This window comes from Streptomyces alfalfae, assembly GCF_004127445.1.
In the GTDB taxonomy this organism is placed as follows: Bacteria; Actinomycetota; Actinomycetes; order Streptomycetales; family Streptomycetaceae; genus Streptomyces; species Streptomyces alfalfae.
In genome coordinates, this window is record NZ_QEXM01000034.1 from 1 (window position 1) to 87,136 (window position 87,136).

The window sequence follows — 87,136 nt, forward strand, 5'->3', positions numbered from 1 at the left end:
CCCGCCACACCCCCGGATACTCGCCCCGCTGCTCAGACGGCCGGGCCGAAGCGCTCCCAGGCGCGGTGGGCGCCGAGCGCCTGGGAGACCGTACGGAGCACGGCGGCGGGTTCACCCGTGGCCACGCCCGCGGCGCCGGCGGGCAGCCCCGCCGCTTCAAGGACGGCCGGGCCGTTGCCCCAGGCGCCGATGGCCTTGCCGTGCCGGAAGGCCTCGGAGACGAGGAGCAGCACCCGGGGGTCGATCGCCGTGGCCACGGCCGCCGCGTCATCGACCTTGGCGTCGCGCGCCCCGTAGGCGTCGGGCGCCGGGGCGGGGGCGGCGGCGACGAGGACGGCGTCGAACTCGACGGACCGAGCCGTGGTGAAGGTGCGCTGCACGGTGACGGGGTCGCCGTCGAGGCCGAGCTTGCCGCCGGCCGGGGCGATGACCAGCGGGACCATGCCGGCGTCCAGGATCTCCCCGCGCACCGTGCGGACGGCGTCCAGGTCCGCGCCGTCGGTGACGATGCCGATGACGCGGCCGTCGGTCGGCCACTCCTGGCCGACCTGGGAGAGGGCGGGACTCGGCGCGACGTCGGCGAGCGGCACGGTGGCCTCGGGCGCGGGCAGGCCGAGGCCCGTGGCGACCCGGGAGCACAGCTCGGGGTCGATGTTCGCGAGCACCCGCAGGGCCCGCTCCTTGATGCCGGTCTCCCAGCACTTGCCGAGCTCGAAGGTGTAGGCGGCGATGGTGTGCTCGCGCTCGACGGGGGTCATGCTGAGCCAGAACAGCCGGGGCTGGCTGAAGTGGTCGTCGAAGGTGGCCGGGGCCTCGCGCACCTTGCGGGAGGCAGGCACCTCCGCGGGCACCTCGATGTAGGCCCCGGTGTCCGCTCCGGCGAGGAAGGGGCAGCCGCCGTCGGCGGAGTTGGGCCGGTAGGGGGCCACGCCCCGGTGGACGGCGGTCTGGTGCATGCCGTCGCGCAGCATGTCGTTGACGGGCGCGTGGGTGCGGTTGATGGGGAGCTGCGCGAAGTTGGGGCCGCCGAGCCTGCTGATCTGCGTGTCGAGGTAGGAGAAGAGGCGGCCGTGCAGCAGCGGGTCGTCGGTGACGTCGATGCCGGGGACGAGGTGGCCGGGGTGGAAGGCGACCTGCTCGGTCTCGGCGAAGTAGTTCGACGGATTGGCGTCGAGCGTCATCAGGCCGATCGGGCGGACCGGCGCCAGCTCCTCGGGCACGATCTTCGTGGGGTCGAGCAGGTCGATGCCCTCGAACATGTGGTCCCCGGTGTCGGGGAAGGTCTGGACGCCCAGCTCCCACTCCGGGTAGGCGCCCGCCTCGATGGCGTCGGCGAGGTCGCGGCGGTGGAAGTCGGGGTCCACACCGCCGGTGAGCTGCGCCTCCTCCCACACCAGGGAGTGGACGCCGAGGCGCGGCTTCCAGTGGAACTTCACCAGGGTCGTGGCGCCCTCGGCGTTGACGAGGCGGAAGGTGTGGACGCCGAAGCCCTCCATCATGCGGTAGGAGCGCGGGATGCCGCGGTCCGACATGTTCCACAGCGTGTGGTGGGTGGCCTCGGTGTGCAGGGTGACGAAGTCCCAGAAGGTGTCGTGGGCGCTCTGCGCCTGCGGGATCTCGCGGTCGGGGTGGGGCTTGCCCGCGTGGATGATGTCGGGGAACTTGATCGCGTCCTGGATGAAGAACACCGGGATGTTGTTGCCCACGAGGTCGAAGACGCCCTCCTGGGTGTAGAACTTCGTGGCGAAGCCCCGGGTGTCCCGCACGGTGTCCGCGGAGCCGCGCGAGCCGAGGACCGTGGAGAAGCGGACGTAGACCGGTGTCTCGACGCCCTCGGCGAGGAAGCCCGCCTTGGTGATCCCGGCCGCGGAGCCGTAGCCCCGGAAGACGCCGTGCGCGGCGGCGCCCCTGGCGTGCACGACGCGCTCGGGGATGCGCTCGTGGTCGAAGTGGGTGATCTTCTCACGCAGGTGGTGGTCCTGCAGCAGCACGGGGCCGCGCGGTCCCGCCTTCAGCGAGTGGTCGGTGTCGTGCAGGCGGGCCCCTTGAGCGGTGGTCAGGTAGGCGCCGTCCTGGGCGACCCTGTCCTGCGGCACTCCGGTCGCCTGCCCGGTGGGGCTGTAGGTGTCCGGGCCGCGCTGGTCGGGCTTGGGCGGCAGGGGCTCGCGCGGTTCCGTGGGCTCGGCGACCGGCACGGCCTCCGGGCCCGGGGCGCCGGGAATCTCATTTCCCGTACGCATGGCCTTCTGGACCTTTTCCACGGCCTTCTCCGCGGCGGCCGTCACCGGGTTCTTCTTCTCGCTCACTGGGTTCCGATCCTTCGACGGTACGGTGCCACGGGCAGGAGTGAGTGGCACCGGTGCAGGGGCGCTGTCGCGTGACGACGGGTACCCCGCACCCCGGGCGGAGACACCTGCGCTGCGCCGTCCGAGGCGAGGCGGAGAATGCCGTTAGACCGGTGCTTTCGGGGGTACACGGCGACCGGTCTCACCGAGAACGTGCGTCCGCCATCCGCAGTGCCATCATGGGCTCATGGGAAAAAGCGCGCTCATCGTGATCGACATGATCAACACCTATGACCATCCCGATGCGGAGCAGCTCATCCCCTCGGTACGCAAGGCGTTGCCTGCGATCGTGCGGCTGATCGAGCGAGCGCGGCAGGAGGATGTACCGGTCATCTACGTGAATGACAATTTCGGCGAATGGCGCTCCCACCACGGGGAGATGGTCGACACCGCCCTGTCCGGACCGCATTCCGAGCTGGTCCGTCCCGTACGGCCGGACGACGCGTCACTGTTCGTGGTGAAAGCCCGGCATTCGATCTTTTTCGAGACGCCGCTGACTTATCTGCTCTCCCAGCTCGACGTCGACCATGTGGTCCTTTCCGGCCAGGTGACCGAGCAATGCGTGCTGTATTCCGCGCTCGACGCCCATATCCGCCATCTGCGCGTGACGGTGCCAGAGGACGCGGTGGCCCATATCCACTCCGACCTGGCGCATGCGGCGCTGCTCATGATGGAGCGCAACATGCACGCGGTCATCACCGACGCCGAGGGGGTCGAGTTCTGAGCGTCCGCGGGAGGGAAGCCGGACAGCGGTGTCACCGCTGAGGGGCCCGACCCGAGGCCCCCCGAACCGAGGAGTGCCCCGTGACCGACCGACAGCACGTCCTGCGCGGCCGTACGGCCGTGGTGACCGGCGCCGCGCGCGGTGTCGGCGAGGCCGTCGCCAGGGAACTGGCGGCGCGCGGCGCGAGAGTGGCGCTCCTCGGCCTGGAGGAGCGGGAACTCGCCCGGGTGGCCGACGCGCTGCCCACGGCGTCGGGGCACTGGCACGTGGACGTCACCGACGACGCGGCGATGGCCCGCGTGGCCGAGGAGGTGCGCGGCCGGTTCGGCCCCGCCTCGGTCGTCGTCGCGAACGCCGGGGTGGCGGAGGGCGGTCCGTTCGTCGACTCCGACCCGGAAAGCTGGCGGCGGGTCGTCGAGGTCAACCTCGTGGGCAGTGCGATCACCGCCCGCACCTTCCTGCCCCAGCTCCTCGACACCCGCGGGCACTACCTCCAGATCGCCTCGCTGGCGTCGATCGGCGCCGCCCCGCTGATGAGCGCGTACTGCGCCTCGAAGGCGGGCGCGGAGGCCTTCTGCCACTCCCTGCGCGCGGAGCTCGACCCCCGCGGGGTCGGCGTGGGCATCGCCTACCTGAACTGGATCGACACGGACATGATCCGTGACGCCGACCGGTACCCCGTCCTGCGTGAGCTGCGGGCGCACATGCCGCCGCCGGCCCGCAAGGTCTACCCCGCGCCGATGGTGGCCCACCGCATCGTGCGCGCCGTCGAACGGCGGGCCCCCAGTGTGTACGTGCCGGGGTGGCTGCGGAGCGTGCAGGCGGTGCGGGCCATGCTGCCGGGGGTCGTGACCCGCTTCGCGCGGCAGGAGCTGACGCGCTCGGAGTTCTCGGCTACGGGCCTGCTCGGCGCGGGCGGTCGGGCGGCGGAGACGGAGGGCCGCGCCTAGCGGAGCCTGGCCTGGCCGGAGGCCGTCTGCGCGGGCGTGGCTGGCTTGCGTCCTCGCGGGCGAGGCTCGCTTGGGCGTCCGCGCGGGCGAGGCTGGCTGGCGCGTCCGGGTCCGCGTGGGCGTGGCTGGCTTGCGCGTCTGCGCGAGCGTGACCGGCTGCGGGTCCGCGCGGGCGTGGCTGGCCTGCGCGTCTGCGCGAGCGTGACCGGCTACGGGTCCGCGCGGGCGTGGTTGGCGCGCGCGTCTGCGCGGGCGAGGCTCGCTTGCGGGTCCGCGCGGGTGACCGGGCCGTCGTCAGCGCGGGCGTCGCCGGCGGCGCGTCTGCTGCCTTCCGGCACGGCTGCCCGAGCCGGCGTACGCAGCCGTCCGAGCGGGTTCTGCGCGGCCGGCCGAGCCGGCGTCTGCACGGGCGTCCCGCCACCGCCCGAGCGAGCCGACGTCCGCACGGGTGCCCCCGCGCCCGTCCCAGTGAGCTCTGCGCGGGGGGCCGCGAAGGCGCCTGCGCGGCCGTCCGAGCGGGCGTTCGGGGGACGTACTGCCTGGCGGGCGGATCGGCGGGTACACGGCTCCGCGTGAGAACTCCCAGCACCACCGGCACCACGTCCACCACGGCCGACGCCCCGACGGCGCTCAAGAAGGCCCTGACCACCCCCCTGCTGTACTTCTTCATCCTCGGAGACGTGCTCGGCGCGGGCGTGTACGTCCTCGTCGGGCAGGTGGCGGCCGACTCCGGCGGCGCCGTGTGGGTGCCGCTGGTCGCGGCGCTCTGCCTGGCGCTCCTGACGGCCACCTCGTACGCCGAACTGGTCACCAAGTACCCGCGCGCGGGCGGCGCCTCCCACTACGCCACCCTGGCGTACGGCCCCTTCGCGGGCTTCCTCGCGGGGTTCTGCATGCTCGCGGCGGGCATCGTCTCGGTCGCCGCGCTGGCCCGCGGGTTCGGCGGAGACTACCTCTCCGAGTTCGTGACGCTCCCCGTCGTGCTCGTCACGGTCGTCTTCCTCGCCGCGCTCGCGCTGCTCAACGCGCGCGGCATCCGGGAGTCGACGCGGGCCAACGTGGTGGCCACGGTCATCGAGGTGAGCGGCCTCGTGATCGTGATCGGGCTCGGCCTGTGGATCGTGCTGCGCGGCGACGGCGACGTCGGCAGGCTGACGCAGCTCGGCACGGCGGACCACGGCCCCGCGGCGGCCGTCCTGAGCGGCGCGGTGCTCGCCTACTACTCCTTCGTCGGATTCGAGACGTCCGTCAACGTGGCGGAGGAGACCCGTGATCCGCGCCGCTCGTACCCGCGGGCCCTGTTCGGCGCGCTGGTCACCGCGGGCGCGGTGTACGCCCTGGTCGGAGCCGCCGCCGCGGCGTCCGTGCCGACCGGGCGGCTGGCCGGGTCCAGCGGCCCGCTCCTCGAAGTCGTCAAGGAGGCGGGCGGCGTCCCCACGGAGCTGTTCAGCGCCATCGCGCTGGTGGCGGTGGCCAACGGGGCGCTGCTCACCGGCATCATGTCGTCCCGCCTCGCCTACGGCATGGCGCGCGACGGACTGCTGCCGTCCTTCCTGACCAGGGTGCTGCCCGGCAGGCGCACCCCCTGGGCCTCGATCGCCGCGACCACGGCGCTGTCCCTGCTGCTCGCACTGACCGGTGACGTGGCCACGCTCGCCTCGACCCTGGTCCTGCTGCTCCTGGTGGTCTTCTTCCTGGTCAACACGTCGGTGCTGGTGCTGCGCCGCCGCGACACCGCGGCCCGCGACCACTTCAGGGCGCCGCTCGCAGTGCCCTTCCTCGGCGCGGTCTCCTGCGTCGTGCTCGCGACGCAGGTCGAACGTGAGGTGTGGACGCGGGGCCTGGTGGTGCTCGCGGTGGGCGCGGTGTGCGGTGCCATCGCCACGGTGCGGCTGCGGCGCGCGCGCTGACCGCACGGCGGACGGCAGCACGGCACCCGTACGGACCTCGTGCCCTACGGGTGCAGGGCCGCCCAGGTGTTGGGTCCCACGAAGCCGTCCGCGCTCAGGCCGACGCTCTGCTGGAAGTTCTTCACGGCGGCCAGCGTGGCGTCGCCGAAGATCTTGTCCTGGGCGACGCTCTTGTAGCCGTAGACCCTGTTCAGGATGCACTGGAGATGGCCGACGGCGTCGTTCGCGTGGCCCTTGCCGAGTTCCGGGTGGTCGCCGGTGTAGGGACAGTAGCGCCATTCGCCGTTGGTGGCCTGCCTGGTCCCGACCTCGGCGCCCGCCCCGGCGGCCTGGGCGACGGCCGGTCCGGCCACCAGCGCACAGCCGAGCAGCACGGCGGCGAGCGTACGGGTGCGGAGGGCTCTGCTGGTTCGCGAAGTCACGGTGGTCTCCCGATCTGAGGATGCGTACGGATGGGTGGGCGGCGACCGGCTCAGACCCAGGGGCAGCGGGGCAGCCCGGGGTAGGGGTGCTTCTGGGTCTGCACGACCTTGGCGGGCACCATGCCCCAGCCCTTGATCCCGGGCAGGCTCACGACCTCGTCGCCCTGGGTGTAGTACCAGACCTCGTTGCCGTCGGCCGCGGCGTCGCCCAGCGTCCAGCACACGAACCAGCTCGGGGAGAGCTTCAGGCGTCCGGTGACCGGCGCGTTGAACGCGGGGCGGCCGAACGCGTCCGACGCCAGGTTGTCGCAGTACAGGTCGAGGCTGAAGGCGTTGCCGAGGGTGTCCCTGTGCGGCTGGTTCTGCCGCAGTGAACAGGTGGGCGACGTGTCGGCGGGACCGGCCGCGGGGGCCGGGGTCGCCTGGGCGGCGGGGGCCGCCGCCGCGGACAGGGCCAGGCAGAGCGCGGCGCCCGCGAGGGCCGTGCGGCGCTTGCCGGGCGCGGAGGATCGACTCATGCGCGTACTCCTGTCGGCTCGTGCGGGGTGGGGGGCGGTGTCGGTGTCGGTGTCACGACCAGGTGCGCTGCCGGTGTCACGGTCGCGTGGGCTGCCGGGGTCATGACCAGGTGCACTGCTTCAGGCCCGGCACGGGGTGCGTCGCGGAGGAGAGTTCGGCGGCGGGGAGGTAGCCCCAGCCTTTCGCCGTCCTCGCGCCGGAGACCGTGTCGCCCTGGGTGTAGTACCAGATGTCTTGGCCCTGGTAGTCGCTGCCGTGCTTCCAGCAGACGAACCAGCTCGGCGAGAAGGCGATCTGGCCGTTGACCAGGGAGTCGGTGGTGGACTGCACCCGGACCGAGCCGGTGTTGTGCCCGCACACCACGTCGCCGAGGAAGTGCATGCCGGTCCAGTCGGTGTGCTTGGCGTCGGCCCGCGTCTGGCAGGCCGCCGCGCCGGCCGAGGCCGAGGCGGTGCTCTGCGAGGTGGACGATACGGCGAGGACGGCGGCGCTGACGGCGGCGAACGCGAGGGCGGTCCGCCATCCCCGCCGTCCGCTCCCGCCGCGGCCGGGGCGTGGGCGCCCGGCGTCCGGTTCGTTCCCTTCGGGCTGTGGTGCGAGCTGTCTCACGGCCATGTCGGCTGTCTCCCGGCAGTTCACTCCGCGTGGGTGGGCCGGGGCGCTCTCTCGGCAGCCGTCCGGCCCGCTGGTCTTCCGATCGTGTCGCCGAGCCCTGACGCGTCTCTGACACGCCCTCTCCCCCGCGACGCACCACGCGTGCCATGGTGTTCGGTCGGCCGGTCCGGACCAATCACCCGCGGGCCGTGCCGACAACGACCATGCAAGGAACGGGACTTCGAAACCTCGAAGACCCGAAACCTCGAAAGCCCGGAGCGTCGGGGCCTCGGGACCTCGGGACCTCGGGACCTCGGGACCTCGGGACCTCGGGACCTCGGGACCTCGGGACAAGGAGCGTACGCATGCGCGGCACAACGGTTCTGCCCGGCGAGGGCGACAGCGGGGAACCGTCCGGCGACGGCATGCCGACGCACCGCCTCGAAGTGCCGATGCCCAACGCGCTGCCCTTCGCCATCGGCACCTTCGACACCATCGGGCCGATGTCGCGGGCCGCCTTCCCCCACCGGCACACGTTCCACGAGATCGTGCACGTCACCGGCGGCACCGGCAGGCACGTGGTGGACCTGAACGGCTGCGCGCTGCGCCCGCCCCACCTGTGTTTCATCGCTCCCGGCCAGGTCCACCACTGGGAGGACGCCACCGGGCTCGAAGGCCGGGTCATCCTCTTCACCGACGACTTCCTCCTCGACCACCCCGCCGACCGCGACGTCCTGCGCGGGCTCGGCCGGCGTGCCACGCTCGCGCTGCCCGACGAGGCCGCGGAGTGGACCGCGCGGCTCGTCGCCGACCTGGAGGGCGAGTACCGCTCGGGCGCCGCCGGTTTCCACAGCGTGCTGCGGTCGCTGCTGCACGTCCTGGTGGTACGGGCCGCGCGACTGCCCTCGGCCAGGACCGCCGCCGCGCAGCCCGCGCAGCCGCGCTCGCGGCCGGATTCGGTGGCCGCGGAGTTCATGGCGCTCGTCAACGGTCCCGCGGGCGCCTCGCACTCGGTGCGGACGTGCGCGGAACGGCTCGGCGTCTCGGTCGGCTATCTGAGCGAGGCGGTGAAGGCGTCCACCGGCCGCACCCCGGGGGAGCTGATCCGGCAGGCCCGGGTGCACGAGGCCAAACGCCTCCTGCTGCACACGGAGTTGACGGTGCGCCAGGTGGCGGCCAGGACCGGTTTCGGTGATCCCGCCTACTTCTGCCGCTTCTTCCGCCGCGAGACCGGGACGAGCCCCGGGGACTTCCGGCGCGGCACCGGCGATATTCACCACGACCACCGGCTCCAGTCCATCGCCCGGCCCCCCGCCTCCGCATAGCTTCTTAGCCGATCCGGAACCACCCCCACCCCCTTCAGGAGGAGCGATGGACGACGCGATCGGCAGCGGTGCCGGGGACGAGGCGCGCGGCGAGGACGGCGAGGCACGGCCGCACGGCCGGGGGCCTAGCCGCAAGACGGTGCTCAGAGCCGCCGCGGCGGCGGGCATGGCCCTGCCCATGGCGGGCCTCATGGGCGTCCCCGCCCTCGCGCGGACGGCGGGTGAGCGCGGTGAGGCCCCGGCGCTGACCCCGACCTGCGACGACGGTGACGACCCGACACCCCCGCAGATGGAGGGCCCGTACTTCAAGCCCAACTCCCCGCGGCGCACCTCACTCCTCCAGCAGGGCACACCGGGCGTGCGGCTCACCGTCACCGGCTACGTCTTCGGGCGGGCCTGCCGCCCCATACGCCAGGCCCTGCTCGACTTCTGGCAGGCCGACACCTACGGGACGTACGACAACGTCGGGTTCCGCTTCCGCGGCCACCAGTTCACCGACGCCAACGGCGCGTTCACGCTCACCACGATCGTGCCCGGCCTGTACCCCGGACGGACCCGGCACCTGCACGTCAAGGTGCAGGCCCCCGGCCGCCCGATCCTCACGACGCAGCTGTACTTCCCCGGCGAGCCGCGCAACAACACCGACGCGCTCTTCGACCCCCGGCTGCTGATGAACGTCCGCAACCTCGGCGGCGCGAAGGAGGCGGACTTCGACTTCGTCCTGAACGTGCCGCAGTAACCCGAGCCACGGTCGGCGCGCGCGTCCGGAACGGCGTACAACCATCGGCGGCGGTCACAGGTCACCTGATCGACCGGCGTGAACCACCGGAAGACCCCCGATGAACAGCGGGGAACTCGCGGTGGGTTCGCGCCGGTGGGCCGCTCAACGGAAACCGTGACCGAGGGAAGTACGCCGTATGCCGCGCACCAGCCGCACCGCACGTCTCGCCATGCCTTTGATCGCCGCGTCCCTGCTGGTGGGCGGGGGCCTCTCGGCCCTCGCCCTCGGGCAGGGCACCGCCCGCGCCGCCGCTCCGGCCGCCGACGCCGGCCCCCGCGCGGGCGTCGGCGCGGCGGACGACTTCAACGGCGACGGCTACGCCGACCTCGTCGTCGGCGCGCCCGGCGGCGCCGTCTCCGGTCAGGCCAAGGCCGGGTACGTGGTGGTGACGTACGGCTCGAAGAGCGGTCTCGACCCCGCCGCCAAGAAGGTGATCAGCCGCTCCACCAGCGGTGTGCCCGGCGCGGCCACCGCCAAGCAGGCCTTCGGCACCTCGTTCGCCAAGGGCGACCTCGACGGCGACGGCTACGCCGACCTGGTCGTCGGCGCCGACGGCAAGGGCGCGAGCGCGGGCGCGGTGATCCTGTGGGGCTCGGCGGCGGGCCTGACCGGAGGCGCCCGGATCGCCGAACACGGCTTCGCACCGCAGGCCGGCGACTTCGACGGGGACGGCCGGACGGACCTGGCGCTCTTCTCCGGGGTGGGCTCGCACGGCGACGACCCCGTCGTCCAGAAGGCCCGTCTCTGGAAGGGCCCGATCGCGCGGAGCGGCACCCCCGCCAAGACCCTCGACTTCATGGACAAGTCGCAGTGGTGGAGCTACGACAGCGACGAGCGCCCCGACCCGGCCTGTGCGGAGAAGCCCGAGACGTGCGTGGACGGCCCGCTCTCCGTCAAGGGCCCGGTGGTCCCGCAGGCCGTCGGAGACATCGACGGCGACGGCCGCGCCGACATCGCCGTGAACGACTACGAGGGCGACGGCGAGTGGGGCAACAGCATCCTCCACGGCAGCCCCACCGGCTTCGTGCGCGGCGCGGCGCCGGGGTCGCGCGGCGCGCTCGGCGTGGGCGACGTCAACGGCGACGACTACGACGACCTGGTCGTCGGCGACAGCCGGTACGAGAGCAGGACCGTGGTGGCCTTCGGTTCGGCCGACGGCCTCACGGCCGAGACGCAGAAGTTCGACCAGGACCTGCCCGGCGTGCCCGGCGCCGAGGAGGACGGCGACCGCTTCGGCGGCGCCGTCGCCGTCGGGGACGTGACGGGCGACGGTTACGCGGACATCGCGCTCGGCGTGAGCGGCGAGGACGTCAAGGCGGTCACCGACGCGGGCGCCGTCGTCCTCGTACGCGGTGGGAAGGACGGCGTCACCGGGACCGGCGCGCAGGCCTTCCACCAGGACACGGCGGGCGTCCCCGGGGTCGCGGAGGCGGGCGACCAGTTCGGCGCGGCCGTGGCGCTGCTCGACGTCACCGGCGACGGCCGCGCCGATCTCGGCGCGTCCTCCGTGGAGGAGAACGCCAGGGCGGGCGCCCTGTGGTCGCTGCGCGGCACCGCCTCGGGCCTGACGGCCACCGGCTCCGTCGCCTTCGGGCCCAAGGACGTCGCGGCCCCGAACACGGCGGCGCTCTTCGGCGGCGCCCTGCGCTGACCGCACATCACCCCGCACCGCACGGCCCGCGTCCCACCCCCGTGAGGACGCGGACCGTGCGGTCGTCACACGGGGCGGATCAGCTCCCAGGTGTCGACGGCGTGGTCGAGCGCCATCCCGTGCCGCTCGTACAGGGCGAGCGCCCCGCTGCTGTTGTCGGTGTCCACGCCGAGGCCGATGCGGTCGCGGCCGAGCGCCGCGTAGTGCCCGAAGGCGTGGCGCAGGAGGTGGCTGCCGAGGCCCTGGCCGCGGGCCTTGTCCAGGACGCCGATGTTGCCTATCCAGCCCATGGAGGGACGGTCGTCGTGGGTGCGCAGCACGGCGGCGTCACCCACTCCCTCGACGTGGGCGATCCACACCAGTGACCAGTCGGCGCGCTCACCGTCGATGTCGTCCAGCCACTGCCGGTAGGTGCGGGGCCGGAAGTCGAAGTGCTCGGCGAAGCTCTCCTGGAGCAGGGCGTGGGCGCGCCGCCTGTCGCCCTCGTCCCGGCAGTCGCGCAACGTGACCCCGGCCGGGGCCTCGGGCGCCCGGTCGGCCGCGGCGTCGAGCGGACGGGCCAGCACGTGGTAACGCCGTACGGGCATCCAGCCGCGGGTGCGCAGCGCGGGCAGGTCCATGGTGGGCGCGGTGTTGAGGTACATGTGCAGCACGGCGCGCGCGACGCCGTTGCCCGCCGCGCGCTCGGCGGCGCGCGCTTCCACCACATCGAAGAGGTGCAGGGCCCCGTCGAGCCGACCGGGCAGGACATAGTGGTCGACGTCGATGCGCTCGCCGTGCGACTCGTCCCACAGCCGGGCGTACCCGATCAGCCGCTCGCCCTCGAAGAGCAGCCAGGAGTCGCGCTCCAGGTCCACTTCGGGGTGCTTGAGGTCGGCGAGCACCTCGGCGGGCTCGGTGTCGGCGCGGCCGATCTCCAGCAGGTCGATCTCGTTGAGCAGCGCGCACACCGCGTCCGCGTCGTCGAGCGTCGCCGCCCGCACGGTCAGTCCGGACGGCGGTATGGAGGACGTGGTCATGCGCCCACTCTCGTGGCCGGGGCCGCGGCCCCGCAACGGAGTTTCCGGCGGAGCCGCCCGTCACCGCGGGCGACTCCCCCGCGTCACGACACGGGCCGCTGCCCCGTCACGGCACGGGCCGCTCCCCCGGCTCGCGGTGCCGCAGCGCGCAGGCACCGGTGAAGACGCCGGCCAGGTGCTCGCCGAGCGCGGCGAGCGCCGCCGCGGGCGGCAGGCCGTCCGGGTCGGCGAAGAGATGGGCCGCCGGCCCCTCCGCGTACGCCGTCCGCGTGCTGCCCCGCCGGGTCACGGGCGTGGACCTGGCGCAGGTCCTGCTGTTCGTCCCGGACGTGGGGCTGCTGCTGGTCGTCTTCGCCGTTCTCTGCGGAGCTCGCGCTGCTGCGGGTCGGCATCACGGTGCGGGCGCCGCGGGCCGTGCCCGGTTCCGCTGCGGGTCACTACACCTAAGCCAGGACCGCCCTGACCTTCTTCCCGCCGCGTTCCATCCGTATGACCTCGACCCGGTGGGCCAGTTGGCGGACCATGGCCAGGCCGCGGCCGTGCTCGCGCTCCGTGCTCGCCCTGCGGGCGCGGGGGCGGACGGGGCTCGCGTCGTGGACTTCCACGGTCACCCGGCCGCCCGAGACCTCGACGCGCAGGCGGCAGCCGCCGCGGGCGTGCTGGACGGCGTTCGAGACGAGTTCGGATACGACGAGGGTGGCGTCGTCCACGCGCTCGGCGGACACCTCCGTCTTGCGACGGTGCGGCCTGACGAGGAACGCGGAGGTCAGCTTCCGTGCCCGGCCCGCCGAAGCGGCCTCCTGCGGCAGTGCGTATTCCACCCCTGCGGTGGCCCTACGGGCGCGCTGGTGCGCACGCATGACGGATCATCCCCTCCCTGGGTCCATTGACGCTCGTCGCGGTCGAAGTCCGGGACCGCGGCTCCTCCCGTGCGACCGGCGAGTCGTCCTGGGCGGCGCCGGTCCTGCCTCTCGGTGATGCCCCCGTCCGCTGATCGCCAATCCGGCTGTGCGGCACGCCTCATCCGATGCTCACGACGCCGTTCGCCGGGAGGGCGCCGACATTGACCCTGACATCAAGTTCACACGAGACTGCGCGGGTGTCCGTGCGGGTGCCATGCGTGCCGGTGCCATGCGTCCAGGTGCCGCCCGGCTCCCCGCGATCCCGGGAGGCGGGGATTTTGAGAGTCCGGGATTCGGGAGGCCGAGAGCCCGGGGGCCCGCGAGTCCGAGAGCTCGAAGTCCTTACAGCCAGGAGAGGCCGTCCCATGAATGCGTCACCCCGTCCGTTCAAGGACTACCAGGACGAGATCTACCTCAACGGCCTGGGCGGCGTGGTCCCCGCCCTCCCCATGACCTACGCCGAACTGGAGGCCCGCGCCCAGGCCGCGCTGCCGCCCTCGGTCCTCTCCTACGTCGCGGGCGGCGCGGGTGACGAGCGTACGCAGAACGCCAACGTCACCGCGTTCGAGCGGTGGGGGCTCATCCCGCGGATGTTCGTCGGCGCCGCCGAGCGCGACCTGTCCGTCGAACTGTTCGGGATGACGCTGCCCTCACCCCTGTTCATGGCCCCCATCGGTGTCCTCGGCCTCTGCGGGCAGGACGGACACGGCGATCTGGCGACCGCGCGGGCGGCGGCGCGCACCGGGGTGCCGATGATCGCCTCGACGCTCTCCGCCGACCCGATGGAGTCGGTGGCCGCCGAGTTCGGGGACACCCCCGGCTTCTTCCAGCTCTACACGCCCACCGACCGCGCGCTCGCCGAGAGCCTGGTGCGCCGGGCCGAGAAGTCCGGGTTCAAGGCGATCGTCGTCACGATGGACACCTGGATCACCGGTTGGCGCCCGCGCGACCTGAGCACCTCCAACTTCCCGCAGCTGCGCGGTCACTGCCTCGCCAACTACATCTCCGACCCGGTCTTCCGCGCCCACCTCCCCGCCGACCCGGAGCAGGACATGCGGTCCGCCGTCCTGACGTGGGTGCGGCTCTTCGGCAACCCGCTGACCTGGGACGACCTGCCGTGGCTCCGCTCCTTGACCACGCTGCCGCTGATCGTGAAGGGCCTGTGCCACCCCGAGGACGTCCGGCGCGCCAGGGACGGCGGCGTCGACGGCGTCTACTGCTCCAACCACGGCGGCCGCCAGGCCAACGGCGGGCTGCCCGCGCTCGACATGCTCCCCGAGGTCGTCGAGGCCGCCGATGGGCTGCCGGTCCTCTTCGACTCCGGGGTCCGCAGCGGCGCGGACATCGTCAAGGCGATCGCGCTCGGGGCGAGCGCCGTCGGGGTGGGCCGCCCGTACGCGTACGGCCTCGGCATCGGCGGGGCGGACGGCGTCACGCACGTGTTGCGCTCGCTCCTCGCCGAGGCGGACCTGCTGATGGCCGTCGACGGCTACCCGACGCTCGCCGACCTCACCCCGGAGGCACTGCGACGGGTCCTCTGAGGCGGGCCGGGCGCAGCCGTGGGCCCGCGACGGGGGCGGCGGGGTCGCCGCGGTCGGTGCCGGGTCCGCGCCGGCGGCTAGAGTCACCAGCGAACGCCCCCGCCCACCTGGGAGAACCGAGCACCATGGCCGTCGACGAACTCGACACCCGCATCCTGCGGCTGCTCCTCGAACAGCCGCGCACCAGCCTGCGCGAGTACGCGCGCCTGCTCGGCATCGCCCGCGGCACGCTGCAGGCCAGGATCGACCGCCTGGAGCGGGACGGTGTGATCACCGGCACCGGCCCGTTCCTCTCCCCCGCCGCGCTGGGCCACCCGGTGCTGGCCTTCGTCCACATCGAGGTCACCCAGGGGCACTTGGACGAGGTCGGCGACGCGCTGGCCGCCGTGCCCGAGATCATCGAGGCGCACTCGATCACCGGCGGCGGCGACCTCCTGACCCGCGTCGTGGCGCGGGACAACGGCCATCTGGAGGACGTCGTCCAGCGGCTGATCCAGCTGCCGGGCGTGGTCCGCACGCGGACGGAGATGGCACTGCGCGAGCGGGTGCCGCACCGGCTGCTCCCGCTGGTCGAATCGGTCGGCGGCGCGGCGCCCGGAAGCACGGCGTCCGGAAGCACGGCGTCCCCCACTCCGACGCCCGGCGGCCCGGCGGCCGGCGGACGCTGAGCCTCGGCCCCGGTGCCGACCTGCGCCTTTGGCATCCTGGTGGCCATGAGCACCTTCGGCACCACCGCGGTCATCTTCGATCTCGACGGCACCCTCGTCGACAGCGAGCCCAACTACTTCGAGGCGTCACGGGCCCTGCTCGCCGAGCACACCGGCCGCCCGTACACCTGGGCCGACAACGAGCGCTACGTCGGGATCAGCTCCCACGAGACGCTCGCGGTCTGGCGGACGGAGTACGGGATAGCCGCCCCGGTGGCCGAGCTCATCGCCGAGCTCGACCGCCGCTATCTGACGCTGGCCCGCGCCGGGACCCCCGTCTATCCGGAGATGCGGAAGCTGGTGGAGCGCCTGCACGACGCGGGGGTGCCGATGGCCGTGGCGTCCGGTTCCTCGCGCGCGGCCATCGCGGCGATCCTCACGGGCACGGGGCTCGACGCCTGGCTGACCGCGTTCGTCTCCGCCGAGGAGGTGGAGCGCGGCAAACCGGCGCCCGACGTCTTCCTCGCCGCGGCGGAGCTGCTCGGTGCGGCCCCGGCCGACTGCGTGGTCTTCGAGGACGCGGCTCCCGGCGCGGCGGCCGCCCACGCGGCGGGCATGCGCTGCGTCGCGGTCCCGTACGTGGCGGCACACGCGACGGACCCCTCCTTCGCGGAGGCGGACCTGCTGTTCCCCCGCGGCCACGACGAGTTCACGGCGGAGGCGGCGCTGGCGCTGCTCTAGCCGAGGCGGCGCTCACGCCCAGCCGACGCTGGGCCGGCGCTCCCGCAGCCGAACCGTGCGCCAGGGCTCAGGCGGCAGCAGCCCGGCCGGCGACGGCGGCGGGCTCCTCGCCCCCGGCGAGAATCCGCCGCAGCTCGGCCGTGCGCGCCGCCGCGTCACCCCCGGCGAGCAGCGCCGCGAGGAGCGCGGTGCGCGCCTGGCCCGCGCGGAGGGTGCCGGTGAGGACGGCCCCGGCGGCGGCGAGGTCGACGGCGCCGCCGTGGGTGTAGATCTCGGTGACGGGGCCCGCCTGGACGCGGGTGGTGAGGGCCACGAGGACGCCCCGGTCGACGGCGTCGGCGACGGCGGCCACGAACTCCGGGGTCGCGTTGCCCGCGCCGGTGGCGACGAGGACGACGCCCTGGGCGCCCGCGTGCACCGCGGTCTCCAGGAGCAGCGGGTCCGCGTCGACGTGGTGCATCACCATGTCGATGCGGGGCAGCGACACCGCGGCGGCGGGCAGCGGCAGGGCCGCGGGGCGCTCGGGGCGGTGCAGGACGGACACCTTGCCGAAGCCGACCTTGCCCACGCGGGGCCCCGAGGGGTCGGCGAAGGCGTCGGCGGCGAGGGTCTGCGTCTTGACGGTGCCGCGCGCGGCGTGCACCTTGCCGTCGAAGACCACGAGGACGCCCAGGTCGCGGACGCTCGCAGCGGTGAGCAGCGCGTCGTACAGATTGCCGGGGCCGTCGCCGTCGGTGGCGCCGAGCGGCTTCTGCGCGCCGGTGAGGACGACCGGCCGGGGGTCGTGGTGGTACAGGTCGAGGAGAAAGGCGGACTCCTCCAGGGTGTCCGTGCCGTGCGTGACGACGATGCCGTCGACGTCCGGGTCGGCGAGGACCTCGTGCACGGTGCGCAGCAGGGTGAGCTGCTGGGCGGAGGTCAGACGCGGGCTGTTCACGTTGAACAGGTCGATGACCTCGGAGGTGATGCCCTGGGGTATCGCGGCCGAGGCGAGCACCTCGCGGCCGGGGGCGTCGGCGGCGAAGCCGGCGCCCTGCCAGCGGCTGGCTATGGTGCCGCCGGTGCTGATAACGACGATCCGTCGCGCCTGCGCGTCCACGTCTGCGTACCTCCCTGGGTCACGAGGACCGTCAGCCCTCACAGTGGTGGCCATTCTCCTCGGCGCAACAATAGGTCGAACACCGCGCAATGTGCTTGCCGAGTTCTGCCGCGTACGCAATATTCGGGGTGGATAATCGCGCCATGGACGAGATCGACCGCAATATCTTGCGTGAGCTGCAGAACGACGGCCGCCTGACCAACCAGGAGCTGGCCCAGCGCGTCGGCCTCAGCGCGTCCCCGTGCATGCGGCGGGTGCGCCAGCTGGAGCTGGACGGTGTGATCCAGGGGTATCGCGCCGTCGTCGACCCGGAGGCGGTCGGCCGCGGCTTCGAGGTGCTGGTCTCCATCGAGGTGCGGCGCGACCGCGAGACGGTCGAGGCGTTCGAGGCGGCCCTCCAGGACATCCCCGACGTCATCGAGGCGTACCGCCTGTTCGGCAGCCCCGGCTGCCTGCTGCGCATCGCGGTCGCGGACCTGGCGGCGTACGAACGGCTCTGGATCGAACGGCTCACGGCGCTCGCGGGCGTCACGGAGGTCAACTCGCAGATCATCATGAAGCGGATCAAGGAGCCGGAGGGCCTGCCGGTGGACGCCGGACCCCCGAGCGACAGGAACCGCTGACCCCCAACCGCGAACCGCTGACCCCGAACCGCGAACCGCGAACCGCTGACCCGAACCGTTGACTCCACCCCCGGCGACCACCCCGACCTCTCGACTTGGTCCAGACCTATTGACGGCTGGTCCGGACCTGCCTAGCGTGACGCCTCGCACCACGCACGTCTCCTCGCCCCCCTCGCCTCCAAGGAGCACAGCGTGTTCGGTCGGACGTTACGTTTGCTGGGGTCGGCCGTCGCGCTGGCCTGTGCCGCCCAACTGCCGGCCGCCGCGGCGGCCCCCGCCGCCCCGCGCGCCGACACCTGCGCGGTGAAGTCGAAGCCCGCGGGCAAGGTCCTTCAGGGCTACTGGGAGAACTGGGACGGCGCGTCGAACGGCGTGCACCCGCCGTTCGGCTGGACGCCGATCACCGACTCCCGCATCCGCGAGCACGGCTACAACGTGATCAACGCCGCCTTCCCCGTGATCCGTTCGGACGGCACCGTCCTGTGGGAGGACGGCATGGACTCGACGGTGAAGGTCGCGACGCCCGCCGAGATGTGCCAGGCCAAGGCGGACGGCGCCACCATCCTCATGTCCATCGGCGGCGCCGCCGCAGGGATCGACCTCAGCAACTCCGCCGTCGCCGACCGCTTCGTCGAGACCATCGTGCCGATCCTGAAGAAGTACAACTTCGACGGCATCGACATCGACATCGAGACCGGCCTCGTGGGCAGCGGCAACATCAACCAGCTCTCCGCCTCGCAGTCCAACCTCATCCGCATCATCGACGGCGTGCTCGCCCGGATGCCGTCGAACTTCGGCCTCACCATGGCCCCCGAGACGGCGTACGTGACCGGGGGCAGCGTCGTCTACGGCTCGATCTGGGGCGCGTACCTCCCCGTCATCAAGAAGTACGCGGACAACGGCCGCCTGTGGTGGCTGAACATGCAGTACTACAACGGCAGCATGTACGGCTGCTCCGGCGACTCCTACTCCGCGGGCACCGTCCAGGGCTTCACCAAGCAGACCGACTGCCTGAACAAGGGCCTCGTCATCCAGGGCACCACCATCAAGGTCCCCTACGACAAACAGGTCCCCGGCCTCCCGGCCCAGCCGGGCGCGGGCGGCGGCCACATGGCCCCGAACCTGGTGACCCAGGCCTGGAACACCTACAACGGCGCCCTGAAGGGCCTGATGACGTGGTCCATCAACTGGGACGGGTCGAAGGGGTGGACGTTCGGCGACAACTTCAAGCGGCTGCGGTGACGGACCCGGCGACGCGCCGCGTCACGGCGCCCCGCGCGGCGGCGGCCAGCGCCCGCCGGTCCGTGCCCCGCAGCGGGGTGTGCGCCGTGACGCGCACGGTCAGGTCCTTCGCGGCGGCCACCCGGCGCAGCGAGACGGTGAACTCCTCCTCCCCGAGGAAGGCGGCGACCTTGCTGGGGGCGCCGCCCTGCCGGTAGGCGACCGTCACCGGACGCACGGGCGCGCCCGCGTCGGCGGCCGCCTGGAAGGGGGCCCGCCGGAAGCGCCCGCCCGCCTCGGAGCACCACGTCGTCGCCTGGGGGAAGACGAGGACCGAGGTGCCGCCGCGCAGGGCGTCTGCCAGCCCGGCCACCGTGTGGGGCAGTTGGCGCGGGCTGCCGTCGCGGTCGATGAAGCGGGTGCCCGCGCGCCGGGCCAGCGGGCCGATCACCGGCCAGCGGCCCACCTCCCGCTTGGCGAGGACGGCGACCGGTTCGACGGCGAGCAGGGCGACGGCGTCGAGCCAGGAGACGTGGTTGGCCACGACGAGTGTGCCGAGGCCCGCGCCGTCCGGTGCGCCGAGCCGTGCCGGGAGCCCCGTCTCCAGGCCCGTCCCGAGCGCCGCGAGCACCGCCCGCGCCTCGCCCCGCAGCGTGTCGGGGTCCGCGATCCTGCCGCCGCGCGCGGTGGCGCGGGTCAGGGTGTACGTCAACGCCGCGTAGCGCCGCGCCAGTTCGGCCAGGGACACGCGCGGCTCGGGCTCGGCGGCGCAGCTCGCCGGGCAGCCGCCGTCGACCGACCACGGGCTCGTCGCGGTCATCACGCGTCCTCGCCGAGGAAGTACCGGCGGTGCCGCGCGCTGAGGCGCTCCATGTCCAGGAGGACGAAGAAGTCGGCGACGTCGAACTCCGGGTCGTGCGCGGGGGCTCCGCACAGCCACGCGCCGAGGCGGAGGTAGCCGCGGAGCAGGGGCGGCAGGTCGGCGTAGGAGGGGCGCTCGGGGGCGGGGGCCGTGGGCGTCCAGGGGTTGCGGGGGTGCACGCGCAGCACGGGCGGCGAGGCGTGCTTGCCCGTGCCGAGCAGCCAGGCGCCGGCCGCGGCCCGGCCGCCGTCGGCCAGCGGCACGGAGGCGCAGCCCGCGAGGTACCGGTGGCCGGAGAGCAGGACGTAGCGGGCGAGGGCGGACCACATGAGGTTGATGACGGCGCCCGAGCGGTGGTCGGGGTGCACGCAGGACCGGCCCGCCTCGACGAGGGAGGGACGCAGTCCGGCGAGGTCGCCCAGGTCGAACTCGCCGTCGGAGTAGGACAGCGGGGTCCTGCCGGGCGGCAGCAGCCGGTAGGTCCCGACGACCTCGCCGGTCGAGGTGTCGGTGACGACGAGGTGGTCGGCGACGTCGTCGTAGGCGTCGATGTCGTGGCCGGGCAGCGGCGTGGCGAGCGCCGCTCCCATCTCCTCGCCGAACACCTGGTACCGCAGCCGCTGGGCGGCCCTGATCTGCTGGGCGGTGTCCGCGATGGAGATGGCGTAGGAGCCGGCAGCCGTCGAGACGAGCGAGGTCGAGGGCATGGCACTTCCGTTCTCGGGTCGGTGAGGGGACGTGGGGTGCGGAGGCGCTGCGCTTCGGGTCTGGCCGGGCGGACCCGCACGCCGTCGTACGGGGAAGGGGCGCGGGGGAAGCCGGGTGCGCCGGGCCAGCAGGTATCCGGTCGGGCCGGGGCGGGCGCCCCGGGGTGCGGTCACGTCCAGCACGGTGACGGCGCCGGCTGAACTCCGGACCTCCGAAGCACGTCGGTCACGCGTCCGGCGCACGTCGGGAACGGGGCGGGGCCGTAAGCCGGTGCGCGGCGCCCCGTGCCCGTCGCCTCACCTGTGCACCGCTGTCTCCCCCGTCGCACCGCTGCCTCGCCGGCCGCACCGTTGACGCGTCGCGGCGCGGGCCGTTACATACGCGGCATGCCTCCTCCCCTCCCGCTCACCGGGATCACCGTCGTCAGCCTGGAGCAGGCCGTGGCGGCTCCTTTCGCCACCCGGCAGCTCGCCGACCTGGGCGCCCGTGTCATCAAGGTCGAACGGCCCGGCGGCGGTGACTTCGCGCGGCGGTACGACACCACGGTGCACGGCCAGGCCAGCTACTTCGTCTGGCTGAACCGCTCCAAGGAGTCCCTCACCCTCGACCTCAAGTCGGAGCGCGGCCTCGAAGTCCTGGAGGAGCTGCTGGCGAGGGCGGACGTGTTCGTGCAGAACCTCGCCCCCGGCGCCGCCACCCGCCTCGGTCTCGGCGCGCCGGAGCTCCAGGGCCGCCACCCCCGCCTCATCCCCTGCACCATCAGCGGCTGGGGCACGGACGGCCCGTGGGCGGACCGCAAGGCGTACGACCTGCTCGTGCAGTGCCAGACCGGGCTGCTCCAGCTCACCGGCACCCCGGACGAGGCGGTGCGGGCCGGGATCTCGGTGGCCGACATCGCGGGCGGGATGTACGCGTACAGCGGCGTCCTGTCCGCCCTGTTCACGCGGGCGACGACCGGCCGCGCGCCGACCGTGGAGGTCTCCCTCTTCGACGCGCTCGCCGAGTGGGTGAGCCAGCCCGCCTACTACACGCGCTACGGCGGCGCCCAGCCGCCCCGCGTCGGAGCGCGGCACGCGACGGTCGCCCCGTACGGGGCCTTCACCGCCGCCGACGGCAAGGACGTCATGCTGTCCGTGCAGAACGAGCGCGAATGGGCCGCGTTCTGCCGTGAGTTCCTCGGCCGTGCCGAGCTGGCCGACGACCCGCGCTTTGCCACCGGTTCCAGCCGCGTGGCGCACCGCGAGGCGCTGGAGGCGATCGTCTCCGTACGCTTCGCGGAACTCGGCGGCGACGAGGCGGCGGCACTGCTCGACCGCGCCGGCGTCGCCAACGCCGGGGTGAACTCCGTCCACGACTTCCTCGCCCATCCCGTGCTGACCGAGCGCGGGCGCTGGCGCGACATCCGGGTGCCGGGCACGGACGAGCCCGTACAGGCGCTGCTGCCGCCGGCGGTCCTCTCCGGGGTGACGCCCCGCATGGACCCGGTGCCGGACGCGGGTGAGCACACGGAGGCGATCCTCGCCGAACTGGGGCGTGACGCGGACGACATCGCCCGGCTGCGGGCGGAGGGCGTCTGCGGCTGAGGGCCCGCGGTCAGACCCCGGTGCCGAGCCCCTCGACGACCTGTGCGTTCGGCAGCCCGGCGAAGACCTTGCCCGGCACGATCAGCTTGCCGCGCCGCACGCCGCTGCCGACGAGGACGTACGGCAGGTCGACGACGGCGGCGTCCACGAGGAGCGGCCAGGCCGCGGGCAGCCCGATCGGCGTGATGCCGCCGTACTCCATGCCGGTCTCGCCGGTGGCCGTGTCCATGGGCGCGAACGAGGCCTTGCGCGCGCCGAGCAGACGGCGCACGACGCCGTTCACGTCGACGCGGGTGCCGGAGAGGACGACGCACGCGGCGAGCGTGGTCTCGCCGCCGCGCTTGCCCGCGACGACGACGCAGTTCGCGGACCGGTCGTGCAGCTCGGGCCCGTAGTGCTCCAGGAAGGTGGCGGTGTCGGCCCACTCGGGGTCGGTGTCCACGTGGACCAGCTCGTCGGCCTCGCCGGGCCCGCTCCAGCCGCGCACGGCCTCGGCGACGGGCGTCACCAGCAGGTCGAGGGCCTCCGGGGCGGGACGGACGATGTCGAAGTCACCGAGGGGAGCGCGCATGGCCGCACGTTGACAGGGCCCGACGGCAGGCGGTTCACAGGCCTCGGTGCGAGGTGGTGACAGCTCTCAGTGCGAGGCGGTCCGCGCGGGCGGCACCGAGACCGCCATGGTCATGTCGACCGGCTCGACGCCGTTGTTGCGGTAGCCGTGCGGCACGTCCGCCTCGAACGTGCCGGACGTCCCCGCCGGGAGCACGTGCTCGACGCCGTCCACGGCGAGAGTCAGCTCGCCCCGCGTGACGTGCAGGAGCTCGACGGTGCCCGGCGGGTGCGCGTCGGAGTCGCTGCCCTCGCCCGGCAGCAGGTGATAGGTCCACAGCTCGAAGGGGCCGCGCGCCTCGGCGCCGACCAGGAGCGTGCTGCTGCTGCCCGCCTCCGTGGACCACAGGCGCACCGCCTGCTCCGGTGGCACGAGCCGGACGTGGGAGCCCTGTTCGTAGTCGAGGAGCGTGGTGATGCTGACGCCGAGCGCGTCCGCGAGCTTGACCGTGATGCCGACGCTCGGGTTCGTCCTGGCCTGTTCGATCTGGATGATCATGCCGCGGCTGACGCCCGCCCTGGCCGCGAGGGCGTCGAGGGTGAAGGCCCGCTCGGTGCGCCAGCGCTTGAGGTTGCGCGCGAGCGACTGGGTGAGCTGGTCGAGGTCCGACACGTTCCGTCCAAAATGTGGGCCCGGATGGTTCACCACACTGTACTGCGACGCCTCGCCGTATCCATGCCGGACGGCGCTCAGCGCTGGCGCGGCGCCCTGCGCCGGGGCGGGCCACGGCGCGATTCAGTCGTCCGCCAACTCGCCGAGTGCGACGAGCTGTTCCGGCGTGACGCCCTCGGGGATCGGCACCGGCGCCGGGGTCCGCAGCGGCGGCTGCCAGCCCTGCTCGGCGCTCCAGGTGCGCACGACGCGGGCGGGCGCCCCGGCCACCACCGCGTGGTCGGGCACCTCGCCCCGCACCACCGCGCCCGCGGCGACCACGACGTTGCGGCCGATCCTGGCGCCGGGCAGGATCACCGCGCCGGTGCCGATCCAGCAGCCGGGGCCGATCTCGACGGGGTCCATGCGGGGCCACTGCTTGCCGATGGGGGTGTGCGGGTCGTCGTAGGAGTGGTTGGTGGACGTCACGTAGACGTAGGGGCCGAAGTAGCAGTCGTCGCCGATGGTGACCGTGGTGTCGGCGATGACGTGGCTGCCGCGGCCGAGCACGACGCCGTTGCCGAGGCGGAGGATCGGGTCGGGGCCGAGGTCCAGGTCCGGCATCATCCCGGCGGTCAGCGTGACGTGCTCGCCCACGATGCAGTGGTCGCCCAGCGTGATCCACGGCTCCCCGAAGACCGTGCCCTGCGGGAAGGCCAGCTTCGTGCCCTCGCCGATCGCGCCGAACCGCAGCCGCCCGGGGTGCGCCGCGGTGACCGCGCCCGCCCGCTGCGTCCAAGCCCAGCCCGTGTGGACCGCGCGCTGCGCGAGCCGGCGAGGCGCCGCGGCGAGGGATGAGAACGTGTTCCTGTTCTTCGGCACGCGCTCACGTTACTCAGTGACCCGGGGCCCCGGGCACCCCTGACCTGTGATCTTCACCCCACACGGCCGCGTCCGGCCCGGTGTCCCGTACCGTGCGCTCAGGCGTGACGACGTACCGAAGAGGGAGACACCCGATGGGCCACGAGGCACTCATCACCGGCATCGGCGGCAAAGACCCGGAGATCGACCAGGACGCCTTCACCGCGCCGACGTCCGTGGTGCTCGGCGAGGTGACGCTGCACGCCGGGGCGAGCGCCTGGTACGGCGCGGTGCTGCGCGCCGACTGCGGGCCCATCGTCGTGGGCGCCGACAGCAACATCCAGGACAACTGCAGCCTCCACGTCGACCTGGGCTTTCCCATCACCATCGGCGAGCGCGTCTCGGTCGGTCACAACGCCGTGCTGCACGGCTGCACGGTCGAGGACGACTGCCTGATCGGCATGGGCGCCACCGTGCTCAACGGCGCGGTGATCGGCGCGGGGTCGCTGGTCGCGGCCCAGGCGCTGGTGCCGCAGGGCATGGAGGTGCCCCCGGGCTCACTCGTCGCGGGCGTGCCCGCCAAGGTGCGCAGGCCGCTCACCGACGAGGAGCGCGAGGGCATCTCCCACAACGGCACGATGTACGTCGAACTGGCCAAGGCGCACCGGGCCGCGCACACCGCGGAGTGACGTCAGTCGGCGACGGGCACCGGCTGCGGCTCGGCGGCGGCCGTGGCCGGTGCCGCCTCCGCCTCGGCGGCCGCCTTCTTGGCGCGGCGCTTGACGAAGAGCATCGAGCCGACGCCGATCAGCACGGCGATGGCGAGCCCGAAGTAGGAGAAGCGCTTCAGCCAGTCCTCGGCGACCACGCCGATGTAGTAGATGACCGCGGTGGTGCCGCCCGCCCAGACGATGCCGCCGAGGACGTTGGCGACGGCGAACTTCCAGTACGGCATGCGCAGGACGCCCGCGAGCGGTCCGGCGAAGATGCGGAGCAGGGCAACGAAGCGGCCGAAGAAGACCGCCCACATGCCCCACTTCTGGAAGGAGCGCTCGGCGCTGCCGACGTTGGCGGCGCTGAAGTGCTTGGGGAACTTCCGCTCCAGCCAGGCCAGGAGCGGGCGGCCGCCCTTGCGTCCGATCGCGTATCCGATGGAGTCGCCGATGATGGCGCCGGCGGTGGCGCACGCGCCGAGGATCACGGGGTTGAGGTCGCCGTGCTGGGAGGAGAGGAGCGCCGCGGAGACCAGGACGATCTCGCCGGGCAGCGGGATGCCCAGGCTCTCCAGGCCGATGACGATTCCCACCAGCGCGTAGATGCTGACGGCTGGTACGTGCTCCAGCCACTCCTGGACGTGCAACGCCGGTTCCTCCCGTACGGACTGCCTGTGCGCCGAAATGCCTGTGCGCGGACCCCGGGCAGCCTACCCGGACGGATCAACCGCCCGGGAACGCCGAAGCCCGGGACGCACGAACGCCCCGGGCCGCACGACTCGCTCGCGTCTCCCCTCCGACGGGGGGCTGATCAGCCGGCGTCGTTGGGCCGAAGCGTCCAGACCACCCGCATCTCACCGGTGACGGCGCCGTCCGCGCGCCGGATCTCGACGGTGACGGGGAACTCGGGCCGCTGCCCCGCGTCGAGCTCGGCCACGACGTCCTCGGCCGGCCTGCCGAGCGTCGCGGTGGCCGTCACGGGCCCCATGGCCAGCTTCTTGTACGCGATCTCGGCGCTGACGGCGAGCGGCACGGCCCGGGAGAGCTGCGCGCCGAACGCGGCGAGGACGATGGCCCCGCTCGCGGACTCGCCGAGCGTGAACATGGCTCCGGCGTGCGGCCCGCCGACGTGGTTGTGGTACTCGCTCTGGTCCGGCAGGGCCACCACGGCCTTGTCGGGCGCGGTCTCCCGGAACTCCAGGTTCAGGGTCCGTGCCATCGGCACCGTGGCGGCGAGCATCTCGCCGATCGACATCTGGTCTGCGCTCATGCCCCCGATGTTACTAACCAGTAGCCCACTTGACCAGGCCCCTCTCCCCCACGGATCACGTCCCCCCTAGGCTGACCTCCCATGTGGCCAGGACAGCAGCCGCCCGGGGGCGAGCAGAACCAGCCGGAGCAGCACCCGAACCCGTACCTGCAGCCGGGGTACCAGCAGACGGATCCGCAGGCGGGCCCGGCGCCGTGGAACGCACCGACCATGCCCGGCGGACCGGGACCCACGCCGCCCGGGCCGCCGTCCGGCTCCGGCGGCAGGACGAAGGTGATCGCGCTCTGCCTGGCCGCGGCCGTGGTCGTCGGCTCGGCCGTGACCGGGTACCTGGTCCTCGGCGGCGACAAGGACGACGAGGCGAAGCCGGAGCCGACGGAAGGCGCGGCCACGCCGTCGGCCGGCGCTTCCGGTTCCGACAGCAATCCGCGTGACGACGGCGGCGAGCCGAAGCCGACCATCAAGGGCTGGCAGGTGATCACGAACCCGGCGCGGGGCATCGCCTTCGAGGTACCGCGCGCATGGGCGCCGCAGACCAAGACCTGGGTCCACTACGTCTCCGATGACAAGGACCCCGAGGACAAGCCGCTCGTCACCATGGGCGCGCCCGCGCTCCTCAAGGAGGAGTGGTGTGGCTCCGACGAGGACAAGAACGGCAAGAAGGAGTACTCCGCGCTCGCCGCCGCGGGCTCACGCGGCAACAGAGGCGCCAAGAACACCGACGGCATCGCCCGCAGGGACGCCCGCGACTGGGTCTACGGCGGATACACGCAGCCGTCCACGAAGGAGATCACCGTCGGTGAGCCCGCCCCGTACACCACCGCGTCGGGTCTGAAGGGCAGCCTGGTGACGGCTTCCTCCGAAGGCGTCGAGAAGGAGAGCACGTGCGACTCCGACGGCAAGGCCACCGTGTTCGCCTTCAAGAACGCCGAGGGCGAGTTCGCCTCCTGGTCCTTCGCCGGGGCCAAGGGCGTGCCGGACGAGGTCCCGGACACCACCGTCAAGAAGATCCTCTCGACGGTACGCCTGTACGAGGCACCGGAGGACTGAGGCTCCGTCAAGTGAGCCCGCCGGGCCCACCGTCGCACGCCGGGGCGGCTGCGACCCCGCCGAGCCGCCCCCGTATCGTTTCCGGCCATGTGGCCAGGACAGCAGCCGCCCGGGGGCGGGCACAACCAGCAGAATCCGCAGGACCAGAACGCGAACCCGTACCAGCAGCCGGGGTACCAGCAGCCCAATCCGTATCAGCAGCCCGGGTATCAGGCGCCCAACCCCTATCAGCAGCCCGGGGCCGGGCCGCAGGGGCAGTGGGGTGCGCCGACCGTGCCCGTGGCGTCGGGTGGCCGTGGGGGCGGGGGCGGGGGCAACCGGGTCAAGGTGCTGTCCATCGTGGCGGCGCTCGCGGTGGTCGTGGCCGCCGGTGTGACCGGGTTCCTGGTGCTCGGCGGCGACGGGGACGGCGAGGACCGCGCGGGCGGCTCCCCGTCGAAGGGCGCCTCGCAGGCGCCGGCCACCGCGGACGACGGTGACGACGGCGGGCGCGACGCCGACAACGGGCTCAAGCCGACCATCAAGGGCTGGCACGTCGTGGTGAACCCCCGGTGGGGCACCGCCTTCGACGTGCCGCCGGAGTGGGAGGTGCAGAACCCCGACACGGCGCTCACGTACTCGGACGACAAGACCGGCGAGCCGCTCATGACCATGTCGGGCCCCGCGTACCTCAAGCCCAAGTGGTGCACCGCCGACGACGACAAGGACGGCAGGAACGAGGACCACGAGCTGGCGGCCGTGGGCACCAAGGGCGCCAAGGGTGCGAAGAACACCGACGAGATCGCGCTCATCCAGTCCGAGTCATGGGTCTACGCGGCGTACACCCAGCCCGACAAGAAGAGCTACACGGTCGACGAGAAGGCGCAGCCCTTCACCACGAAGTCGGGCATCAAGGGCAGCTATGCCTGGGCCCGCTCCAAGGGCACCCCGATGTCCGGCAAGTGCGCCACGGACGGCAAGGCGATCACCTTCGGCTTCAAGAACTCGGAGGGGACGTACGTCTCGTGGAGCCTGTACGGCTCCAGCGGCGTCAAGGACGAGGTCTCCGAGGACACGGTCATGAAGATCCTCAGCACGGTGCGGACCCACGGCGAGCCGACGAAATCCTGACAACTCGTCCCGGGCCACGGGCCTCCCCGCCGTCCACCGCGAGGGCCCGTGGCACCCGGCGCCCCGGCACCTCTATGGTTACTGGCCATGTGGCCAGAAAAGCAGCCGCCCGGGGGCGAGCAGAACCCGCAGGACCAGAATCCGAACCCGTATCAGCAGCCGGGTTACCAGCAGCCCAACCCGTACCAGCAGCCCGGGTACCAGCAGTCGGGGTACCAGCAGCCCGCCGGCGGGTACCCGCAGCAGCCGGCCCCGGGCGGCTACCAGCAGCCGCAGCCGGGCGGCTACTCGCAGCCCGAGCAGCCGCAGTGGTCCGCTCCGACGCAGCCCCCGATGCCGCAGCAGCCGGGCGGCGGCCAGGGCGGTGGCGGCGGCAACAAGACGAAGATCACCGCCATCATCGCCTCGCTGGCCGTGGTGGTGGCGGCCGGCGTCACCGGCTTCCTCGTCCTCGGCGATGACGGGGACAAGGAAGACGACGCCTCGCCCGCGAAGCCCTCGAAGTCCGCGACGAAGAAGCCGAGCCCGACGGCCACCGACGACGGCAACGAGCGCGGCGAGGGCGGCGAGGACAAGCCGACGATCGACGGCTGGCAGGTCGTCGTGAACCCCAAGTGGGGCACCGCCTTCGACGTGCCCGCCGACTGGAAGGTCGAGACGCCGGACACCTTCGTCGGCTTCGACGACCGCAAGGACAACGGCGCGAAGACGATCATCGGCATGTCGGCGCCCGCGGTCTACAAGGAGAAGTGGTGCACGGCGGACGGCGACAAGGACGGCGAGCCCGACGACACCTCGCTGGCCACGGTCGGCACCAAGGGCCAGAACGGCGCCAAGAGCACCGAGGACATCGCGCGCAACGACTCCGCGTGGTGGGTCTACGGCGGCTTCACCGAGCAGACCAAGGCCGACAAGAAGAAGATCAAGATCAGCAAGATCGAGGACTACACCACCGACTCCGGCATCAAGGGCAGCCTCGCCACGTCCACGACGACCGGCACGGCCACCTCCGCCAAGTGCGACTCGGACGGCAAGGCGACCACGTTCGGCTTCAAGAACGAGGCCGGGGAGTACGTGGCCTGGACCCTCTACGGCGCCAAGGGCGTCAAGGACGAGATCTCCGACGACACGGTGAAGAAGATCCTCTCCACCGTGCGCTGGAGCAAGGCGGCGTCCGAGGGTTCGTGAGGGGCGGCAGCAGCCCCGGCCACACCGGCCGCACCGGTCACGGGAAACAAACGGTTTGGCAAGTCGGACCGGTGACCGGGATAGTCCCGGAGTGACGATTCGCCTCCCCCTGCCGCGCCGCCGACGCCCCTCTTGGGCGGGCCGCAACTACACTCTGCTGACCGCCGCCGCGATCGTGACGAACCTCGGGAGCCACGGGGCGTTGATCGCGGCGGCGTTCGCGGTCCTCGACGCCGGGGGCGACGGTGGGGACGTCGGTCTGGTGGCCGCCGCGCGGACACTGCCGCTCGTCCTGTTCCTGCTCATCGGCGGCGCGGTCGCCGACCGGCTGCCGAGGCACCACGTCATGGTCGCCGCCAACGCCCTGAACTGCGCCTCGCAGGCCGCCTTCGCCGCACTCGTCATCGCGGGCGAACCGCAGCTGTGGCAGATGATGCTCCTGTGCGGCCTCGGCGGCGTCGGCCAGGCCTTCTTCGGGCCCGCGGCCGAGGGCATGCTGATGTCCTCGGTCAGCGGGGAGCAGGTCAGCAGGGCGTTCGCGCTGTACCGCATGGCGATGCAGGGCGCGGGCCTCGGCGGAGCCGCGCTCGGCGGTCTGATGGTCTCGGCGCTCGGCCCCGGCTGGGTGCTCGCGGTGGACGCGGCGGCGTTCGCCCTCGCGGGCGCCCTGCGGATGTTCCTCGACGTCAGCCACATACCCCCGCGCGCCCCCGGCGGCGGACTCCTCGCGGATCTGCGCGACGGCTGGCGGGAGTTCACCGGCCGGCCCTGGCTCTGGTCGATCGTCGCGCAGTTCTCCGTGGTCGTGGCGGTGGTGGGCGCCGCCGAGTCGGTGTTCGGGCCGCTGGTGGCCCGGGACGATCTCGGCGGGGCGGGACCGTGGGGCCTGGCGCTCGGCGCGTTCGGTGCGGGCACCGTCGGCGGCGCCTTCCTGATGATGCGGTGGAAACCCCGCAGGCTGCTGTTCGCGGGCACCCTCTGCGTCTTCCCGCTGGCCGCGCCGTCGGCGGCGCTCGCGGTACCGCTGCCAGTGGCCGGGCTCGCCGCGGTGATGTTCGTCAGCGGCGTGGCGATCGAGGTCTTCGGCGTCTCGTGGATGACCGCCATGCACCAGGAGATCCCGGAGGAGAAGCTGTCGCGCGTCGCCGCCTACGACTGGTTCGGCTCGATCGCGATGGTGCCCCTCGCCACGGCTCTCGCGGGCCCCGCGGAGTCCGCGTTCGGGCGCGGCCCCTCGCTGTGGGGCTGCGCGCTGCTCGTGGTCCTGGTGACGGCGGCCGTCCTGCTGGTGCCCGACGTACGTCATCTTACGCGCCGGACCGCGGAGGTGACGGGCGCCCCCGTGCCGAGCCCCGTTTCTGGTTCCGGTTCCGGTTCCGCGACGGTCGACACGGCCCTGGCCGAGAGGACCGCGGCCGACGGGGCCTTGGCCGACAAGATCGGGGCCGCCAGGGCCTTGGCCGACAGAACCCTGGCCGACAGGACCTCAGCCGATGACGAACGCTCCATCGGGCGGCTCGGGTGAGGGCACGGCGTCCTCGTCGCGCACCGCTTCCGCCCCGCCGATGAGCCGCCGCAGCGCGTCCCCGTGCTCGACCCGTGCAGGAAAGGCGTCGGAGGCCGCGCGCCGGGCGAGGGCGGCGATGTCGAGCGGGCGGTGCGAGGCGACGAGCACCGCGTTGCCGAAGCGGCGACCGCGCAGCACGGACGGCTCGGCGATCAGCGCCAGTTCCCCGAAGACCGCCGCGAAGGTGGCGAGCTGGGAGCGGAGGAAGGCGAAGGGCGCGCCGTCGGCCAGGTTCGCGGCGTAGACGCCGCCGGGCCGCAGCACACGGCCGGCGGTGCGGGCGTACGCGACGGTCGTGAGGTGCGCGGGGACCCGTGAGCCGCCGAAGACGTCCGCCACCAAGACGTCGGCGCTGTCGTCCGGCGCCGCCTCAAGCCACTGCCTGGCGTCGGCCGCGTGGACGGAGATCCCGTCGCCGCCGGCCCACGGCACCTGCTCGGCGACCAGTTCGAGCAGCCCCCGGTCGGCCTCGACCACGTCCTGCCGGGACCCCGGCCGGGTGGCGGCGACGTAGCGGGGCAGCGTCAGGGCGCCGCCGCCGAGATGGACGGCGTCGAGCGGTCGCCCCGGCCCGGCCGCGGTGTCCAGGACGTGCGCGAGACGCCGCGCGTACTCGAACTCCAGGTACGTGGGCTCGTCCAGGTCCACGTACGACTGGGGGGCGCCGTCGACGGTGAGCAGCCAGGCCCGCGGGCGGTCGACGTCGGGCATCAGCTTGGCGAAGCCGTGGTCGACGGCGCGAGCCACGGGGATGGCCTCGTCGTCCGCCACGACTTCGTCCCCGCCTGTCCACCCGCCCCCGTCTGTCCCTTCGCCCCGGTCTGTCCCTCCGCCCCCTCCGGTCCCTCGGATCTCTCCGGCCCCCTCGCCGTATTCGCCGCCCTCGATGCCGTCGCCGCCCTTGTCGCCGTCGTCATCCCGGCGCTCGTCGCCCCCGCACTCGTCGTCCACGCGCCCATTGTGCCCGTCCGCCCCGGGGGCCCGATGCCCCCGGGGCGGACGTCCGTTCGTACGGACTCGGCAGGTCACCCGCCCGTCAGGCGACCTCCGTCACGGTGCCCGCGCCGACCGTGCGGCCGCCCTCGCGGATCGCGAAGCCGAGGCCGACCTCCAGCGGCATGTCACGGCCCAGCTCCACCGCCATCGTGACCGTGTCGCCGGGGCGGGCCACGGCCGCCTCGCCGAGGTCGACGTCGCCGACGACGTCCGCGGTGCGGATGTAGAACTGCGGCCGGTACCCCGTGGCGATCGGCGTCGTACGGCCGCCCTCGCGGGCCGACAGGACGTACACCTGCGCGGTGAAGCGCCGCCTCGGGGTGACGCTGCCGGGCGCCGCGACGACGTGGCCGCGGCGGACCGCGTCGCGTGGCAGGCCGCGCAGGAGCAGCGCCACGTTGTCGCCGGCCTGCGCCTCCTCCATGGGCTTGCCGAAGGTCTCCAGGCCGGTGACCACCGTCTCGGTGTCCGCGCCGAGCACTTCCACGCGGTCGCCGAGGCGGACGGCGCCGCGCTCGACGGCGCCGGTGACGACGGTGCCGCGGCCGGTGATGGTCAGCACGTTCTCGACGGACAGCAGGAACGGCGCGTCGAGGTAGCGCTCGGGCATCGGCACGTACGTGTCCACGGCGTCGAGCAGCGCCTCGATCGCGGCGGTCCACCGCGGGTCGCCCTCCAGGGCCTTGAGCCCCGAGACCCGCACCACGGGCACGGACTCACCTCCGTACCCGTGCGTGGAGAGCAGGTCGCGGACCTCCAGCTCCACGAGGTCGGTCAGCTCCTCGTCACCCGCGTCGGCCTTGTTGAGGGCGACGACGATGTGGTCGACGCCGACCTGGCGGGCGAGCAGCACGTGCTCGGCGGTCTGCGGCATGATCCCGTCGAGCGCCGAGACGACGAGGATCGCCCCGTCGAGCTGGGCGGCGCCGGTGACCATGTTCTTGACGTAGTCGGCGTGGCCCGGCATGTCCACGTGCGCGTAGTGGCGGGTGTCCGTCTCGTACTCGACGTGCGCGATGTTGATGGTGATGCCGCGCTGCGCCTCCTCCGGCGCGCGGTCGATGCGGTTGAAGGGCACGAACGTGCCGGTGCCGCGCTCGCTGAGGACCTTGGTGATGGCGGCGGTCAGGGTGGTCTTGCCGTGGTCGACGTGCCCCATGGTGCCGATGTTGAGGTGCGGCTTGGTGCGGACGTAGGCCGTCTTGGACATGGCGGTTCCTTCTCCGGAACTCGAAGCAGTGGTCCCGGACCGGCGGCGGTGCGCACGGTCGGGACGGGGACCCCGGGGCCTGACCGACCCTCCCCCTGCGGGGTCCGCCGGAATGTCCGGGGAGGGTCAGCCTCGGGCGCCGTGGAAGGCGTCGGGAGTCGGGACGGCAGCCTTCGCAGCGCCCGCGACTGCGGGCGTGGCTGCGAGGAAGGCGTACCGGAACATGGGTCCGATCCTCACCGAAGAGGACGCCCACGTCGAATGGTTTTCCACCGCCGGACGGCCGTGAAGACCGCCGGAGGGTCATGAGGGCCACCAGAGGGCCACGAAGGCCACCGGACGGCCGTATGGGCCGCCGGACGGTCATGGAGATCCTTCGGTCTTCGTTCGTTTCTCCCGGCGGTCTCAGAGATTCTTCGTCGCCTCCCGTGCCGAGAGCGGCGCCAGCCTGCCCCGCTCCCGTGCGACGAAGGCGCGTACGGCGTCCGGGTCCGTCTTGGCGTACTCCCGCAGGCACCAGCCGACGGCCTTGCGGATGAAGAAGTCGGGGTGTCCCGACTGGCGCAGGCAGTAGGCGAAGAGGCGCTCCGCGTCCGTGGACTCCTTGCGGCGGAGCTGGTGCAGGAGGGCGGTGCGGACCACCCAGAGGTCGTCGTCCTCGATCCACGCGTCCATGGCGGTCCGCAGCCGCGGATCGGCGGCGACGAGCCCGCCGACGACGTGGGCGGCGAGCGCGTCGACGGTGTCCCACCAGGGGTTCGTCGTCACGAGATGGCGTACGACGGGCAGGAAGCCGGACGAACAGCGGCGGATGTGGCGGCGCAGGTAGTCGGCGGCGAAGTAGGCGTACTCGCGTTCGGGCAGCGCCCAGCAGCGCAGCGCGATGGCCGCGCAGTCGTCCTCGTCGGGGCGTGGCGTCCCCGCGAGGACGGTCTTGGCCAGCTCACGGCGGATCGGTGAGGTCAGACCGAGGAAGGGGGCGACGTCCTTCATGTACGCGCGCATGTGCGCGGCACGCGGTGGATCGGCCGCCGCGGAGAAGGTGGTGACGAGCCGTCCGAGCACGGTGTCGGCCAGGTCACTTCGCGGCACTGTGACGCTCATGAGACGCACCATACGGCGATCAGACACATGAGCCGGTTAGTCTGCCCGGATGCCCGAGACCGCAACCGCCCGCCCGCAGGCCTTCGCCGTGCGCTGCACCAAAGTGCTGTTTTCGCCGTGGTCGCGGCTGTCGCTGCTCGTCCTGCTGCTGGCGGCGGCGGGGACGTGCGTGCTGGTCTTCGAGCCGCAGCGGCTGCTCTCCGGCGGCTGGATCGCCCAGCTCGGCGGCGCCACGGCGGTGGCGCTGTTCGCCGTGGCCTACGGGGCGTGCACCTCCGCGTTCGTGCCGCGCCCGCTGCTCAATCTGGCGGCGGGCGCGCTCTTCGGCACGCAGGCGGGTCTCGTCGCGGCGATCGGCGGCACGGTGTTCGGGGCGGGCATCGCCTTCGGGCTCGGGCGGATGCTGGGGCAGGACGCGCTCCGGCCGCTGCTGCGGGGCAAGTGGCTGCGGGCCGCGGACGGCCAGCTCAGCCGGCACGGCTTCCGATCGATGCTGGCGGTGCGGCTCTTCCCCGGGGTGCCGTTCGCCGCGGCCAACTACTGCGCGGCGGTCTCCCGCATGGGCTGGCTGCCGTTCCTGCTCGCCACGGGCCTCGGGTCGATCCCGAACACCGCGGCCTACGTCATCGCGGGCGCCCGCGCCTCCACGCCGACCTCCCCGGCCTTCCTGATCGCCATGGGGTTCATCGCGGTCACGGGGCTCGGCGGGGCGACGGTGGCCTGGTTCAAGCGGCATCACTTGCGCGGGCGCTGAATCATTTCGGGGGCTTCGGAGACGTTCGGGTCTCCGCGGGCCGCGCGGGCCGCCCGGCGGGGCTGAGCCTGTCGGTGGCCCCGGAAGGTCGCCGTGGGAGGCGGGCGCAGGAGGTTGTCGCGGGGCGGGTCCGCAGTGGTGGCCGGCGCCGGCCAGGCGGGCCTCGCACCAGCCCGTAACTTTGTGCCGCTACGCTGCCCCCCGGACGAGGGACGTGATCGGACGGTCACCCCCCGCGTTCCGGCGTTCGCCCATCCCTTGTCCCCCCTTGCCACCCCTGCCTTTGCCAGCCTCGCTCCCCCGCCACGCCTCTCGATGACCGCTCCGACCGCAGCCGCGGTCCGATGATCAGTACTTGGACGGCGCAGTACTCATGTCTTGGCTTGAATCCTTCATCCTCGGGCTCGTCCAGGGACTGACCGAGTTCCTCCCCATCTCGTCCAGCGCGCATCTGCGGCTGACGGCGGCGTTCGCCGGCTGGCACGACCCCGGGGCGGCGTTCACGGCGATCACGCAGATCGGCACCGAGGCCGCCGTGCTCATCTACTTCCGCAAGGACATCTCGCGGATCCTGTCGGCGTGGTTCGGCTCCCTCTTCGGGAAGGTGCCGCGCTCGGACCACGACGCGCAGATGGGCTGGCTGGTCATCGTCGGCTCGATCCCGATCGGGGTGCTCGGCGTGACGTTCAAGGACCAGATCGAGGGCCCGTTCCGCGACCTGCGGCTCATCGCCACGACGCTGATCGTGATGGGCATCGTGCTCGGCATCGCCGACCGCCTGGCGGCCCGCGACGAGACGGGCGGCAGGCACCGCGTGGTGCGGGAGCGCAAGAGCCTGCGGGAACTCGGGGTCAGGGACGGCCTGATCTTCGGCATCTGCCAAGCCATGGCCCTGGTCCCCGGCGTCTCGCGCTCGGGCGCCACGATCAGCGGCGGCCTCCTCATGGGCTACACCCGCGAGGCCGCGGCCCGCTACTCCTTCCTCCTGGCCATTCCCGCGGTCCTCGCCTCCGGCGTCTTCGAACTGAAGGACGCGGGCGAGGGACACGTCTCCTGGGGCCCCACGATCTTCGCGACGATCGTCGCGTTCGTCGTCGGCTACGCGGTCATCGCATGGTTCATGAAGTTCATCACCACGAAGAGCTTCATGCCCTTCGTCTACTACCGCGTCGTACTCGGCCTCGTCCTGATCGTCCTGGTCAGCATGGGCGTCCTGAGCCCGCACGCGGGCGAGTCGGCGGGATGAGTTCCGAGCGGTCCGCGGCCGGGGCCGGGGCCGGGACGGTGCAGGCCGAGCGCAGGGCCGCCGCGTAGCGGAAGAAGGCCTCCGTGCGGGCGCCCGACTCGCGTGACGGGCGGGTGAGGTCCCCGCCGGGGAAGAAGCTGCGGCGCAGGGCCTGGCTCATCTCCAGTTGTACGCCGCTGCCCGACAGCGTCCTGTTGCAGATGTTGGCGGGGTTGGTGCCCGCGATGTCGCCCGTGGCGGCGGTCACGGTGAAGCCGGCGGCCCGCAGTTCGCCGGCCGCGCGGGCGGCCAGTGCGGTGTCCCGGCCGCCGATGGCGGTCGTGGAGAGCAGGCGGTCGTCGTCCTGATAGCCGTGGAAGGACAGGCAGCCGCGGGCCGTCGCCACCAGGGCGAGGGCGCGGGGCTCGTCGTAGTTCGTCGACGTGATGTGCAGGTCGCCGTTGCCGGAGGACTTCATTCCGTCGAGTTCGTAGTACCGCAGCCACGTCCCGGCGACCTCACGGGCCATTTCACCGGACCCCGCCTCGATGCCGCCGCCGTGGATGGCGATGGACGCCAAGGACGCCCCCGCCGGGTCGGTGGACCGGATCCGGTAGTCGACACCGTCGACCTCCGCCGCCGCGAGCTCCGCCCAATCGCCGTACAGATCCGCCACGTGATCTCACGCCCCCTCCGGGCTGTAGTCGGAGGCGCTGTCACCACCGGTCGCCGTCCCTACGTGCCCGGAGTCGGCGGTGCCGTCCGGCGGTGACGTTGCGCGCACAAGTGTCCTATACCGCCATGACGTCAGCAGGACTCCTCGAACTTCACCGCACTGAGCGTCACGGGCCGGCCGTCGAGCTTGGCGCCCGCGGCGGGCTCCTGGCCGCACACCTGCCAGTTCGACTCCATGAGGATGAAACGGTCCTGACCCGAGGCGTCATTGACCGTGATGCTGGTGCCGGAGTCGAGGGCCCCGCGCGCCACCTTGACCGCCTTGCCCGTGAAGTCGGGCATCTTCGCTCCCGCGGCCCGGGGCTCTTCCGCGCCCGCGTCCTGGGCGGGGCAGGTCTCCTCGAGCTTGACCGCGGCGAAGTCGACCTTGGTGTCGGTCGAGTGGTCCCCGGCCTTCGGGGTCTGCGAGCAGACCTTCCAGTTCCGGTCGAAGGCCTGCATACGGTCGCGGCCGAGCGCGTCGTGCGAGGTGAGGCCGTAGAAACCGGCCGCCTGTGCCTGGTCCTGCGCGGACTGCAGCCCCTTGCCGGTCATGTCCGGCAGCGCGGCGGTCTCGGCCTTCTCGTCCCCCGCCTCCTCGTCCCCCGCCTTCTCCTCCGACGCCCCTTCGTCCGCTTCTCCGGTGACGACGGGCTTGTCGGTGGTGGTGCTCGTACCGGTGCTCGATGCCTGGTCCGGGCCGCAGCCGGTGAGTGCGAACAGGCTGGTGCCGACGACGAGCGCGGCGGCGATGGAGCGGGCGTGCATGATCCCCCTGGGATGGCGCAGGTGCTGAAGGGATCATCATGCGCCACGTGGGGGACGGTGAAGACGCAGTGACGTTTTGGGGGACCTCGATCCTCTGTTCGCCCCCTGTCCGCCCTCCACTCACCCCTGGTTCGTCCTCTGCCACCTCGCGTTCGCCCGTCCTGCGCGGAGCGCATACAGGCACACGTGGGCGTCACCCCGGCGACGAACGCCACCCCGGCACGGGCGCCACCTTCCCGCCGGACGGTGGCACCCTGCCGGACCACGGCGGACCACGCCGGCCTGGTGGCCGGGCCTAGGACTGGGGGCGGCTTCCGTGGTTGGCCGCGTGCTTGCGGCGGGCCTTCTTCTTACGGCGTCGCTTCGACGACATCTCGCCACCTCTCTCGGTAGAACTCAGCGCGGGCTCCGTACGCACTCGACAGGGATACGTCACACCCATCGAGCCGCTTTCCACCGTTCCATACCGATATGAGAGCGGCTACCCGAGGCAGATCGGCCTCGATCGATCACTTGGCGGAGGTGTGCGGTAGCTGACAGTTCCGATTGTCGTAGGTATCGCCTAGGCTGGCCGCATGCCCTTAACCCCACCACCCCATGGTTCCGTGCGCTCTTCGGCGGAACTGAACGAGCGCATCCGCAGCCTGTGGCTGCGTGCCGGCGGACGCCTCTCGGCCGAACAGCGCGCCGAGTACGAGCGACTGGTGACGGAGTGGGCGGCAGCGGTCCGCGCGGAGATCGTGAAGGCCGCCTAGCGCCGCCTGGAGCCTGTCGTTCGGATCAGCCCCGGCCGGCCCTCGGCGCCGGACCACCGCCCACCCGGCGGGCGCGGTTCCTGCACGCCCCTTGGCTCGGCACCTCCCGTGCCCAACACTGAGCCGATGACGCAGCGCGTGGAACTGGCCGCCGTGATCGACCGTTTGGCCATCGATGCCCTCATCACCGAGTACGCGGTGACCGTCGACGACGGCGACTGGAGCGCCTACGAGCGGCTCTTCGCCGCGCAGGGCCGTGCCGACTACGGCTCGGCGGGCGGTATCGCGGGAAGCGCCGCCGAGGTCGCGGCCTGGCTGGCCGAGACCATGCGGATGTTCCCGATGCGCCAACATCTCATCGTCAACCGGAAGCTGGAGTTCGGCCTCCTCGACCAGGACGTCGGCGACACCGCGCGTGTGCGGGCCGACTATGTGAACCCCATGCGGTTCCCGGACCGCGACGGCGACGCGCAGTCCACGGCGCCGGACTTCGAGTGCGGCGGTCGGTACTCCTTCGCGCTCCTGCGGACCCCCGCCGGCTGGCGGCTGCGGCAGGTCACGGTGGAGGAGAAGTGGCGCCGGATCAGCGAGCGGGCCCGCGAGGCAGCAGCCACCCGGAAGTGATCCGATCCGGCTCGCGCTGACGCGGCAGGTGGCCGTCCTGACCGGCCGGGCCGGGCCGCCGGTCAGCCCTGCATGGCTGCCCGACATGGCCCGCTCCTCCGTCGGGCCGGCCCCACCGCCGCGGGATGGCCCATCCCGGCCGCCCACCGGGGGGGGTGACCCGCTTTAGCCGCCTACCGGGGAGTGCCCCACTCCGGCCGCCCGCCGGGTAATGCTCACTCCGGCCGCCCACCCGGAAGTGACCCACTCCAGCCGCTCACCGGGGAGTGCCCGACTCCAGCCGCCCGCCCGGAAGTGACCCACCTCAGCCGCCCGCCGGTCAATGCTCACTCCAGCCACCCACCCGGAAGTGACCCACCTCAGCCGCCCACGGGGAAGTGCCCCACTCCGACCGCCCGCCGGAGAGTGTTCGCTCCCCCCACCCGGAAGTGACCCACTCCAGCCACCCACCGGGAAGTGCCCCACCCCAACCGTGCAGGCGATCCGGCCCGCTCCGGCCGTCCACGTGAACCGGCCCGCCTCCGCCTCCGGCAGAACTGACTCACCCCCGCCGGAAACCGGCCGGCCTCCGCCGAGGACCGCCCCGCTCCCCCCGCCCCGTGCCGCCGAGCACGAATACCCCCTGTTCTAGATCGCCGAGGGCGCGCACACTGGGACGCCCGGCGGGGCGGCGGGATCGAGAAAGGCGCTGCATGTATCAGTTCGGCGACCGCGACGGCGACGGCGCGGGAGACGGCTCCGGGGTCAGCACCGGAGACGGCACCGCGGCCACCACCCGAGGCGGCACGGGAGGCGGCACGCAAGGCGGCGACCGGCGGGGTCGGTCCGGGGCTCTCGCCCGGCGGGCCATGGCCTCACGCTGGTCGCGCGGCGGCATCGCCGCCCTGGCCGGCGCGCTCCCCGCCCTCGCCTTCCCCGCGCCGTCGCTGTGGTGGTTCGCGTACGGGGCGCTGGTCCCCTGGATCCTGCTGATCCGCACCGCTCCCACCGCCCGGCGGGCCATGCTCGACGGCTGGCTCGGCGGCCTGGGCTTCATGGTCGCCGTACACCACTGGCTGCTGCCCAGCCTGCATGTCTTCACCGTGGTCATAGCAGCGCTGCTGGGGCTGTTGTGGGCGCCGTGGGGCTGGCTGGTCCGCCGCCTGCTCGGCGGCGCGGCGTCTCCGGGGCGGGCCACGGCGTCCCTGGTGGTCCTGCCCTCGGGCTGGCTGATGGTCGAACTGGCACGGTCGTGGGAGAACCTGGGCGGCCCCTGGGGCCTGCTCGGTTCCAGCCAGTGGCAGGTGGCCCCGGCGCTGCGGCTCGCGTCGGTGGGCGGGGTGTGGCTGGTCAGCGCACTGGTCGTGGTGGTGAACGTGGGCCTCGCGCTGCTGGCGCTGACCCTGGCGGGGCGGCTGGCGGCGGCGCATGGCCCGGCATCCCGCACCGGCGCCTCGGGGCCGGACGGCACGGGACCAGGAGTCACGGGCGCCACCGCCCCGGCCACCGCCCCGGAGGTCCCCACCCCCCGTACCACCGGGCAGTCCCCCACGTCCGGCACCACCGCACAGTCGCCCCACGCCCCCCATACCGCCGCACAGTCCCCCGCGCCTCGCACCACCGCACGCGTCGCCGTCACCGCCGTCCCCGCTTGCGCGGGAATCCTCGCCGTGGCCGCCCTCGCCGCGGCCGCCTCGGCGTGGGCCCCGCGCCCCCAGGCCGCCGGGGAGGTCCGTATCGCCGTCGTGCAGCCCGGTGTCATCGACGGCGTCTCGGGGCCGCAGAAGCGGTTCGACCGGCAGGAGGCGCTGACCCGGGCCCTGGCGGGGCAGGACCCCGACCTGGTGGTGTGGGGCGAGAGCAGCGTCGGGTTCGACCTCGCCGAACGGCCCGACGTGGCGCGTCGCCTCGCCACGCTGTCCCGCGAGGTCGGCGCCGATCTGCTCGTGAACGTCGACGCCCGCCGCTCCGACCGCCCCGGCATCTTCAAGAGCTCCGTCCTGGTGGGCCCGGGAGGCCCGACCGGGGACCGCTACGACAAGATGCGGCTCGTGCCGTTCGGGGAGTACATACCGGCGCGTTCCCTGCTCGGCTGGGCCACCTCCGTCGGCAAGGCCGCCGGCGAGGACCGCAGGCGCGGCGACCGCCAGGTCCTGATGGACGCGGGCCCCGGGCTGCGCGTCGGGCCGCTGGTCTGCTTCGAGTCGGCGTTCCCCGACATGAGCCGCCGGCTGACCCGCGACGGGGCGCAGTTGCTGCTGGCCCAGTCCGCCACCTCGTCGTTCCAGTCCAGCTGGGCGCCCGAGCAGCACGCCTCGCTCGCCGCGGTGCGCGCCGCCGAGACGGGCCGCCCCATGGTGCACGCGACGCTCACCGGCGTCTCCGCGGTCCACGGCCCCGACGGCTCCCGCGCGGGCGCCCCGATCGGCGCCTCGGCGAGCACCGCCAAGGTCTACGACGTGCCACTGGCCACGGGCACGACCGCGTACGTCCGGTGGGGCGACTGGCCCGTGCACGGCGCGCTGGTCGTGGTCACCGTGCTGTGCGCCGCCGAGGGCGTCCGGTCGCTCAGGCGCTCTGCTCCTGAGCCGCACGGACCACGCGCTCGCACAGTTCATGGGTCGCCAGCGCATCCCGGGCGCTGAGGACCTTGCCCGCCCGTACGGCGTCGAGGAAGGCGAGGACGACCTGCTCGATGCCCCGCTGACGGGCCACCGGCACCCAGTCGCCGCGCCGCCGCACGCTGGGCTGGCCCTTGTGGTCGATGACGTCGGCGAGGTTCACGACCTGCCGCTTGGTGTCCTGCCCCGAGACCTCGAGGATCTCCTCGGTGGAACCGCTCAGCCGGTTCATCACGCCGAGCGCGGTGAAACCGTCGCCCGCGAGCTGGAGCACCACATGCTCCATGAGGCCGTCCACGACCCGGGCGCGCACCCCCACGTGGTCGATCTCGCCCGGCGCCAGGAAGCGCAGGGTGTCCACGACGTGGATGAAGTCGTCGAGCACGAGCGTGCGCGGGTCCTCGGGCAGGCCGACGCGGTTCTTCTGCATGAGGATCAGTTCGCGCGGGTGGTCGGCGCACTGGGCGTAACCGGGCGCGTAGCGGCGGTTGAAGCCGACGGCGAGGCTCACGCCGCGGTCCTCGGCCAGCCCCACCAGGCGGGTCGATTCGGCGAGTTCGTACGCTATGGGCTTGTCGACATATGTCGGGACGCCCGCGTCGAGGAGCCGGCCGACGATCTCCGGGTGCACGGTGGTCGGGGCGTGCACGAACGCGGCGTCGAGGCCCTGGTCGAGCAGGGCGTCGAGGTCGGTGTGGCAGCGGGCGTCGGGGATGTGGTGGGCGCCGGCGACCCGGGCGAGCGTCGCCGGCGTGCGCGTCTGCAGGTGCAGCTCGACCCCGGGCTGTGTGGTGAGGACGGGCAGGTACGCCTTCGTCGCGATGTCACCGAGTCCGATGCAGCCGATCTTCACCACTGTCTCCCTACCGCCCGTCGCCGATCTGGCGCCCTGCTGTCCCCGCGTCCGGCGCCCGCACGCTCCGCGCGGGCGCGCCGGTCGCCGTTCCCGCAGCATACGGGGGTTGCGGCGGACGCCAGTCGGCGATGGAGGAGAAGCTCCGCAGCAGGAGGTCGGGGCCGAGCCGTGACGCCGCCGCGACGAGGGTGTCGCGTACGGCGACGAGCGGGGCGCTCGTCAGGTGCGTGAACCGGGAGGCGCGCGCCGCCCGCCGGACGACTTCGGTGGTACGGGGGACACGCGCCGCACTGTAGGCGGCGAGCCCGGCCGACAGCTCGGCGAAGGCCGCCGGGCAGGGGGAGGCCGCCGGATCCGCGGAGGCCTCCGGATCTGAGAAAGGCGCCCGGTCCGCGAAGGACGCCACGGACGCGGTGGCCGACGGGCCGGTGACTGACGCCAGGTCCGCGTCCGGCGCCGGGCCTGCGACGCGTGCCATGTGGTGGGCCAGGACCACGCCGTCCTCGATGGCCTGGTTGCCGCCCTGGCCGAGGCTGGGCGTCATGGCGTGCGCGGCGTCACCGACGAGGGCGACGCGCCCCCGGTGGAAGACGTCGAGCGGCTTCGCCAGGTAGCGGACGTCGTTGCGCAGGACGGCATCCGGCTCGACCGCGGCCAGCAGTTCGGGGATCGGGTCGTGCCAGTCGGCGAAACGCCGCGTCAGCTCGGCCTTCTCGCCGTCGGGCGCCCTGCCGCCCTCGGGCAGCCAGGCGGTGGCGTACGCGTAGACCCTCCCGTCCTTGAGCGGCTGCGTCCCCCAGACACCGCCGCGCCCCCAGGTCTCGTGGGGCGCGAAGGCGCGGGCGGGCGCGGGGCCGATGAACCGCCATGCGGTGAACCCCGCGTAAGCCGGCTTCGGATGAGCCGGGAAGAGCGTCGCGCGCACGGTGGAGTTGATGCCGTCGGCGCCGACGACGAGATCCGCCTCGATGTCGCCGCCCTCCGTCGTGACGACCGCGCGGCGGCCGGTCGAGCCGGGGTCCGCGAGACGGGCCCCCGCACCGGTCCGCAGGGCCTCCTCGGGGAGCGCGGAGACCAGCAGATCGATGAGCGTGGCGCGGTGCAGCATGACCAGCGTTCCGCCGTACACCCGCTCGGCCTCGGTCGCGTCCGTGCGCACCAGCCAGCGGCCGTTCCGGGCGCGCATCCCGATCCTGCCCTGCCAGGCGCCGAGCTCGCGGACCCGGTCGCCGAGGCCGAGGACGTCCAGGGCGCGCTGGGCGTTGGGGGCGAGACCGATACCGGCGCCCACGGGTTCCAGCGAGGGCGCGCGCTCGATGACGGTGACGCGCCAGCCGGTCCTGTGCAGACCGATGGCGGCGGCGAGACCACCGATCCCGCCGCCGATGACCACGGCGTGGGGCTGCTGCTGTTGCTTCATGGCTGCTCCTCCTCCTGCTCGACGGGTGTGCCCAGCCGCCCCGCCTGCCGACCCGGGTGAGGACGCGCATGGCCTACGGAGTTCCCGCAACTACATCTGTAGTGAGCGCGACACCGCGACCGTACTACACCTGTAGTCGCACCGGGTAGGGTCTACGCCATGGCCGAACGAACCGCCCCGGGATCGCCCCGCCCCGTCCTCATCGCCGACACCGCCCTCGCCCTGCTCGCCGAACGCGGCATGCGCGGACTCACCCACCGAGCCGTCGACGAGGCGGCGGGCCTGCCGCAGGGCTCGACCTCCAACCACGCCCGGACCCGGCTCGCGCTTCTGGAGGCGGCGGTGCGGCGGCTGGCCGAGCGGGAGGCCGAGGTGCTCGACCCCGCGGCACTGCCGGACCCGGCGGCGGGCCGGGAAGCCCTGGCGGCGGGCCTGGCCCTCGCCCTCCACCGCTACCTGACCGGCGGCTACCGCCCCCTCCTCCTCTCGCGCTACGAGCTGGCCCTCGAAGCCACACGCCGACCGGAGCTCCGCGCGTACTACGACGCGACGGGCGCCCGGTTCCGCGAGCCACTGGAAGCCCTGCTCACGGCGGCGGGCTCCCCCGCCCCCGCACGTCACACGCTCTCCGTGGTCGCCTGGTGCGAAGGCCTGATGTTCGCCTGCGCGGCAGGGCCATACCACGCGACGCCCCCGACGGAGGAGGACCTACGGAGGGGAGCGGCGGAGCTGCTGGCGGGGATGCTGCCGGACTGACGCGAGACGCCGACGCCACCCCGTCACCGCGCCTCGACCAGCACCCGGGGACCGTCGCCCCGTCACCTCGCCGTGTCCACCGCCCGTGGCCCTGTCGCGACCCTCGCCCCCGGAACCGTCACCCCGTGACCCCCGCCGCGGCCCTTTCCCACCCCCGGAACCGTCACCGCGTCACCCCAGCGCGATCGTCACCCCGTCGCAACCGTCACCCATGCAGGGCACCCCTCACCCGTTCCCGCCCCAAGGAGCTCCCCCCTCCTCAAGAGTTACGCGGATGCATCGATCGACGACCACCGCTGCCGCCGCGCTGCTCCTCTCCGTGGCCGTGCCCGCCGCCGTATCCGGCTGTGTGAGTGTCGAGCAGCCGGGCGGTAGCGGCCCGGCGGCCACCGCCCAGCCGTCCGCACCGCCGCCCCCGCCGCCCCGCACCGACGCGCGGAACCGGGACCGGGCCGAGCAGCCCCCGGCCAGGGAGGTGCTGGAGCGGATGGGGCCACCCCGCCCCCATCCGCGCCGGAGCCCCGTCCCCGCCTCTCGCCCCTCGGCCCCGCCGCCCCGCTCGGACCAGCCCGCACCCCCGCCGGCACACAGGCCTCCCGCCGCCCGACCGGACACCGGAGCCACCCGGGCCGTCCCCGCGCCGCCCGCGCCCGCCGCCCCCCGTACGGACGTGTGCGCGCTCGGCGAGACCTACGGAGGCTGGCAGCCCGGCAGCCCCCAGGCCGTCATCTGCCGTGAGGCCTATCGCCCGTGACCCGCGGCGGCGGCGCGCCGCACCGCCGCCGGCGCGTCACTCCGTCTCGCTCCCCTCCCCCACCTGCCGCTCCAGTCTCGCGAGGGCCGCCTTGATGCCGTTCCCGTACCCGTCGTCCTCCAGGGAGCCCGCCGCGCCGCGGGCCCGGCGCAGATGGGTGCGGGCCGCCGCGGGACGGCCCAGCTTCACGTAGTCCGCGGCGAGGTTCAGGTGCAGCGAGGGATACAGGCCCCGGACCGCCAGCGACCGGTGGTGTGCGCTCAGCCGCTCGTCCGTCAGCTCGTCGGCCGCGGACAACGCCCGCAGGTCCCAGGCCAGTTCGGCCGAGGGGTCCTCCTGGGTGTCCGCCATGTAGTGCGCGAGCGTGCAGCGGTGCAGCGGGTCGCCGTCCTCGCCGATCTCCCCCCACAGCCCGAGGAAACGGCCCTGCGCCTCCTCGCGGTCTCCGCCGTGATGCAGCATGACCGCCTGCCCGATGCGTGTCATCACCGCGTCGTCCGCCGCCTGCTCCTGCTGCTCCGTCACCGGGTCCTCCATGGTCGTGCCGCCTGCACCCGCGTCCCTCACGACGCTAGCGGCCACCACTGACAATCGCGCTCAGGCACGTTCGGACGTGGGGCGCTCACCCGCGCCGCTGGGCCAGCCCGGTGACGCCGCTCGCCCCCCTCGGCGCGGCGTACCGGCGGGCCGGGACACGTGCGACCACACGCTCGATGCCCGATGAGGCGTGGCCGGTCAGCCGATGTCCGGGATGCGCCAGTCGATCGGCTCGTGCCCCTGGGCCGCCACCGCGGCGTTTATCTGGGTGAAGGGGTGCGAGCCGAAGAACTTCTTCGCGGACAGCGGTGACGGGTGCGCGCCCTTGACGACGACGTGCCGCTCCTCGTCGATGAGCGGCAGCTTCTTCTGGGCGTAGTTCCCCCAGAGCACGAAGACCGCCGGGTCGGGGCGGGCCGCCACCGCGCGGATCACCGCGTCCGTGAACTTCTCCCAGCCCTTGTTCTTGTGGGAGTTGGCCTCACCGGCGCGGACCGTGAGGACCGCGTTCAGCAGCAGGACGCCCTGCTGGGCCCACGGCATCAGATAGCCGTTGTCCGGCACAGGGTGGCCCAGCTCCTCCTTCATCTCCTTGTAGATGTTCCGCAGGGAGGGCGGGGTCTTCACGCCGGGGCGCACCGAGAAGCAGAGCCCGTGGCCCTGGCCCTCGCCGTGATACGGGTCCTGGCCGAGGATCAGGACCTTCACCTGGTCGTACGGCGTGGCGTCCAGGGCGGCGAAGACCTCGTCGCGCGGAGGGTAGACGGGGCCTTGTGCCCGCTCGCGCTCGACGAACTCGGTGAGCTCCTCGAAGTAGGGCTTCTGAAGCTCCTCGCCGAGGACTCCGCGCCAGGAAGCGGGCAGCATGGCGATGTCGGTCACGTCAAGAACCTCCGGTGTGCGATCACTTCTGACCACAGAACCTACCGGCGACCACTGACAATCGACCCCGCCGCCCGGCCGCCCCCGTCCGCCACCCAACCTCCGGGCCGTCAAGCCACCCGCCCCCCGACCGCCAACCCGCCGGGCCTCCCCCCTACCGGGCCACCCGGCCGCTACCAGCTCGTCTTCCGCTGGAGCTCCCACATCATCATGATCGCCGAGGGGTCCAGGGCGCGTTCACCGCCCGCGATCTCCTCGCTGGCCACGATGTACTGCTTGCCCTGCCAGAGCGGCAGCAGCCGCACGTCGTCGACGAGGATCTGCTGGGCCCGTTCGAAGTCGTCGACCACCGCTCCCCTGTCGGTCTCCCTGCGTTCGCGCGGCAGGATCTCTTCGGTGATCTCCTTCGACGCGTACGGCGTGTTGAGCACGTTCTTCGCGCCGACGAAGGGCGCGATGAAGTTGTCCGCGTCGGGGAAGTCGGGGAACCAGCCGCGGCCGAAGACGGGGTACTCGCCCTTGCTGTAACCCTCCTGGAACTCGTTCCAGGGACGGCTCTTGAGCGTGATCTCGAACAGACCCGAGGCTTCGAGCTGCCGTTTGAGTTCGGCGAACTCCAGGGCGGTGGCCGATCCGTAGCGGTCGGTGGTGTACCAGAGGGTGAGCGGCACCGGCCCGTCGATGCCGGCGTCGGCGAGGATCTTCCTGGCCTTGGTCACGCTGGGGTCGCCGTAGTCGTCGAAGAAGCCGGTGGCGTGCCCGGTGAGCCCCCTCGGGACCATCGAGTACAGGGGGTCGACGGTGTCCTTGTAGACCTTGTGGGCGATGGCGGGGCGGTCGACGAGCTGCGCGAAGGCCCGCCGGACCGGCAGTTTGCCCGCCCAGGGGTCCCGCGTGTTGAACACCAGGTAGCGGATCTCGGTGCCCGCTCCCTCGACGAGTGCGATCTTCTGCTCGTCCGCGCCGTCGCCGCTCTTGCTCTGCGCGTCGATGACGTCACCCGCGTCCAGGCCGCGGAAGGTGACGTCGATCTCCTGCTTCTCGAGGGCGTCGACCATCGCGGAGGACTTCTTGAAGTAGCGGATGGTGACGCCGTCGTTCTTGACGTCGGCCGCGCCCTTGTAGTGGTCGTTCTTGACCAGTTCGGCCTTCTCACGGGGCTCGTACGCCTTGAGCGCGTACGGCCCGGAGCCCGTGAGCCCGTTGCCCGTGCGCAGCTTGTCCGCCGGGTACTCGCGCGGATCGACGATCGACATGGCGGGTGTCGACAGCACGAGCGGGAACGTCGCGTCCGGCTTCCTGAGCCGGAAGACGACCGTCCGCTCCCCCTTCGTCTCGACCTTGTCGAGCGAGCCGAGCAGGCCCATGGGCCCGCCCTTGACGACGCCCTTCGCCTCCAGGGTGCGCATACGGTCGAAGGAGTGCTTCACCGCAGCCGCGTCCAGTTCGTGCCCGTCGGAGAACTTCAGGCCCTCGCGAAGCTCGCAGACATACACCGTGTTCGACGCACCGTCGAACGCGCAGGACTCCGCGGCGTCCGGCTCGGGCTCGGTGGCCCCCGAGGGCAGGCTGAGCAGCGTCTGGAAGACGTTTCTGTACAGCTCCCAGGAGCTGTCCCAGGCTTTGGCGGGGTCCAGGGTGCTCGGGGCGCTCATCGTGCCGACCGTGATCACCTGTTCTCCGTCCGACCCCTCGGAGGACAGTGCCCCGCACCCTGCGACAAGGGACAGCGACATGAGTGCCGCCACGGGTCCCAGGCCCCTCGTCAGCTTCGCGGGGGGAACATCACTGAACACGCGCACGCTCCTCGATCGGCCTCGTCGTGGGGGGTCGGCAGACCATATCCGCAGTGCCCCGCCACGCCAACCAGTGGCGCGCACGGGGCACTTGATGCGGGTCTACGTCCCGTTTGACGGCGTAGCCGACGGTTGCGACGCCTTCGTCAGCCGACGCCCGCGTTGAGGAAGATGCCGCCATCGACCACGAGTGTCTGGCCGGTGATCCAGTCCGACTGGCTGGACGTGAGGAACGCGGCGGCGCCCCCGATGTCCTCGGGCACGCCGAGCCTGCCGAGCGGGTAGGAGGCCGCGGCCTCCGTCTCGCGGCCCTCGTACAGCGCCTGGGCGAACTTGGTCTTGACCACGGCGGGCGCGATGGAGTTCACGCGGACCTTCGGCGCGAACTCGTGTGCGAGCTGCAGGCTGAGGTTGACCATGGCGGCCTTGCTCATCCCGTACGCCCCGATGAAGGGCGAGGCGGAGACGCCCGCGACGGAGGCGATGTTGACGATCGCGCCGCCGTTCTCGCTCTGCCAGGCCTTCCAGGTCTGCTGGGCGAAGCCGAGCGCCGAGATGACGTTGGTCTCGAAGACCTTGCGCGCCACGTTCAGGTCGAGCTCGGACATCGGCCCGAAGACCGGGTTCGTGCCCGCGTTGTTGATCAGGAAGTCGACGCGCCCGAACGCCTCCATCGCGCGTTCGACGGCGACCGCCTGGTGCGCCTCGTCGTGGGCCTTGCCCGCGACGCCGATGACCCGGTCGGATCCGAGCCTCTCGACGGCTTCCTTGAGGGCGTCCTCATTGCGTCCGGTGATGCAGACGCGGTCGCCGCGGGCGACCAGGGCCTCGGCGATGCCGTAGCCGATGCCGCGGCTCGCACCCGTGATGAGCGCGGCCTTCCCACTGTCCTGCACAGCCATGATCTCCCGCCTTCCGGGTCAGTTGAGCGGGCCGCCGGCCACGTACATGACCTGCCCGGAGACGAACCCGGCCGCGTCGCCCGTGAAGAAGGCGATGGCGTTGGCGATGTCCTCGGGGCGGCCGACGCGCTGCACCGGGATCTGGGTGGCGGCGGCCGTCTGGAACTCCTCGAAGTCCATGCCCACGCGGTCGGCGGTGGCCTTGGTCATCTCGGTGACGATGAAGCCGGGGGCGACCGAGTTGGCGGTGACGCCGAACTTGCCGAGCTCCTTGGCGAGGGTCTTGGTGAAGCCCTGGAGGCCGGCCTTGGCGGCGGCGTAGTTGGCCTGGCCGCGGTTGCCGAGGGCCGAGGACGAGGAGAGGTTGACGATACGGCCGAAGTTCGCGTCCACCATGTGCTTCTGGACGGCCCGCGACATCAGGAACGCGCCGCGCAGGTGCACGTTCATGACCGTGTCCCAGTCGCCCGCGCTCATCTTGAAGAGGAGGTTGTCGCGGAGCACACCGGCGTTGTTGACGAGGATCGTCGGCGCGCCGAGCTCCTCGGCGATGCGGGCGACGGCGGCCTCGACCTGGGCCTCGTCGGACACGTCGCAGCCGACGGCGAGCGCCTTGCCACCGGCCGCGGTGATCCGCTCGACGGTGTCCTTGCAGGCGGCCTCGTCGAGGTCGATGACGGCCACGGCGCGGCCCTCGGCGGCGAGCCGTACGGCGGTCGCCGCGCCGATGCCTCGCGCTCCGCCGGTCACGACCGCGACGCGCTGCTCAGTGGTGGACATGCTGGTTCTCCTCGCCCTTGGATACGGCTCTTGGGGTGCGGCCCACGGTACGCCCCGATGGTGAGCGACCGCTTAGTACCTTCAGCTGGACGAGACGCTAGAAGCCCTGGCACCGGGTGTCAACGGCCCACAGCCGTGCTGTGACGCGTTACCTCACCAGGAGGTCGAGGAGGCGGTCCGTCTCCGCCGCGGGATCGGCCGTCAGTCCCGTGTGCACCGGGCCCGGCTGCACCACGGTGGAGCGGGGCGCGATGAGCCAGCGGAAGCGCCGCCCCGCGTCGTCCCGCTCCGCCTGGCCCGCCGCCGCGCCGCCCGCGCAGACCCGCTCGACCGCGCCGAGGGCCGCCCTGATGCCGTCCACATCGGCCGCGGGGTCGAGGGCGAGGAGCTTGGCCTCGTCCAGGTGGGTGCGGGCGGCCACGTAGGACTTGGCGCGGCAGTAGACCACCACGCCCGCGTTGAACTGCTCGCCGCGCTCCACGCGCGGGACCACGCGCACCAGCGCGTACTCGAAGACGTCCCGATCCGTCATGTGGCGGCTCCCTTCGGCTGCGGCTCGCCGAGCGCGATCCGTTCGTGGATGGTCGCGGCGCGGGGCAGCAGGGCCGCCACGTACGCGTGGCGCACGTCGTCCGGTGTCGCGAAGCCCGGCTCGTCGGTGAGCCAGACGTCGGGCACCTCGGCGGTCACCTCGGTGAGCAGTTCCTCGGTGACGAGCGGGGCGAGCTCCGCCGCGGCCGAGGCCACGTCGGGCCCGAAGGCTCCCAGCACATGGTCCGTGGCGTCGTACGGCTTGGCGGACGCCGTCGCGGCGGTGCGCCAGTTGTGGTGCCAGATCATGCTCGCCCCGTGGTCGATCAGCCACAGGCCGCCCTGCCACAGGAGCAGGTTCGGATTGCGCCAGGAGCGGTCCACGTTGTTGATCAGCGCGTCGAACCAGACGACGCGTCCCGCCTCCGCCGCGTCCACCCCATGGGCGAGCGGGTCGAAGCCGAGCGCTCCGGAGAGGAAGTCCATGCCGAGGTTGAGGCCGCCGCTCGACTTCAGCAGCTCCTGCACCTGCTGGTCGGGCTCGCCGAGGCCGACCACCGGGTCGAGCAGGATCTGCGTGAGCCGCGGCATCCGCAGCCCCAGACGGCGCGCGAGCTCACCGCAGATCACCTCGGCGACCAGCGTCTTGCGGCCCTGGCCCGCGCCGGTGAACTTCATGACGTACGTCGCGTACGCGCCTTGGCCGTCGACGGCCTCGACGACGCCGGGGAGCGATCCGCCCTCGCGCAGGGGCGTGACATAGCGGACCGCGGTCACTTCGGTGAGCATCGCCCCAGATTACTGGCGGCCGGGCGCTGTTCGATCACTCGCCCCGCTGCCTACAGTGCCGCTCATGGACGCACCGGATCTCCCTCGGCAGTTCGCGCGCACGGGCCGCTTCACCCTGGGCGCGCCCCAGGGCCTGACGCTCTCCGAGGACGGCCGGCGGCTGCTCTTCACCCGCTCCGGCGCGGGCGACGACCCGGTCGGCGGGCTGTGGCTGTACGAGGACGGGGCCGAGCGCCTGCTCGTCGACCCGCTCCGTCTGGGCGCGGCGGGCCCGGAGACCGAGGCGGAGCGTGTGCGCAGGGAGCGCGCCCGGGAGGTCGGACAAGGAGTGGTGGCCTTCGCGGCCGACCGCCACGCGCGCGTGGTGGCCTTCGCGCTCGGCGGCGCCCTCTGGGTGGTGGAGCCGGGCGGAAGGGCTCCGCGCCGCGTCCGCACCGCGGGCCCGGCCTTCGACCCGCGCCCCTCACCGGACGGGACGCTGATCGCGTACGTCACCGGGGGCGCCCTGCGGGTCGTCGGGGCCGACGGCACGGACGACCGGGCCCTGGCGGAACCCGAGGGGCCCGATGTCACCTACGGGGTCGCCGACCACGTGGCCGCCGAGTCGATGGACCGCCACCGGGGTTTCTGGTGGTCCCCGGCGGGTGACGCGCTGCTCGTCGCGCGCGTGGACGCCTCCCAGGTGCGGCGCTGGTGGCTCGCGGACCCGGCGCGGCCCGAGCTGGCGCCCCGCGCGGTCCGCTACCCGGCGGCAGGCACCGCCAACACCGAGACGTCCCTGCACATCCTGCGCCTGACAGGGACCCGCACGCGGGTGCGCACTCCGGAGCGGGCCGGTGAGGGGCACCCCGGCGGTACGTGGACGGACGACCGTTTCGCGTACGTGCCGACGGCGGCCTGGGACGCCCACGGCCCCCTGGTCGGCCTCCAGACGCGCGACCAGCGCTCCGTGCACGTCCTGGAGGTCGACGCGGCCACGGGCGCCACGCGGACCGTGTGCCGCGTGCGCGACGAGGCATGGGTGCCGCTGGTGCCCGGCGCGCCGCTACGGACCCCGTCCGGCGCCCTGGTGCGGTACACGGCGGTCGACGGGGACACCCGCGGCCTCGCCGTGGGCGAGGCGACGACGCCCGCCGGGCTCCAGGTGCACGAGGTCGTCGGCGCGGTGGGCGAACGGGTGTTCTTCACCGCCTCGCAGGAGCCCACGGAGATTCATGTCTGGTCCTTCGACCACCGTCCGAGCCACCGCCGGAGCCGGGGACGGAGCCAGGGCCAGGCCGGGGTGGACGCCGTCACGCGGGTCAGCGAGGGCCCCGGCGTGCACACGGCTGTGCTCGGCGGCGACACCGTGGTCCTGGACAGCCGGACGCCCGAGGGGCGGACGGTGACCGTGCTGAGCGGCGGCGAGCCCGCGGGGCGGATCGGTGTGCTCTGCGAGGAGCCCGTCGTCGTACCCCGCCCCCGGCACCTCACGCTCGGCGAGCGGGAGCTGCGGGCGACGCTGTACCTGCCGTCCTGGCACGAGCCGGGCACCGGGAAGCTGCCGGTGCTGCTCTGCCCGTACGGCGGCCCGGGGCTGCGGCTCGTCGTCCACGCGCGCGTGTGGTGGACCGTCGTCGCCCAGTGGTTCGCGGAGCAGGGCTTCGCGGTGCTCGTCGTGGACGGGCGCGGCACCCCGGGGCGCGGCATCGCCTGGGAGCGGGCGGTGCACGGCGACCAGTTGACGCCGGTGCTCGACGACCAGGTGGACGCGCTGCACGCGGCGGCCGGGAAGTGCCCCGACCTGGATCTCGGCCGTGTCGGCATCCGTGGCTGGTCGTTCGGCGGCTACCTCGCGGCGGGCGCCGTACTGCACCGCCCCGACGTCTTCCACGCGGCGGTCGCGGGCGCGGCGCCCACCGAACTGGAGCTGTACGACACCCATTGGAAGGAGCGCTACCTGGGTCATCCCGACGTACACCCGGAGCAGTACGAACGCTGCTCCCTCGTCGCCCACGCGCACCGTCTGACACGGCCGTTGATGCTGGTGCACGGCCTGACGGACGACAACGTCTTCCCCGCGCACCTGCTGCGCTTCTCCTCGGCGCTGCTGGCGGCGGGCCGACGGCACACCGTGCTGCCGCTGTCCGGCGCGAGCCACCTGGTGTCGGACCAGGAGGCGGCGAACCTGCTGCGGTGCGAACTCGACTTCCTGAAGTCCTCTCTCGGTTCCCCGCCGGCTTCCTGACGGTTTTGAACACCTGGCCGCGCGGAGCCGTACCCCCCGGCATGACGACTCATGAGGAACCCCTCCCCGGACCCTGCCGCCGCACCGTCGTGGCGACGATCGGCGCCGCGGGCCTCGCCGCCGCGCTCACCGCGTGCGGCAGCGGCGACGAGGCCAAGGACTCGGCCGAGCCCGCGGGGGCCGAGCCCGAGGGCGACGGTGCCGCCGAGACCGTGCTGGCGAGCACGGCGGACATCCCGGTGGGCGGCGGCAAGATCTTCAAGGATGAGGGGGTGGTGGTCACCCAGCCCAGGAAGGGCGAGTTCAAGGCGTTCTCCAACCGGTGCACCCACAAGCAGTGCCCGGTGACGAGCGTCGAGGGCGACGCCATCATCTGCCCGTGCCACGGCAGCAAGTTCGACATCGCCGATGGCAGCGTCAAGCAGAACCCGGCGACCCGACCGCTGCCGGCGGCCGAGATCTCCGTGGACGGTGACGCGATCACACTCCTCTGACGGCTCTCACCCGATCCGTGGCCGTTTCCAGACGTCGAGCACGTCCTCCGTGGTGGTGACGGTGGCGACCAGGGCGAGGGTGTTGCGGACCACGGCCGGGGTGTAGTCGGCGGGGACGCCCGCGATGGCGTCGGCGGGCACGACGGCGGTGTAGCCGAGGTTCACGGCATCGAACACCGCGTTCGGGATCGCGACGTTGGCCGAGACCCCGGTGACCAGGAGGGTGCGGCAGCCGAGGTTGCGCAGCAGCGGGTCGACGTCGGTGCCCGCGAGCGGCGACAGGCCGTGCAGGCGTCGTACGACCAGGTCCTCGTCGGTGACCTCGATCGGCGGCGCGATCCGTACGGCCGCCGTGCCCGAGAGCTGCCGCACGGGCAGCCGGCCGGCGGCGCGGAAGAGCCGGGCGTTGCGGTTGGCGCCGCGCCCGTCGGGGCGCCGTTCGGCCACGGCATGCAGGACCTGGACGCCGTGGCCGTGCGCGGCGGCCACCAGCTGCGCCACGTTGTCCAGGGCCCCGGACGCCCTGGCCTCCGCGGCGAGTTCGGGCAGTGCGCTCTCGGCGCCCACGACGCCCTGCTGGCACTCGACGGTCAGCAGGGCCGTGCTCGCCGGGTCGAGGATCTCGCTGAGCTGTCCGTACGACGGCATGGGTCCCCCTGTGGCGGTGGGCCGGGGCGCCGGCGCCGCCGTCGCGGGCCCGCGGCTCCCGGGGTCCGCGCGAGATTAACGGCCATTGCGTGACGGCGGAAGAGCCTTCATCATCCCTTTCTGACACTCAGTCAGTACGCGGGGACATGGGTGCGCGGGCGCGCCGGGCGTCCGGCAGACCGGGTACGCCACCTTGGAGGACGCATGGCCGCCACGCAGCGCAGGGGCCGCAGGATCATGATGACGCCCGAGGAGCTCGACGCGTTCCTCGCCACGGAGCGCACCTGCCGCGTGGCGACGGTGTCGGCCGACGGCGCGCCGCACGTCAGCACGCTCTGGTTCGCCTGGGACGACACGTCCGTGTGGCTGTACTCGATCACGCGCAGCAAACGCTGGGCCGACCTGCGCGCGGACCCGCGCGTCGCCGTGGTGGTGGACACCGGTGAGGAGTACGGGGAGCTGCGCGGCGTCGAGCTGTCCGGAACCGTGGAGTTCGTCGGGGAGGCGCCGCGCACGGGTGAGCCCTGCCCCGAGCTCGCCGTCCCCGAGAAGCTGTTCGCCCGCAAGCTGTTCGGCATGGACGAGATGCCGCACGACGGCCGCCACGGGTGGATCCGCCTCACGCCGGACGCGATCGCCTCCTGGGACTTCCGCAAGCTCGCGGGGCTGTAGCGTCCAGCGCCCGCAGCTTGCCCCGCCCGCTGCCCACCGCCTGCCGTCCGCCGTTAACCGTTCCCCGCCAGCCGTTCGCCGTTGGCCGCTCACGCTCACCGGCGGACGCCGTCCCGCCCCTATCGGAGCCCCGCCCCCGCCGCCCGCAGCGCCTCCGCGGCGGCCCTGATCGACGGGCGGCGGGCAGCGTCCTCACGCCAGACCACGTACACATGGCGCCGCACCCGGTGCCGCACCGGGACCGTCCGCACCCCGGCCGGCATCGGGTCGCGGCCGAGCTGCGGGACCACGCAGACCCCGAGGCCCGCCGCGACCAGGGCGAGCTGGGTGTGGTGCTCCTCCGCGCGGTGCGCGATGCGCGGCTCGACGCCCTTGCCGCGCAGGGTGAACATCAGCCACTCGTGGCAGAACTCGCCCTCGGCCCAGGTGATCCACTCGTCGTCCGCCAGCTCCTCCAGATCGACCTCGGTGCGGTCGGCAAGCGGGTGCGCCGCGGGCATCGCGACGTCGGCGGGATCGTCGAGCAGGGGCGCCTTGGCCAGCCCGTCCGGTATGGGCAGCGGTTTGTTGTACCAGTCGAGGACGACCGCCATGTCGACGTCGCCGCGCACCACGGCGGCGACCGCGGGCGTCGGCTCCATCTCGTGACAGCTCACCCGCAGCCCCGGATGCTCGGCGCGCAGCGCGGTGAGCGTGGCGGGCAGCAGGCCCCGCATGGCCGTGGGGAACGCGGACATCCGCAGTTCGCCGACCGCCTTGCCGCGCTGCTCCTCCAGGTCGGCCTGGGCGAGCTCGACCTGCGAGAGGATGCGCGCGGCGTGCTCGGCGAGCAGCCGCCCCGCGTCGGTGAGCCGCACCCCCCGGCCGTTCTTGGCGAGGAGCTGCTGGCCCACCTCGCGCTCCAGCTTGGTCATCTGCTGCGAGACGGCGGACGTCGTGACGTGCAGCCCGGCCGCAGCGCCGCTGACCGAGCCGTGCCGCGCGAGGGCGTCCAGCGTGCGCAACCGCTCCAGATTCAGCATCGACTTCTCCGGCTCCCCCCCAAGGACATGTAAGTGATGCTACGCGATACCCGGCAAGAAATCTCGCTTGTGCTACGAGATCGGCGGGGCGCATCGTGGAGCGCATGAGCACCCCGACCGAACGCACGGTGACGGCCACCGCGCCCGCGCCGCTCGCCGCCCCTCCCACCGAGGTCACCACCGCCGACACCGCCTCGCCCGGACGGCGCGCCATCGACTGGCGCATCCGGTTCGGCCTCCTCTCGCTGATCTGGGGCTTCAGCTTCCTGCTGATCAAGGTGGGCACCGAGGCGTACGCCCCGTTCCAGGTCACGCTCGGCCGGCTCGTGTTCGGTACCGTCGTCGTGGCCGCCGTGCTCGTCGTCAAGCGGGAGCGGCTGCCGCGCGGCACGCGCACGTGGCTGCATCTCGCGGTGGCAGCCCTGTTGCTCAACGCCTTGCCGTTCTCGCTGTTCGCGTACGCGGAGTTGACCGTTCCGTCGACCCTCGCGGGCATCTGCAACGCGACGTCGCCGCTCTGGGGCATGGCCCTCTCGCTCATCGCGCTCTCGGAGGACCGGCCGACCCGACGCCGCGTCGCGGGCCTCGGCATCGGCTTCCTCGGGGTGCTCACGGTGCTCGGCGCCTGGCAGGGCTTCAGCGGCCTCGACCTCGCCGGCACGGCGATGGCCCTGCTCGCCTCGCTCAGCTACCCGATCGGGTGGATCTACGTACGCCGCACGCTGGCCGGTTCCGGTCACTCGAACCTCTCCCTGTCCGGTGCGCAGCTGCTCGTCGGGACCGTCGAACTGGCCGTGGTGACGCCGCTGTTCACGGACGTCCCCGCGCACTTCCCCGTCGTGCCGCTCCTCGCGGTCGTGGCGCTCGGCGCCCTCGGCACGGGGCTCGCCTTCCAGTTGCAGTACGCCCTGGTCGCCGAGGTCGGCCCGACCACTGCCCAGATGGTCACGTACTTCGTCCCGGTCATCGCCACCGCCGCGGGCGTCACGCTGCTCGGCGAGTCCCTGAGCTGGTCCACCCCGGTCGGCGCGGCGATCATCCTCGCGGGGGCCGCGCTCACCCAGTCGCGACCACGCGCGCGTGGCGCGGCCCCTCGGCCATGACCCCACCCCGTCAGCCGCGGCGCCCGCGCGGGAACGGAGCCGCTCACTCGTGGCGCCCGCGCGGAAGCGGGACCGCTCAGTCGTAGCGTCGCGCGGGGGCGGGCCCCATGGCCGAGGCCACCGCTTCCGCCACGGTCACGATCTCCTCGTCGGCGAGGGCGGCGATCGTGATCCGCACGCCGGGCGGCGTGGCCAGGCGGTAGCGCGCCCCCGGCGCGACGCCCCACCCGGCGTGCAGCAGCCGCGCCACCACGCCCGTCTCGTCCGGGACGGGCACCCAGACGTTCATGCCGCTGCGCCCGTGCGCGAGCACGCCCCGTTCGGCGAGCGCCGCGATCAAAGCGTCCCGCCGCCGCCCGTAGGAAGCCGCCACCTCGCGCGCGTCCACCGCGTCACCGGACCAGAGCCGCAGGACGGCACGCTGCAGCAGCATGCTCACCCAGCCGGGCCCGAGCCGCTGGCGTCCCTGCACCCGGTCGACGGTGACGGGGTCCCCGGTGAGGACGGCGAGCCGCAGGTCGGGGCCGTACGCCTTGGCGGTCGAGCGGACCAGGGCCCAGTGGCGCACCGCCCCGGCCAGCGGGTGGAGCGGCTGGTCGACGATGCCGTGGCCGTGGTCGTCCTCGATCAGCAGGACCTCGGGATGCGCGGCGAGCACGTCGCGCAGGGCACGCGCGCGTGGGGCGCTGACGGTGGCGCCCGTGGGGTTCTGGGCGCGGTCCGTCACGATGAGGGCGCGGGCGCCGCCGGACAGTGCCCGTTCGACGTCGGCGGGCCGGGGCCCCTCGTCGTCCACGCCGACCGGGACCGTGCGCAGTCCGAGGGCCGGCACGAGGTCGAGCATGCTGCCCCAGCCCGGATCCTCGACGGCCACCGCGTCACCGGGCTTGAGGCGCGCGGCGAGCACCCGTTCGATGGCGTCGAGCGCCCCGGAGGTGACGGCGACGGGCCCTGCGGGAACGCCCTCGGCGTCGAAGGCCGTGCGCACGTACCGCGCGAGCCCCGGGTCGACGGCGTCCTCTCCGTAGAGGACCGGTTTCGCGTCGCCCTCCGCCGCGGCCAGCGCGAACGCCTCGGCGAGCGGTGGAAGCAGCGCCGGATCGGGGTTGCCCTGGGAGACGTCCCGCACGCCCGGCGGCACGTCCACCCGCATCCGGTCGCGCGCGGTCGTGGCGGGCTTCGGCCGTACGCGGCTGCCGCGCCGTCCGGCCGTCTCGATGACTCCGCGCTCGCGCAGGGTGCGGTAGGCGGCGGCCACGGTGTTGGGATTCACTCCCAGGCGGGCCGCCAACTCCCGCATAGGGGGCAGCAGTTGCCCCGGCTCCAGACCGCCGTCACCCACGGCCCGCTCCACGCTGGCCGCGATATCGGCTGCGCGCCGGCCTTCGATCCGATACTCTCCTAGCACAAACACAAGTATGCACTAGTGCAATATGAACGGCAAACCGGAGCGCCGGGCAGGGCGCGCGGTTCGGGCCGCCACAGGTTCAGTACAGGAGAAGGCATGCAGACGACGCGCACCACCACCGACACGGACACGCCGGAGAGCGCCGCCTACACACCCACCGACCGCACTGTCCCCACCCGCTCCCGCGACCGTGCCTCGTACGACCGGGAGACGGTGCACGCGGTGCTCGACGAGGCATATGTCTGCCACCTCGGCTTCGTGCGCGACGGCGCCCCCGTCGTCCTGCCGACGCTCTTCGCCCGCGTGGGCGAGCGCCTCTACGTCCATGGCTCGACCGGCTCCCGGCCCCTGCGGATGGCGGGCGACGCACAGGACGGGGCGGCGGACCCGGGGATCCAGGTGTGCCTGACCGTCACCCACGTCGACGGTCTCGTCCTGGCCCGCTCCGCCTTCCACCACTCGATCAACTACCGCTCCGTCGTGGTCCACGGCACCGCCCACCAGGTCACGGACCCCGAGGAGAAGCGGGCCGCGCTCGACGCGCTCGTCGACCACGTCGTGCCGGGGCGGGCCGCCGACTCCCGCCCCGCCAACGCCAAGGAGCTCGCCGCGACCGCCGTGCTCCGCCTCGACCTGAACGAGGTCTCGGCGAAGGCCCGCACGGGCGGACCCCATGACGAGCCGGAGGACATGGGCCTCCCCCACTGGGCGGGCGTGCTCCCGCTCCGCCGGGGCTACGACGCGCCGCTGCCCTCCGCCGACCTCGCCCAGGACATCGCGGCGCCGGACTACCTGCCCGGCCTGTGATCCACCGCTGTGAACCCTGAGAGGGGTGGCCGCCCCGGCGCGGGGCGGCCACCCCTTCAGACCGTCACGGCGGCCCGTCGCGCCGCCACCGCTCCCCGCGCCTCCGCGACCGCTAGCCCCGTCACCGCGGCCAGCATCAGCACCGTGCCCGCGACGGTCGCCGCCGTGAGGGCCTCACCGAGCAGGGCGACCGCGATGACCGCGGCGCTGACCGGCTCCAGGAGCATGATCACGGAGACGGTCGCGGAGCGTACGACGGCCGCCCCGGCGAAGTAGAGCGCGTACGCGACGGCCGTCGGCACGGCGGCGATGTACAGCAGATAGACGGCCACGCGCGCGTGGTCGGCCGTGTGCGGCACCAGGCCCTCGGCCGCGGCCCCCGGCAGCAGGCAGAGCGCGACGACCGCGAACGCCCAGACCGTCGTGTCGGAGGAGTCGGCTCCGCCGTCCCGCCCCCACCAGCGCGTCACCAGCGTCATGGCGGCGTACGCGGCGGCCGACACGAGCCCCCAGACCACACCCAGCGGCCGTACGGTCGCCTCGCCGCCCCCGAGGACGAGCACCACGAGCCCGGCGAGGGCGCCGAGGACGGCGACGGCACCGCCGCCCCCGAGCCGCTCCCCCATGGCCAGCCGTGCGCCGAGGGCGATGAGGACGGGGCCCGAGCCCATGGTGACGACGGTGCCGACCGCGAGGCCGGTCGTCTCGACCGCCGCGAAGTAGGCGGTCTGGAACACCGCGAGGGCCACGCCCGTGACGGCGATCCGGCGGGCCCTGCGGCCCCGCGGCTCACGGGCCCCGGACACGTACGCCTTCTTGCGGTTCGGCCGTACCGCGCGCGTGGCGAGCAGCAGGACGAAACCGCCCGCGCACCGCCAGAAGGAGAGGCCGACCGGCCCCATGTCACTGGCCTGGAACACGAGCGCGGCGGCGGCGCCGGCCGTGCCCCAGGCGACTCCGGCGACGATCAGATAGACGAGGCCCCGCCCGACGGGCAGACCGAGGACAGCATTCGACACGTGAGAGTTCTCCGCAGCAGAGGAGGGACAGATGGCTCCGTCTGCGGGCAGCACCGCTTGGCCCGGCCACCGGCCGGGCGCGATCCGTGGGCGTCCCGCGCTAGCGGGCGGGAGGCGGAAGGACGAGTGCTCGTGCGTGCATGATCCGCACCCTAGGTCGCGCGGCCACTGCGCGCCAACTCCGTTTCGGATGCCGGTACGGCATCCCCGGCGGTCGGCCCGCCCGGCCTCGCCGACTGGGCGATGAACGCGCCCACCAGGACCACGGCGCCGCCGGCGATCTGCGGCGCCGAGAGGTGTTCGCCGAGGACGACCCAGGCGAGGGCGGTCGCGATGACGGCTTCGAGGCAGGCCACGACACCGGCCACCTGCGGGGAGAGCCTGCGCACGGACACCACCCCGGTGATGTACGCGAGGACGGTCGCGACGAGCACGATCCAGCCGAGCAGCGTCCAGGCGGGGACGGCCGAACCGTCCAGGTCGGCGCTGCCCGCGAGCACCGCCCAGTCCATGCCCCACGGCCGCGCGACGACGGTCAGCACGGCCGTGCCGACGAGCAGGCCGTACGCGATGACGCCGAGAGGGTGGGGCGCGTCGTCGCCCGCGTCGCTGCCCTGGTCGGACAGGACGAAGTAGCCGACCTGGCAGCAGGCGGCGCCCAGCGCGAGCAGGAGTCCGAAGGCGTCGAAGCCGAGCCCCGCCCACACCTCGACGACGCAGGCGAGCCCGCCCACCGCGAGCACGACGCCGAACGCCGCCGCCCGTGTCACCGGCTTGCGCTGCACGAAGCGCACCCAGCCGAGGACCAGCGCGGGGGCGAGGTACTCGATCAGCAGGGCGACGCCGACGGGGATACGGGAGAGCGCGGCGAAATAGCAGGCCTGGACGCCCGCGACGGCGAGGAGGCCGAACCCGGCGAGCAGCGCGGGCCTGTCCCGCACCAGAGAGCGGTGGCGCCAGGCGACGGGCAGCATCACCAGGGCGGCGCCCGCCACCCGCAGCCACACGACGTGGAGGGGGTCGAGCCCCGCCTCGATCAGCGGCTTGGCCGCGACGCCGGAGCCGCCGAAGGCGACGGCGGAGAGCAGGGCGAGTCCGAGACCGAAGCCCGGTCCCCGGCTCCCGTGCCCCGCACGGCTCTCCTGGATCCCCTGAGACGCTTGCACGGGCACATCATGACAGGCGGTGTCATGAGCGTCATCCCCGATGACCCCTGTCTCAATCGGCGGACGTCCCGCGCCTCACGCACGCTCCTGACCGGAGCCCCCGAGGTAGCCGTGGTCGCCGGAGGCGTACTGCCGGCAGCCCGCCTCGACGCGCTTGAGCAGGACCTCGACGTCGACACCGGCCCGCCCGAGGACCTCGACCGCGCGGCATTCGGCATCCGCCACGAGGCCGGCGAGGAGGTCCATGCCGAGCGCCCGCGCGTCGCCGCGCCGTTCGGCCCGCTCCAGGGCCACCTCCATGGCGAGGACGGCCGCCGGCGACCAGCCGGTCTCCTTGCCCGACCGCACCACGGGCACGGCCCCGGAGTCCTCGACGGTGCCCTGCCACTGCAGGCCGTAGCCGATGCTGCGCTGGACGAGGTAGCCGAGGAGGCGCACCACCTGGGCGCCGTCCGTGAAGACCGCGCGCACCTCGGGGTCGGACTCCAGGAGGGAGTGCAGCAGGTGGGCGGTGTCTATCTGCCGGTCCCCGTCACGTACCGCCCGGCGGCGCGCGCCCGCCACCACGGAGGCCAGTTCGGCGCTGAGGCGGGACTCGGGTTCTGCGGGGATCAGGTCGGGTTCGGGCCCCGGCGGGGTACGGCTTTGCACATCTCCCACCCCATCAACCTCCGGCGGCACATGCATCGGCGGCGGGAAGCATCTTGGCGTCCGACATAGGTTGGGCAGTGGTGCGACGGTTGTCCTCCTTACGGATGAGATCCGGCAGATCCGTCCGTAACGGCGCGCGCCGTCTTGCCCCGCGCCCGTGGAGCAACCATGGTGCGCCGCCGCACGTCTGAAAAGCATGGAGAGCAGGTGCTGGATGGTCGCCCTGCCGGCGGTCGACGGCAGGCAGTACGTGTACCGGGTGTACGCCCCTGACGACGCACGCCCCGCCGACCTGTTCTGGGACGCCTGGCACTGCCACGACGAAGGCCCCTTCCCCAGGGCCTCGGACCTCTTCGACGCGGCGGTCATACGCCGGGTCGGGTGACCGTGGAGGGATGCCGGGCCCCGTACGGGGGATGACCGGTGCCGCGTACGAGGAGCGGCCGGACCCCGTACGAGACGACCCGGACCTGTACGGGCTCACCCGGCCCCGGACGCGGGTACGCCCGTCCCCGGACGGGCACGCCCGTCCCCGGACGGGCACGCCCGGACACGTACGGGATCGTCGCGGCGCCGTACGGGCTCACCTGGCACCGGACGGGATCGTCGCGGCACCGTCCGAGATCGCTCGGCCCCGGACGGGATCGCTAGGGCCCCGTCCCGGTTCACCCGGCCTCGCACGGGACCGCCGGAACCCCCACGAGATCACGCGAACCAGGACGGGATCACCCGGGGGCCCCGGACGGGACCACCCGGCCCCGCACGGGGTCCGCCGGAACCCCGTACGAGATCACAGGGCCCCGGACGGGATCGCCGGGCCCCGCCCGAGTTCACCCGGCCCGCGTGGCGACCACGACCGTCGCGTACAGCTCCTCGTCCTCGACGACCGTCGCCGTCAGGCCCACCCCTTCGACGGCGGCCACGGCCGCGGGCACCTGCGCCTCGCTGGTCTCGAACAGCAGGTGTCCGCCGGGCGCCAGCCAGCGCGGCGCCCGCTCGGTCACCCGGCGCAGCACGTCGAGCCCGTCGCCGCCGCCGTCGAGCGCCACCCGCGCCTCGTGCTCGCGTGCCTCGGCGGGCAGCAGGCCGACCTCGGCGGTCGGCACGTAGGGGACGTTGGCCAGCAGGATGTCGACGCGGCCCAGCAGTTCGCGGGGCAGCGGTTCGTAGAGGTCGCCCTCGTGGACCCGGCCGCCCGCGGCGACGAGGTTGCGGCGGGCGCAGCGGACCGCCGCCGGGTCGATGTCCGAGGCGTGCAGTTCGACCCGGTCGAGGCCCGCGGCGAGCGCGGCGCCGAGCGCGCCGGACCCGCAGCACAGATCGACGACGACGGCTTCGCGCCCCGCGAGGGCGGCGGCCCGGTCGACGAGGAACTCGGTGCGGCGACGCGGCACGAAGACCCCCGGGTCCACGACGATCCGCAGACCGTGGAACTCGGCCCACCCGAGGACGTGTTCGAGGGGCAGTCCCTCGGCCCTGCGCCGCACCATGGTGGAGGCCTCGTCCAGGGAACGCGCGGTGGACAGGAGCAGTTCCGCCTCGTCCTCGGCGAAGACGCAGCCCGCCGCGCGCAGCGCGGTGACGACAGAGGCGTACTGGGAGAGGGTGAAAGAAGAAGTGACCGACATACGGAGAAAACCTTCCGGGATCCCGATGGGGCTCCCTCGGTCCACCTATGCCGGGTGAACCACGCGGTCGCGAGAGGAGAGCACCCGACCTGCTGCAGCGGTAATGGGTCTCACCTCCGGAGTTCGCCGCCTGCGTCCGTCGCAGGGCACCGGAACAGTACCGCACCCGCCGCGCGCCGGTCGGCCCGGTCATGTGACGAAGCGCCCCGCACGGCGTGTGCGGGGCGCCTCATCCGCGCGGAGAGCCGTCGGGCTCACACCCGTCAGTCCTCATCGGCGAGGATCAGATACAGCTTCTTCCGGGCGTCGTTGATGACACCGATGGCCTTGTCGCGCTGCTCCTTGCTGCCGGTCTTCCAGACCTGGCCGAAGGCCTCCATCAGGCCCGTGCCGGCCTGGCGGATCTCGTGCAGCGTCTCCCAGTCGACGCCGCGCCCGGCGTCCTCCCAGGGCGCGTCGGGACCCGCGTCGGCCGCCTCGCCGCCGGCGTCGGTGAGCGAGAAGAGCTTCTTGCCGCCCTCGCTCGCACTGCGGATCAGGCCCTCGTCCTCCAGGAGCTGGAGGGTCGGGTAGACCGAACCGGGGCTGGGCTTCCACGCCCCGCCGCTGCGCTCGGCGATCTCCTGGATCATTTCATAGCCGTGCATGGGCCGGTCCTTCAGCAGGGCCAGGATCGACGCGCGTACGTCGCCGCGCCGCGCCCTGCCGCGCCCGCCCCGCCCGCCGGGACCGCCACCCCAGGGGCCGCCGGGGCCGCCGAAGCCGGGTCCGAAGGGGCCGAAGGCGCCGCGCCGGGACTCGAAGCCCCCGAAGCCCCTCTCGCGGCCGAAGCCTTCACGGCCGCCCGGGCGACCCCGTCCGTGTCCGTGTCCGTGCTCGTGTTCAAAACCGTGGGAACGCATGTGATCACTCCTTGGGGGGTGTCCGTTGATCTCTGTCTGATCACCGATCATCAACGCTCGATCAGTGATCAGTGATCAGTCGCGTATCGTTCGCGACGCTTCAACGATATATCGGAATAGTACGCCGAGCAACCCGTCTCTGCGGCGAGCCGACGCACTCCATCAAGAAGGCCCACCGAAGAGGTCCACCAAAAAGTCCACCGAATAGGTCCACTGATCCGGGATTGGCCTTACCGGGCACGCTCCGCCGGCCCTACCGTCATCGATATGCCGACTTCTCACCGCATCCGCGTCGTGGACGCCTTCACCGACCGCCCCTTCGCCGGCAACCCGGCCGGCGTCCTCCTGCTCGACGCCTTCCCCGCCCACACCTGGCTGCAGAACGTGGCCATCGAGCTCAACCACGCGGAGACCGCCTTCGCCCACCCGCTGCCCGAGGGCGGCGACGCCGACTGGGCGCTGCGCTGGTTCACGCCCGCCACCGAGGTGGACCTCTGCGGCCATGCCACTTTGGCCATGGCTCATGTCCTGCACAGCACCGGCGCCGCCTCCGGCCCGATCCGCTTCGCGACCCGCAGCGGCGTCCTGACCGCCACCGCCCACGCCGACGGCACCCTCACCCTCGACTTCCCGACCGCACCGCTCACCGAAATCGGCGTTCCCGCCGGCATCGCCGAGGACCTGGGCGCCGAGCCGCTCCGCGCGTACGACACGGGCCCCCACTGCGGCGACCTGCTCGTCGAGCTCGCCGACGAGAAGACGGTCAGGGCACTCACCCCCGACCACAAGGCCCTCGTACGCCACTCCAAGCGCGGCATCATCGCCACGGCCCTCGCCGAGGAACCCTCACTCGGATACGACTTCGTCTCGCGGGGCTTCTTCCCGCGCGTCGGCATCGACGAGGACCCGGTGACGGGCAGTGCGCACACCGCCCTGGCCCCCTTCTGGGCGGAGCGCCTGGGCCGCACGAAACTGACGGGCCTCCAGGCCTCGGCCCGCACCGGCCTGGTCCACACCGAACTACAGGGCGACCGCACCCTGCTGACGGGCCGCGCCGTCACGGTCATCGAGGGCGAGCTGCTCGCCTGAGCCGCCCCGCTCAGGGCGTGGGCAGCCAGTCGACCTTCCCCGCGAGCAGCGCGTACCCCACGAACGCGCCGATGTCGAGCAGCGAGTGGGCCACGACCAGTGGGCCCACCCTGCCCCACCTGCGGTACAGGAGCACGAAGACCACGCCCATGGCGAGGTTGCCGAGGAAACCGCCGACGCCCTGGTACAGGTGGTAGGAGCCGCGCAGCACCGAACTGCCCGCCAGTGCGGCCATCGGGGTCCACCCCAACTGGTCCAGCCTGCGCAGCAGGTAGCCGACGACGATCACTTCCTCCAGGATCGCGTTCTGCAGCGCGGACAGCACGAGGACCGGGTACTTCCACCACACGTCGGGCAGCGCTTCGGGGACCACCGTGAGGTTGAAGCCGAGGCCGCGGGCCGCGAGGTAGAAGACGATGCCCGTGCTGCCGATCACCGCGGCGATCGCGGTGCCGCGCCCCAGGTCCGGCCAGGGGCGCGTCCGGTCGAAGCCGATGGTCCCGAGGCCCGCCCGCTCACGCAGGAGGAAGTGCGCGACGAGCGCGACGGGCACCAACGCCGTCGTGATCCCGAAGAGTTGCCACGCGAGATCGAGCCACGGCCGCCCCGGCGCCGCCGACGCGTTCATGGTGGCCGCCTGGTCCCTGAGACCGCCCGGCTTCGTCACCGATCCGACAAAGCTGATCAGCGCGGACACACCACTCGCGCCCAGCGAGAGAGCCAGGACGAGCAACGTCTCGTCCCGCAGGGTTCGCCGCGCCGGCTCGCCCTTCGGAAAAGAACCGGCCATCGGCCCCGGCTCCGCTTGCACTTGTGCCTCCAGTTGAGTGATCCCGCCTCATCCCCATCCTCGCCCCGCCAGGGTCTCGAAAGAAGTTACGAAGATCGTGCGCGACAGGCCGAGGGGGAAGGCCGCCGTTCCGGGCGTGGCGTCCCCCTCTTTCCTTGCTTCATCGCTCGAGGAGGGGCGCCACCGCCATGGGACGTCACAGCTTGCCCGATGAGCACGGGACGGACGCGCGCACCCCCGGCCGCGCGCCCGTGGCCACACCGTCGCCATCGCCGCGGCTCTCGTCCTCGTGGTCGCCGGCGGCACGGCGGTGGCCGTCCGCAGCGGTCTGCTCTCCTTTCCCGGCTCGTGCGGTGACGACGCGGTGCGCGTCGACGTGGTCGCCGCCCCCGACGTGACACCCGCCCTGCGCACCGCCGCCGACCGCGTCAAGCCACCCTGGCCGCGACGGCTCCGGCGCCGAGAAGGGCAACCCGCGCCGCAACCAGGCGCTGATCGCCTCCGAGCAGGCGGCGTTCAAGAAGGCCCGCGCGACGTACGAGGAGACGGCATGTCCAACGCCCTGGTGATCCTCACCGATGGCGATGGCCAGGACCCGGGCAGCATCTTCCGCAGCTCCCTCGTCTCCCGGCTCGAAGAACTCGCCGACCCGAGGAGCCGGTGCCGGTCAGCGCGATCGCCGTGGGTCCCGAGGCCGACAAGGAGGAGGTCCAGCAGATGGCCGCGGCCACCGGCGGCTCAGGTCACCGGTTCGACGACCCGGCGCAGATCCACTCCGTCGTCCTCAAGGCCATCATGGAGGCGGGCAGCCACCAGCGCCGACCGGCGGGCTCAGCCCCGCGGCGCCACCGGTCCGGAGAGCCCCACCGGCCAGGTGTGCACCGGCTCCCCCTCGTGCATCAGCTCGCAGTACCGCTGCGTGGTCGCGGCGAGCGCCGCCTCCCGGGTGAGCCCGCTCTCCAGTGCGAGGTGGTACGTCCTCGCCTGCCACGAGGCCCCGTTGACCCGCCGCCGGCAGCGCTGCTCGATCACCCCGAGGTACAGATCCCGGTCCGCGGGCGCCACGCCCCACGCGTCGAGCCCTGCGGCAGCCAGCGGCAGCAGCTCCTCGCGTACGAGGTCCGCGGCCGGCACCTCCGCGGTGCCGCCCAGTCTGCCGCGCCGCGGCCAGCGCAGGTCCGCGTCGATGCCGTGCCGGCAGGCGACGTCGAAGTTGTGCGCCGCGGCCTCGAAGGGCAGCCGCGACCACACGGGCCTCGCCTCCTCGCAGAGCGCCCGTACGAGGCCGTAATAGAAGGCGACGTTCGCGATGACGTCGGTGACGGTGGGGCCCGCGGGCAGCACGCGGTTCTCCACCCGCAGGTGCGGTACGCCGTCGGCGATGCCGTACACCGGGCGGTTCCATCGGTAGACGGTGCCGTTGTGCAGGACGAGTTCGCCGAGGTGCGGCACTTCTCCCGCGTCGAGCGCGGCCAGCGGGTCCTCGGCGTCCATCAAAGGCAGCAGCGCGGGGAAGTACCGCAGGTTCTCCTCGAAGAGTTCGAGCGGCCCGGTGATCCACCGCTCCCCGAACCAGGTCCGCGGGCGCACGCCCTGGGCCTGCAGCTCCGGGGGCCTGGTGTCGGTGGACTGCAGGAACAGCGGCGGACGCGACTCGCGCCACACCTCGCGCCCGAAGAGGAACGGCGCGTTGGCGCCCACGGCGACCTGCGCGGCGGCGATGGCCTGCGCCGCGTTCCACACGTCGGCGAACCGGTCCGGCGTGACCTGGAGGTGCAACTGGATGGAGGTGCACGCCGCCTCGGGGGCGATCGACGCGGAGGTGCAGGTGAGCCGCTCCACGCCCTCGATGTCGAGGGCGAAGGGTTCACCGCGGGCGGCGACGATCTGTTCGTTGAGGAGGGCGTAGCGGTCGACGTCGGAGAGATGGGCCGACGTCAGGTCGGCGCTGTTCAGGGTCGGCAGAATACCGATCATGACAATGCCTGCGCCCAGTTCGTTCGCTTTCCTGTGGGCGTAGTTGAGACCGGTGCGCAGTTCTTCGGCGAGCTGGTCGAGAACGCGGCCTCCGATCCGGTGCGGGGCGATGTTCACTTCCAGGTTGAACATTCCTAGTTCGGTCTGGAAATCCCGGCTCGCGATGCGCTCCAAAACCTGTGCATTCAACATTCTGGGCAGTCCGTCGGGCCCTGCGAGATTCAGTTCGATCTCCAGCCCCATGAGGTTCTGGGGCCGGTCGAACCGCTCCTCATCCAGCAGCCGCTCAAGCCCCGTGAGGCACTTCTGGAGCTTGCTGCGGTAGCGGTCCCGATCGGACAGGTCGAACGCGACCGCCGCGACCTTATCCCCCATCGCCTTGTCCTTCCTCGCCCGGGCAGCCGGGGGCCCGGCCGCTGTGTACGAGGGATGATGCCCCACCGATGTGATCCGTAACGCCCCGCGCGACGCGGCCGGCCAGTAGACTCGGCCCCGCCGCGCCACGGCACATTCACGCGGCATGGGGCAGAGTGGAGATTCGTCCTCGCAAGCGTGGTCAAAAACACCGATGGGAATCGGCCGACCGCTCCCGCCGACGATTCGAAGGTCACAGCGGTGACCCCCTCGCTAAATGGGGAGAAAAACCTCATCACGACGGCGTGATAAGTCCTTGCCGGAAATGTCGATCACGGTTAGGTGAAACAACGCCCGAACACCCATCGTATAAACTCCGCATTCGAGGCAGAGTTCTGGCGCCTGGTCCCCCGGCCCCCGCCTCTCTGACCCGAAGCTGACAGCGCCGTCACGCACCCGCCCCGCTCCACCGTGCCTGTCGAACGAGAGAGGCGACCCACCATGCCGCTGCATGTCCCCCCTGCCCCCGCGCCCGCCCTGCGCAGCGTTCTCGCGGCACTAGGTTCTCCCACCGCCGTACGCGAGGCGCGCACACCGACCCTGCGTGCCGCCCAGGGCCCTCTGAGCCCGGAACTCCCGCTGCCCGTCCACGTCCTGGAGCACGTCACGCCGGGAGGCACCTCGCCCACGCGCCTCGCGGGATGGCGCTTCATGATCCGCGGCGGTGAGCGGGCCCTCGCCGCGGCCGACACGATGCTCACACCGGACGGCTGGGCCTTCTCGCACTTCTTCGAGGGCCCCTACATCGCCTCCACCGAACGGGCCCTGCGGCACGCCGAGGCCATGCCGATGCCCTGCCAGCCGCGGCTGCTCTCCGTGCCCGAGCTGTACATGCTGACCCTCTGGCTGCACCGCGACTGCACGGACGACGGCGCCGAGGGCCCGCTCGCCCCCGCCGACCTGCTGGTGCCCCTCGCGCCCGCGCCGCCCGGCATCGCGGCCCACCGCCCGCACCGGGTCGCCGAGTTGCTCCAGGTCCTCACCCTGCGGCTGACCCCGGCGCCCCTGCTGAGGTCGCCCGCCTGACGACGCCGAGCCCCTGCCGTCCCACGTGCCCCGCTGCCGACGGCCGCGGGGCACGACGCTGTTCCCACCCAAGTGGACTAGCCCGGTCGGGCCACCCCGAACCACCCGAAGAGACAGCGGAGTTGGGCTGAACCGTCCGGGCGGGTGATACGTCATTAAGCAGTAGGAACCGCTGCCGCGAATTGCCTGCGGATTGACGCCCGCAGGGGCAACACTGGAACTGGACCGACGACAACGGGGGGCGGTCATGAGCACCGCATCGAGCCACAGGACAGACGTCACAGCCATCGAACCGCAGCGAAAGAACCCTTCCATGTGCCAGCACCAACCACCGTGCCCGACAGCCGACTCCGCCGACCGGGAGGCCGCGCTCCTCGCGGCCAGCCACCCGGAGCAGGGCTGGAGCCTGCTGTGCAACGGCGTCCTGCTCTTCGAGGACACCGGTGAGCTGCTGCCGGACGGCCGGATCATCGCGCCGCACCGACCGCTGGGCACCGACCGCGTCATGACGGCCGCCTGATCGCCGCCCGCGCAGCCGCACGGACGGGCACCCCGCGCGAACCACGTGAGCGCGGCAGACAGCCGAGGGGCCGGCCCGGAGATCGCTCTCCGGACCGGCCCCGACACATGCCCGTGGCGCACGGGCGCCGGCATCAGTCCTCGTACGCGTCCAGCGGAGGGCAGGAGCAGACCAGGTTCCGGTCGCCGTACGCCTGGTCGATGCGGCGCACCGGCGGCCAGTACTTGGCGGAGGTGGAGACGCCGGCCGGGAAGACGGCCTCCTCACGGCTGTAGCCGTGCTCCCACTCGCCGCTCAGGGCGGCGGCGGTGTGCGGGGCGTTGCGCAGCGGGTTGTCGTCGGCGGCCCACTCTCCGGAGCCGACCTTCCCGATCTCCTGACGGATGGCGATCATCGCCTCGCAGAACCGGTCGATCTCGTCCAGGTCCTCGCTCTCCGTCGGCTCGATCATCAGCGTGCCCGCCACGGGGAACGACATGGTCGGCGCGTGGAAGCCGTAATCGATGAGCCGCTTGGCGATGTCGTCGACGCTGACGCCGGTCGCCTTGCTGAGCGGACGCAGGTCGACGATGCACTCGTGCGCGACGAGCCCCGCGGGGCCGGTGTAGAGCACCGGGTAGTGGGGCTCCAGGCGCTTGGCGATGTAGTTGGCGGAGAGCACCGCGACCTGGGTGGCGCGCTTGAGGCCCTCGCCGCCCATGAGACGCACGTACGACCAGGAGATCGGCAGGATTCCGGCGGAACCCCACGGCGCCGCGGAGATCGGTCCCACGCCGGTCTCCGGGCCCGCGGCGGGCTGCAGCGGGTGGTTCGGCAGGTAGGGCGCGAGGTGCTCGCGGACGCCGACCGGGCCGACGCCGGGGCCGCCGCCGCCGTGCGGGATGCAGAAGGTCTTGTGCAGGTTCAGGTGCGACACGTCGCCGCCGAAGTGGCCCGGCTTGGCGAGACCCACCAGCGCGTTGAGGTTGGCCCCGTCCACGTACACCTGGCCGCCGGCCTCGTGCACCTCCGCGCAGATGTCGGCGACGTGCTCCTCGAAGACGCCGTGCGTGGAGGGGTAGGTGATCATCAGCACGGCCAGCTCGTCGCGGTGCTTCTCGATCTTGGCCCGCAGGTCGTCGACGTCGATCTCGCCGTCGTCGGCGGTCTTGACGACCACGACCTTCATGCCCGCCATGACGGCGCTCGCCGCGTTCGTCCCGTGCGCGGAGGAGGGGATCAGGCAGACGGTGCGCTGCTCGTCGCCGTTGGCCCGGTGGTACCCGCGTACGGCGAGCAGTCCGGCCAGCTCGCCCTGCGAACCGGCGTTGGGCTGGAGCGAGACCTTGTCGTACCCGGTGACCTCGGCGAGCCGCTCCTCCAGCTCACGGATGAGCGTGAGGTAGCCCTGCGCCTGCTGGGCGGGCGCGAAGGGGTGCAGCTGCCCGAACTCGGGCCAGGTGACCGGCTCCATCTCGGTGGTCGCGTTGAGCTTCATGGTGCAGGAGCCCAGCGGGATCATGCCGCGGTCGAGCGCGTAGTCGCGGTCGGCGAGCCTGCGCAGGTAGCGCAGCATCGAGGTCTCGGAGCGGTGCTGGTGGAAGACCGGGTGCGTGAGGTAGGCGTCGCCGCGCAGCAGGCCCTCGGGCAGCGTGTCGGCGGCGCTGGCGTCGAGCGCGTCGACGTCGGCGTCGACACCGAAGGCGCCCCAGACCGCGCTGAGCTGCCGGCGCGTGGTCGTCTCGTCGCAGGACAGGGAGACGTGGTCGGCGTCGACGAGGTGGATGTTCACCCCGGCCTCGCGGGCGCCGGCGACCAGTTCGGCGGCCTTGCCGGGCGCGCGCACGGTGAGCGTGTCGAAGTAGGCGCCGTGGACGACCTCGTAACCGCCGCCGGTGAGGCCGGCGGCGAGCAGCGTCGCGTACCGGTGGGTGCGGCGGGCGATGGACTTCAGGCCCTCGGGACCGTGGTACACCGCGTACATCCCGGCCATCACGGCGAGCAGCACCTGGGCGGTGCAGATGTTGCTGGTGGCCTTCTCGCGGCGGATGTGCTGCTCACGGGTCTGCAGCGCGAGGCGGTAGGCCTTGTTGCCGTCGGCGTCGACGGAGACGCCCACCAGGCGTCCCGGAAGGCTGCGCGCGAACGTCTCGCGCACCGCCATGTATCCGGCGTGCGGCCCGCCGAAGCCCATGGGGACGCCGAAGCGCTGGGTCGTGCCGACGGCGATGTCGGCGCCGAGTTCACCGGGCGAGGTGAGCAGCGTCAGGGCGAGCAGGTCGGCGGCGACCGTGACGACCGCGCCCAGCTCGTGCGCCCGGTCGATCAGCGGCTTGATGTCGCGGACCGCGCCGGAGGCGCCCGGGTACTGCACGAGGAGGCCCACGATGCCGCGCTCGGCGACCTCGGCGGGGATGCCGTCGCTCAGGTCGGCGACGACGATCTCGACGCCGGTCGGCTCGGCTCGCGTCCGGATCACGGCGATGGTCTGCGGCAGCGCGTCCGCGTCGACCACGTACACGCCGTTCTTGACCTTGCCCATGCGGCGCGAGAGGGCCATGGCCTCGGCGGCGGCGGTGCCCTCGTCGAGCAGGGAGGCGCCGGAGGTGGGCAGACCGGTCAGCTCGGCGACCATGGTCTGGAAGTTGAGCAGCGCCTCCAGGCGGCCCTGCGAGATCTCGGGCTGGTAGGGCGTGTAGGCGGTGTACCAGGCGGGGTTCTCCATCACGTTCCGCAGGATCACCGGCGGCGTGAACGTCCCGTAGTACCCGAGGCCGATCATGGAGTCCAGGACCTGGTTGCAGTCCGCGAGCGAGCGCAGCTCGGCGAGGACCTCGGCCTCGCTGCGGGCGCCGGGCAGGTCGAGCGCCTCGGCGTTCTTGATCACATCCGGCACCGCGGCGGCCGTGAGCTCGTCGAGCGAGCCGTACCCGACCTGGGCGAGCATCTTGGCCTGCGCTTCGGCGTCGGGCCCTATGTGCCGCTGCTCGAAGGGGATGCCCTGCTCGAGCTCGGCGAGCGGGATATGGGTGGCAGTCATTGCGGAGGCCTCCTGGTCTGCACGACCTACGAGGGGTACCTCGGCACGGGTACCCGGACGGCCTCCCCCTCTGTCATCTCAACCTGAGAGCTTCACCGGCGACAGCCTCGACATGCGAGGACGCCGACCGGCTTTCACCGTCGGTGAGGGAGGGTCCCGGACGTGCCCGCCCGACGCCCGCCCTGCTTTCCAGAGTGACCTCGTCCGTGCGGTACGGGTGCCTGAGAGATTCCGGGGAGGATTTGCTCCTTCGGCGCCTCCGGGCCTGTGGTCCGGAGAGCTCTCCCGCACGGGGTCAGCAGCCGTCGCCAGCCTACCAGCGAGGACCATGGCCGATCCTTCGAGTGGCCGCCTGCCGCGAAGTGCTCTTTCGTAGTGAGTACGACCGAACAATGTTGAGTTGTCCCCGTATCCCGGTGTCCCACACCCCGATATCCCGGTGTTCCACACGCCGCGACCAGCTGGAGGGCCCGTGCGAACCGACATCGATCCGCGCAACCTGATCGGCCGCAAGGCGTTCGACCGGAACGGGGCGAAGATCGGCACGATCGACGAGATCTACCTCGACGACGCCACCGGCGCCCCGGAGTGGGCGGCGATACGCACGGGCCTGTTCAGCCGCGACGCCTTCGTCCCCCTGGAACCCAGCGAACTGGTCGACGACGGCACCCTCCGCATCCCCTTCGACCGCGCCCTGATCAGGGACGCCCCCGATTTCGGCGTCGGCCGCCACCTCTCCCCCGCCCAGGAGCTCCAGCTCTACCACCACTACGGCCTGGACACGACGCCGCCGGACGCCTCGCCCGCGGATCGCGATTTCGGCCGCGTGGCGGACCAGGGCCCGGCCTGACCCGCGTCTCAGCCGGCCCGCCCGCCCCGGCCGCCTCCCCTCACCGCTCGGTCCCGGTCGTCACTCACCGCCCACCAGCGGCAGCGGCTCCGCGGGCTCCAGCTTCGGATCGTCCGTCCGGAACGTCCGCACCCGCCCCGGCGGCGACTGCGGCGTCTCGAAGCGCACCGTCACCCGGCCGAGGCCGCTGCCCTGGACCCAGCCGTGCCCGTACTCGGCGTGCCGCACGTCGTGACCGGCCGCCCAGCGCCGCTCCACCGGCGTCTCCGGAGCCTCGGCGGGCTCCGTCTCCGGGCCGATGACGGCCTCACCCGCCACGGGCTCCACGGGCTCTCCGGTGGGCTCCGCCGCGGCCTCGGCGGCCTGCGCGAACAGGTCCTCCTGCGTGTAGTCGGCGAGGCCAGTGACGCCCACGCCCAGCAGCCGCACGCCTCCCGTGGTGTCCACGGACTCCAGGAGCCGCGCCGCGGCCTCCCTGACCACTCCGGGGTCGTCCGTGGGCCCACGGAGCGTCTCCGAGCGCGTCAGGGTCGAGAAGTCGAAGCGCCGCACCTTCAGCACGATGGTCCGCCCGGAGTGCCCGGCGGCCCGCAGCCGCTGCACGCACCGGTCGGCGAGCCGCGCGACCTCCGCCCTGACCCGCACCCGGTCGTGGATGTCCACGTCGTACGTGTCCTCGACGCTGACCGACTTGGTGTCACGCTCGGCCACCACGGGCCGCTCGTCGTGCGCCAGCGCCATCGCGTACAGCGAGACGCCGTGCGCCTTGCCGAGGAGCCTGACCAGCTCGTCCTCGCCGGCCTCCGCGATCTCCTCGACCGTGGTGATCCCCGCCCGCCGCAGATGGTCGCCCGTGGCGGGCCCCACCCCGGGCAGCGTCCGCACCGGCATCGGCCCGAGCAGCGCCCGCTCCGTGCCCGGCGCGATCAGCACGAGCCCGTCCGGCTTCGCCTGCTCGGAGGCGATCTTCGCCAGCATCTTGGAGACCGCGAGCCCCACCGACCCCGTCAGTGCGGTGACCGCCTTGATGTCCGCCCGCAGCCGCTCCCCCACGGCCCGCGCCGACGCCTCGTCGTCCGCGACGCCGCCCGCCTCCAAGTCCACGAAGGCCTCGTCCAGGCTGAGCGGCTCCACCAGCGGCGACAGCTCGCGGAGCAGCCCCATCACCTGCTCGCTGATCTCGCGGTAGAGACCGAAGCGCGGCACCAGATACGCCGCGTTCGGCGCGAGCCTGCGCGCCTGCCCCATCGGCATCGCGGAGTGCACACCGAACAGCCGCGCCTCGTACGACGCCGTGGCCACCACTCCTCGGGGGCCGAGGCCCCCCACCACCACGGCTTTTCCGCGCAGACTGGGCTTCGCGGCCTGCTCCGCGGACGCGTAGAAGGCATCCATGTCCAGATGCAGGATCGTCGGCGCGCTTCTCACGCTCCCGATGCTGCCCTACGCCACTGACAATGCCCCGCCCGGCGTCTCAGACAGCCTTGTTGCGCCGCCTGGCCAGCTCGTCCGCGGGGTTGTGGCCGATGAGTGTCTCCCCGGTGTCGACGCGCTCCCCGTGCAGCTGGGACAGCGCGGCCTCGACGTCCCGCCACACCACGCCCACGGCGATGCCGAAGACGCCCTGGCCGCCCTGGAGCAGTTCGTGGACCTCACCGGGCGACGTGCACTCGTAGACCGTTGCGCCGTCGCTCATCAGCGTCATCCGATCGAGATCCCGGAAGCCGCCCTGCCGCAGGTGCTGCACCGTCGTCCGGATGTTCTGCAGGGACACCCCGGTGTCGAGCAACCGCTTGACGATCTTCAGGACGACGACGTCCCGGAAGCTGTAGAGCCGCTGGGTCCCGGAACCGCCCGCCGCCCGCACACTGGGCTCGACCAGGCCCGTTCTGGCCCAGTAGTCCAACTGGCGGTACGTGATCCCCGCCGCCGCGCAGGCCGTCGGCCCCCGGTACCCGATCTGCTCGGAATTCTCTGACGTAGCGTCCCCGCTCCCCTGGACCGCCATCGGTCGTTTCGGAGAGTGATCGGCCGCGCTGCCGTAAAACGGGTACGGGCCGCCCACCGCCGTACCGTCGCCGCTGCTTCTCACGCCGACCTCCGTCCTTGACCTGCCTTCTCGAAGGTAGGCAGTCACCAGGGGCTCGTCAACGATCGCCACACTCGCCACGCCGAGTGATAATCACCCTGAGAGTGGTTTCCCGTGCCCCATCACGGGGAAAGACTGGCCGAATGGCCTGAAACCGACCTCCGGAAGCGGCTCACTGGCTGTTGGTGCCGAAGTCCTCGGGAGAGATCTGGTCCAGGAACTCGCGGAACTTCTCCACCTCGTCCTCCTGCTCGTCCGGGATCGCGATCCCGGCGTCGTCGAGGACGCCGTCGCTGCCGTAGATCGGCGTCCCCGTGCGCAGCGCGAGCGCTATGGCGTCGGACGGCCGCGCGCTCACCTCCACGCCGCTGGCGAAGACCAGCTCGGCGTAGAAGACCCCTTCTCGCAGGTCCGTGATGCGCACTTCGGAGAGCTCTTGGCCCACGGCTTCCAGCACGTCCTTGAAAAGGTCGTGGGTCAGCGGCCGTGCGGGTGCCATGCCCTGCTGCGCGAAGGCGATGGCGGTCGCCTCACCTGGTCCGATCCAGATGGGAAGGTACCGGTCGCCTCCCACTTCACGCAGGAGCACGATCGGCTGGTTGGAGGGCATTTCGACCCGGACACCTACGACGTCGAGCTCGTTCACACAGCAACCCTAGGACGTGGTCGGCAGGTTTGGGTAGTCGGGCACCCGCCGAGTACGGCGCGGGCGGGCCTGCCGGGCGTCCGAGAACGCCCGGCAGGTCACGGCAGTCTGATCCCGAGAGCGGTCTGCACGAGAGCCGAATGCAGCTTTCCCGTCAGGCCGGCCAGCTCCTTGGCGCGCGCCTCGGCGTGCGCCCTGGTCTGCGGGTTGCGGTGCCGCCGGAGCGGGGCGACGACCTGGTCGACGAGACCGGCCTCCCGCTCGGCGGCCGACTTCATGGCGCGCAGATGCCGTGGCTCGATACCGAACCTGCCCAGCTCGACGACGAGCGAGGCGACCGTGACCGCCTCCGCGTCATATCCGCCGTCGGGCAGCCGCACGACCAGTCCGTACGTCTCCCACTCCGTGAGCTGCTCCTCGTCGATCTCGGCGAGGGCGAGCAGCTCGTCACGGCCCACACGGGCCGCAGTGGGGCCTTCCAGCTCCTCCTGGCCCTCCGCGTCACCAGGACCCCGCTGCCGCCCCAGGGAGGGCAGCGGAGCCCGCTCACCCCGCTCCAGCGCGTCGAGGTACTCGCGGATGACCTTGAGCGGGAGGTAGTGATCCCGCTGTATCCGCAGGACGTGGCCGAGACGCTCGACATCCTCCGGGCTGAACTTCCGGTAGCCGGAAGGGGTGCGCTGCGGCTCGATGAGCCCCTCGGACTCCAGGAAACGGATCTTGGAGATCGTGACCTCGGGGAACTCGTCACGCAACGCGTTCAGCACGGTACCGATGCTCATCAGCCGACGGTCCGTGGCGGTGCCGGTGCCGGCACCGCCCCTCGGTGTTTGCAGCATGGACCTTCCCTGGGGGTGTTCCCCGGAACCGGTCCGGGGGCGGATCAGATGCCGACGCTCCGCTGGCTCGCGTAGAACACCAGCCGGTACTTGCCGATCTGCACCTCGTCGCCGTTCGACAGCGCGACCGAGTCGATGCGCTCCCGATTGACGTACGTGCCGTTGAGGCTGCCCACGTCCTCGACGGTGAAGGAACCGTCCTGGACGCGACGGAACTCCACATGGCGCCGCGACACCGTCACGTCGTCCAGGAAGATGTCGCTCTGCGGGTGGCGTCCCGCGGTGGTCAGGTCTCCGTCGAGCAGGAAACGGCTGCCCGAGTTCGGCCCGCGACGCACGACGAGGAGCGCCGAGCCCAGCGGCAGTGCGTCGACAGCGGCCTGCGCCTCCGGAGAGAGCGCGGGAGACGGGTTGGTGCCCGTCGCCTCCGCGTCGTAGGCCTCGAGGCCCGAGATGGAGATCGTGGACGTCGTCTCGGAAGCACGCTCCGGCGTGGCCCCGGCCCTCAGCGGCGCACCGCAGTTGGAACAGAACCGGCTCGCCTCGGCATTGCGGTTGCCGCACCTCGTACACACCAGGGCCATGGACGGGTCCTCCTGCCGCGGCTGCCCCGAAGGGGCGTTCGATGCGTACGGGCCGGGGGTGAACCCTCCACCCGCACTCGAGGTTGACGGTTCTCCGAAACCTATGCGGCCGGGACCGGCAGGGTCAACAGACGACGCGCCCTGTCCGCCCGAAATGTCTCCACCCGGGCCGGCGACCTGATCGCGGAACATCGGGCGCTCTCCGCCCTGCTCCTCGGCCTCTCCATGACGCGGGGCACGGTGACGGGCAGTGGCGGGATTGCCGCTGTCCTCACGTGCACTCTTGCCGAACAACTTCGCAAACAACTTCACGGGCGATTCCCCTTGACCGAAACAGACCCGCCCGTGGGGCAGGACGAACCCTGATTGCACACACCGGCACTCATCGGTGAACCGGACATCCTCATAACGTCCGAATCCACCAAACAGTTTCCACCACGCACCGTGCTTCCGGTGCGCCGACCCCCCGCAACCTCATGCCCTTGCCGCGCGGCCCCCATGCGCCCGCGGCTCACTCCGACGACGACCGAGCGTAGTCAGGCTGCTTCGCGGGTCGCAAGGCGCTCACGACGATCTTCTCCGAGCGGGTCACGGTGACTGTGGCCTGCTCCTTCTCCAGAGTCTGCACCACACCTCCCGGAATGTTCAGCGCGGGCTCGAGATCCTGCGGCTTGCCGATCACCTTGAAGAGGTACGGCGCGCCGACCTTGCGGCCGTCCACCCGCACGCCACCGCCGCCGGCGTCCGAAAGATGGGTGCTGGCCACGACACGTACGTCGTTGACCTGGATCGCCTCCGCACCGGCGGCGCGCAGCTCCTGAATGGCGTCGAGCAGCATGTCCGCCTCGATCGCCTCCTTCTTGTCCTCGATGGCCAGCGTGATGCCCGGCCCCTGGGCCGCCACGGTGCCGGCCAGGATGCCGAGTTGCCGCTCCCGCTCGACCGTCTGCTTACGGGCTTCCTCGGCCTGGTCCGAACTGTTCTCCAGCCCGGTCCGCTGCTCCTCGAGACCCCGCTTCTCCTCTTCCAGACGCTCAGTACGGTCATCCAGTTCATCGAGGATGCGTACGAGATCTTCCTGCCGTGCCCCGCGCAGCGCGCTGCTGTCGTTGTTGGACCGCACCTGGATCGCCAGGCCGAGGCCCAGCACGAACAGCAGCAGGGCCACGATCAGTTGGGGCCGCGTCACCCGCGGTGGCCACAGGCCTTTCACCAGCCGCTGGCGGCCGGTGAGCCGCGGCTGGTCGCGAGCCGGCGGAGCCGGTGCCTCCGGCTCACCGGCGGGCACCTCGGCGGGCAGTTCCTCGCGACGGGGGGACTGCGGTCCCTCGGGCTTGTCGTCAGCGCTCATCGGGGTCACGCCCTGAAGATGTGCCGGCGGATCGCGGCGGCGTTGGAGAAGATCCGGATGCCGAGGACCACGACCACGCCCGTGGACAACTGGGCGCCCACGCCCAGCTTGTCGCCCAGGAACACGATCAGCGCGGCCACCACGACGTTCGACAGGAACGACACCACGAAGACCTTGTCGTCGAAGATGCCGTCGAGCATCGCGCGCAACCCGCCGAACACCGCGTCCAGGGCCGCTACCACGGCGATCGGGAGATACGGCTCGACCACCGCCGGAACCTCGGGCCGAACCAACAATCCGGCCACGACTCCCACGACGAGGCCCAGTACGGCGATCACGATGTGCCCTTTCCTGCCTTCGGCTCTGCTGTACGGACGGTCACACTCGGCGCGGCGGGCAGCCGGAGCTCGTCCGACACGGAGATGCTGGTCCGGATGCCGAAGTTCTCCTGCAGCGCGTGCAGATACTGACCGTCGTGGCTGTTCTGGAACCGGGCGCTCAAACGTTTCCCGTCCCCCACCGCGAGCACCGTATACGGCGGTACCAGCGGCCTGTTGTCGACCAGTATGGCGTCACCCGCGGCCCTGATCGCCGACAGCGCCGTGAGCCGCTGGTCATTGACGGAGATCGCCTCGGCCCCCGACTCCCACAGGCCGTTGACCACGCGCTGCATGTCGCGGTCCCGCACCCTCCCGGTGTCGGAGAAGTCCGCGCTCTCGCGCGGCCCGCCGCCGCCCTGGTCCGCCGCCTTCTTGTCGTCCACGACGAGCCGCACGCCGGGCCCGTGGACCTTGGTGGCGCCGGAGAGGAGACCGACCAGTTCGCCCTTGCCGCCGCCGTGTTCCCGCAGTGCGGCTCGCTGCCGCTCGCCCACGTCGTCGCGGAGCTCGTCCACGTCGTCTTCCAGCTTGTCGGCCCCGGCCGTCGCGTCCTCGACGCGGTCGATGAGCTCCTCGCGCTCCTTGGCGACCACCGGTGCGGCTATCCGCGCCTCGGCTGCGCCCACGGTGACCACGAGGGCGGCGAGCACGAGCCCCGCCGCGAGCCCGAGCTTGGCGCGCAGCGGACGCGGCATGCCGCTGTCACCTCTGGCCCGCTTCCGGGCCGCGGCTTCCGCGTACCCCTCGTCGAGGCTGTGGTCCATGACCGTGGTGAGCAGCGACATGGAGGCGTCCGGACGCCGGGGGCGTGCGGGGGTGCTCCGAACGGGGGGCTGCTGCGGCATGCCGCACATCGTCGCACGTCGCGGGCGCTACCTCCGAATGGCCCCACCGTCGTACGCCGAACAACCCCACCGGCGTGCCGGGCAGCACCCGTTGCGGGTGCTGCCCGGCACGCGCGCGTGGTCAGTGACCCGCGCTGTCCACCACGGCCGCCCACTCGTCGAGCAGCGCCTCGGCGGACGCGTCGTCGGGGCCCTCGGCCCACAGATGGGTCACGGCCTCGGCCGGGTCCGGCAGCACGAGCACCCACCGGCCGTCGGCCTCCACGACCCGCACACCGTCGGTGGTGTCGACGGACCGGTCCCCGGCCGCCTCCACCACACGCCGCATGACGAGCCCCTTGACCGCCCACGGCGTCGCGAGATCGCGCCGCTGGACGTGCGCACGCGGAATGCGGGCGTCGATCTGGCTCAGCGTGAGCTGTGTACGCGCCACCAGGCCGACGAGCCGCACGAACGCCGCCGTCCCATCGAACACGTTGCTGAACTCCGGCACCACGAACCCGCCGCGCCCGTCACCACCGAAGATGGTCGACTCGCCGCCCGCGACCCGCGTCAGGTCGTCCGGCGACGTGGTCGTCCAGTCCACCTGCGTGCCGTGGTACGCCGCGACCTGCTCGGCGATGCGCGTCGTCGTCACCGGCAGCGCCACCCGCCCGCTGCGCCGCTCGGCGGCCACCAGGTCGAGCATGACCAGCAGGGCCCGGTCGTCCTCGACGATCCGGCCCTTCTCGTCCACCAGCGACAGCCGCTCGCCGACCGGGTCGAAGCGCACGCCGAAGGCGGCCCGTGCGGAGGCCACGATCTCACCGAGTCGCACAAGGCCCGACCTGCGGGCATCGGCGGTCTCGGTGGGCCGCGACTCGTCGAGCCCCGGGTTGATCGTCAGCGCGTCCACCCCGAGCTTGCCGAGGAGGCTGGGCAGCACGAGTCCGGCGCTGCCGTTCGAGGCGTCCACGACGACCTTGAGTCCCGACTCGGCGACCCCGGTGGTGTCCACGTTCCTCAGCAGGGACCCGGTGTAGGAGTCGTAGACGCTGGACGGGAAGTGCAGGTCACCGATCTCACCGGGGAAGGCACGCCGGTACTCCTGGCGTGCGTACACCCGGTCCAGCTTCCGCTGGCCGGCCTGCGAGAGGTCGGCGCCCTGCCCGTCGAAGAACATGATGTCGACGGAGTCCGGCACCCCGGGCGTCGTCCGGATCATGATTCCGCCGGCACTGCCCCGGGCGGTCTGCTGGCGCGCGACCGGCAGCGGCACGTTCTCCAGGTCGCGTACGTCAATGGCGCTGGCCTGCAGCGCCGAGATGACCGCCCGCTTGAGGGCACGCGCGCCTCGTGAGTGGTCTCGCGCGGTCGTGACGGTCGAGCCCTTCTTGAGGGTCGTCGCATACGCCCCCGCGAGGCGCACGGCGAGCTCAGGCGTGATCTCCACGTTCAGGATGCCGGAGACGCCACGCGCGCCGAACAGGTGCGCCTGGCCCCGGGACTCCCAGATGACCGACGTGTTGACGAACGCGCCCGCCTCGATCGTCTTGAACGGGTAGACCCGCACATTGCCCTGCACGATCGATTCTTCACCGACAAGGCACTCGTCACCGATGACGGCGCCGTCCTCGATGCGCGCGGCCCGCATGATGTCGGTGTTCTTGCCGACGACGCAGCCCCGCAGATTGCAGTGCTGCCCGATGTAGACGTTGTCGTGCACGACGGCCTTGTGCAGGAACGCACCACTCTTGACGACCACGTTCGAGCCCACCACGGTGTGCTCGCGGATCTCGGCGTTCGCCTCGACCTTGGCGTAGTCCCCGATGTAGAGCGGGCCGCGCAGGACCGCGTCGGGGTGCACCTCGGCGCCCTCGGCGACCCAGACGCCGGGCGAGATCTCGAAGCCGTCGAGTTCGACGTCGACCTTGCCTTCGAGCACGTCGGCCTGGGCCTTGCCGTAGCTCTCGTGCGTGCCGACGTCCTCCCAGTAGCCCTCGGCGACGTAGCCGTAGATGGGCTTGCCTTCCTTCATCAGCTGCGGGAAGACGTCGCCGGACCAGTCGACCGACGTATCGGCCTCGACGTAGTCGAAGACCTCGGGCTCCATCACGTAGATGCCCGTGTTCACCGTGTCGGAGAAGACCTGGCCCCAGGTCGGCTTCTCGAGGAAGCGCTCGACCTTTCCTTCTTCGTCGACAATGGTGATGCCGAACTCCAGGGGATTGGGCACGCGCGTCAGACAGACGGTGACGAGCGCGCCCTTTTCCTTGTGGAAGTTAATCAGATCGGTGAGGTCGAAGTCGGTGAGCGCGTCACCGGAGATGACGAGGAAGGCATCGTCCTTCAGCGCTTCCTCGGCGTTCTTCACGCTGCCCGCGGTGCCGAGCGGCTTCTCCTCATTGGCATACGTGAGCTCCATACCGAGCTCTTCGCCGTCGCCGAAGTAGTTCTTGACCAGCGATGCCAGGAACTGCACTGTTACTACGGTCTCGGTGAGCCCATGCCTCTTCAGCAGGCGAAGCACATGCTCCATGATCGGGCGATTGGCCACGGGAAGGAGCGGCTTGGGCATGCTGGAGGTCATCGGGCGAAGGCGTGTGCCCTCACCGCCGGCCATTACGACGGCCTTCATGTCGGAAACGTCCTCCTTATAGACGACGATGTTGCCGATAAGCCCGCCGCGTGAGGCCCGTGCAGGTCAGATACGGGCCTTCGTGCCTCTACGGCCGCCGAGTCGGCGGGCTCAATCGGTCATGCTGTCCACCTTGACAAGTCGGCGGACCTGAACCACATACAGGATCCCTGCCCACCAATACAGCGTTGTACCCCATCCGGCGAACGCCCATCCGAAAATAGCAGCGAGAGAAGCGATCCATCCGCTTCCGTCGCTCAGCAGCAGTAGTGGAAAGGCGTACATCAGGTTGAAGGTGGCGGCCTTGCCCAGGAAGTTCACCTGGGGCGGCGGATAGCCGTGACGCCGGAGGATCCAGACCATCACCAGGAGAACCAGCTCGCGCAGGAGAAGCGCCGCGGTCAGCCAGAGCGGCAAAATCTCCCGCCATGTGAGGCCGACGAGCGTCGAGAGGATATAGAGCCGGTCGGCGGCGGGATCGAGCAGCCGGCCGAGGCTGCTGATCTGGTTCCAGCGGCGCGCGAGCTTCCCGTCGAGATAATCGCTGATGCCGCTCAGCGCGAGGACCAGCAGCGCCCATCCGTCGCTCTTGGGCCCTCCGAACTCCGGCCTGAGGATCAACCACAGGAACAGGGGCACGCCGACGAGGCGCGCCATGCTGAGGATGTTCGGGATGGTGAGGACACGGTCCGTCTGGACGCGTGTCTCCTGGACCTCCACCCGGGGGCCTCCTGTGGGAAAGAGCCGATGATGCCCCCTGACCCTACCCTCAGCCGCAACCCGCAGGTACGTGAGGGGTAGTCGCGGTGGTGACCGGACAACGCAAAAAGCCGTGGCTCCCGGACAGATGTCCAGGAGCCACGGCTATAAAAGGAGTTCGGCGGCGTCCTACTCTCCCACAGGGTCCCCCCTGCAGTACCATCGGCGCTATGAGGCTTAGCTTCCGGGTTCGGAATGTAACCGGGCGTTTCCCTCATGCTATGACCACCGAAACACTATGAAACTGTCAACCGCACCACGCTCTGTGACAAACGCGGGGTTGTTCGTGGTTTCAGAACCAACACAGTGGACGCGAGCAACTGAGGACAAGCCCTCGGCCTATTAGTACCAGTCACCTCCACCCGTTACCGGGCTTCCAGATCTGGCCTATCAACCCAGTCGTCTACTGGGAGCCTTAACCCCTCAAAGGGGGTGGGAATACTCATCTCGAAGCAGGCTTCCCGCTTAGATGCTTTCAGCGGTTATCCTTTCCGAACGTAGCCAACCAGCCATGCCCTTGGCAGGACAACTGGCACACCAGAGGTTCGTCCGTCCCGGTCCTCTCGTACTAGGGACAGCCCTTCTCAATATTCCTACGCGCACAGAGGATAGGGACCGAACTGTCTCACGACGTTCTAAACCCAGCTCGCGTACCGCTTTAATGGGCGAACAGCCCAACCCTTGGGACCGACTCCAGCCCCAGGATGCGACGAGCCGACATCGAGGTGCCAAACCATCCCGTCGATATGGACTCTTGGGGAAGATCAGCCTGTTATCCCCGGGGTACCTTTTATCCGTTGAGCGACGGCGCTTCCACAAGCCACCGCCGGATCACTAGTCCCGACTTTCGTCCCTGCTCGACCCGTCGGTCTCACAGTCAAGCTCCCTTGTGCACTTACACTCAACACCTGATTACCAACCAGGCTGAGGGAACCTTTGGGCGCCTCCGTTACTCTTTGGGAGGCAACCGCCCCAGTTAAACTACCCATCAGACACTGTCCCTGATCCGGATCACGGACCGAGGTTAGACATCCAGCACGACCAGAGTGGTATTTCAACGACGACTCCACGAACACTGGCGTGCCCGCTTCACAGTCTCCCACCTATCCTACACAAGCCGAACCGAACACCAATATCAAACTGTAGTAAAGGTCCCGGGGTCTTTCCGTCCTTCTGCGCGAAACGAGCATCTTTACTCGTAGTGCAATTTCACCGGGCCTATGGTTGAGACAGTCGAGAAGTCGTTACGCCATTCGTGCAGGTCGGAACTTACCCGACAAGGAATTTCGCTACCTTAGGATGGTTATAGTTACCACCGCCGTTTACTGGCGCTTAAGTTCTCAGCTTCGCACGCCCGAAAGCGCACTAACCGGTCCCCTTAACGTTCCAGCACCGGGCAGGCGTCAGTCCGTATACATCGCCTTACGGCTTCGCACGGACCTGTGTTTTTAGTAAACAGTCGCTTCTCGCTGGTCTCTGCGGCCACCCCCAGCTCAGAGTGCAAGACTCATCACCAGTGATGGCCCCCCTTCTCCCGAAGTTACGGGGGCATTTTGCCGAGTTCCTTAACCATAGTTCACCCGAACGCCTCGGTATTCTCTACCTGACCACCTGAGTCGGTTTAGGGTACGGGCCGCCATGAAACTCGCTAGAGGCTTTTCTCGACAGCATAGGATCATCCACTTCACCACAATCGGCTCGGCATCAGGTCTCA

At 72.1% G+C, this 87,136-nt stretch carries 84 protein-coding genes, 2 rRNA genes, 2 pseudogenes and 1 riboswitch; of the genes and pseudogenes, 35 read left to right on the forward strand and 53 right to left on the reverse strand.

The genetic code is table 11. The features are described 5' to 3' along the window. Positions 1-32: 32 nt before the first annotated feature. Entirely contained in the window at positions 33-2,306 is a 2,274-nt protein-coding gene (locus tag DCW30_RS13990) for a catalase (RefSeq protein WP_076687252.1), read from the reverse strand. Between the two features lie 226 nt (positions 2,307-2,532). On the opposite strand from DCW30_RS13990, the gene DCW30_RS13995 reads away from it, so the two are divergent. The 3 genes from DCW30_RS13995 to DCW30_RS14005 all read left to right on the forward strand — a co-directional run bounded on the left by DCW30_RS13995 (position 2,533) and on the right by DCW30_RS14005 (position 5,929). Beyond that, complete coding sequence (locus DCW30_RS13995; protein ID WP_076687251.1) at positions 2,533-3,069, forward strand: cysteine hydrolase family protein; 537 nt, start codon at positions 2,533-2,535, stop codon at positions 3,067-3,069. Between the two features lie 80 nt (positions 3,070-3,149). Beyond that, complete coding sequence (locus tag DCW30_RS14000) at positions 3,150-4,019, forward strand: SDR family oxidoreductase (RefSeq protein WP_076687250.1); 870 nt, start codon at positions 3,150-3,152, stop codon at positions 4,017-4,019. A gap of 572 nt (positions 4,020-4,591) precedes the next feature. Beyond that, positions 4,592-5,929 (forward strand): APC family permease, encoded by a 1,338-nt coding sequence (locus DCW30_RS14005; protein WP_076687249.1) that lies wholly within the window; start codon positions 4,592-4,594, stop codon positions 5,927-5,929. A gap of 44 nt (positions 5,930-5,973) precedes the next feature. Here DCW30_RS14005 and DCW30_RS14010 read toward each other — a convergent pair whose 3' ends face one another. The 3 genes from DCW30_RS14010 to DCW30_RS14020 all read right to left on the reverse strand — a co-directional run bounded on the left by DCW30_RS14010 (position 5,974) and on the right by DCW30_RS14020 (position 7,485). Next, positions 5,974-6,351, reverse strand: coding sequence for a peptidoglycan-binding domain-containing protein (locus tag DCW30_RS14010; RefSeq protein ID WP_062771111.1), 378 nt, complete (start codon positions 6,349-6,351; stop codon positions 5,974-5,976). Positions 6,352-6,401: 50 nt separating this feature from the next. Beyond that, complete coding sequence (locus DCW30_RS14015; protein ID WP_076687248.1) at positions 6,402-6,869, reverse strand: hypothetical protein; 468 nt, start codon at positions 6,867-6,869, stop codon at positions 6,402-6,404. Positions 6,870-6,969: 100 nt separating this feature from the next. Next, complete coding sequence (locus tag DCW30_RS14020) at positions 6,970-7,485, reverse strand: hypothetical protein (protein ID WP_076687247.1); 516 nt, start codon at positions 7,483-7,485, stop codon at positions 6,970-6,972. 344 nt (positions 7,486-7,829) lie between these two features. Here DCW30_RS14020 and DCW30_RS14025 point away from each other — a divergent pair, with 344 nt between their 5' ends. The 3 genes and pseudogenes from DCW30_RS14025 (at position 7,830) to DCW30_RS14035 (ending at position 11,221) form a co-directional block, all read left to right on the forward strand. Beyond that, positions 7,830-8,789, forward strand: a complete 960-nt coding sequence (locus DCW30_RS14025; protein ID WP_076687246.1) for a helix-turn-helix transcriptional regulator — start codon at positions 7,830-7,832, stop codon at positions 8,787-8,789. Between the two features lie 46 nt (positions 8,790-8,835). Further along, positions 8,836-9,525 (forward strand): annotated as a pseudogene (locus DCW30_RS14030) (dioxygenase family protein); the annotation flags it as partial. A 214-nt stretch (positions 9,526-9,739) separates the two neighbouring features. Continuing rightward, a complete protein-coding gene (locus DCW30_RS14035) occupies positions 9,740-11,221 on the forward strand; it encodes an FG-GAP-like repeat-containing protein (protein WP_444875877.1) in 1,482 nt (493 codons plus the stop codon). Between the two features lie 65 nt (positions 11,222-11,286). On the opposite strand, the gene DCW30_RS14040 is transcribed toward DCW30_RS14035, so the two are convergent. The 3 genes from DCW30_RS14040 to DCW30_RS14050 form a co-directional block, all read right to left on the reverse strand. Continuing rightward, positions 11,287-12,240: a GNAT family N-acetyltransferase gene (locus tag DCW30_RS14040; protein WP_076687244.1), complete on the reverse strand. Its 954-nt coding sequence runs from the start codon at positions 12,238-12,240 to the stop codon at positions 11,287-11,289. Between the two features lie 106 nt (positions 12,241-12,346). Continuing rightward, a complete protein-coding gene (locus DCW30_RS36680) occupies positions 12,347-12,529 on the reverse strand; it encodes a hypothetical protein (protein WP_076687243.1) in 183 nt (60 codons plus the stop codon). 154 nt (positions 12,530-12,683) lie between these two features. Next, positions 12,684-13,100 carry an ATP-binding protein gene (locus DCW30_RS14050; RefSeq protein ID WP_232626626.1) on the reverse strand — a complete coding sequence of 139 codons (417 nt, stop codon included), beginning with the start codon at positions 13,098-13,100 and terminating at the stop codon, positions 12,684-12,686. Positions 13,101-13,507: 407 nt separating this feature from the next. On the opposite strand from DCW30_RS14050, the gene DCW30_RS14055 reads away from it, so the two are divergent. From DCW30_RS14055 to DCW30_RS14065, 3 genes are all read left to right on the forward strand, one after another. Beyond that, positions 13,508-14,683, forward strand: coding sequence for an alpha-hydroxy-acid oxidizing protein (locus DCW30_RS14055; RefSeq protein ID WP_076687242.1), 1,176 nt, complete (start codon positions 13,508-13,510; stop codon positions 14,681-14,683). A 125-nt stretch (positions 14,684-14,808) separates the two neighbouring features. Beyond that, positions 14,809-15,351 (forward strand): Lrp/AsnC family transcriptional regulator, encoded by a 543-nt coding sequence (locus tag DCW30_RS14060; RefSeq protein WP_076687241.1) that lies wholly within the window; start codon positions 14,809-14,811, stop codon positions 15,349-15,351. Between the two features lie 45 nt (positions 15,352-15,396). Beyond that, the gene (locus DCW30_RS14065; RefSeq protein ID WP_076689570.1) at positions 15,397-16,071 is read left to right on the forward strand and encodes an HAD family hydrolase; all 675 of its coding nucleotides are present in this window, start codon (positions 15,397-15,399) and stop codon (positions 16,069-16,071) included. Positions 16,072-16,138: 67 nt separating this feature from the next. On the opposite strand, the gene DCW30_RS14070 is transcribed toward DCW30_RS14065, so the two are convergent. Continuing rightward, on the reverse strand, positions 16,139-17,170 hold the full coding sequence (locus DCW30_RS14070) for an asparaginase (RefSeq protein WP_076687240.1): 1,032 nt from the start codon (positions 17,168-17,170) through the stop codon (positions 16,139-16,141). A 143-nt stretch (positions 17,171-17,313) separates the two neighbouring features. On the opposite strand from DCW30_RS14070, the gene DCW30_RS14075 reads away from it, so the two are divergent. Together DCW30_RS14075 and DCW30_RS14080 are read left to right on the forward strand one after the other, a co-directional pair. Further along, positions 17,314-17,793 (forward strand): Lrp/AsnC family transcriptional regulator, encoded by a 480-nt coding sequence (locus DCW30_RS14075; protein WP_076687239.1) that lies wholly within the window; start codon positions 17,314-17,316, stop codon positions 17,791-17,793. Positions 17,794-17,985: 192 nt separating this feature from the next. Next, a complete protein-coding gene (locus tag DCW30_RS14080; protein ID WP_076687238.1) occupies positions 17,986-19,035 on the forward strand; it encodes a chitinase in 1,050 nt (349 codons plus the stop codon). Here the strand turns inward: DCW30_RS14080 and DCW30_RS14085 are convergent. Both DCW30_RS14085 and DCW30_RS14090 read right to left on the reverse strand, forming a co-directional pair. After that, positions 19,019-19,834 (reverse strand): lysophospholipid acyltransferase family protein, encoded by an 816-nt coding sequence (locus DCW30_RS14085; protein ID WP_079250199.1) that lies wholly within the window; start codon positions 19,832-19,834, stop codon positions 19,019-19,021. The genes DCW30_RS14080 and DCW30_RS14085 overlap by 17 nt on opposite strands. After that, positions 19,834-20,583 (reverse strand): GNAT family N-acetyltransferase, encoded by a 750-nt coding sequence (locus DCW30_RS14090; protein ID WP_076687237.1) that lies wholly within the window; start codon positions 20,581-20,583, stop codon positions 19,834-19,836. Before DCW30_RS14090 ends, DCW30_RS14085 begins: the two co-directional genes overlap by 1 nt. A 387-nt stretch (positions 20,584-20,970) precedes the next feature. Here DCW30_RS14090 and DCW30_RS14095 point away from each other — a divergent pair, with 387 nt between their 5' ends. Beyond that, positions 20,971-22,167, forward strand: a complete 1,197-nt coding sequence (locus DCW30_RS14095) for a CaiB/BaiF CoA transferase family protein (RefSeq protein WP_076687236.1) — start codon at positions 20,971-20,973, stop codon at positions 22,165-22,167. Between the two features lie 10 nt (positions 22,168-22,177). Here the strand turns inward: DCW30_RS14095 and DCW30_RS14100 are convergent, their stop codons facing one another. The 3 genes from DCW30_RS14100 to DCW30_RS14110 form a co-directional block, all read right to left on the reverse strand. Continuing rightward, entirely contained in the window at positions 22,178-22,738 is a 561-nt protein-coding gene (locus DCW30_RS14100; protein WP_076687235.1) for a YbaK/EbsC family protein, read from the reverse strand. 66 nt (positions 22,739-22,804) lie between these two features. Further along, complete coding sequence (locus tag DCW30_RS14105; RefSeq protein ID WP_076687234.1) at positions 22,805-23,389, reverse strand: helix-turn-helix domain-containing protein; 585 nt, start codon at positions 23,387-23,389, stop codon at positions 22,805-22,807. 123 nt (positions 23,390-23,512) lie between these two features. After that, positions 23,513-24,250, reverse strand: coding sequence for an acyltransferase (locus DCW30_RS14110; protein ID WP_076687233.1), 738 nt, complete (start codon positions 24,248-24,250; stop codon positions 23,513-23,515). Between the two features lie 134 nt (positions 24,251-24,384). Between DCW30_RS14110 and DCW30_RS14115 the strand changes: the two genes are divergently transcribed. Then, the gene (locus DCW30_RS14115) at positions 24,385-24,918 is read left to right on the forward strand and encodes a gamma carbonic anhydrase family protein (protein ID WP_076687232.1); all 534 of its coding nucleotides are present in this window, start codon (positions 24,385-24,387) and stop codon (positions 24,916-24,918) included. Between the two features lie 2 nt (positions 24,919-24,920). On the opposite strand, the gene DCW30_RS14120 is transcribed toward DCW30_RS14115, so the two are convergent. Next, complete coding sequence (locus DCW30_RS14120) at positions 24,921-25,589, reverse strand: DedA family protein (protein WP_076687231.1); 669 nt, start codon at positions 25,587-25,589, stop codon at positions 24,921-24,923. A 164-nt stretch (positions 25,590-25,753) separates the two neighbouring features. Continuing rightward, the gene (locus DCW30_RS14125; RefSeq protein WP_062771091.1) at positions 25,754-26,197 is read right to left on the reverse strand and encodes a DUF4442 domain-containing protein; all 444 of its coding nucleotides are present in this window, start codon (positions 26,195-26,197) and stop codon (positions 25,754-25,756) included. 96 nt (positions 26,198-26,293) lie between these two features. Here DCW30_RS14125 and DCW30_RS14130 point away from each other — a divergent pair, with 96 nt between their 5' ends. The 4 genes from DCW30_RS14130 (at position 26,294) to DCW30_RS14145 (ending at position 31,085) form a co-directional block, all read left to right on the forward strand. Then, positions 26,294-27,262 carry a DUF8017 domain-containing protein gene (locus tag DCW30_RS14130; RefSeq protein WP_076687230.1) on the forward strand — a complete coding sequence of 323 codons (969 nt, stop codon included), beginning with the start codon at positions 26,294-26,296 and terminating at the stop codon, positions 27,260-27,262. An 87-nt stretch (positions 27,263-27,349) separates the two neighbouring features. Continuing rightward, positions 27,350-28,372 carry a DUF8017 domain-containing protein gene (locus DCW30_RS14135; RefSeq protein WP_076687229.1) on the forward strand — a complete coding sequence of 341 codons (1,023 nt, stop codon included), beginning with the start codon at positions 27,350-27,352 and terminating at the stop codon, positions 28,370-28,372. Positions 28,373-28,459: 87 nt separating this feature from the next. After that, positions 28,460-29,560: a DUF8017 domain-containing protein gene (locus DCW30_RS14140; RefSeq protein ID WP_076687228.1), complete on the forward strand. Its 1,101-nt coding sequence runs from the start codon at positions 28,460-28,462 to the stop codon at positions 29,558-29,560. Positions 29,561-29,651: 91 nt separating this feature from the next. After that, complete coding sequence (locus DCW30_RS14145; RefSeq protein WP_079250198.1) at positions 29,652-31,085, forward strand: MFS transporter; 1,434 nt, start codon at positions 29,652-29,654, stop codon at positions 31,083-31,085. Here DCW30_RS14145 and DCW30_RS14150 read toward each other — a convergent pair. The 3 genes from DCW30_RS14150 to DCW30_RS14160 form a co-directional block, all read right to left on the reverse strand. Further along, entirely contained in the window at positions 31,047-31,838 is a 792-nt protein-coding gene (locus tag DCW30_RS14150; protein ID WP_076689566.1) for a spermidine synthase, read from the reverse strand. The genes DCW30_RS14145 and DCW30_RS14150 overlap by 39 nt on opposite strands. A 325-nt stretch (positions 31,839-32,163) precedes the next feature. Next, the gene (tuf, locus tag DCW30_RS14155; RefSeq protein ID WP_076687227.1) at positions 32,164-33,333 is read right to left on the reverse strand and encodes an elongation factor Tu; all 1,170 of its coding nucleotides are present in this window, start codon (positions 33,331-33,333) and stop codon (positions 32,164-32,166) included. Positions 33,334-33,738: 405 nt separating this feature from the next. Then, complete coding sequence (locus DCW30_RS14160; RefSeq protein WP_076687226.1) at positions 33,739-34,437, reverse strand: DNA alkylation repair protein; 699 nt, start codon at positions 34,435-34,437, stop codon at positions 33,739-33,741. Between the two features lie 49 nt (positions 34,438-34,486). Here DCW30_RS14160 and DCW30_RS14165 point away from each other — a divergent pair, with 49 nt between their 5' ends. After that, complete coding sequence (locus DCW30_RS14165) at positions 34,487-35,191, forward strand: TVP38/TMEM64 family protein (RefSeq protein ID WP_076687225.1); 705 nt, start codon at positions 34,487-34,489, stop codon at positions 35,189-35,191. A 373-nt stretch (positions 35,192-35,564) separates the two neighbouring features. After that, positions 35,565-36,437 (forward strand): undecaprenyl-diphosphate phosphatase, encoded by an 873-nt coding sequence (locus tag DCW30_RS14170; protein ID WP_076687224.1) that lies wholly within the window; start codon positions 35,565-35,567, stop codon positions 36,435-36,437. On the opposite strand, the gene DCW30_RS14175 is transcribed toward DCW30_RS14170, so the two are convergent. The 3 genes from DCW30_RS14175 to DCW30_RS38345 form a co-directional block, all read right to left on the reverse strand. Next, complete coding sequence (locus tag DCW30_RS14175) at positions 36,391-37,092, reverse strand: poly-gamma-glutamate hydrolase family protein (RefSeq protein ID WP_076687223.1); 702 nt, start codon at positions 37,090-37,092, stop codon at positions 36,391-36,393. The genes DCW30_RS14170 and DCW30_RS14175 overlap by 47 nt on opposite strands. A 131-nt stretch (positions 37,093-37,223) precedes the next feature. Continuing rightward, positions 37,224-37,898 (reverse strand): PASTA domain-containing protein, encoded by a 675-nt coding sequence (locus tag DCW30_RS14180; protein WP_076687222.1) that lies wholly within the window; start codon positions 37,896-37,898, stop codon positions 37,224-37,226. A 295-nt stretch (positions 37,899-38,193) separates the two neighbouring features. Continuing rightward, the gene (locus DCW30_RS38345) at positions 38,194-38,340 is read right to left on the reverse strand and encodes a hypothetical protein (RefSeq protein WP_479683389.1); all 147 of its coding nucleotides are present in this window, start codon (positions 38,338-38,340) and stop codon (positions 38,194-38,196) included. A 133-nt stretch (positions 38,341-38,473) separates the two neighbouring features. Between DCW30_RS38345 and DCW30_RS14185 the strand changes: the two genes are divergently transcribed. The 3 genes from DCW30_RS14185 to lnt all read left to right on the forward strand — a co-directional run bounded on the left by DCW30_RS14185 (position 38,474) and on the right by lnt (position 41,901). Further along, positions 38,474-38,653 carry a hypothetical protein gene (locus tag DCW30_RS14185; protein ID WP_076687221.1) on the forward strand — a complete coding sequence of 60 codons (180 nt, stop codon included), beginning with the start codon at positions 38,474-38,476 and terminating at the stop codon, positions 38,651-38,653. A gap of 126 nt (positions 38,654-38,779) precedes the next feature. Next, positions 38,780-39,277: a nuclear transport factor 2 family protein gene (locus tag DCW30_RS14190; RefSeq protein WP_076687220.1), complete on the forward strand. Its 498-nt coding sequence runs from the start codon at positions 38,780-38,782 to the stop codon at positions 39,275-39,277. 848 nt (positions 39,278-40,125) lie between these two features. Continuing rightward, positions 40,126-41,901 carry an apolipoprotein N-acyltransferase gene (lnt, locus tag DCW30_RS14195; RefSeq protein ID WP_237283586.1) on the forward strand — a complete coding sequence of 592 codons (1,776 nt, stop codon included), beginning with the start codon at positions 40,126-40,128 and terminating at the stop codon, positions 41,899-41,901. Here the strand turns inward: lnt and DCW30_RS14200 are convergent. Together DCW30_RS14200 and DCW30_RS14205 are read right to left on the reverse strand one after the other, a co-directional pair. Beyond that, positions 41,825-42,730 carry a Gfo/Idh/MocA family protein gene (locus tag DCW30_RS14200; protein WP_076687219.1) on the reverse strand — a complete coding sequence of 302 codons (906 nt, stop codon included), beginning with the start codon at positions 42,728-42,730 and terminating at the stop codon, positions 41,825-41,827. The two genes, lnt and DCW30_RS14200, sit on opposite strands and share 77 nt — an antisense overlap. 10 nt (positions 42,731-42,740) lie before the next feature. Then, entirely contained in the window at positions 42,741-44,153 is a 1,413-nt protein-coding gene (locus tag DCW30_RS14205) for an FAD-dependent monooxygenase (protein WP_079250197.1), read from the reverse strand. A 159-nt stretch (positions 44,154-44,312) separates the two neighbouring features. Here DCW30_RS14205 and DCW30_RS14210 point away from each other — a divergent pair, with 159 nt between their 5' ends. Together DCW30_RS14210 and DCW30_RS14215 are read left to right on the forward strand one after the other, a co-directional pair. Then, on the forward strand, positions 44,313-44,909 hold the full coding sequence (locus tag DCW30_RS14210) for a TetR/AcrR family transcriptional regulator (protein WP_076687218.1): 597 nt from the start codon (positions 44,313-44,315) through the stop codon (positions 44,907-44,909). A 274-nt stretch (positions 44,910-45,183) separates the two neighbouring features. After that, complete coding sequence (locus DCW30_RS14215; protein WP_076687217.1) at positions 45,184-45,663, forward strand: hypothetical protein; 480 nt, start codon at positions 45,184-45,186, stop codon at positions 45,661-45,663. A gap of 36 nt (positions 45,664-45,699) precedes the next feature. On the opposite strand, the gene DCW30_RS14220 is transcribed toward DCW30_RS14215, so the two are convergent. The 7 genes from DCW30_RS14220 to DCW30_RS14250 form a co-directional block, all read right to left on the reverse strand. Further along, positions 45,700-46,188 (reverse strand): tetratricopeptide repeat protein, encoded by a 489-nt coding sequence (locus DCW30_RS14220; RefSeq protein WP_063802867.1) that lies wholly within the window; start codon positions 46,186-46,188, stop codon positions 45,700-45,702. 210 nt (positions 46,189-46,398) lie between these two features. Further along, the gene (gene ung / locus DCW30_RS14225) at positions 46,399-47,082 is read right to left on the reverse strand and encodes a uracil-DNA glycosylase (protein WP_076687216.1); all 684 of its coding nucleotides are present in this window, start codon (positions 47,080-47,082) and stop codon (positions 46,399-46,401) included. A gap of 173 nt (positions 47,083-47,255) precedes the next feature. Continuing rightward, positions 47,256-48,818 (reverse strand): ABC transporter substrate-binding protein, encoded by a 1,563-nt coding sequence (locus DCW30_RS14230; protein ID WP_076689564.1) that lies wholly within the window; start codon positions 48,816-48,818, stop codon positions 47,256-47,258. Between the two features lie 206 nt (positions 48,819-49,024). Beyond that, entirely contained in the window at positions 49,025-49,780 is a 756-nt protein-coding gene (locus DCW30_RS14235; protein ID WP_062781517.1) for an SDR family oxidoreductase, read from the reverse strand. An 18-nt stretch (positions 49,781-49,798) separates the two neighbouring features. Then, the gene (fabG, locus tag DCW30_RS14240; protein ID WP_062781515.1) at positions 49,799-50,560 is read right to left on the reverse strand and encodes a 3-oxoacyl-ACP reductase FabG; all 762 of its coding nucleotides are present in this window, start codon (positions 50,558-50,560) and stop codon (positions 49,799-49,801) included. 148 nt (positions 50,561-50,708) lie between these two features. Continuing rightward, the gene (locus DCW30_RS14245; protein WP_076687215.1) at positions 50,709-51,092 is read right to left on the reverse strand and encodes a DUF3037 domain-containing protein; all 384 of its coding nucleotides are present in this window, start codon (positions 51,090-51,092) and stop codon (positions 50,709-50,711) included. Continuing rightward, positions 51,089-51,880, reverse strand: coding sequence for a HipA family kinase (locus tag DCW30_RS14250; protein WP_076687214.1), 792 nt, complete (start codon positions 51,878-51,880; stop codon positions 51,089-51,091). Before DCW30_RS14250 ends, DCW30_RS14245 begins: the two co-directional genes overlap by 4 nt. A 64-nt stretch (positions 51,881-51,944) precedes the next feature. Between DCW30_RS14250 and DCW30_RS14255 the strand changes: the two genes are divergently transcribed. Next, positions 51,945-54,107 carry a S9 family peptidase gene (locus DCW30_RS14255; RefSeq protein WP_076687213.1) on the forward strand — a complete coding sequence of 721 codons (2,163 nt, stop codon included), beginning with the start codon at positions 51,945-51,947 and terminating at the stop codon, positions 54,105-54,107. Positions 54,108-54,148: 41 nt separating this feature from the next. Continuing rightward, positions 54,149-54,601 (forward strand): Rieske (2Fe-2S) protein, encoded by a 453-nt coding sequence (locus tag DCW30_RS14260; RefSeq protein WP_076687212.1) that lies wholly within the window; start codon positions 54,149-54,151, stop codon positions 54,599-54,601. Positions 54,602-54,607: 6 nt separating this feature from the next. On the opposite strand, the gene DCW30_RS14265 is transcribed toward DCW30_RS14260, so the two are convergent. After that, positions 54,608-55,249, reverse strand: a complete 642-nt coding sequence (locus DCW30_RS14265; protein WP_076687211.1) for a cysteine hydrolase family protein — start codon at positions 55,247-55,249, stop codon at positions 54,608-54,610. Between the two features lie 204 nt (positions 55,250-55,453). Between DCW30_RS14265 and DCW30_RS14270 the strand changes: the two genes are divergently transcribed. Beyond that, positions 55,454-55,921, forward strand: coding sequence for a pyridoxamine 5'-phosphate oxidase family protein (locus DCW30_RS14270; protein WP_076687210.1), 468 nt, complete (start codon positions 55,454-55,456; stop codon positions 55,919-55,921). A gap of 119 nt (positions 55,922-56,040) precedes the next feature. Here DCW30_RS14270 and DCW30_RS14275 read toward each other — a convergent pair whose 3' ends face one another. Further along, complete coding sequence (locus tag DCW30_RS14275; RefSeq protein ID WP_076687209.1) at positions 56,041-56,943, reverse strand: LysR family transcriptional regulator; 903 nt, start codon at positions 56,941-56,943, stop codon at positions 56,041-56,043. A 104-nt stretch (positions 56,944-57,047) separates the two neighbouring features. Here DCW30_RS14275 and DCW30_RS14280 point away from each other — a divergent pair, with 104 nt between their 5' ends. Then, positions 57,048-58,046 (forward strand): DMT family transporter, encoded by a 999-nt coding sequence (locus tag DCW30_RS14280; RefSeq protein ID WP_076687208.1) that lies wholly within the window; start codon positions 57,048-57,050, stop codon positions 58,044-58,046. Positions 58,047-58,122: 76 nt separating this feature from the next. Here DCW30_RS14280 and DCW30_RS14285 read toward each other — a convergent pair whose 3' ends face one another. Continuing rightward, positions 58,123-59,454, reverse strand: a complete 1,332-nt coding sequence (locus DCW30_RS14285; protein WP_076687207.1) for an aminotransferase class I/II-fold pyridoxal phosphate-dependent enzyme — start codon at positions 59,452-59,454, stop codon at positions 58,123-58,125. 96 nt (positions 59,455-59,550) lie between these two features. On the opposite strand from DCW30_RS14285, the gene DCW30_RS14290 reads away from it, so the two are divergent. Further along, positions 59,551-60,261 carry a pyridoxamine 5'-phosphate oxidase family protein gene (locus DCW30_RS14290; RefSeq protein ID WP_076687206.1) on the forward strand — a complete coding sequence of 237 codons (711 nt, stop codon included), beginning with the start codon at positions 59,551-59,553 and terminating at the stop codon, positions 60,259-60,261. A 56-nt stretch (positions 60,262-60,317) separates the two neighbouring features. Here DCW30_RS14290 and DCW30_RS14295 read toward each other — a convergent pair whose 3' ends face one another. From DCW30_RS14295 to DCW30_RS14305, 3 genes are all read right to left on the reverse strand, one after another. Next, positions 60,318-61,280 (reverse strand): DMT family transporter, encoded by a 963-nt coding sequence (locus tag DCW30_RS14295; RefSeq protein ID WP_076687205.1) that lies wholly within the window; start codon positions 61,278-61,280, stop codon positions 60,318-60,320. Between the two features lie 152 nt (positions 61,281-61,432). Further along, positions 61,433-62,446, reverse strand: a complete 1,014-nt coding sequence (locus DCW30_RS14300) for an EamA family transporter (RefSeq protein ID WP_205576626.1) — start codon at positions 62,444-62,446, stop codon at positions 61,433-61,435. Positions 62,447-62,521: 75 nt separating this feature from the next. After that, positions 62,522-63,097: a Clp protease N-terminal domain-containing protein gene (locus DCW30_RS14305; RefSeq protein ID WP_076687204.1), complete on the reverse strand. Its 576-nt coding sequence runs from the start codon at positions 63,095-63,097 to the stop codon at positions 62,522-62,524. A gap of 196 nt (positions 63,098-63,293) precedes the next feature. Between DCW30_RS14305 and DCW30_RS14310 the strand changes: the two genes are divergently transcribed. After that, positions 63,294-63,482 carry a hypothetical protein gene (locus DCW30_RS14310; protein WP_076687203.1) on the forward strand — a complete coding sequence of 63 codons (189 nt, stop codon included), beginning with the start codon at positions 63,294-63,296 and terminating at the stop codon, positions 63,480-63,482. 445 nt (positions 63,483-63,927) lie between these two features. Here the strand turns inward: DCW30_RS14310 and DCW30_RS14315 are convergent, their stop codons facing one another. Together DCW30_RS14315 and DCW30_RS14320 are read right to left on the reverse strand one after the other, a co-directional pair. Further along, positions 63,928-64,725 (reverse strand): putative protein N(5)-glutamine methyltransferase, encoded by a 798-nt coding sequence (locus tag DCW30_RS14315; protein WP_076687202.1) that lies wholly within the window; start codon positions 64,723-64,725, stop codon positions 63,928-63,930. A gap of 263 nt (positions 64,726-64,988) precedes the next feature. Beyond that, entirely contained in the window at positions 64,989-65,627 is a 639-nt protein-coding gene (locus DCW30_RS14320) for a PadR family transcriptional regulator (RefSeq protein WP_076687201.1), read from the reverse strand. 267 nt (positions 65,628-65,894) lie between these two features. On the opposite strand from DCW30_RS14320, the gene DCW30_RS14325 reads away from it, so the two are divergent. Then, on the forward strand, positions 65,895-66,716 hold the full coding sequence (locus DCW30_RS14325; RefSeq protein ID WP_076687200.1) for a PhzF family phenazine biosynthesis protein: 822 nt from the start codon (positions 65,895-65,897) through the stop codon (positions 66,714-66,716). A 10-nt stretch (positions 66,717-66,726) separates the two neighbouring features. Here DCW30_RS14325 and DCW30_RS14330 read toward each other — a convergent pair whose 3' ends face one another. Beyond that, the gene (locus DCW30_RS14330; protein ID WP_076687199.1) at positions 66,727-67,527 is read right to left on the reverse strand and encodes a CPBP family intramembrane glutamic endopeptidase; all 801 of its coding nucleotides are present in this window, start codon (positions 67,525-67,527) and stop codon (positions 66,727-66,729) included. A 526-nt stretch (positions 67,528-68,053) separates the two neighbouring features. Between DCW30_RS14330 and DCW30_RS37460 the strand changes: the two are divergent. Next, positions 68,054-68,316, forward strand: a pseudogene (locus DCW30_RS37460) (hypothetical protein); the annotation flags it as partial. A 21-nt stretch (positions 68,317-68,337) separates the two neighbouring features. On the opposite strand, the gene DCW30_RS14345 reads toward DCW30_RS37460, so the two are convergent. Continuing rightward, a complete protein-coding gene (locus DCW30_RS14345) occupies positions 68,338-69,858 on the reverse strand; it encodes a glutamate-cysteine ligase family protein (RefSeq protein WP_076687198.1) in 1,521 nt (506 codons plus the stop codon). A 480-nt stretch (positions 69,859-70,338) separates the two neighbouring features. On the opposite strand from DCW30_RS14345, the gene DCW30_RS14350 reads away from it, so the two are divergent. After that, positions 70,339-70,923 (forward strand): hypothetical protein, encoded by a 585-nt coding sequence (locus DCW30_RS14350; RefSeq protein WP_076687197.1) that lies wholly within the window; start codon positions 70,339-70,341, stop codon positions 70,921-70,923. A 313-nt stretch (positions 70,924-71,236) separates the two neighbouring features. After that, positions 71,237-71,443, forward strand: coding sequence for a DUF5999 family protein (locus tag DCW30_RS14355; protein ID WP_062781472.1), 207 nt, complete (start codon positions 71,237-71,239; stop codon positions 71,441-71,443). Positions 71,444-71,576: 133 nt separating this feature from the next. Here DCW30_RS14355 and gcvP read toward each other — a convergent pair whose 3' ends face one another. After that, positions 71,577-74,462: an aminomethyl-transferring glycine dehydrogenase gene (gene gcvP, locus DCW30_RS14360; RefSeq protein ID WP_076687196.1), complete on the reverse strand. Its 2,886-nt coding sequence runs from the start codon at positions 74,460-74,462 to the stop codon at positions 71,577-71,579. A gap of 199 nt (positions 74,463-74,661) precedes the next feature. Further along, positions 74,662-74,760, reverse strand: a riboswitch (glycine riboswitch). Positions 74,761-74,934: 174 nt separating this feature from the next. Between gcvP and DCW30_RS14365 the strand changes: the two genes are divergently transcribed. Further along, complete coding sequence (locus DCW30_RS14365; protein WP_076687195.1) at positions 74,935-75,312, forward strand: PRC-barrel domain-containing protein; 378 nt, start codon at positions 74,935-74,937, stop codon at positions 75,310-75,312. A 60-nt stretch (positions 75,313-75,372) separates the two neighbouring features. Here the strand turns inward: DCW30_RS14365 and DCW30_RS14370 are convergent, their stop codons facing one another. The 12 genes from DCW30_RS14370 to DCW30_RS14425 form a co-directional block, all read right to left on the reverse strand. Then, positions 75,373-76,740: a DNA polymerase IV gene (locus DCW30_RS14370; protein ID WP_076687194.1), complete on the reverse strand. Its 1,368-nt coding sequence runs from the start codon at positions 76,738-76,740 to the stop codon at positions 75,373-75,375. Positions 76,741-76,786: 46 nt separating this feature from the next. Further along, positions 76,787-77,404, reverse strand: coding sequence for a MerR family transcriptional regulator (locus tag DCW30_RS14375; RefSeq protein WP_076689560.1), 618 nt, complete (start codon positions 77,402-77,404; stop codon positions 76,787-76,789). 169 nt (positions 77,405-77,573) lie between these two features. Continuing rightward, positions 77,574-78,047 carry a bifunctional nuclease family protein gene (locus tag DCW30_RS14380; protein ID WP_030794342.1) on the reverse strand — a complete coding sequence of 158 codons (474 nt, stop codon included), beginning with the start codon at positions 78,045-78,047 and terminating at the stop codon, positions 77,574-77,576. Positions 78,048-78,145: 98 nt separating this feature from the next. After that, positions 78,146-78,886, reverse strand: coding sequence for a transcriptional regulator FtsR (gene ftsR / locus DCW30_RS14385; protein ID WP_076687193.1), 741 nt, complete (start codon positions 78,884-78,886; stop codon positions 78,146-78,148). Positions 78,887-78,930: 44 nt separating this feature from the next. Next, positions 78,931-79,899 carry an FHA domain-containing protein gene (locus DCW30_RS14390; RefSeq protein WP_076687192.1) on the reverse strand — a complete coding sequence of 323 codons (969 nt, stop codon included), beginning with the start codon at positions 79,897-79,899 and terminating at the stop codon, positions 78,931-78,933. Between the two features lie 82 nt (positions 79,900-79,981). Continuing rightward, positions 79,982-80,821 carry a DUF881 domain-containing protein gene (locus DCW30_RS14395; protein WP_062769822.1) on the reverse strand — a complete coding sequence of 280 codons (840 nt, stop codon included), beginning with the start codon at positions 80,819-80,821 and terminating at the stop codon, positions 79,982-79,984. Positions 80,822-80,826: 5 nt separating this feature from the next. Beyond that, a complete protein-coding gene (locus tag DCW30_RS14400) occupies positions 80,827-81,159 on the reverse strand; it encodes a small basic family protein (protein WP_030794354.1) in 333 nt (110 codons plus the stop codon). Next, a complete protein-coding gene (locus DCW30_RS14405; RefSeq protein WP_076687191.1) occupies positions 81,156-82,055 on the reverse strand; it encodes a DUF881 domain-containing protein in 900 nt (299 codons plus the stop codon). Before DCW30_RS14405 ends, DCW30_RS14400 begins: the two co-directional genes overlap by 4 nt. A gap of 112 nt (positions 82,056-82,167) precedes the next feature. Beyond that, a complete protein-coding gene (locus DCW30_RS14410) occupies positions 82,168-84,663 on the reverse strand; it encodes a mannose-1-phosphate guanyltransferase (protein ID WP_076687190.1) in 2,496 nt (831 codons plus the stop codon). Positions 84,664-84,774: 111 nt separating this feature from the next. Beyond that, positions 84,775-85,383, reverse strand: coding sequence for a cardiolipin synthase ClsA (gene clsA / locus DCW30_RS14415; protein WP_062769833.1), 609 nt, complete (start codon positions 85,381-85,383; stop codon positions 84,775-84,777). A 155-nt stretch (positions 85,384-85,538) separates the two neighbouring features. After that, a 5S ribosomal RNA gene (gene rrf, locus DCW30_RS14420) occupies positions 85,539-85,655 on the reverse strand. Between the two features lie 89 nt (positions 85,656-85,744). Then, a 23S ribosomal RNA gene (locus DCW30_RS14425) occupies positions 85,745-87,136 on the reverse strand; the annotation flags it as partial.

Coding starts and splice junctions, on each gene's coding strand:
- DCW30_RS14060 (WP_076687241.1), top strand. CDS start 14,809: ATGGCCGTCGACGAACTCGACACCCGCATCCTGCGGCTGCTCCTCGAA.
- DCW30_RS14270 (WP_076687210.1), top strand. CDS start 55,454: ATGGCCGCCACGCAGCGCAGGGGCCGCAGGATCATGATGACGCCCGAG.
- DCW30_RS14035 (WP_444875877.1), top strand. CDS start 9,740: ATGCCTTTGATCGCCGCGTCCCTGCTGGTGGGCGGGGGCCTCTCGGCC.
- DCW30_RS14290 (WP_076687206.1), top strand. CDS start 59,551: ATGCAGACGACGCGCACCACCACCGACACGGACACGCCGGAGAGCGCC.
- DCW30_RS14140 (WP_076687228.1), top strand. CDS start 28,460: ATGTGGCCAGAAAAGCAGCCGCCCGGGGGCGAGCAGAACCCGCAGGAC.
- DCW30_RS14260 (WP_076687212.1), top strand. CDS start 54,149: ATGACGACTCATGAGGAACCCCTCCCCGGACCCTGCCGCCGCACCGTC.
- DCW30_RS14235 (WP_062781517.1), bottom strand. CDS start 49,780: ATGGCTGTGCAGGACAGTGGGAAGGCCGCGCTCATCACGGGTGCGAGC.
- DCW30_RS14245 (WP_076687215.1), bottom strand. CDS start 51,092: ATGACGGATCGGGACGTCTTCGAGTACGCGCTGGTGCGCGTGGTCCCG.
- DCW30_RS14210 (WP_076687218.1), top strand. CDS start 44,313: ATGGCCGAACGAACCGCCCCGGGATCGCCCCGCCCCGTCCTCATCGCC.
- DCW30_RS14125 (WP_062771091.1), bottom strand. CDS start 26,197: ATGTCGATCGGCGAGATGCTCGCCGCCACGGTGCCGATGGCACGGACC.
- DCW30_RS14050 (WP_232626626.1), bottom strand. CDS start 13,100: ATGCGTGCGCACCAGCGCGCCCGTAGGGCCACCGCAGGGGTGGAATAC.
- DCW30_RS14310 (WP_076687203.1), top strand. CDS start 63,294: ATGGAGAGCAGGTGCTGGATGGTCGCCCTGCCGGCGGTCGACGGCAGG.
- DCW30_RS14410 (WP_076687190.1), bottom strand. CDS start 84,663: ATGAAGGCCGTCGTAATGGCCGGCGGTGAGGGCACACGCCTTCGCCCG.
- DCW30_RS14180 (WP_076687222.1), bottom strand. CDS start 37,898: ATGCACGCCCGCTCCATCGCCGCCGCGCTCGTCGTCGGCACCAGCCTG.
- DCW30_RS14170 (WP_076687224.1), top strand. CDS start 35,565: ATGTCTTGGCTTGAATCCTTCATCCTCGGGCTCGTCCAGGGACTGACC.
- DCW30_RS14395 (WP_062769822.1), bottom strand. CDS start 80,821: ATGAGCGCTGACGACAAGCCCGAGGGACCGCAGTCCCCCCGTCGCGAG.
- DCW30_RS14250 (WP_076687214.1), bottom strand. CDS start 51,880: ATGCTCACCGAAGTGACCGCGGTCCGCTATGTCACGCCCCTGCGCGAG.
- DCW30_RS14040 (WP_076687244.1), bottom strand. CDS start 12,240: ATGACCACGTCCTCCATACCGCCGTCCGGACTGACCGTGCGGGCGGCG.
- DCW30_RS14265 (WP_076687211.1), bottom strand. CDS start 55,249: ATGCCGTCGTACGGACAGCTCAGCGAGATCCTCGACCCGGCGAGCACG.
- ftsR (WP_076687193.1), bottom strand. CDS start 78,886: ATGCTGCAAACACCGAGGGGCGGTGCCGGCACCGGCACCGCCACGGAC.
- DCW30_RS14165 (WP_076687225.1), top strand. CDS start 34,487: ATGCCCGAGACCGCAACCGCCCGCCCGCAGGCCTTCGCCGTGCGCTGC.
- DCW30_RS14015 (WP_076687248.1), bottom strand. CDS start 6,869: ATGAGTCGATCCTCCGCGCCCGGCAAGCGCCGCACGGCCCTCGCGGGC.
- DCW30_RS14255 (WP_076687213.1), top strand. CDS start 51,945: ATGGACGCACCGGATCTCCCTCGGCAGTTCGCGCGCACGGGCCGCTTC.
- lnt (WP_237283586.1), top strand. CDS start 40,126: ATGGCCTCACGCTGGTCGCGCGGCGGCATCGCCGCCCTGGCCGGCGCG.
- DCW30_RS38345 (WP_479683389.1), bottom strand. CDS start 38,340: ATGGGTGTGACGTATCCCTGTCGAGTGCGTACGGAGCCCGCGCTGAGT.
- DCW30_RS13995 (WP_076687251.1), top strand. CDS start 2,533: ATGGGAAAAAGCGCGCTCATCGTGATCGACATGATCAACACCTATGAC.
- DCW30_RS14275 (WP_076687209.1), bottom strand. CDS start 56,943: ATGCTGAATCTGGAGCGGTTGCGCACGCTGGACGCCCTCGCGCGGCAC.
- DCW30_RS14025 (WP_076687246.1), top strand. CDS start 7,830: ATGCGCGGCACAACGGTTCTGCCCGGCGAGGGCGACAGCGGGGAACCG.
- DCW30_RS14280 (WP_076687208.1), top strand. CDS start 57,048: ATGAGCACCCCGACCGAACGCACGGTGACGGCCACCGCGCCCGCGCCG.
- DCW30_RS14085 (WP_079250199.1), bottom strand. CDS start 19,834: ATGACCGCGACGAGCCCGTGGTCGGTCGACGGCGGCTGCCCGGCGAGC.
- tuf (WP_076687227.1), bottom strand. CDS start 33,333: ATGTCCAAGACGGCCTACGTCCGCACCAAGCCGCACCTCAACATCGGC.
- DCW30_RS14350 (WP_076687197.1), top strand. CDS start 70,339: ATGCCGCTGCATGTCCCCCCTGCCCCCGCGCCCGCCCTGCGCAGCGTT.
- DCW30_RS14405 (WP_076687191.1), bottom strand. CDS start 82,055: ATGTGCGGCATGCCGCAGCAGCCCCCCGTTCGGAGCACCCCCGCACGC.
- DCW30_RS14185 (WP_076687221.1), top strand. CDS start 38,474: ATGCCCTTAACCCCACCACCCCATGGTTCCGTGCGCTCTTCGGCGGAA.
- DCW30_RS14135 (WP_076687229.1), top strand. CDS start 27,350: ATGTGGCCAGGACAGCAGCCGCCCGGGGGCGGGCACAACCAGCAGAAT.
- fabG (WP_062781515.1), bottom strand. CDS start 50,560: ATGTCCACCACTGAGCAGCGCGTCGCGGTCGTGACCGGCGGAGCGCGA.
- DCW30_RS14315 (WP_076687202.1), bottom strand. CDS start 64,725: ATGTCGGTCACTTCTTCTTTCACCCTCTCCCAGTACGCCTCTGTCGTC.
- DCW30_RS14230 (WP_076689564.1), bottom strand. CDS start 48,818: ATGTCGCTGTCCCTTGTCGCAGGGTGCGGGGCACTGTCCTCCGAGGGG.
- DCW30_RS14130 (WP_076687230.1), top strand. CDS start 26,294: ATGTGGCCAGGACAGCAGCCGCCCGGGGGCGAGCAGAACCAGCCGGAG.
- DCW30_RS14100 (WP_076687235.1), bottom strand. CDS start 22,738: ATGCGCGCTCCCCTCGGTGACTTCGACATCGTCCGTCCCGCCCCGGAG.
- DCW30_RS14160 (WP_076687226.1), bottom strand. CDS start 34,437: ATGAGCGTCACAGTGCCGCGAAGTGACCTGGCCGACACCGTGCTCGGA.
- DCW30_RS14020 (WP_076687247.1), bottom strand. CDS start 7,485: ATGGCCGTGAGACAGCTCGCACCACAGCCCGAAGGGAACGAACCGGAC.
- DCW30_RS14355 (WP_062781472.1), top strand. CDS start 71,237: ATGTGCCAGCACCAACCACCGTGCCCGACAGCCGACTCCGCCGACCGG.
- DCW30_RS14055 (WP_076687242.1), top strand. CDS start 13,508: ATGAATGCGTCACCCCGTCCGTTCAAGGACTACCAGGACGAGATCTAC.
- DCW30_RS14215 (WP_076687217.1), top strand. CDS start 45,184: ATGCATCGATCGACGACCACCGCTGCCGCCGCGCTGCTCCTCTCCGTG.
- DCW30_RS14320 (WP_076687201.1), bottom strand. CDS start 65,627: ATGCGTTCCCACGGTTTTGAACACGAGCACGGACACGGACACGGACGG.
- DCW30_RS14150 (WP_076689566.1), bottom strand. CDS start 31,838: ATGCCCGACGTCGACCGCCCGCGGGCCTGGCTGCTCACCGTCGACGGC.
- DCW30_RS14065 (WP_076689570.1), top strand. CDS start 15,397: ATGAGCACCTTCGGCACCACCGCGGTCATCTTCGATCTCGACGGCACC.
- DCW30_RS14115 (WP_076687232.1), top strand. CDS start 24,385: ATGGGCCACGAGGCACTCATCACCGGCATCGGCGGCAAAGACCCGGAG.
- DCW30_RS14205 (WP_079250197.1), bottom strand. CDS start 44,153: ATGAAGCAACAGCAGCAGCCCCACGCCGTGGTCATCGGCGGCGGGATC.
- DCW30_RS14325 (WP_076687200.1), top strand. CDS start 65,895: ATGCCGACTTCTCACCGCATCCGCGTCGTGGACGCCTTCACCGACCGC.
- DCW30_RS14090 (WP_076687237.1), bottom strand. CDS start 20,583: ATGCCCTCGACCTCGCTCGTCTCGACGGCTGCCGGCTCCTACGCCATC.
- DCW30_RS14190 (WP_076687220.1), top strand. CDS start 38,780: ATGACGCAGCGCGTGGAACTGGCCGCCGTGATCGACCGTTTGGCCATC.
- gcvP (WP_076687196.1), bottom strand. CDS start 74,462: ATGACTGCCACCCATATCCCGCTCGCCGAGCTCGAGCAGGGCATCCCC.
- DCW30_RS14095 (WP_076687236.1), top strand. CDS start 20,971: ATGCCTCCTCCCCTCCCGCTCACCGGGATCACCGTCGTCAGCCTGGAG.
- DCW30_RS14075 (WP_076687239.1), top strand. CDS start 17,314: ATGGACGAGATCGACCGCAATATCTTGCGTGAGCTGCAGAACGACGGC.
- DCW30_RS14345 (WP_076687198.1), bottom strand. CDS start 69,858: ATGGGGGATAAGGTCGCGGCGGTCGCGTTCGACCTGTCCGATCGGGAC.